At 35.9% G+C, this 115343-nt stretch carries 97 protein-coding genes, 2 rRNA genes, 5 pseudogenes and 6 riboswitches (2 of these 110 only partly in view); of the genes and pseudogenes, 73 read left to right on the plus strand and 31 right to left on the minus strand.

The genetic code is table 11. The features are described from left to right. Together M1D73_RS01695 and rrf are read left to right on the plus strand one after the other, a co-directional pair. A 23S ribosomal RNA gene (locus tag M1D73_RS01695) occupies positions 1 to 975 on the plus strand (it extends 1947 nt beyond the left edge of the window). Positions 976 to 1023: 48 nt separating this feature from the next. Next, positions 1024 to 1139: ribosomal RNA gene (gene rrf / locus M1D73_RS01700) — 5S ribosomal RNA — on the plus strand. 43 nt (positions 1140 to 1182) lie between these two features. On the opposite strand, the pseudogene M1D73_RS01705 reads toward rrf, so the two are convergent. Further along, positions 1183 to 1433: pseudogene (locus M1D73_RS01705) on the minus strand (hypothetical protein). A 275-nt stretch (positions 1434 to 1708) separates the two neighbouring features. After that, positions 1709 to 1810, plus strand: a riboswitch (purine riboswitch). A gap of 110 nt (positions 1811 to 1920) precedes the next feature. On the opposite strand from M1D73_RS01705, the gene purE reads away from it, so the two are divergent. From purE to purD, 12 genes are all read left to right on the plus strand, one after another. Continuing rightward, positions 1921 to 2406 (plus strand): 5-(carboxyamino)imidazole ribonucleotide mutase, encoded by a 486-nt coding sequence (purE, locus tag M1D73_RS01710; protein WP_000839365.1) that lies wholly within the window; start codon positions 1921 to 1923, stop codon positions 2404 to 2406. Continuing rightward, positions 2403 to 3554 (plus strand): 5-(carboxyamino)imidazole ribonucleotide synthase, encoded by a 1152-nt coding sequence (gene purK / locus M1D73_RS01715; RefSeq protein ID WP_121868410.1) that lies wholly within the window; start codon positions 2403 to 2405, stop codon positions 3552 to 3554. Before purE ends, purK begins: the two co-directional genes overlap by 4 nt. Then, positions 3551 to 4858 carry an adenylosuccinate lyase gene (purB, locus tag M1D73_RS01720; RefSeq protein WP_000625682.1) on the plus strand — a complete coding sequence of 436 codons (1308 nt, stop codon included), beginning with the start codon at positions 3551 to 3553 and terminating at the stop codon, positions 4856 to 4858. Before purK ends, purB begins: the two co-directional genes overlap by 4 nt. 88 nt (positions 4859 to 4946) lie before the next feature. Beyond that, positions 4947 to 5666: a phosphoribosylaminoimidazolesuccinocarboxamide synthase gene (gene purC, locus M1D73_RS01725; RefSeq protein ID WP_001170544.1), complete on the plus strand. Its 720-nt coding sequence runs from the start codon at positions 4947 to 4949 to the stop codon at positions 5664 to 5666. Continuing rightward, positions 5659 to 5913, plus strand: a complete 255-nt coding sequence (gene purS / locus M1D73_RS01730; protein WP_000278823.1) for a phosphoribosylformylglycinamidine synthase subunit PurS — start codon at positions 5659 to 5661, stop codon at positions 5911 to 5913. Before purC ends, purS begins: the two co-directional genes overlap by 8 nt. Continuing rightward, the gene (gene purQ, locus M1D73_RS01735; protein WP_000666774.1) at positions 5910 to 6593 is read left to right on the plus strand and encodes a phosphoribosylformylglycinamidine synthase subunit PurQ; all 684 of its coding nucleotides are present in this window, start codon (positions 5910 to 5912) and stop codon (positions 6591 to 6593) included. Before purS ends, purQ begins: the two co-directional genes overlap by 4 nt. Further along, complete coding sequence (gene purL / locus M1D73_RS01740) at positions 6577 to 8796, plus strand: phosphoribosylformylglycinamidine synthase II (RefSeq protein WP_000055564.1); 2220 nt, start codon at positions 6577 to 6579, stop codon at positions 8794 to 8796. The genes purQ and purL overlap by 17 nt, the downstream gene beginning before the upstream one ends. After that, on the plus strand, positions 8781 to 10196 hold the full coding sequence (gene purF / locus M1D73_RS01745) for an amidophosphoribosyltransferase (RefSeq protein WP_000879025.1): 1416 nt from the start codon (positions 8781 to 8783) through the stop codon (positions 10194 to 10196). Before purL ends, purF begins: the two co-directional genes overlap by 16 nt. Before the next feature lie 105 nt (positions 10197 to 10301). Next, complete coding sequence (gene purM / locus M1D73_RS01750; protein ID WP_001262439.1) at positions 10302 to 11342, plus strand: phosphoribosylformylglycinamidine cyclo-ligase; 1041 nt, start codon at positions 10302 to 10304, stop codon at positions 11340 to 11342. Beyond that, positions 11339 to 11926: a phosphoribosylglycinamide formyltransferase gene (purN, locus tag M1D73_RS01755; RefSeq protein ID WP_000088589.1), complete on the plus strand. Its 588-nt coding sequence runs from the start codon at positions 11339 to 11341 to the stop codon at positions 11924 to 11926. The genes purM and purN overlap by 4 nt, the downstream gene beginning before the upstream one ends. 24 nt (positions 11927 to 11950) lie before the next feature. Next, positions 11951 to 13486, plus strand: a complete 1536-nt coding sequence (gene purH, locus M1D73_RS01760) for a bifunctional phosphoribosylaminoimidazolecarboxamide formyltransferase/IMP cyclohydrolase (RefSeq protein ID WP_088362278.1) — start codon at positions 11951 to 11953, stop codon at positions 13484 to 13486. A 265-nt stretch (positions 13487 to 13751) separates the two neighbouring features. Next, positions 13752 to 15023, plus strand: coding sequence for a phosphoribosylamine--glycine ligase (gene purD / locus M1D73_RS01765; protein WP_098212901.1), 1272 nt, complete (start codon positions 13752 to 13754; stop codon positions 15021 to 15023). Between the two features lie 36 nt (positions 15024 to 15059). Here purD and M1D73_RS01770 read toward each other — a convergent pair whose 3' ends face one another. The 3 genes from M1D73_RS01770 to M1D73_RS01780 all read right to left on the minus strand — a co-directional run bounded on the left by M1D73_RS01770 (position 15060) and on the right by M1D73_RS01780 (position 16682). Then, positions 15060 to 15224, minus strand: coding sequence for a type II toxin-antitoxin system antitoxin (locus M1D73_RS01770; protein WP_001085171.1), 165 nt, complete (start codon positions 15222 to 15224; stop codon positions 15060 to 15062). Between the two features lie 15 nt (positions 15225 to 15239). Further along, positions 15240 to 16085 (minus strand): SPFH domain-containing protein, encoded by an 846-nt coding sequence (locus M1D73_RS01775; RefSeq protein WP_000660669.1) that lies wholly within the window; start codon positions 16083 to 16085, stop codon positions 15240 to 15242. A 219-nt stretch (positions 16086 to 16304) separates the two neighbouring features. Then, positions 16305 to 16682: a YgaP family membrane protein gene (locus tag M1D73_RS01780; RefSeq protein WP_000812346.1), complete on the minus strand. Its 378-nt coding sequence runs from the start codon at positions 16680 to 16682 to the stop codon at positions 16305 to 16307. Between the two features lie 337 nt (positions 16683 to 17019). Here M1D73_RS01780 and pcrB point away from each other — a divergent pair, with 337 nt between their 5' ends. The 6 genes from pcrB to pruA all read left to right on the plus strand — a co-directional run bounded on the left by pcrB (position 17020) and on the right by pruA (position 25777). Beyond that, positions 17020 to 17709, plus strand: a complete 690-nt coding sequence (gene pcrB, locus M1D73_RS01785) for a heptaprenylglyceryl phosphate synthase (protein ID WP_000272099.1) — start codon at positions 17020 to 17022, stop codon at positions 17707 to 17709. A gap of 12 nt (positions 17710 to 17721) precedes the next feature. Next, positions 17722 to 19971: a DNA helicase PcrA gene (gene pcrA, locus M1D73_RS01790; protein ID WP_002164784.1), complete on the plus strand. Its 2250-nt coding sequence runs from the start codon at positions 17722 to 17724 to the stop codon at positions 19969 to 19971. A 14-nt stretch (positions 19972 to 19985) separates the two neighbouring features. Then, the gene (ligA, locus tag M1D73_RS01795) at positions 19986 to 21995 is read left to right on the plus strand and encodes an NAD-dependent DNA ligase LigA (protein ID WP_000031450.1); all 2010 of its coding nucleotides are present in this window, start codon (positions 19986 to 19988) and stop codon (positions 21993 to 21995) included. A gap of 16 nt (positions 21996 to 22011) precedes the next feature. Beyond that, positions 22012 to 23208, plus strand: coding sequence for a CamS family sex pheromone protein (locus M1D73_RS01800; protein WP_000717030.1), 1197 nt, complete (start codon positions 22012 to 22014; stop codon positions 23206 to 23208). Positions 23209 to 23304: 96 nt separating this feature from the next. Beyond that, positions 23305 to 24075 (plus strand): TSUP family transporter, encoded by a 771-nt coding sequence (locus M1D73_RS01805; RefSeq protein ID WP_121868411.1) that lies wholly within the window; start codon positions 23305 to 23307, stop codon positions 24073 to 24075. Positions 24076 to 24229: 154 nt separating this feature from the next. Then, positions 24230 to 25777 carry an L-glutamate gamma-semialdehyde dehydrogenase gene (gene pruA, locus M1D73_RS01810; RefSeq protein ID WP_000259555.1) on the plus strand — a complete coding sequence of 516 codons (1548 nt, stop codon included), beginning with the start codon at positions 24230 to 24232 and terminating at the stop codon, positions 25775 to 25777. 250 nt (positions 25778 to 26027) lie between these two features. Here the strand turns inward: pruA and M1D73_RS01815 are convergent. Next, positions 26028 to 26593 (minus strand): annotated as a pseudogene (locus tag M1D73_RS01815) (cysteine hydrolase family protein). A gap of 242 nt (positions 26594 to 26835) precedes the next feature. Next, positions 26836 to 26942, plus strand: a riboswitch (SAM riboswitch). A gap of 123 nt (positions 26943 to 27065) precedes the next feature. Here M1D73_RS01815 and M1D73_RS01820 point away from each other — a divergent pair. The 3 genes from M1D73_RS01820 to M1D73_RS01830 are packed head-to-tail and all read left to right on the plus strand — an operon-like array spanning position 27066 to position 29616. After that, positions 27066 to 28085 (plus strand): methionine ABC transporter ATP-binding protein, encoded by a 1020-nt coding sequence (locus M1D73_RS01820; protein WP_000622969.1) that lies wholly within the window; start codon positions 27066 to 27068, stop codon positions 28083 to 28085. Then, on the plus strand, positions 28075 to 28740 hold the full coding sequence (locus tag M1D73_RS01825) for a methionine ABC transporter permease (RefSeq protein ID WP_001261870.1): 666 nt from the start codon (positions 28075 to 28077) through the stop codon (positions 28738 to 28740). The genes M1D73_RS01820 and M1D73_RS01825 overlap by 11 nt, the downstream gene beginning before the upstream one ends. A 21-nt stretch (positions 28741 to 28761) precedes the next feature. Beyond that, the gene (locus M1D73_RS01830) at positions 28762 to 29616 is read left to right on the plus strand and encodes a MetQ/NlpA family ABC transporter substrate-binding protein (protein WP_000721599.1); all 855 of its coding nucleotides are present in this window, start codon (positions 28762 to 28764) and stop codon (positions 29614 to 29616) included. A 160-nt stretch (positions 29617 to 29776) separates the two neighbouring features. On the opposite strand, the gene M1D73_RS01835 is transcribed toward M1D73_RS01830, so the two are convergent. The 4 genes from M1D73_RS01835 to M1D73_RS01850 form a co-directional block, all read right to left on the minus strand. Next, complete coding sequence (locus M1D73_RS01835) at positions 29777 to 30244, minus strand: HXXEE domain-containing protein (protein ID WP_002204877.1); 468 nt, start codon at positions 30242 to 30244, stop codon at positions 29777 to 29779. 61 nt (positions 30245 to 30305) lie between these two features. After that, a complete protein-coding gene (locus M1D73_RS01840; RefSeq protein ID WP_000544103.1) occupies positions 30306 to 30497 on the minus strand; it encodes a DUF3926 domain-containing protein in 192 nt (63 codons plus the stop codon). Then, on the minus strand, positions 30490 to 31671 hold the full coding sequence (locus M1D73_RS01845) for an ArsA family ATPase (RefSeq protein ID WP_002182396.1): 1182 nt from the start codon (positions 31669 to 31671) through the stop codon (positions 30490 to 30492). The genes M1D73_RS01840 and M1D73_RS01845 overlap by 8 nt, the downstream gene beginning before the upstream one ends. Positions 31672 to 31747: 76 nt before the next feature. Further along, positions 31748 to 32230 (minus strand): MarR family winged helix-turn-helix transcriptional regulator, encoded by a 483-nt coding sequence (locus tag M1D73_RS01850; RefSeq protein ID WP_000942482.1) that lies wholly within the window; start codon positions 32228 to 32230, stop codon positions 31748 to 31750. 231 nt (positions 32231 to 32461) lie between these two features. Here M1D73_RS01850 and M1D73_RS01855 point away from each other — a divergent pair, with 231 nt between their 5' ends. The 11 genes from M1D73_RS01855 (at position 32462) to M1D73_RS01905 (ending at position 43833) form a co-directional block, all read left to right on the plus strand. Further along, positions 32462 to 32698 (plus strand): YiaA/YiaB family inner membrane protein, encoded by a 237-nt coding sequence (locus M1D73_RS01855; RefSeq protein WP_001254393.1) that lies wholly within the window; start codon positions 32462 to 32464, stop codon positions 32696 to 32698. A gap of 141 nt (positions 32699 to 32839) precedes the next feature. Beyond that, positions 32840 to 33130, plus strand: a complete 291-nt coding sequence (gene gatC, locus M1D73_RS01860) for an Asp-tRNA(Asn)/Glu-tRNA(Gln) amidotransferase subunit GatC (RefSeq protein WP_000086999.1) — start codon at positions 32840 to 32842, stop codon at positions 33128 to 33130. 15 nt (positions 33131 to 33145) lie between these two features. Next, on the plus strand, positions 33146 to 34603 hold the full coding sequence (gene gatA / locus M1D73_RS01865) for an Asp-tRNA(Asn)/Glu-tRNA(Gln) amidotransferase subunit GatA (RefSeq protein WP_000051433.1): 1458 nt from the start codon (positions 33146 to 33148) through the stop codon (positions 34601 to 34603). 14 nt (positions 34604 to 34617) lie between these two features. After that, positions 34618 to 36045, plus strand: coding sequence for an Asp-tRNA(Asn)/Glu-tRNA(Gln) amidotransferase subunit GatB (gatB, locus tag M1D73_RS01870; protein WP_001047685.1), 1428 nt, complete (start codon positions 34618 to 34620; stop codon positions 36043 to 36045). Between the two features lie 557 nt (positions 36046 to 36602). After that, a complete protein-coding gene (locus M1D73_RS01875) occupies positions 36603 to 37508 on the plus strand; it encodes a diacylglycerol kinase (RefSeq protein WP_000977679.1) in 906 nt (301 codons plus the stop codon). Between the two features lie 140 nt (positions 37509 to 37648). Beyond that, a complete protein-coding gene (locus tag M1D73_RS01880; RefSeq protein ID WP_047792104.1) occupies positions 37649 to 38392 on the plus strand; it encodes an HAD family hydrolase in 744 nt (247 codons plus the stop codon). Positions 38393 to 38546: 154 nt separating this feature from the next. Then, positions 38547 to 39911: a 4-aminobutyrate--2-oxoglutarate transaminase gene (gene gabT, locus M1D73_RS01885; protein ID WP_001093019.1), complete on the plus strand. Its 1365-nt coding sequence runs from the start codon at positions 38547 to 38549 to the stop codon at positions 39909 to 39911. Between the two features lie 115 nt (positions 39912 to 40026). Next, positions 40027 to 41394, plus strand: coding sequence for a sigma-54 interaction domain-containing protein (locus M1D73_RS01890; protein ID WP_000225136.1), 1368 nt, complete (start codon positions 40027 to 40029; stop codon positions 41392 to 41394). Further along, positions 41387 to 42838, plus strand: coding sequence for an NADP-dependent succinate-semialdehyde dehydrogenase (gene gabD / locus M1D73_RS01895; protein ID WP_000358124.1), 1452 nt, complete (start codon positions 41387 to 41389; stop codon positions 42836 to 42838). Before M1D73_RS01890 ends, gabD begins: the two co-directional genes overlap by 8 nt. A gap of 47 nt (positions 42839 to 42885) precedes the next feature. After that, positions 42886 to 43209 carry a DMT family transporter gene (locus tag M1D73_RS01900; protein ID WP_000263262.1) on the plus strand — a complete coding sequence of 108 codons (324 nt, stop codon included), beginning with the start codon at positions 42886 to 42888 and terminating at the stop codon, positions 43207 to 43209. A 132-nt stretch (positions 43210 to 43341) separates the two neighbouring features. Continuing rightward, positions 43342 to 43833 (plus strand): DUF4352 domain-containing protein, encoded by a 492-nt coding sequence (locus M1D73_RS01905; protein WP_000915109.1) that lies wholly within the window; start codon positions 43342 to 43344, stop codon positions 43831 to 43833. 45 nt (positions 43834 to 43878) lie between these two features. Here M1D73_RS01905 and M1D73_RS01910 read toward each other — a convergent pair whose 3' ends face one another. From M1D73_RS01910 to M1D73_RS01920, 3 genes are all read right to left on the minus strand, one after another. Next, positions 43879 to 45108: an aminopeptidase gene (locus tag M1D73_RS01910; RefSeq protein ID WP_000007349.1), complete on the minus strand. Its 1230-nt coding sequence runs from the start codon at positions 45106 to 45108 to the stop codon at positions 43879 to 43881. A gap of 116 nt (positions 45109 to 45224) precedes the next feature. Continuing rightward, entirely contained in the window at positions 45225 to 46307 is a 1083-nt protein-coding gene (locus M1D73_RS01915; protein ID WP_001233731.1) for a polysaccharide deacetylase family protein, read from the minus strand. A gap of 147 nt (positions 46308 to 46454) precedes the next feature. Further along, positions 46455 to 46628 carry a hypothetical protein gene (locus M1D73_RS01920; protein WP_000643592.1) on the minus strand — a complete coding sequence of 58 codons (174 nt, stop codon included), beginning with the start codon at positions 46626 to 46628 and terminating at the stop codon, positions 46455 to 46457. Between the two features lie 218 nt (positions 46629 to 46846). Between M1D73_RS01920 and M1D73_RS01925 the strand changes: the two genes are divergently transcribed. Then, positions 46847 to 47554, plus strand: a complete 708-nt coding sequence (locus M1D73_RS01925) for a hypothetical protein (protein WP_000875591.1) — start codon at positions 46847 to 46849, stop codon at positions 47552 to 47554. A 46-nt stretch (positions 47555 to 47600) separates the two neighbouring features. Here M1D73_RS01925 and M1D73_RS01930 read toward each other — a convergent pair whose 3' ends face one another. After that, positions 47601 to 48797, minus strand: coding sequence for a NupC/NupG family nucleoside CNT transporter (locus M1D73_RS01930; RefSeq protein WP_001200484.1), 1197 nt, complete (start codon positions 48795 to 48797; stop codon positions 47601 to 47603). A gap of 201 nt (positions 48798 to 48998) precedes the next feature. Continuing rightward, a riboswitch (purine riboswitch) is annotated at positions 48999 to 49100 on the minus strand. A gap of 121 nt (positions 49101 to 49221) precedes the next feature. On the opposite strand from M1D73_RS01930, the gene rlmD reads away from it, so the two are divergent. The 4 genes from rlmD (at position 49222) to M1D73_RS01950 (ending at position 53422) form a co-directional block, all read left to right on the plus strand. Continuing rightward, positions 49222 to 50598 (plus strand): 23S rRNA (uracil(1939)-C(5))-methyltransferase RlmD, encoded by a 1377-nt coding sequence (gene rlmD, locus M1D73_RS01935; protein WP_000105019.1) that lies wholly within the window; start codon positions 49222 to 49224, stop codon positions 50596 to 50598. A 161-nt stretch (positions 50599 to 50759) separates the two neighbouring features. Next, a complete protein-coding gene (locus tag M1D73_RS01940; RefSeq protein WP_000566708.1) occupies positions 50760 to 51749 on the plus strand; it encodes a tRNA dihydrouridine synthase in 990 nt (329 codons plus the stop codon). A 351-nt stretch (positions 51750 to 52100) separates the two neighbouring features. Next, positions 52101 to 52619: a YehS family protein gene (locus tag M1D73_RS01945; RefSeq protein ID WP_001251702.1), complete on the plus strand. Its 519-nt coding sequence runs from the start codon at positions 52101 to 52103 to the stop codon at positions 52617 to 52619. Between the two features lie 95 nt (positions 52620 to 52714). After that, positions 52715 to 53422, plus strand: a complete 708-nt coding sequence (locus tag M1D73_RS01950; RefSeq protein ID WP_000233754.1) for a M48 family metallopeptidase — start codon at positions 52715 to 52717, stop codon at positions 53420 to 53422. 178 nt (positions 53423 to 53600) lie between these two features. On the opposite strand, the gene M1D73_RS01955 is transcribed toward M1D73_RS01950, so the two are convergent. Together M1D73_RS01955 and M1D73_RS01960 are read right to left on the minus strand one after the other, a co-directional pair. Continuing rightward, the gene (locus M1D73_RS01955) at positions 53601 to 54296 is read right to left on the minus strand and encodes a hypothetical protein (RefSeq protein ID WP_000217555.1); all 696 of its coding nucleotides are present in this window, start codon (positions 54294 to 54296) and stop codon (positions 53601 to 53603) included. Positions 54297 to 54310: 14 nt separating this feature from the next. Further along, complete coding sequence (locus M1D73_RS01960; RefSeq protein WP_000704497.1) at positions 54311 to 55420, minus strand: mandelate racemase/muconate lactonizing enzyme family protein; 1110 nt, start codon at positions 55418 to 55420, stop codon at positions 54311 to 54313. 93 nt (positions 55421 to 55513) lie between these two features. Between M1D73_RS01960 and M1D73_RS01965 the strand changes: the two genes are divergently transcribed. Further along, on the plus strand, positions 55514 to 56785 hold the full coding sequence (locus tag M1D73_RS01965; protein WP_000972810.1) for a hypothetical protein: 1272 nt from the start codon (positions 55514 to 55516) through the stop codon (positions 56783 to 56785). On the opposite strand, the gene nhaC is transcribed toward M1D73_RS01965, so the two are convergent. Then, positions 56774 to 58195, minus strand: a complete 1422-nt coding sequence (nhaC, locus tag M1D73_RS01970; RefSeq protein WP_000711525.1) for a Na+/H+ antiporter NhaC — start codon at positions 58193 to 58195, stop codon at positions 56774 to 56776. The genes M1D73_RS01965 and nhaC overlap by 12 nt on opposite strands. Before the next feature lie 293 nt (positions 58196 to 58488). Between nhaC and M1D73_RS01975 the strand changes: the two genes are divergently transcribed. Together M1D73_RS01975 and M1D73_RS01980 are read left to right on the plus strand one after the other, a co-directional pair. Further along, on the plus strand, positions 58489 to 59604 hold the full coding sequence (locus M1D73_RS01975) for a M20 peptidase aminoacylase family protein (RefSeq protein ID WP_000853516.1): 1116 nt from the start codon (positions 58489 to 58491) through the stop codon (positions 59602 to 59604). 193 nt (positions 59605 to 59797) lie between these two features. Then, positions 59798 to 60403, plus strand: coding sequence for an SAM-dependent methyltransferase (locus tag M1D73_RS01980; RefSeq protein WP_001005628.1), 606 nt, complete (start codon positions 59798 to 59800; stop codon positions 60401 to 60403). A gap of 35 nt (positions 60404 to 60438) precedes the next feature. Here the strand turns inward: M1D73_RS01980 and ahpF are convergent, their stop codons facing one another. Together ahpF and ahpC are read right to left on the minus strand one after the other, a co-directional pair. Continuing rightward, positions 60439 to 61965, minus strand: coding sequence for an alkyl hydroperoxide reductase subunit F (gene ahpF, locus M1D73_RS01985; RefSeq protein WP_000599508.1), 1527 nt, complete (start codon positions 61963 to 61965; stop codon positions 60439 to 60441). A gap of 14 nt (positions 61966 to 61979) precedes the next feature. After that, complete coding sequence (gene ahpC / locus M1D73_RS01990; protein ID WP_000924420.1) at positions 61980 to 62543, minus strand: alkyl hydroperoxide reductase subunit C; 564 nt, start codon at positions 62541 to 62543, stop codon at positions 61980 to 61982. 590 nt (positions 62544 to 63133) lie between these two features. Here ahpC and mtnK point away from each other — a divergent pair. Genes mtnK through M1D73_RS02005 form a run of 3 tightly spaced genes read left to right on the plus strand, consistent with a single transcriptional unit; the run spans position 63134 to position 66114 of the window. Continuing rightward, positions 63134 to 64363 carry an S-methyl-5-thioribose kinase gene (mtnK, locus tag M1D73_RS01995; protein ID WP_000033075.1) on the plus strand — a complete coding sequence of 410 codons (1230 nt, stop codon included), beginning with the start codon at positions 63134 to 63136 and terminating at the stop codon, positions 64361 to 64363. 9 nt (positions 64364 to 64372) lie between these two features. Continuing rightward, complete coding sequence (mtnA, locus tag M1D73_RS02000; RefSeq protein WP_002025237.1) at positions 64373 to 65419, plus strand: S-methyl-5-thioribose-1-phosphate isomerase; 1047 nt, start codon at positions 64373 to 64375, stop codon at positions 65417 to 65419. Positions 65420 to 65472: 53 nt separating this feature from the next. Further along, on the plus strand, positions 65473 to 66114 hold the full coding sequence (locus M1D73_RS02005) for an L-fuculose-phosphate aldolase (RefSeq protein WP_000926557.1): 642 nt from the start codon (positions 65473 to 65475) through the stop codon (positions 66112 to 66114). Positions 66115 to 66155: 41 nt separating this feature from the next. Here the strand turns inward: M1D73_RS02005 and M1D73_RS02010 are convergent, their stop codons facing one another. Genes M1D73_RS02010 through M1D73_RS02020 form a run of 3 tightly spaced genes read right to left on the minus strand, consistent with a single transcriptional unit; the run spans position 66156 to position 69169 of the window. Beyond that, positions 66156 to 67163 carry a FecCD family ABC transporter permease gene (locus tag M1D73_RS02010; RefSeq protein WP_000983751.1) on the minus strand — a complete coding sequence of 336 codons (1008 nt, stop codon included), beginning with the start codon at positions 67161 to 67163 and terminating at the stop codon, positions 66156 to 66158. Next, the gene (locus M1D73_RS02015) at positions 67160 to 68200 is read right to left on the minus strand and encodes a FecCD family ABC transporter permease (protein WP_002025239.1); all 1041 of its coding nucleotides are present in this window, start codon (positions 68198 to 68200) and stop codon (positions 67160 to 67162) included. Before M1D73_RS02015 ends, M1D73_RS02010 begins: the two co-directional genes overlap by 4 nt. 48 nt (positions 68201 to 68248) lie before the next feature. Beyond that, positions 68249 to 69169 (minus strand): iron-hydroxamate ABC transporter substrate-binding protein, encoded by a 921-nt coding sequence (locus M1D73_RS02020; RefSeq protein WP_000732597.1) that lies wholly within the window; start codon positions 69167 to 69169, stop codon positions 68249 to 68251. A gap of 333 nt (positions 69170 to 69502) precedes the next feature. Between M1D73_RS02020 and M1D73_RS02025 the strand changes: the two genes are divergently transcribed. Continuing rightward, on the plus strand, positions 69503 to 70552 hold the full coding sequence (locus tag M1D73_RS02025) for an NAD(P)/FAD-dependent oxidoreductase (RefSeq protein WP_001078299.1): 1050 nt from the start codon (positions 69503 to 69505) through the stop codon (positions 70550 to 70552). Positions 70553 to 70747: 195 nt separating this feature from the next. On the opposite strand, the gene M1D73_RS02030 is transcribed toward M1D73_RS02025, so the two are convergent. Continuing rightward, positions 70748 to 71116 (minus strand): hypothetical protein, encoded by a 369-nt coding sequence (locus tag M1D73_RS02030; RefSeq protein WP_000235476.1) that lies wholly within the window; start codon positions 71114 to 71116, stop codon positions 70748 to 70750. Positions 71117 to 71302: 186 nt separating this feature from the next. Between M1D73_RS02030 and M1D73_RS02035 the strand changes: the two genes are divergently transcribed. The 7 genes from M1D73_RS02035 (at position 71303) to M1D73_RS02065 (ending at position 77072) form a co-directional block, all read left to right on the plus strand. After that, positions 71303 to 71542 carry a helix-turn-helix domain-containing protein gene (locus tag M1D73_RS02035; protein WP_002025240.1) on the plus strand — a complete coding sequence of 80 codons (240 nt, stop codon included), beginning with the start codon at positions 71303 to 71305 and terminating at the stop codon, positions 71540 to 71542. A 235-nt stretch (positions 71543 to 71777) separates the two neighbouring features. After that, positions 71778 to 72293, plus strand: a complete 516-nt coding sequence (locus M1D73_RS02040; RefSeq protein ID WP_000051525.1) for a spore coat protein B — start codon at positions 71778 to 71780, stop codon at positions 72291 to 72293. Between the two features lie 20 nt (positions 72294 to 72313). Continuing rightward, entirely contained in the window at positions 72314 to 72763 is a 450-nt protein-coding gene (locus M1D73_RS02045) for a spore coat protein B (RefSeq protein WP_000432509.1), read from the plus strand. Positions 72764 to 72925: 162 nt separating this feature from the next. Next, positions 72926 to 73594 carry an LSm family protein gene (locus tag M1D73_RS02050; RefSeq protein ID WP_001004284.1) on the plus strand — a complete coding sequence of 223 codons (669 nt, stop codon included), beginning with the start codon at positions 72926 to 72928 and terminating at the stop codon, positions 73592 to 73594. Between the two features lie 238 nt (positions 73595 to 73832). Beyond that, positions 73833 to 75098 (plus strand): hypothetical protein, encoded by a 1266-nt coding sequence (locus M1D73_RS02055; protein ID WP_000434719.1) that lies wholly within the window; start codon positions 73833 to 73835, stop codon positions 75096 to 75098. A 137-nt stretch (positions 75099 to 75235) separates the two neighbouring features. After that, complete coding sequence (locus tag M1D73_RS02060; RefSeq protein WP_001046110.1) at positions 75236 to 76462, plus strand: ATP-binding protein; 1227 nt, start codon at positions 75236 to 75238, stop codon at positions 76460 to 76462. A gap of 229 nt (positions 76463 to 76691) precedes the next feature. After that, positions 76692 to 77072, plus strand: coding sequence for a hypothetical protein (locus tag M1D73_RS02065; RefSeq protein WP_000424115.1), 381 nt, complete (start codon positions 76692 to 76694; stop codon positions 77070 to 77072). Between the two features lie 28 nt (positions 77073 to 77100). Here M1D73_RS02065 and M1D73_RS02070 read toward each other — a convergent pair whose 3' ends face one another. Beyond that, complete coding sequence (locus tag M1D73_RS02070) at positions 77101 to 77733, minus strand: cyclase family protein (RefSeq protein WP_000862981.1); 633 nt, start codon at positions 77731 to 77733, stop codon at positions 77101 to 77103. 85 nt (positions 77734 to 77818) lie between these two features. Then, positions 77819 to 77931: riboswitch (SAM riboswitch) on the minus strand. A 149-nt stretch (positions 77932 to 78080) separates the two neighbouring features. Between M1D73_RS02070 and M1D73_RS02075 the strand changes: the two genes are divergently transcribed. After that, a complete protein-coding gene (locus M1D73_RS02075; RefSeq protein ID WP_000147463.1) occupies positions 78081 to 79190 on the plus strand; it encodes a PRK06851 family protein in 1110 nt (369 codons plus the stop codon). A 111-nt stretch (positions 79191 to 79301) separates the two neighbouring features. Beyond that, positions 79302 to 80084 carry a nucleotidyltransferase domain-containing protein gene (locus M1D73_RS02080; RefSeq protein ID WP_001208237.1) on the plus strand — a complete coding sequence of 261 codons (783 nt, stop codon included), beginning with the start codon at positions 79302 to 79304 and terminating at the stop codon, positions 80082 to 80084. 13 nt (positions 80085 to 80097) lie between these two features. On the opposite strand, the pseudogene M1D73_RS02085 reads toward M1D73_RS02080, so the two are convergent. Both M1D73_RS02085 and M1D73_RS02090 read right to left on the minus strand, forming a co-directional pair. Beyond that, a pseudogene (locus M1D73_RS02085) lies at positions 80098 to 81398 on the minus strand (MFS transporter). 143 nt (positions 81399 to 81541) lie between these two features. After that, positions 81542 to 83068 carry an FAD-dependent oxidoreductase gene (locus tag M1D73_RS02090; protein WP_000199986.1) on the minus strand — a complete coding sequence of 509 codons (1527 nt, stop codon included), beginning with the start codon at positions 83066 to 83068 and terminating at the stop codon, positions 81542 to 81544. Positions 83069 to 83649: 581 nt separating this feature from the next. Here M1D73_RS02090 and desB point away from each other — a divergent pair. Then, positions 83650 to 84735, plus strand: a complete 1086-nt coding sequence (gene desB, locus M1D73_RS02095; protein ID WP_000661226.1) for a Delta(10) desaturase DesB — start codon at positions 83650 to 83652, stop codon at positions 84733 to 84735. Positions 84736 to 84788: 53 nt separating this feature from the next. On the opposite strand, the gene M1D73_RS02100 is transcribed toward desB, so the two are convergent. From M1D73_RS02100 to M1D73_RS02110, 3 genes are all read right to left on the minus strand, one after another. After that, complete coding sequence (locus M1D73_RS02100) at positions 84789 to 85544, minus strand: amino acid ABC transporter permease (RefSeq protein WP_121868414.1); 756 nt, start codon at positions 85542 to 85544, stop codon at positions 84789 to 84791. A gap of 43 nt (positions 85545 to 85587) precedes the next feature. Beyond that, positions 85588 to 86382 (minus strand): ABC transporter substrate-binding protein, encoded by a 795-nt coding sequence (locus tag M1D73_RS02105; protein WP_000823765.1) that lies wholly within the window; start codon positions 86380 to 86382, stop codon positions 85588 to 85590. A gap of 122 nt (positions 86383 to 86504) precedes the next feature. After that, positions 86505 to 87227 (minus strand): amino acid ABC transporter ATP-binding protein, encoded by a 723-nt coding sequence (locus M1D73_RS02110; RefSeq protein WP_000616927.1) that lies wholly within the window; start codon positions 87225 to 87227, stop codon positions 86505 to 86507. Between the two features lie 375 nt (positions 87228 to 87602). Here M1D73_RS02110 and M1D73_RS02115 point away from each other — a divergent pair. From M1D73_RS02115 to M1D73_RS02155, 9 genes and pseudogenes are all read left to right on the plus strand, one after another. Next, positions 87603 to 87740: pseudogene (locus tag M1D73_RS02115) on the plus strand (HAMP domain-containing protein); the annotation flags it as partial. A 417-nt stretch (positions 87741 to 88157) separates the two neighbouring features. Beyond that, positions 88158 to 88730: pseudogene (locus M1D73_RS02120) on the plus strand (methyl-accepting chemotaxis protein); the annotation flags it as partial. A gap of 146 nt (positions 88731 to 88876) precedes the next feature. Continuing rightward, positions 88877 to 89326, plus strand: a complete 450-nt coding sequence (gene argR, locus M1D73_RS02125) for an arginine repressor (protein WP_000711826.1) — start codon at positions 88877 to 88879, stop codon at positions 89324 to 89326. Positions 89327 to 89594: 268 nt separating this feature from the next. Next, positions 89595 to 90827, plus strand: coding sequence for an arginine deiminase (gene arcA, locus M1D73_RS02130; protein ID WP_000682331.1), 1233 nt, complete (start codon positions 89595 to 89597; stop codon positions 90825 to 90827). A 30-nt stretch (positions 90828 to 90857) separates the two neighbouring features. Further along, positions 90858 to 91856, plus strand: a complete 999-nt coding sequence (gene argF / locus M1D73_RS02135) for an ornithine carbamoyltransferase (protein ID WP_000930294.1) — start codon at positions 90858 to 90860, stop codon at positions 91854 to 91856. 99 nt (positions 91857 to 91955) lie between these two features. Next, entirely contained in the window at positions 91956 to 93371 is a 1416-nt protein-coding gene (arcD, locus tag M1D73_RS02140; protein WP_000503412.1) for an arginine-ornithine antiporter, read from the plus strand. Between the two features lie 37 nt (positions 93372 to 93408). Then, entirely contained in the window at positions 93409 to 94371 is a 963-nt protein-coding gene (gene arcC / locus M1D73_RS02145) for a carbamate kinase (protein ID WP_000113951.1), read from the plus strand. Positions 94372 to 94572: 201 nt separating this feature from the next. Beyond that, entirely contained in the window at positions 94573 to 95262 is a 690-nt protein-coding gene (locus M1D73_RS02150; RefSeq protein ID WP_001081905.1) for a Crp/Fnr family transcriptional regulator, read from the plus strand. A gap of 156 nt (positions 95263 to 95418) precedes the next feature. Then, positions 95419 to 96102 carry a hypothetical protein gene (locus tag M1D73_RS02155; RefSeq protein WP_000619186.1) on the plus strand — a complete coding sequence of 228 codons (684 nt, stop codon included), beginning with the start codon at positions 95419 to 95421 and terminating at the stop codon, positions 96100 to 96102. Positions 96103 to 96226: 124 nt separating this feature from the next. Here the strand turns inward: M1D73_RS02155 and M1D73_RS02160 are convergent, their stop codons facing one another. Further along, positions 96227 to 97561 (minus strand): FAD-binding oxidoreductase, encoded by a 1335-nt coding sequence (locus M1D73_RS02160; protein WP_121868415.1) that lies wholly within the window; start codon positions 97559 to 97561, stop codon positions 96227 to 96229. Between the two features lie 244 nt (positions 97562 to 97805). Here M1D73_RS02160 and M1D73_RS02165 point away from each other — a divergent pair, with 244 nt between their 5' ends. From M1D73_RS02165 to M1D73_RS02180, 4 genes are all read left to right on the plus strand, one after another. Next, on the plus strand, positions 97806 to 99470 hold the full coding sequence (locus M1D73_RS02165) for a glycoside hydrolase family 13 protein (RefSeq protein WP_001044710.1): 1665 nt from the start codon (positions 97806 to 97808) through the stop codon (positions 99468 to 99470). A 205-nt stretch (positions 99471 to 99675) separates the two neighbouring features. Further along, positions 99676 to 101313: a PTS transporter subunit IIBC gene (locus tag M1D73_RS02170; protein ID WP_000705560.1), complete on the plus strand. Its 1638-nt coding sequence runs from the start codon at positions 99676 to 99678 to the stop codon at positions 101311 to 101313. A gap of 4 nt (positions 101314 to 101317) precedes the next feature. Beyond that, positions 101318 to 102109 carry an endonuclease/exonuclease/phosphatase family protein gene (locus M1D73_RS02175; protein WP_000771986.1) on the plus strand — a complete coding sequence of 264 codons (792 nt, stop codon included), beginning with the start codon at positions 101318 to 101320 and terminating at the stop codon, positions 102107 to 102109. Positions 102110 to 102414: 305 nt separating this feature from the next. Next, the gene (locus M1D73_RS02180; protein WP_000810080.1) at positions 102415 to 105276 is read left to right on the plus strand and encodes a YhgE/Pip domain-containing protein; all 2862 of its coding nucleotides are present in this window, start codon (positions 102415 to 102417) and stop codon (positions 105274 to 105276) included. A 40-nt stretch (positions 105277 to 105316) separates the two neighbouring features. On the opposite strand, the gene topB is transcribed toward M1D73_RS02180, so the two are convergent. Next, positions 105317 to 107506, minus strand: coding sequence for a DNA topoisomerase III (topB, locus tag M1D73_RS02185; protein ID WP_098212574.1), 2190 nt, complete (start codon positions 107504 to 107506; stop codon positions 105317 to 105319). 209 nt (positions 107507 to 107715) lie between these two features. Continuing rightward, a riboswitch (TPP riboswitch) is annotated at positions 107716 to 107828 on the plus strand. 72 nt (positions 107829 to 107900) lie between these two features. Between topB and thiM the strand changes: the two genes are divergently transcribed. Then, positions 107901 to 108710 carry a hydroxyethylthiazole kinase gene (gene thiM, locus M1D73_RS02190; protein ID WP_001056115.1) on the plus strand — a complete coding sequence of 270 codons (810 nt, stop codon included), beginning with the start codon at positions 107901 to 107903 and terminating at the stop codon, positions 108708 to 108710. A gap of 15 nt (positions 108711 to 108725) precedes the next feature. Further along, positions 108726 to 109385: a thiamine phosphate synthase gene (gene thiE / locus M1D73_RS02195; RefSeq protein ID WP_000090957.1), complete on the plus strand. Its 660-nt coding sequence runs from the start codon at positions 108726 to 108728 to the stop codon at positions 109383 to 109385. A gap of 115 nt (positions 109386 to 109500) precedes the next feature. Here the strand turns inward: thiE and M1D73_RS02200 are convergent, their stop codons facing one another. Then, complete coding sequence (locus M1D73_RS02200; RefSeq protein WP_000498700.1) at positions 109501 to 110814, minus strand: anaerobic C4-dicarboxylate transporter family protein; 1314 nt, start codon at positions 110812 to 110814, stop codon at positions 109501 to 109503. 282 nt (positions 110815 to 111096) lie between these two features. Further along, positions 111097 to 111181, plus strand: a riboswitch (cyclic di-GMP riboswitch). A gap of 134 nt (positions 111182 to 111315) precedes the next feature. On the opposite strand from M1D73_RS02200, the gene M1D73_RS02205 reads away from it, so the two are divergent. Both M1D73_RS02205 and M1D73_RS02210 read left to right on the plus strand, forming a co-directional pair. Continuing rightward, a complete protein-coding gene (locus M1D73_RS02205) occupies positions 111316 to 113058 on the plus strand; it encodes a methyl-accepting chemotaxis protein (RefSeq protein WP_000761079.1) in 1743 nt (580 codons plus the stop codon). A gap of 136 nt (positions 113059 to 113194) precedes the next feature. After that, a protein-coding gene (locus M1D73_RS02210) for a non-ribosomal peptide synthetase family protein (RefSeq protein ID WP_481157987.1) crosses the window boundary here: on the plus strand, positions 113195 to 115343 show its 5' portion. The gene runs 1433 nt beyond the window's last position; the window shows 2149 of its 3582 coding nt (coding positions 1–2149); the start codon lies at positions 113195 to 113197; its stop codon lies beyond the right edge, outside the window.

Genomic DNA, 115343 nt, shown 5'->3' on the forward strand with positions numbered 1-115343 from the left:
CTAAGGTAGCGAAATTCCTTGTCGGGTAAGTTCCGACCCGCACGAAAGGTGTAACGATTTGGGCACTGTCTCAACCAGAGACTCGGTGAAATTATAGTACCTGTGAAGATGCAGGTTACCCGCGACAGGACGGAAAGACCCCGTGGAGCTTTACTGTAGCCTGATATTGAATTTTGGTACAGTTTGTACAGGATAGGCGGGAGCCATTGAAACCGGAGCGCTAGCTTCGGTGGAGGCGCTGGTGGGATACCGCCCTGACTGTATTGAAATTCTAACCTACGGGTCTTATCGACCCGGGAGACAGTGTCAGGTGGGCAGTTTGACTGGGGCGGTCGCCTCCTAAAGTGTAACGGAGGCGCCCAAAGGTTCCCTCAGAATGGTTGGAAATCATTCGTAGAGTGCAAAGGCATAAGGGAGCTTGACTGCGAGACCTACAAGTCGAGCAGGGACGAAAGTCGGGCTTAGTGATCCGGTGGTTCCGCATGGAAGGGCCATCGCTCAACGGATAAAAGCTACCCCGGGGATAACAGGCTTATCTCCCCCAAGAGTCCACATCGACGGGGAGGTTTGGCACCTCGATGTCGGCTCATCGCATCCTGGGGCTGTAGTCGGTCCCAAGGGTTGGGCTGTTCGCCCATTAAAGCGGTACGCGAGCTGGGTTCAGAACGTCGTGAGACAGTTCGGTCCCTATCCGTCGTGGGCGTAGGAAATTTGAGAGGAGCTGTCCTTAGTACGAGAGGACCGGGATGGACGCACCGCTGGTGTACCAGTTGTTCTGCCAAGGGCATAGCTGGGTAGCTATGTGCGGAAGGGATAAGTGCTGAAAGCATCTAAGCATGAAGCCCCCCTCAAGATGAGATTTCCCATAGCGTAAGCTAGTAAGATCCCTGAAAGATGATCAGGTTGATAGGTTCGAGGTGGAAGCATGGTGACATGTGGAGCTGACGAATACTAATAGATCGAGGACTTAACCATATAATATGTAGCAATGTTATCTAGTTTTGAAGGAATATGCCTTCATAGTTTGGTGATGATGGCAGAGAGGTCACACCCGTTCCCATACCGAACACGGAAGTTAAGCTCTCTAGCGCCGATGGTAGTTGGGACCTTGTCCCTGTGAGAGTAGGACGTCGCCAAGCAAGAACCTAAGTTATTTTGACTTAGGTTTTTTTGTGTTTATTTTTATTTACCGAATGCTATAATCCGTAAATTTAATAAAGCTACAGACGAAAAAAGAATGAAGTAGAGACTCTTTAAAATAATAGTAATGATTTTTTGTGTTCCTGATTTTCCTAATGTCGCTAAAGTAATACTTAAAATAGGACACATTATTTCTATCATAAGTATATATTTTAAATAATGAGATGCTATAAATAAGTATTTAATAATTACAGAAATTACTGCAATAGAGAAAAAAAATAGGATAATAGCATAGTTCTTTCTTTAACAGTTATCCTCCTTAGAAATTAAATCGTTATAATAATACAAGAGTGTATATATTTTGATTAAAAACATACTGAAGTGCTATTTAAACGATAAATACATAAAATAGATCTCTAGAAATATATATTCTAATTCCCTTTTCTTCTTGTATATAGTTGCAATTCTTCTTTTGAATATAACTAAAACACGAACGTTATTGACTGCTAATAAAAAAACATTCGATTATTTATTGACATTGTTTATGAAATATTGTTAATATAGCCATAGAAACAATAATATAAGACCTCATATAATCGCGGGGATATGGCCTGCAAGTCTCTACCTAACGACCGTTATTCGTTAGACTATGAGGGAAAGTCACTCGGTATTTTTCTATTCACAAGGGATACGTATGCCTGAGTAGAGCGCTTTCTCTCATAGTAAAAGAGAAACTGTTCTATTTCAGGCTTTTTTTATTTGAATCGGGGGGATTCTAATATGAAATCACTAGTTGGAGTCATAATGGGAAGTACGTCAGACTGGGAAACAATGAAATATGCTTGTGACATTTTAGATGAATTAAATATACCGTATGAGAAAAAAGTTGTATCCGCTCATCGGACTCCGGATTATATGTTTGAATATGCAGAGACGGCTCGTGAACGTGGATTGAAAGTTATTATTGCTGGAGCTGGTGGAGCAGCACATTTACCAGGAATGGTTGCAGCGAAGACAAATCTTCCTGTAATTGGAGTTCCAGTTCAATCAAAAGCATTAAACGGCTTAGATTCATTATTATCCATCGCCCAAATGCCAGGAGGTGTTCCAGTTGCAACTGTTGCAATTGGTAAAGCCGGTTCAACGAATGCTGGATTACTTGCCGCACAAATACTTGGATCATTTCATGATGATATACATGATGCATTAGAATTGAGACGAGAAGCGATTGAAAAAGATGTGCGTGAAGGTAGTGAGCTAGTATGACGAGAATCATTTTACCTGGAAAAACAATCGGTATTATTGGAGGCGGCCAGCTAGGAAGAATGATGGCATTGGCAGCTAAGGAGATGGGATATAAAATTGCTGTTTTAGATCCTACAAAGCATTCGCCATGTGCACAAGTTGCTGATATTGAAATTGTTGCACCATATGATGATTTAAAAGCAATTCAGCATTTAGCAGAGATAAGTGATGTTGTCACATATGAATTTGAGAATATTGATTATAGATGTTTACAATGGCTTGAAAAACATGCGTACTTACCACAAGGTAGTCAGTTGTTAAATACAACACAAAATCGTTTTACAGAAAAGAATGGGATTGAGAAGGCTGGGTTACCAGTAGCAACGTATAGATTAGTTCAAAATCAAGATCAGCTTACAGAAGCAATTGCTGGGTTATCATTCCCTTCCGTCTTAAAAACGACGACAGGTGGATATGATGGGAAAGGGCAAGTTGTTTTAAGAAGTGAAGCTGATGTTGAGGCAGCAAGAAATCTTGTGGATAAAGCAGAATGTATTTTAGAGAAATGGGTGCCTTTTGAAAAAGAAGTATCAGTTATTGTGATTCGTAGTGTAAGTGGTGAAACAAAAGTGTTTCCAGTAGCAGAAAATATTCATGTAAATAACATTTTACATGAATCTATCGTTCCAGCTCGCATTACAGAAGAGCTTTCTCAAAAAGCAATTGCGTATGCAAAGGTACTTGCGGATGAATTAGAACTTGTGGGAACACTAGCTGTAGAGATGTTTGCTACAGATAATGGTGAGATTTATATTAATGAATTAGCGCCAAGACCTCACAATTCAGGACACTATACACAGGATGCATGTGAAACGAGTCAATTTGGTCAACATATTCGAGCAATCTGTAATTTACCTCTAGGAGAAACAAATTTGTTAAAACCAGTTGTCATGGTAAACATTTTAGGCGAACATATAGAAGGGGTCCTAAGACAAGTGAATAGATTAACCGGGTGCTATTTACACTTGTATGGAAAAGAAGAAGCAAAAGCACAGCGAAAAATGGGGCATGTTAATATTTTAAATGATAATATTGAAGTCGCTCTAGAAAAAGCGAAGAGTTTGCATATTTGGGACCATCAAGAACAACTGTTGGAGGGAAAAAGATGATTAGTCGTTATACACGCCCTGAAATGGGTGCGATTTGGACGGAAGAGAACAAATTTAAAGCGTGGTTAGAAGTTGAGATTTTAGCTTGTGAAGCATGGGCTGAGCTTGGCGATATTCCAAAAGAAGATGTTAAAAAAATTCGTGAACATGCATCATTTGATATTGATCGTATTTATGAAATTGAAAAAGAAACACGTCATGACGTAGTTGCATTCACTCGTGCTGTATCAGAAACGCCAGCATTAGGCGAAGAACGTAAATGGGTTCATTACGGTTTAACATCTACAGATGTAGTAGATACAGCATTATCTTACATCTTAAAACAAGCGAATGAAATTATATTAAAAGACTTAGAGAACTTTGTAAGCATTTTAGCTAACAAAGCGAAAGAGCATAAATACACAATCATGATGGGAAGAACACACGGTGTTCATGCAGAACCAACGACATTTGGTTTAAAACTTGGTCTTTGGTATGAAGAGATGAAACGTAACGTAGAGCGTTTCAAACAAGCTGCTGATACAGTTCGTGTTGGTAAACTATCTGGTGCGGTTGGTACATATGCAAATATCGATCCATTCGTAGAAAAATATGTTTGTGAAAATTTAGGATTAGAAGCAGCACCAATTTCAACACAAACATTGCAACGTGATCGTCACGCACACTACATGTCAACACTTGCACTAATTGCAACATCTATCGAAAAGATGGCAGTTGAGATTCGTGGTTTACAAAAGAGTGAAACACGTGAAGTTGAAGAAGCTTTCGCAAAAGGTCAAAAGGGTTCTTCTGCAATGCCACATAAACGTAATCCAATTGGTTCTGAAAATATGACTGGTTTAGCTCGTGTTATCCGCGGTTATATGATGACAGCTTACGAAAATGTTCCATTATGGCATGAGCGTGACATTTCTCACTCTTCGGCAGAACGTGTAATTTTACCAGATGCTACAATCGCATTAAATTACATGTTAAATCGCTTTGGTAATATCGTTAAAAACTTAACTGTATACCCAGAGAATATGAAACGTAATATGACAAGAACATACGGCTTAATTTATTCTCAGCGCGTAATGCTTACACTAATCGACAAAGGTATGGTACGTGAAGAAGCTTATGATATCGTACAGCCTAAAGCGATGGAAGCTTGGGAAACACAAGTACAATTTAAAGAGCTTGTAGAAGCTGATGAGCGTATTACAAGCAAGTTAACACAAGAAGAGATTAATGAATGCTTCAACTATGAGCATCATATGCAACACGTTGATACAATCTTTGAACGCCTTGGATTAAACGAAGCGTAAAATTTCATATGGCACAGAATAGAGTCATTCTGTGCCATTCTTTATAAAAATATTATTCACATTTTTCAAACTACAGGGGGCTTGCGAAATGCAAAAGCTAGAATTGCTGTATGAAGGTAAGGCAAAAAGAATTTATCGTACAGAATCAGCAGATATGGTTTGGGTAGAGTACAAAGATAGTGCGACTGCTTTCAATGGGGAGAAAAAAGAGACGATTACAGGAAAAGGTCGTTTGAACAATGAAATTACAACTTTATTGTTCAGAAAGTTACAAGAAGTGGGAATTAAAACACATTTTGTTGAGAAGTTATCTGAAACAGAACAACTTGTTAAAAAAGTGAGTATTATTCCTTTAGAAGTTGTCACAAGAAATGTAATTGCAGGAAGTCTTTCAAAACGATTAGGAATGGAAGAGGGAACTGTACTTGCAGAACCAATCGTAGAATTTTACTTCAAAGATGATGATTTAGGAGATCCGCTTGTAACGGAAGATCATATTCGTGTATTAAACGTTGCATCGCCAGAGCAAGTAAGTGTATTACGAGATATGGCTCTACAAATCAATCAAGTGTTGATTGATCATTTCGCAAGCTGTCGTGTAAGATTAGTAGATTTCAAATTAGAGTTTGGTGTAACGGAAGAAGGAGAAATCATTTTAGCGGATGAAATTTCACCAGATACTTGCCGTTTATGGGATGAAACGAGCAATGAAAAGTTTGATAAAGATGTATTCCGTCGTGATCTTGGAAATTTAACAGATGCTTATGAAGAGATTTTAAAACGTTTAGGGGGAATTTCACATGTATAAAGTTAAGGTATATGTAACATTAAGAGAAAGCGTATTAGATCCACAAGGAACAGCAGTAAAAGGAGCACTTCATAGTCTTTCATTCACAGAAGTACAAGACGTTCGAATCGGAAAGTACATGGAACTAACAATTGATAAATCTGTATCTGATTTAGATAGCAAGGTAAAAGAAATGTGTGAAAAACTATTAGCGAACGTTGTAATGGAAGACTTCCGTTATGAAGTTGAGGAGGTTGTCGCACAGTGAAATTTGCCGTAATAGTATTTCCGGGTTCGAACTGTGATGTCGATATGTTCCATGCAATTAAAGATGAGCTTGGCGAAGAAGTAGATTACGTTTGGCACGATACAGAGAATTTAGATGAATATGATGCAATTCTACTACCAGGTGGATTTTCTTATGGTGACTACTTACGCTGCGGTGCTATCTCTCGCTTTGCTAATGCAATGAAAGCAGTGCAAAAAGCTGCTGAGCAAGGAAAGCCGATTTTAGGTGTATGTAATGGATTCCAGATTCTTGTTGAATCAGGATTACTACCAGGAGCGTTAATAAGAAACGAAAACTTAAAATTTATGTGTCGCACTGTTCAGTTACGTGTTGAAAATAATGAAACGATGTTTACATCACAATATGAAAAAGATGAAATAATTAATATTCCAATCGCGCATGGTGAGGGGAATTACTATTGTGATGAAGCGACTCTTAAACAATTAGAAGAGAACAATCAAATCGCATTCCGTTACGTAGAAAACCCTAACGGTAGCGTTTCAGATATTGCTGGTATTGTAAATGAAAAAGGAAATGTACTTGGTATGATGCCGCACCCAGAGCGTGCTGTAGATGAATTACTTGGCGGTGCTGAAGGGTTAAAAGTCTTTCAATCTATCTTAAAACAGTGGAGGGAAACATATGTCGTTAATGCTTGAACCAAATCCAACACAAATTAAAGAAGAGCGTATATATGCGGAAATGGGGCTAACAGACGAAGAGTTTGCCATGGTTGAAAAGATTTTAGGTCGTCTGCCAAATTATACAGAAACAGGGTTATTCTCTGTAATGTGGTCTGAACATTGTAGTTATAAAAATTCAAAACCAGTTCTTCGTAAGTTTCCAACTACAGGTGAGCGCGTTCTGCAAGGACCTGGAGAAGGTGCTGGAATTGTAGATATCGGTGATAATCAAGCAGTTGTATTTAAAATGGAAAGTCATAACCATCCTTCAGCTATTGAACCATATCAAGGAGCTGCAACAGGTGTTGGTGGTATTATTCGTGACGTATTCTCTATGGGAGCACGCCCGGTAGCTCTATTAAACTCACTTCGTTTCGGTGAATTACAGTCACCACGTGTGAAATATTTATTCGAAGAAGTAGTAGCAGGAATTGCAGGATACGGTAACTGCATCGGTATTCCGACTGTTGGCGGCGAAGTACAATTTGATCCATGTTATGAAGGAAATCCACTTGTAAATGCAATGTGCGTAGGTTTGATTAACCACGAAGACATTAAAAAAGGGCAAGCGCACGGTGCTGGTAACACAGTAATGTACGTAGGAGCATCAACTGGTCGTGACGGTATTCACGGTGCAACATTCGCGTCGGAAGAACTATCTGAAAGCTCAGAAGCGAAACGTCCAGCGGTTCAAGTAGGGGATCCATTTATGGAAAAGCTTCTTATTGAAGCGTGTTTAGAATTAATTCAATCCGATGCACTTGTTGGAATTCAAGATATGGGTGCGGCTGGTTTAACATCATCATCTGCAGAAATGGCAAGTAAAGCAGGAATGGGTATTGAAATGTACTTAGATGATGTACCACAGCGTGAAACAGGAATGACACCATATGAAATGATGCTATCTGAATCACAAGAGCGTATGTTAATTGTCGTGAAAAAAGGTAGAGAACAAGAAATAGTAGATTTATTTGAGAAGTATGGTCTTGCAGCGGTTACGATGGGGAAAGTAACAGAAGATAAAATGCTTCGTTTATTCCATAAAGGTGAAAAGGTAGCTGAAGTTCCAGCAGATGCTTTAGCAGAAGAAGCACCAATTTATCATAAGCCATCAAAAGAAGCAGCATACTTTGCTGAATTCCAAGCAATGAAAATGGAAACGCCAAAAGTAGAAAATTATAAAGAAACGTTATTCGCTTTATTACAGCAACCAACAATTGCAAGTAAAGAGTGGGTATACGATCAATACGATTACCAAGTTCGCACAAGCACAGTTGTTACGCCAGGTTCAGATGCTGCAGTTGTACGTGTACGCGGTACAGAAAAAGGATTAGCAATGACGACAGATTGTAACTCTCGCTACATTTATCTAGACCCAGAGATGGGCGGTAAAATTGCAGTAGCAGAGGCAGCGCGTAATATCGTATGTTCTGGCGGAGAGCCACTTGCAATTACAGATTGCTTAAACTTCGGTAACCCAGAAAAACCAGAAATCTTCTGGCAAATTGAGAAATCAGTAGACGGTATGAGTGAAGCTTGTCGCACATTACAAACACCAGTTATCGGCGGAAACGTATCGATGTATAACGAGCGTAGTGGTGAAGCTGTATATCCAACACCAACTGTTGGGATGGTCGGACTTGTGCATGACTTAAAACATGTAACAACACAAGAGTTTAAGCAAGCTGGTGATTTAGTGTATGTAATTGGTGAGACGAAAGCTGAGTTTGGCGGAAGTGAATTACAGAAAATGATTCACGGCAAAATTTTCGGTCAATCACCAAGTATCGATTTAGATGTAGAATTAAAACGCCAAAAACAAGTATTAGAAGCAATTCAAGCTGGTCTTGTTCAATCTGCACATGATGTTGCTGAAGGTGGTTTAGCAGTTGCGATTTCAGAAAGTGCAATTGGTGCTAAAGGCTTAGGTGCTACTGTGAAATTAGATGGAGAAGCAACAGCAGCATTATTCGCTGAATCACAGTCTCGCTTCGTGATAACTGTAAAACGTGAAAATAAAGAGGCGTTTGAGAAAGTGGTAGAAGCAATCCAAGTTGGAGAAGTAACAAGTACAAATGAAGTAACAATTCATAATGAAGAAAATGAAGTATTACTTACAGCAAATGTAGATGAAATGAGAAAGGCTTGGAAAGGGGCAATCCCATGCTTGCTGAAATAAAGGGGTTAAACGAAGAATGTGGCGTTTTCGGAATTTGGGGGCATGAAAATGCAGCACAAGTTTCATACTACGGATTGCACAGTTTACAGCACCGTGGGCAAGAAGGCGCAGGCATTGTCGTAAATAATGGGGAAAAAATCGTCGGTCACAAGGGGTTAGGTTTAATATCAGAAGTGTTTTCAAGAGGTGAGCTAGAAGGATTAAATGGAAAATCAGCGATCGGACATGTACGATATGCAACAGCTGGTGGAAGTGAAGTTGCTAACGTTCAACCATTGTTGTTCCGTTTTTCCGATCATAGTATGGCGTTAGCTCATAACGGAAATTTAATTAACGCAAAAATGCTTCGTCGTGAATTAGAAGCAGAGGGCAGTATTTTTCAAACTAGTTCAGATACAGAAGTACTTTTACATCTTATTAAACGTAGTACAAAAGATTCTTTAATTGAAAGTGTAAAAGAAGCTTTAAACAAAGTGAAAGGTGCGTTTGCGTATCTTTTACTAACTGGAAATGAAATGATCGTTGCATTAGATCCGAATGGGTTCCGTCCGCTTTCAATTGGAAAGATGGGGGATGCTTACGTTGTAGCATCTGAAACATGTGCTTTTGATGTAGTAGGTGCAACATACATTCGCGATGTAGAACCGGGTGAATTACTTATCATTAATGATGAAGGAATTCACGTAGATCGTTTCACAAACGATGTAGAACATGCAATTTGTAGTATGGAATACATTTACTTTGCACGACCAGATTCTAATATTGCTGGTGTTAACGTCCATGCAGCACGTAAGAATATGGGGAAACGTTTAGCGGCAGAAGCTCCTATTGAAGCAGATGTTGTTACTGGTGTACCAGACTCTAGTATTTCAGCTGCGATTGGCTATGCGGAGGCGACAGGTATTCCATATGAGTTAGGATTAATTAAAAATCGTTACGTTGGACGTACGTTTATTCAACCTTCTCAAGAACTGCGCGAGCAAGGGGTTAAGATGAAGCTTTCCGCAGTAAGAGGTGTAGTTGAAGGGAAACGAGTTGTTATGATTGATGACTCTATCGTAAGAGGAACGACAAGTAAACGAATTGTTCGTATGCTTCGTGAAGCTGGAGCGACAGAAGTTCACGTAAGAATTGCTTCACCACCTCTGAAATATCCATGTTTCTATGGCATTGATATTCAAACGAGAAAAGAATTAATTGCAGCAAATCATACAGTAGAAGAAATCCGTGAAATGATCGGAGCAGATTCTTTAACATTTTTAAGTGAAGATGGATTAGTAGATGCAATTGGACGTCCATATGAAGGGAAATATGGCGGCCTATGCATGGCTTACTTTAATGGGGACTATCCAACAGCTCTTTATGATTATGAGCAAGAGCTTTTAGAAAGCATGAAATAAGAAAAGTGAGAAAAGCTTCTACTTCTTTTGATGTAGGAGCTAGATCCTTTCTTAAAATAGCCCGCCCTGGATGGGGAGAAATTAAAAGACGAGGTGTAAATAACGATGGCGAATGCATATAAGCAAGCAGGAGTAGATATTGAAGCTGGATATGAAGCGGTATCTCGCATGAAAAAACACGTACAAACAACTATGAGAAAAGAAGTACTAGGCGGTTTAGGCGGTTTTGGAGGTATGTTTGATCTATCAAAATTTGCATTAGAAGAACCTGTATTAGTATCTGGAACAGATGGCGTGGGAACGAAATTGATGCTCGCTTTTATGGCAGATAAACATGACACAATTGGTATTGATGCAGTAGCAATGTGTGTAAATGATATTGTTGTCCAAGGAGCAGAGCCGCTTTTCTTCCTTGATTATATTGCTTGTGGTAAAGCTGAACCTAGTAAAATTGAAAACATCGTCAAAGGTATATCAGAGGGCTGTCGCCAAGCTGGTTGTGCATTAATCGGTGGAGAAACAGCTGAAATGCCAGGAATGTATTCTACGGAAGAATATGATTTAGCTGGTTTTACAGTTGGGATTGTTGATAAAAAGAAAATTGTAACAGGTGAAAAGATTGAAGCTGGTCACGTGCTAATTGGCTTAGCATCTAGCGGTATTCATAGCAATGGTTACTCTTTAGTACGAAAAGTGTTATTAGAAGATGGGGAACTATCTTTAGAGCGTATTTATGGCCGCTTAGAACTACCTCTTGGTGAAGAATTATTAAAACCAACGAAAATTTATGTCAAACCTATTTTAGAACTATTGAAGAAACATGAAGTATACGGTATGGCGCATATTACAGGTGGTGGATTTATTGAAAATATTCCACGCATGTTGCCAGAAGGAATCGGTGCTGAGATTGAACTAGGATCTTGGGAAATTCAGCCGATCTTTAGTTTGCTTCAAGAAGTTGGAAAACTGGAAGAGAAAGAAATGTTCAATATTTTTAACATGGGTATTGGTATGGTAGTAGCAGTGAAGGAAGAAGATGCAAAAGATGTTGTTCGTCTTCTTGAAGAGCAAGGAGAAATGGCTCGTATTATTGGACGTACTATACAAGGAGCTGGCGTTACTTTTAATGGGGGCACAGCACTATGAGTAGATTAGCAGTTTTTGCTTCTGGAAGTGGATCTAACTTTCAATCTCTCGTTAATGCGGTAGAAGAAAAAAGATTGGATGCAGAAATTAGTTTATTAGTATGTGATAAACCAGAAGCACGAGCTGTTGGACGGGCAAATTATCATCATATTCCGTGTTTTGCTTTTTCAGCGAAAGCATATGAGTCAAAAGAAGCGTTTGAAAAAGAGATATTAAAGAAGCTAGAAGAATATGAAATTGATTATGTTATTTTAGCTGGATATATGCGTTTAATCGGGCCGACGTTACTAGAAGCATACGGCGGGAAGATTATTAATATTCATCCATCATTACTACCGAGCTTTCCGGGTAAAGATGCTGTCGGTCAAGCGTTAGAAGCAGGTGTGAAAGTAACTGGAGTAACAATTCATTATGTAGATGCAGGTATGGATACAGGGCCAATTATTGCACAAGAAGCAGTGGTTGTTTCTGAAGGGGATACGAGAGAAAGCTTACAAAAGAAAATTCAACAAGTTGAACATAAATTATACGTAAATACAGTGAATCAAATTGTTCAGTCTGTGAAAGAATCAACTGTTAACTAACATACAACCAGGGGTGAAGGATAAATGAAAAAGCGTGCATTAGTAAGTGTTTCAGATAAAACAGGAGTAGTAGAATTTGTTAAAGGGTTACTAGAACAAGGGATTGAAGTTATTTCAACAGGTGGTACGAAAAAGTTACTAGAAGAAAATGGCTTACAAGTAATCGGCATTTCTGAAGTAACTGGTTTCCCTGAAATTATGGATGGCCGTGTGAAAACATTACATCCAAATATTCATGGTGGTCTATTAGCAGTTCGTGATAATGAAACACATGTAACACAAATGAATGAGTTAGGTATAGAGCCAATTGACTTTGTTGTTGTTAACTTATACCCATTTAAAGAAACAATCGCTAAGCCTGATGTAACATTTGCTGATGCAATTGAAAATATTGATATCGGTGGCCCAACAATGATTCGCTCTGCTGCGAAAAATCATAAATTCGTATCGGTAATTGTAGATCCAGTAGATTATGATATTGTGTTAGCAGAACTGAAAGAGAACGGTGAAGTAGCAGAGGAAACAAAACGTAAACTAGCAGCGAAAGTATTCCGTCATACAGCAGCGTATGATGCGTTAATTTCTAACTACTTAACAGAGCAAATGGGTGAAGAAAGTCCAGAAACATTAACTGTGACATTTGAGAAAAAGCAAGACTTACGCTATGGCGAGAACCCACATCAAAAGGCAACTTTCTATAAAGCGCCATTCGCAGCAACTTCTTCTGTTGCATACGCAGAACAATTACACGGTAAAGAATTATCGTATAACAATATTAATGATGCAGACGCAGCACTTAGCATCGTAAAAGAATTTACAGAACCAGCAGTAGTAGCAGTAAAACATATGAATCCATGTGGTGTTGGAGTAGGAACTGATATTCACGAAGCATATACTCGCGCTTATGAAGCAGATCCAGTATCAATTTTCGGCGGTATTATTGCAGCAAATCGTGAAATTGATAAAGCTACAGCAGAAAAGTTACATGAAATTTTCTTAGAAATTGTTATCGCACCTTCGTTCTCGCAAGAAGCTTTAGAAGTGTTACAAAGTAAGAAGAACTTACGTTTATTAACTATAAATATTGAAAAAGCGACAAGTGCAAGCAAAAAACTAACTTCTGTACAAGGTGGACTTCTCGTTCAAGAAGAAGATACGTTATCATTAGATGAAAGTACAATTTCAATTCCAACGAAACGTGAACCTTCAGAGCAAGAATGGAAAGATTTAAAACTAGCTTGGAAAGTTGTAAAACATGTGAAATCAAACGCAATTGTTTTAGCGAAAGATGACATGACAATTGGCGTCGGTGCGGGACAGATGAACCGTGTAGGTTCTGCAAAAATCGCAATTACACAAGCTGGTGAAAAAGCACAAGGTAGCGCACTTGCATCTGATGCTTTCTTCCCAATGCCAGATACATTAGAAGAAGCAGCAAAAGCAGGAATTACAGCAATCATTCAACCAGGCGGATCAATCCGTGATGAAGATTCTATTAAAGTGGCAGATACTTATGGGATTGCTATGGTGTTCACTGGCGTACGTCATTTCAAACACTAATAGAGGATGTTTAAAAAGTCTGGTCAAGATAACCTTCGCATGTCGTCGTTGCATCGCCAGTGCGGTACTCATGTAGGAAAGCTACACTCCGTGTCCTCCTGGCAAATGCGCCTAGACCTGCTCGGTTCTCTTAATCCTCCTTTTTAAACCTTTATTGATATGGATGTTTAAAAAGTCCGGTCGAGATAACCTTTTATTGATATGAAAAAGCAAACTAGGAGCATAGCTTCTAGTTTGTACTTATTTAATTATTGGGGGATGAAATATGAATGTTTTAGTAATTGGCCGCGGTGGTCGTGAGCATGCTTTAGCTTGGAAGTTTGCACAATCTAAAAAAGTAGAAAAGGTATATGTAGCACCAGGTAATGAAGGTATGAGAGATGTTGCAACACCAGTTGATATTGATGAAAATGATTTTGATGCATTAGTTTTATTTGCAAAAGAGAATAATGTTGAGTTAACTTTCGTTGGACCAGAAATTCCGCTTATGAATGGAATTGTTGATTGTTTTAAAGAAGAGGGACTTCGCGTATTTGGTCCGAATAAAGCGGCTGCTGTTATTGAAGGTAGTAAAGCTTTTACAAAAGAGCTTATGAAAAAGTATGATATTCCAACTGCGGCGTACGAAACTTTTACAGATTATGAAGAAGCAGTACAGTACATTCAAAAAGTTGGTGCACCAATCGTTATTAAAGCTGACGGCCTAGCTGCGGGTAAAGGGGTAACGGTAGCAATGACGCTTGAAGAGGCATTACAAGCTGTGAAAGAAATGCTACAAGATGTGAAATTCGGCGCGGCAAGTAAGAAGATCGTTATTGAAGAGTTTTTAGATGGACAAGAATTTTCATTAATGGCATTCGTGAATGGAACAACTGTACATCCAATGGTAATCGCCCAAGATCATAAAAGAGCTTTTGATGGTGATAAAGGTCCAAATACGGGCGGAATGGGTGCATATTCTCCAGTACCACAAATTCCAGAATCAGCAGTTCAAGAAGCGATTCAAACCGTATTACATCCAACTGCTAAGGCGATGATTGCAGAAAACCGTTCGTTTACAGGTATTTTATACGCAGGTCTTATTTTAACAAATGATGGTCCGAAGGTAATTGAATTTAATGCACGCTTCGGTGATCCTGAAACAGAAGTTGTATTACCTCGCTTAGAAAATGATTTAGTTGACGTATGTAACGCTGTATTAGATGAAAGTGAACTAACGTTCCAATGGTCAGAAGAAGCTGTAATCGGTGTTGTACTTGCTTCTAAAGGATATCCAGAAGCATATAAAAAAGGTGATATTATTAGTGGACTAGATGCACTGCAAGATGTGATTGTTTTCCATGCAGGTACAGCAATGAAACATGGGGACTTTGTAACGAACGGTGGCCGTGTATTATTTGTTGCTTGTAAGGCAAATAGTTTACAAGAAGCAAAAGATAAAGTATATAAAGAAATCGGTAAAATTGAGAGTGATGGTCTATTTTATCGAAGTGATATAGGATATCGTGCAATTGGGCATGAGATGACGAAAAGTTAATATGTAAAAATCCCGCTGAGGAATCAGCGGGATTTTTTATGCATCTTTATCTTTTTTTAATTTCCCTTTTTGCTTTGCCATTTCTCGAAGTAAATACTCGATGTGTGCATTGACGCTACGAAATTCATCATTTGCCCATTTTTCGATGACTGCGTGTAATTCAGGATCAATACGTAATGGAAAGCTTTTCTTTTTAGCCATAATTACTTATAGCCCTTAGTATAGGCTTCCTGTATTAATAACTGGTTGCGCACCTTTATCTGAAACGATGGCAACTAATAAGTTGTTTACCATATTTGCTTTACGCTCGTCATCGAGTTCTAGTACGCCTTCTTCATCTAACATATGGATGGAATCTTTCGCCATCTTCACAGCACCTTCAACAATTTCTTTTCTAGCAGCTAATACTGCTTTTGCTTGCTGGCGTTGTAGCATTGCATGGGCAATTTCTGTTGCGTAAGCTAAGTGCGTTAAACGAGTTTCTAATACTTCTACACCAGCAATTTCAAGACGCGCCTCTAATTCACGTTTTAATTCTTCAGAGATTTCTTCAGTATTTCCGCGTAACGTAACGCAGGTTTCATCTTGGAAATTGTCATAAGGATATTTTGTTGCAACATGGCGGATTGCCGTTTCGCTTTGAATTTCTACAAATCGATCATAATGTTCAACACCAAACATTGCTTTTGCAGAATCAACAACTTTATATACGATAACAGCTGCAATTTCAATTGGATTTCCATCAACGTCATTTACTTTTAATTTTTTACTGTTAAAGTTTTCAACACGTAAAGATACAGTTTGACGGAATGCGAACGGAATCGTTAAAAATAAACCGTTTTGACGAATTGTTCCTAAATAATTACCGAAGAACGTAATAACCTTCGCTTGATTCGGTTGAACAATACCGATACCTGTAGCGAGAACTGCGGCTAATATAATAGTTAGTGCCGCTCCTATGAAAATTTCTTGTGCAAGGAAAAATACACCGATAGCAGCTAAAATCAAAATTCCAATAATACCGAGAAAACCATTTACATAAAATACTTGTTTTTCTTTCATATGATCGCCTCCTGATATAAAAATGATATCACTTTTATATCATTTTAAGCAAGAGGTATGCACCTAATTTTCTGAATTTTATTGATTGATATCTTTTATATACATTTTAAGGTCGAAAAAGAGAATGTACGTTCTGTTTTATGGTAAAATAAAGAAGACTTAACCGCCCACTGCAGCAGCTAAGTCCCTTTGAGAGCATCTTGCATCGTGACAAATGATTCAAAGCGGTTTTGCCAGGATTATATTTTCAATCGCTGACTCAATCTCTTTGTCAGAAGCGTCATAACTTCCTTTTGACTTTGGCTTGTCATGAGTGGAAGTTTGATTCACTTCTTCTTTAGCATGTCCTTTTTCAGCAAAATTCATGCTAGGCATTTTAAATGCCCCCATATTCATGTATTTTCCGAATTTCCACATTTCAACAACAGGGCAGAAACGAACAATTCCTTCTGCAACTTTCATTGCACCAATCCATAGAAAAATGTTAGACCAAGTGCACCACGGCTTGCGTACAAGTTTAGTTGCACTACATCCGAAGAGGACAAGCCCAAGTGTAATTCGAATTAGAGCGTTTATTGTCCCGATATTTTGCTTCATTAGAAAAACACTCCTTTTTATGAAAGTTGAAATAGATAATACTATTTCTTTTATTAGTATCCCGTTTGATTTTTGGGATATGTAATCCAACATTTGACGTGGAAAAAGATGTTGGAATGTGCGTGTGTGTAAGTAACTTTTTTTGTTATAATGAAAGAATGCATAAAAGGAACTTCAAAATTAAATCCTCTAGTTTAAAAAATATGGAAGAGGTAATTCCAAACTTAATTCTCCGTTTTAAACAAATATTTAAGATGAAGTTAAAACAATAATGATGAAAATAAACTGTTATTTTGAACAGAAATATATATAACTAGAGAAAAGGAAGGGTGTTTTCATGTACGATATTTCCGGATGGAAACATGTATTTAAGCTTGATCCAAATAAGGAGTTAAGCGATGAACATTTAGAAATGATTTGTGAGTCTGGAACTGATGCGGTTATTGTAGGCGGAAGTGATGGAGTTACAATTGATAACGTATTACACATGCTAGTTAGCATTCGTAGATATGCAGTTCCTTGTGTATTAGAGGTTTCTGATGTAGAAGCAATTACACCAGGATTTGATTTTTATTACATCCCAAGTGTTTTAAATAGCCGAAAAGTAGAATGGGTAACAGGTGTTCATCATGAGGCATTGAAAGAATTTGGGGATATTATGGACTGGGACGAAATTTTTATGGAAGGGTATTGTGTTTTAAATCCAGAAGCGAAAGTAGCCCAGCTTACAGAAGCGAAATGTGATTTAACAGAAGATGACGTTATTGCATATGCTCGTTTAGCAGACAAGTTATTACATTTACCGATATTTTATTTAGAATATAGCGGTACGTATGGAGATGTTGAACTTGTTAAAAATGTAAAAGCAGAATTGAAACAAGCTAAGTTATACTATGGCGGTGGTATTTCTAATGCAGAACAGGCGAAAGAAATGGCACAATATGCTGATACAGTAGTTGTTGGAAATATTATTTATGATGATATAAAATCGGCGTTAAAAACAGTTAAAGCAGTAAAAGGAGAGTAGGTGCAGGCGTATATGAGTATGACAGATAGATTATTAAACGGTTTAAATCCACAGCAACAAAAAGCAGTCCAAACAACGAATGGACCACTTCTATTAATGGCAGGTGCAGGTAGTGGTAAGACACGTGTGTTAACACATCGTATTGCGTATTTACTTGGTGAAAAAGGTGTAGCACCATGGAATGTACTAGCTATTACCTTCACAAATAAAGCAGCTCGTGAAATGCGTGAGCGTATTGATACACTTGTGGGACCAGAAGCAGAAGATATTTGGATTTCGACGTTCCACTCTATGTGTGTACGTATTTTACGACGGGATATCGATCGTATTGGTATTAATCGTAACTTTACAATCTTAGATTCAGGCGATCAGCTAACTGTAGTCAAAAAAATTATGAAAGAGCGCAATATTGATCCGAAGAAATTTGAGCCGCGCTCTATTTTAGCGGGTATTAGTAATGCGAAAAATGAACTGTTATCTGCGGATAAATATGCAAAAAAAATTACAATGGCTGATCCATATGAAAAATTAACGAGCGATGTATACACAGAGTATCAAAAACGTCTTTTGAAAAATAATTCATTAGACTTTGATGATTTAATTATGACCACGATTCAGTTATTTGAACGTGTTCCAGAAGTATTAGAGTTTTATCAGCGTAAGTTCCAATATATTCACGTTGATGAGTATCAAGATACGAACAAAGCGCAATATCTTCTTGTTAAACATTTGGCAGCGCGTTTTAAAAATCTTTGCGTTGTAGGTGACTCTGACCAGTCTATTTATCGCTGGCGTGGTGCAGATATTTCTAACATTTTGTCGTTCGAAAAAGACTATGAGAATGCACAAGTAATTTTGTTAGAACAAAACTATCGTTCGTCACAAAATATTTTAAATGCAGCGAATGCTGTTATTGAAAAAAATACGAATCGTAAGCCGAAGAAATTATGGACAGACAATCAAGTTGGAAGTAAAATCTCGTATTATCGTGCTGCAACTGAAAAGGACGAAGCGTATTTTGTTGCGAAAAAAATTCGTGACGATATTCAAATGGGGAAACGAAAATATACTGATTTTGCAGTGTTATATCGTACGAATGCTCAGTCTCGTATGGTCGAGGAGATTTTCCTTAAATCTAACATTCCGTACAAAATTGTCGGGGGTACGAAGTTCTACGACCGTAAAGAGATTAAAGATATTTTGGCGTACTTACGTTTAATCGGTAATCCAGATGATGAAATTAGTTTTGCACGTATTATTAACATGCCAAAGCGTGGTATTGGTGCGACTTCTATCGATAAAATTATTAATTACGGTGTGCAAAACGGAATTTCATTAACTGCTGTATTTGATGAAATTGAGCATGTTGGAGTAAGTGCAAAAATTACAAAGGCAGTAAAAGAATTTGCGAATTTATTAAATAACTGGGTAAATATGCAAGAGTATTTATCTGTTACAGAATTAGTAGAAGAAGTTATTGAAAAAACAGGCTATCGCGATATGTTGAAAAATGAACGTTCTTTAGAAGCGGAAGGTCGTTTAGAAAACTTAGACGAGTTCTTATCTGTTACGCAAACATTTGAATCTCAAAGCGAAGATAAGAGCCTTGTTGCATTCTTAACAGATTTAGCACTTGTTGCTGATATTGATCGTGTAGATGAAGACCCAACTGCTGGTGAAGAAGTTATTTTAATGACGATGCACTCAGCGAAAGGATTAGAGTTCCCGGTTGTGTTTATTGTTGGCTTAGAGGAAGGGATATTCCCTCATACTCGTTCTCTTATGGAAGAGGATGAAATGCAAGAAGAACGTCGTCTTGCTTATGTAGGTATTACCCGTGCAGAAGAAGAGCTATATTTATCTAACGCGCAAATGCGTACTTTATTTGGTAGAACAAGTATGAACGCTGCGTCTCGATTCATTACAGAAATCCCGACAGAACTAGTGGAATCATTAAATGAAACAGCGCCAAAGCGTGAAACATCGTTTGGTGCAAAAGGCAGAACGGCAAGTAGCGGCAAAACGACAATCACAACGACAACACGCTCTCGTTCAGCTTTCGCGCGCCCTGCAGCTAAGACGACAGGCGGCGAACAAATTGGCTGGGCAGTAGGAGATAAAGCTTCCCACCAAAAATGGGGAGTCGGTACAGTTGTAAGTGTAAAAGGTGAAGGTGATGCAAAAGAATTAGATATTGCATTCCCAAGCCCAATTGGTGTTAAACGTTTGTTAGCAAAATTTGCACCTGTGACGAAACAATAGAAAGGAATGAGGATATGTCAAAAGAGATAGCAAAAAAACGTATAGAAGAACTGCGTGATTTATTAAATACATTTAACTATCAATATCACGTATTAGACAATCCTTCTGTTTCTGATGCGGAATATGACCGTAATATGCAGGAGCTTATAAAATTAGAAGCAGAGAACCCAGAGTTTATGAGTGAAGATTCTCCCTCCGTTCGCGTTGGGGGGACTGTTCTTGATATATTTGAAAAAGTAACACATAAGTCACCAATGTTAAGTTTAGGAAATGCATTTAACGAAGGAGATTTACGTGATTTCGACAGAAGAGTACGTCAAGGAATTGATGGTGCGAATGTAAGATATATATGTGAATTAAAAATTGACGGGCTTGCCGTTTCGCTTCATTATGAAAAAGGACGCTTCATTCAAGGGGCGACACGTGGTGATGGTGTAACGGGTGAAGATATTACTCAAAATTTAAAAACGATTAAAGCTATCCCACTTCGTTTAAATGAAGAAGTAACGTTAGAAGCACGAGGCGAAGCTTATATGCCGAAGCGTTCATTCGTTAAACTAAATGAAGAAAAAGAGCAAAATGGAGAAGATGTATTTGCGAATCCGCGTAATGCAGCAGCAGGTTCAATACGTCAACTTGATCCGAAAATTGCAGCGAAGCGTAACTTATCTATGTTTGTGTATGGTCTTGCGAATGTAGAAGAAAAAACAATTCCATCACATAGTGAATCGCTTGATTTCTTAGGTGAACTTGGATTTAAGACAAATCCAAATCGCCGTACATGTGAAACAATTGAAGAAGTTATAGCTTATGTAGAAGAATGGCAAGAAAAACGTCCGCATCTTGATTATGAGATTGATGGAATCGTTATAAAAGTAGATGATGTTGCCCTTCAAGAAAGTCTAGGAACTACAGCGAAGAGTCCAAGATGGGCGATTGCTTATAAATTCCCGGCTGAAGAAGTTGTAACGAGATTAACAGGCATTGAATTAAGTGTTGGCCGAACAGGAGTTGTAACACCGACTGCAGAACTAGAGCCAGTGAGAGTTGCTGGTACGATTGTTCGTCGTGCTTCTTTACATAACGAAGATTTAATTCGTGAAAAAGACATTCGAATTGGTGACTACGTTGTTGTGAAGAAGGCTGGAGATATTATTCCTGAAGTTGTGAACGTTATTTTTGATAAGCGTACTGGTGAGGAAGAAGAATACCGCATGCCAACTCATTGTCCAGCATGTGAGAGTGAACTTGTTCGTTTAGAAGAAGAAGTAGCACTTCGTTGTATAAATCCAACTTGTCCTGCTCAAATTCGAGAAGGGTTAATCCATTTCGTTTCAAGAAATGCAATGAATATTGATGGACTTGGAGAACGTGTCATTACACAACTCTTTGATGCTGATTACATTCGTACATTTGCTGATTTATATGCATTGACGAAAGAGCAATTATTACAGTTAGAACGTTTTGGTGAAAAATCAGCAACAAACTTAATACAAGCAATTGAAAATTCTAAAGAAAACTCGTTAGAGCGATTATTATTTGGTCTTGGAATTCGCCACGTTGGAGCGAAAGCAGCACGTACATTTGCAGAGCACTTTGAAACGATGGATGAGCTTGTAAAAGCAACGGAAGAAGAACTAAAAGCAATTAATGAAATTGGCGAAAAAATGGCTCAATCTGTTGTGACATATTTTGATAATGAAGATGTATTAGAGTTATTACAGCAGTTTAAAGAGTATGGCGTGAATATGACATACAAAGGTATAAAAATTGCAGATTTACAAAATGTTGAATCTTACTTCGCAGGAAAAACGGTTGTTTTAACAGGTAAGCTAGAAGTTATGGGGCGAAGTGAAGCGAAGAAGAAGATTGAGGCATTAGGTGGAAAAGTAACGGGAAGTGTTAGTAAGAGTACGGATTTAGTTGTTGCAGGTGAAGCGGCTGGTTCGAAATTAGCACAAGCGGAGAAACATAATGTTGAGGTTTGGAATGAAGAGAGGTTCTTACAAGAGCTAAATAAGTAAGAGGTGCAAACTTACCATGAAAAAAATAGCATTAGCGGTATTAAGCCTTGGCCTACTTGTAAGTGGGTGTAGTGCAGGTGCCGACAAAGATGAAAAAGTGGCTGAGAAATCGGGGAAAGCAAAAGAACAATCAGTTGTTCCAAAATACGCTATTTCGGATGAATATTATAAGACGACTATTCCATTTGATGGTGGAAATGCACGTGGTTTAGTGGTGCAAGGGTTAAATAGTCGTCTTGATATAGATGAATTTGAAACAGGGTTAATGCGAATTGCAAAAGAATCATTTAGTACGAAAGATAATTTTTTAAAAGGCGGAAAAGCTCTAGATACTCAAACTATACAGATGCTTGTTAAAAGAAAACGTACAGATGCTGAACAAAAGGAACTAGAGGACAAATTAAAAAAAGATGCAGTTAAATTTCCTAATATAGGATTAAACCCTGCATTAGGAACAGGATCCGAATCACTAGAAGTGAAAAATAAAAAAAATCCAATATATATTTCAAATATTTTAGAGCATGATTATTATGTGAAAAAAGGCGATAACGGCGAGGAACGCGTTGGTATGGTAGTTGGATTAGCAATGAATTCTGTTCAATATTTTAACGAAGAGCATGGTTATCCACGTGAAGCTGCAATCCCGGATGAAAAGATGTTAGCTGAAGGGAAAAAAATGGCGCAAGAAATTTTGAAAGTCATACATCAAAAAGAACCTGAAACCAAAAATATTCCAATAACATTTGCGATTTATCGCCAAGCTCCAAAGTCTTCGCTCGTGCCAGGTAACTTTGTTTCTTATGCAAATGCCGAAAAAGGTAGTGAAACGGTTGAAGATTGGCAACAAATTAATGAAAAATATTATTTGTTCCCATCAGAGCAAGCGAAAACAGATAATAAACGTGAAGACCTTGCAAGAGTATCCAACTTTAAGGCAAAACTAAGCGATTATTTCCAAGGCGACTATACAGCTGTTATTGGTACTGGTATGTATAGAGATGATGAATTAAGAGAAATGAAGCTTGATATTCCTGTCCAGTTTAATGGAAAAGCTGAAATAGTTGGTTTTACACAATATGTGGCAGGGCTTGTTATGGAATACTTCCCGAATTATATGAAAGTACAAGTAACGATTAAATCTGTAGAACGCCCAGAAGCTATTATTATACGTGAAGCAAAACAAGATGAACCACTTGTGAAGATTTTAGATTAAATATGAAGGCTGTTCCTCTATGGAACAGCTTTTTTTCTTATGTAATTTTGTTATAATTTAAAATGTTGTAAAAAATAGGGGTAAGGGGTAAATCTCATGGAAGAATTAAGTTTTCAAGTCATTATTTTATTAATTGCATTCGGTTTTTTAGCAGCTTTTATTGATTCCGTTGTTGGAGGAGGAGGGTTAATTTCGCTTCCTGCGCTTATGTTTGTTGGCTTATCGCCAGCTTCGGCAATTGCAACGAATAAATTAGCGGCAACAATGGGGACGTTTACGAGTGCGATGTATTTTATTCGATCAGGAAAAGTTGATTTTAAAATTGTAGGAAAGTTAATCCCGTTAACTATTGTTGGAGCTGTTGCAGGTGCTTTAGTAGTAAAATTTATTCCACCGGATATTTTACGCCCATTAGTACTTGTAATGTTGGTATTTATTGCTATTTATATTATTGCAAAAAAGAATTGGGGAAGTGTGTCTACCTATAAGAAGATGACGCAAAGAAAAACATTAATATTTTTCTTTGCTATTTTAATGATAGGATTTTATGATGGATTTTTTGGACCAGGGACAGGGTCGTTTTTAATTTTTGCATTTTTATTAATTGGCTTGGATTTTATTCAAGCGGCAGCATCTGGAAAATTTTTGAACTTTGTTAGTAATATTGTATCTTTAATTACTTTTTTATTTTTAGATATAATTCATTTTGAATACGGTATTATCATGGGATTATCAATGATCTTAGGTGCTTATTTTGGATCGAAGTTTGCGGTTCAAAAAGGTGTTGGATATGTAAGGACTTTATTTTTATTAGTTACTATATTATTGATCGGGAAAAATGTTTTGGAATATACTCATATTTTGTAGATTCATACGCATGTATGAATCTCTTTTTTTTATTATATTTTAAAAATTTATTAATTTTTAAAATATAAGTCTAGGAATATTTGAATAAATCTAAATTATCGTGTAGAATAATGTTGTAAAATGTAAACGTTTTTCTAAGGGGAGGCTAAAAAAAATGGTAGTAGCATACAAACATGAGCCATTTACAGATTTTTCAGTGGAGGCTAACAAATTAGCGTTTGAAGAAGGTTTAAAGAAAGTAGAATCTTATCTTGGACAAGACTATCCATTAATTATTGGGGGAGAAAAAATCACTACAGAAGACAAAATTGTTTCTGTAAACCCTGCAAATAAAGAGGAACTTGTTGGTCGTGTTTCAAAAGCAAGCCGTGAGTTAGCTGAAAAAGCAATGCAAGTAGCGGATGAAACATTCCAAACTTGGAGAAAATCAAAGCCAGAAATGCGTGCAGACATTTTATTCCGTGCTGCAGCAATCGTTCGTCGCAGAAAACATGAATTCTCTGCTATTCTTGTAAAAGAAGCAGGTAAGCCATGGAATGAGGCAGATGCTGATACAGCAGAAGCAATCGACTTTATGGAATATTATGGTCGTCAAATGTTAAAATTAAAAGACGGTATTCCAGTAGAAAGCCGTCCAATTGAATATAATCGTTTCTCTTACATTCCATTAGGAGTAGGTGTTATCATTTCTCCTTGGAACTTCCCATTCGCAATTATGGCAGGTATGACAACAGCTGCTTTAGTTTCTGGTAACACAGTATTACTAAAACCAGCTAGTACAACTCCTGTAGTAGCAGCGAAATTTATGGAAGTATTAGAAGAAGCTGGCTTACCAGCTGGCGTAGTAAACTTCGTTCCAGGTAACGGTTCTGAAGTTGGTGACTACTTAGTAGATCATCCTCGTACACGTTTCGTAAGCTTCACGGGATCTCGTGATGTAGGTATCCGCATCTATGAGCGTGCAGCGAAAGTAAACCCAGGACAAATTTGGTTAAAACGTGTTATCGCTGAAATGGGCGGTAAAGATACAATCGTTGTTGATAAAGAAGCAGATCTTGAATTAGCAGCTAAGTCTATCGTTGCATCAGCATTCGGATTCTCAGGACAAAAATGTTCTGCATGTTCTCGTGCAGTAATCCATGAAGATGTATATGATCATGTATTAAATCGTGCTGTTGAATTAACAAAAGAATTAACAGTTGCTAACCCAGCAGTATTAGGTACAAACATGGGTCCTGTTAATGACCAAGCTGCATTCGATAAAGTAATGAGCTATGTTGCAATTGGTAAAGAAGAAGGTAGAATCTTAGCAGGTGGCGAAGGAGACGATTCAAAAGGCTGGTTCATCCAACCAACAATCGTTGCTGACGTTGCAGAAGATGCTCGCTTAATGAAAGAAGAAATCTTCGGACCAGTAGTAGCATTCTGTAAAGCGAAAGACTTCGATCATGCACTTGCAATTGCAAATAATACGGAATACGGTTTAACAGGTGCTGTTATTACTAACAACCGTGACCATATTGAAAAAGCACGCGAAGACTTCCACGTTGGTAACTTATACTTCAACCGTGGATGTACTGGTGCAATCGTAGGTTACCAACCATTCGGTGGCTTTAACATGTCTGGTACAGACTCTAAAGCTGGTGGACCTGATTACTTAGCACTTCACATGCAAGCAAAAACTACTTCTGAAACTTTATAAGAAATAGTAGAGGAGCTCTTCACAGAATGTGAAGAGCTCCTTTTAAAATTGAAATCCTATATATTACCATCGTTCGAAGGGAATGAGCTAAAACCTATTAATAGCGGGATAAACATGTGAACAGAAATAAAATGATGAGAAAAGTTGACTTATTAGTCATATTTTTTAGTATTCATTTTGAGAATTTCCTGTATAATACAATTTGAAAGAAAATCTATGGTTCGACAAGGAACACTCCTTTCGGTTTTGCTCACTGAAAGGAGTGTTTTTTTATGTAGCTAAAAATTCTTGCGTGCTTATTACATTTGCATATACGCCATTTAAACTAGCTAAAATTGTATTGTGAATGTAAACAGCTGGTATAGTAGCGTTCTTAAAAGACAGGTCTTTTGTAGCACAAGCATCATGTATAACGGTACATTGAAAGCCAAAATCGAATGCAGCCCTTACTGTAGCATCGATACACATATGAGTCATCATCCCACATACAACGACATGTTCAATATTCAAACGTTTTAATTGCTCTAGAAGATTAGTTTCTCGGAAGCTATTTGGATAATGTTTGACTATAACTGTTTCTTCTCTAAGTGGACGTACGCTTTCGTGAATATGTACACCTTCTGTATTAGGTAGGAAAAAAGTAGCGTCATCTTTTATAGCTACGTGTTGGATATGAAAAATAGGTTCGCTGTTTGTTCTAAAGTGTTGTAATAACTGATTAGCATATTCGCTTGCTTCTACTGGATTACGCAATTCCATCTTTCCATTTGGAAAATAATCGTTTTGAATATCGATGAGTAAAAGAGCTGTTTTCATATATTTATCTTCCTCCGAGTTTCATATTCAAATAAATTTATTCAATTCGTAGAGAAGATTCTCCTGTTTAAAAATATGAGGAAGAAGAATTTTAAATAACCTTGAAAGTTACTATTTTCTCATGAATTTTCATCTGAAAATTTTAATAAAGGAATAATTAATATTTTTCTAAAAAATGTATTGACTCTTATTATTCTGAGTTCTATAATGAGAATTAATTAAACGACAATTAAATCGATACATTCTTATCCAGAGAGGTGGAGGGACTGGCCCTACGATACCTCAGCAACGGGTTTTTTTAATACCGTGCTAACTCCAGCAAGCCATATAAAGGCTTGGAAGATGAGAAGATGTGAACGAGTACATATAAGTGCTCTCCTTCTTATCTTTATGGTTGATAAGAAGGAGAGCACTTTTTATTTTACCTCGAAAGCTCTGCTTCAAGTTTTTACAGCATATAGGAGGGGAAAAAATGATTTCTTTTAACAATGTAAGTAAAGTGTATGAATCAGCTGGGCAATCTGTTCATGCGGTGGAGGATGTAACATTATCAGTTGAGAAAGGCGAAATTTTTGGCATTATTGGTTTTAGTGGCGCTGGAAAGAGTACGTTATTACGCTTAGTAAATATGTTAGAGAGACCGACGGCAGGAACGATTTCAATAGATGATAAAGATATTACATCATTATCGACGAAAGAATTACGTAAACTGAGACAAAGAATCGGAATGATTTTCCAAAGTTTTAATTTATTTAATTCAAGAACAGTATTTGGAAATATTGCTTATCCATTAAAGTTAGCGAAAGTACCAAAGAATGAGATAAAAGAAAGAGTAAATGAACTGCTGAAGTTTGTAGGGTTAGAAGATAAAGCAAACTATTACCCAGAGCAGCTATCAGGTGGACAAAAGCAGCGTGTGGGCATTGCTAGAGCACTTGCGACATCGCCAGATATTCTTATATGTGATGAGGCAACATCAGCCTTAGATCCAGAAACAACGACAGAAATTCTAAACTTATTAAAGAAAGTAAATAGAGAATACAATTTAACAATTCTTCTTATTACACATGAAATGCATGTTGTGAAAGAAATTTGTCACCGTGTAGCTGTAATGGAGAAGGGAAAAGTTATTGAAGAAGGAAAACTGTTTGATGTTTTCACGCAACCAAAAACAAAGACGACTCAAAACTTTGTACGTTCTGTCATTAATGATCATTTACCGGAAAGTGTTCTAGCGAAAATTCAAAATGGTGGTCAAATTTATCGTCTAACATTTACTGGTGAGGAGACAGGACAGCCGGTACTATCATATATCGCAAAAAACTATAACGTCGATGTAAATGTACTGTACGGAAATATTATTGAACTTCAAAATGTGCTATTTGGAAATCTTCTTGTAGAGTTGCAAGGGGAGCAGAGGGAAATTCAAAAAGCATTACAACATCTAAGACTGCAAGTGCAGCTGAAGGAGGTAGAAGCTCATGCGAGTTGATTGGAGTATATTTTGGCCGCGCATACTAGATGCGACGGGGGATACCCTCTTAATGGTAATTGTAACCCTTATATTTGCTACAATTCTTGGTATACCGCTAGGTTTACTTTTATATGTAACGAGAAAAGGAAACTTTTTAGAAAATAAATGGGTCTTTTCTATTCTTAACATCATAATTAATACAATTCGTCCGGTACCATTCATTATCTTTTTAGTAGCGTTAAGTCCACTAACGAGAAGTGTTATCGGAACGACGATTGGAACAGCAGCAGCAATTTTCCCGATGACGTTAGTCGCATCAATTGGTATTGCTAGAATGGTTGAAACAAACCTTGTTTCCGTTCCGAAAGGAGTAATTGAAGCAGCGCAAGCAATGGGCGCCTCGCCAATTAGAATTGTTTTTGAAATCCTTGTACCAGAAGCGTTAGTACCATTAATCTTAGGTGTCACATTTATGACAGTTGGTTTAATTGAATTTTCTGCAGTTGCTGGGCTTGTCGGTGGTGGCGGTCTTGGTGATTTAGCAATGACATATGGTTATCAACGTTTTGATACATCAGTTATGTTCGTAACGGTCGTGTTACTTATTATTCTCGTACAGATAGCTCAAAATTTAGGGAATTACTTTGCGAAAGTCTTGTTACGCAGATCATAAAAAGGAAGAGAGGAAAAGAGAATGAAGAAAATTTTAGCATTTGCATTATCAGCGATTGTAGGAGTCTCAGCATTAAGCGGCTGCTCAAGTGGAGACACGGGTGCAGGAGCGAAAGAAAAAGTAGTTCGCGTCGGTGTAACTGGAACGGATGGAGACGCTTGGGAAATTTTGAAGAAAAAAGCTGAAAAAGAAGGGATTAAGATTAAACTGGTGGAGTTCTCTGATTATACAACTCCAAATAAAGCTTTAGCTGATGGAGATATTGAATTAAACTCATTTCAGCATATTGCTTTCTTAGAGCAATTTAAAAAGGAACATAAGTTAGATATTACAGCTGTTGGTACAACACAAATTGCACCAATGGGTTTATACTCTGAAAAATATAAGAAATCAAATGAAATCCCAGATGGTTCAGAAATTGCAATTCCAAACGATCCAACGAACCAAGCACGTGCATTAAAACTTCTTGATGCAGCTGGATTATTAAAGCTGAAAAAGGATTTTGGTCTATTTGGAGATCCAAGTGGTATTGCTGAAAATCCGAAGAAATTAAAAATTACACCGGTTATCGCACAGCAAACACCTCGTGTGTTAAAAGATGTAGCGGCATCAGTTATTAATAACGGTGTTGCTGGTCAAGCTGGATTAGATCCAGCGAAGGATCCTATTTTCTTAGAAGATCCAAAGAATGAAAATGCGAAGCCTTATATTAATATTTTCGCAGCTCGTACGAAAGATAAAGATGATCCAACACTGAAAAAAGTAATTGAATTATACCATTCAAAAGAAGTAACAGATGCAATTAAGAAAGAAACAAATGATGGTTCAATTTCAGTAGATCTTTCACTTGAGGAGCTTGAAAAAATCGTAAAATAATGATTGGGTTTAATGGACTAACAGAAGGAACCCCTCCGCTGTTAGTTCGTTCAACATATAAACTTAACAAACCCTAATTCTGTACCTTCCAATTTTGTATAACGTAGAATCCAATGTTTGTTAAGTAGAGTAATGGACCAGGAGTTTTCCTGGTCTTTTTTTATGAATGAAAATAGCTAGCGAACAGTAAGGTAATCCAAATTATAATGGGATAAGAAAATAAGCTGAAAAGGAGTGTAATTACGAATTGCTTTTGATGAATTAAGTGTTTTTTGGATAAAAAAAAGAAAATAGAAAAGAGAGTAATGAAAAATGCTGATATTACGCCGGGGTTATAGGAGCGATAAATGAAAAACAAAATAATATGTTGAACAGAGTTAAAGAAGATGGCCCCTTGTATAAAAATAATCCAGCATATAGAAGACAAGAAGTTAAGTTGATATAGAAAGACGATAAGTAATACAAAGATTGTTAATACGGAAATGGCAATGAAAAATTGTTGGCTAGTTATAAGACGGATTGAAAATTGATTAGCAAGATATTGTGGCATTTGGAAAGCTTCTTCAAGGTTATGAATGAAAAATGATAAGGGAATGATCCAGAGTATAGTAGTGGAATGCTTTTTCATCAACTTACATCACTCCAATAAAGTATAGAAAGCCTAAAAAAGGCCCTCTATACAGAGATAGTTATTCAATTATGATATTTTTTAAATTAACTTCATGATGATCTCGTTCTTTCGGATAAGCAGTTAGCTCCTCTTGCAAAATATTTAATATTTGCTTAGCTGATTGCTGGATTGGATTAGGTAGCTCATCTAATATATGCATCCCGACTTTTACTTTTGTACGAATTACCCTTCGTAGTAGTTCCTCATGCATGCACTACACCTCCAAACCGAATGTTTAGTATATCTTCTTCAAATTTTGCCCCTTGAATAGAAAGGTGTGTTAACGTTTTTGGCAATGTAATATTTCGTTTCACAGAGCCAGCTCGAATAATTAGCTCATCACCTTTTTGATTTAATGAAAGTTCACTTTTGTTTGAGAAGGGAATAGAAAGAATGAAAATATAATCATCGCCATCTTTTCTTACATATTGTGTGCGGCCGTTAAATTTCACTTCAGTAGGACAATGATCAGTTTTAAATAAAGCATCTCCTACACGCTCTAACATGGGTAAACCAACAACTTCTTGTTCAAACATTGGAGCTTCGTAAATAGGAAGTGGATCAAAACTATTTTGAATTAATGTTTTATATTTCTTTTGCGTATCTTTCCATGCTTGAAAATAAGGATCGGTGACGGTGTTAGGGATGACGCGATTAATCATAATGGCATCTACGTTATAATCGTATAAATTTAAATAAGTAAAGCTACGCTGAGCTTCTTTAATGACCATTTTTTCAGGATTTACAACGATGCGGATACTTGTTACTTCTCGGTTTGATAAAATATCTCTCATTTCTCCGAGCTGTTCAAGTGTATTTGTTAATTCGTCCATAATATCATCGGTTGGAAGAGGGACACCAAGGAGTGGTTGAGCTACAGGACGAACGACTTTTAAAACTTTTCTTTTAATAGGAAACAATTTTTCCATCCACCAGCCGAGCATGTCTGGAAAGCTTAGCATTGCTAATGTTTCTCCTGTTGGAGCACAATCAATAATGATAACATCATATGTGTTTTGTTTATAATAATCGAGTACGCGAAGTAAGCTAATTAAATCTTCCATACCAGGAAACATCGTTAATTCTTCTGTTGTAATATCATCGGCTGCTTTGGAAGTGAAGAGTAGTGTAATATATTTCTGTAATTTTCCCCATCCTTTTTCCATCTCATAAATCGTATTAATTTCTTGTGCCCACAAATTTTCACGAATTTCTAATGGCTCAGAAGATAGCTTTATACCAAATGAATCTCCTAAACTATGAGCGGGATCTGTACTCATGACTAAAGTTTTTAATCCTTGTTTTGCGCTTTGAATTGCTGTTGCTGCTGAAATGCTAGTTTTTCCTACGCCGCCTTTACCTGTATACAAAATAATTCTCATCATTCATATCTCCTTTGTTTCGAATATCGAATATTACGAGTGTCGAAGTAAATGATTGAATAAAAACCCAGATAGGGTTTTATTCAATCGGAATGTTTTTCATTTTAGGTGTAGAAACTTTTTCTTCTGTTTTTTGCTGTGACGTAGCAATGTGATTCATAATCTTTTGGAAGATTTGTAGTAAGAATGCTTTTTCTTCTTCTGACAATGCTTCTGTCACTAAGCTAAAGTAGTGGGCTGCATTTTGTTTTACTTCTTGAACGAGCATTACGCCGTTTTCTGTTAACCGAATTAATACAATACGTCGGTCGTTTTCATCACGGTAGCGCTCAATATATCCCTTTTTTACAAGGCGATTTACAACGCCCGTCGTTGTACTCATCGGTATATCAAGAAGGTCAGCAATTTTCGTCATTGTAATATCTGTATTTCGTTCCATCCAAAGTAAACAAAATACTTCTGTTTTAGAAAGTGTTAAATCTAGGCTTACCCATTCTTCAGGATAGAAAAGTTTCTTGGCGTTATCTAGCAGTAAGTCTAAAAAATGTTCATATTGCAACAATTAATTCCACTCCCGTATATTTCGAGGTTCGTAATATTTATTTTTATTTTATGTAGAATAGAAAAAATTGTCAATGATTTTAATTATTTTTTCAGATTAGACAGAAAACTTTCTTTAAAATAGTATTCTTTTATGATAGATTTATAAATATAAAACTAGAATTTACATAAAAATCCATCATGGTAAATATACTTATCTATAATGGGTATACAGCTAACGAGGGGGAGAACGATGAGAAGACGTAATACGCAAGCGTTCACATTTTTAGCATGGACTTCATTTGTTTGTGCGCTTTCAGGTATGCTAATTGGGATTTATACGTTAGATGAAACGCTTAGTGTAAAAGGATACTATTTAATTGGAACATTATTTTTAACGATGTCTTGTTTTGTATTACAAAAAACAATTCGTGATAATGAAGAAGATAACGAGAGATTTCCAAAAAATAAACCGTTAGATAAAGAGTAAATTGTAAAGAAAGGCATTTGCCTTTCTTTTTTTATGTAAAAATGGCGTAAGTACTCTGTGTTGACTTGCTTGAAGTACTGAAAATTTGGTATCATCAATAGTATTGTAGATTGAACGATATATTATGGAGGTGGCCTAGCCGTGTCAAGAATTTCCGTTGAGAATGTAAAGCACGTAGCACATTTAGCACGTCTTGCAATTACTGATCAAGAAGCAGAAAAATTTCAAAAACAACTAGATGCAATTGTTACATTTGCAGAACAGTTAAATGAATTAGATACAACAGATGTAAAACCAACAACTCATGTATTAACTATGAAAAATGTTATGCGTGAAGATGTACCAGAAAAAGGTTTACCAGTTGAAGAAGTATTAAAAAATGCACCGGATCACAAAGATAATCAAATCCGTGTTCCAGCAGTATTAGAATAGAGGAGGGGAATTTCGATGTCATTATTTGATCATTCAGTATCAGAGTTACATAAGAAGTTAAACAACAAAGAAATTTCCGTTACGGATTTAGTAGAAGAATCTTACAAACGTATTGCGGATGTTGAAGATAACGTAAAAGCCTTTCTTACATTAGATGAAGAAAATGCACGCGCAAAAGCGAAAGAATTAGATGCAAAAATCGGCGCTGAAGATAATGGTTTATTATTCGGTATGCCAATTGGTGTAAAAGATAACATTGTAACTAACGGTCTTCGTACAACTTGTGCAAGCAAAATATTAGCAAACTTCGATCCAATTTATGATGCGACAGTTGTGCAAAAGCTAAAAGCTGCTGACACAATTACAATCGGTAAATTAAACATGGACGAGTTCGCAATGGGTTCTTCAAATGAAAACTCAGGATTCTACGCTACGAAAAACCCATGGAACTTAGATTACGTTCCAGGCGGATCTAGTGGTGGTTCTGCAGCAGCTGTAGCAGCAGGAGAAGTACTATTCTCTCTAGGTTCTGATACGGGTGGTTCTATCCGTCAGCCAGCTGCATATTGCGGTGTTGTAGGTTTAAAACCAACTTACGGACGCGTATCTCGTTACGGATTAGTAGCATTCGCATCTTCACTTGACCAAATCGGACCGATTACACGTACAGTAGAAGACAATGCATACTTATTACAAGCTATTTCAGGTATTGACCGCATGGATGCAACTTCTGCAAACGTTGAAGTTGGAAACTATTTAGCTGGTTTAACAGGCGATGTTAAAGGTTTACGCATTGCTGTACCGAAAGAATACTTAGGCGAAGGTGTTGGCGAAGAAGCTCGTGAGTCAGTACTAGCTGCTTTAAAAGTATTAGAAGGTATGGGCGCAACTTGGGAGGAAGTATCTCTTCCACACTCTAAATACGCTCTAGCAACGTATTACTTACTATCTTCTTCTGAAGCATCTGCTAACCTTTCACGCTTTGATGGCGTGCGTTACGGTGTTCGTTCTGATAATGTAAATAACTTATTAGATCTTTACAAAAACACACGTAGTGAAGGTTTCGGTGATGAAGTTAAACGTCGTATTATGCTTGGTACATTTGCTCTTAGCTCTGGTTACTATGATGCATATTACAAAAAAGCACAACAAGTACGTACATTAATTAAGAACGACTTTGAAAATGTATTTGCTAACTATGATGTTATTATTGGACCAACAACACCAACTCCGGCATTTAAAGTGGGAGAAAAAGTTGACGATCCAATGACAATGTATGCAAATGACATTTTAACAATCCCAGTAAACTTAGCGGGTGTTCCAGCGATTTCAGTTCCATGTGGATTCGGTGCTAACAACATGCCACTTGGTCTACAAATCATTGGTAAACACTTCGATGAAGCGACAATTTACCGCGTTGCACATGCGTTTGAGCAAGCAACAGACTATCATACAAAAAAAGCAAGTCTGTAAGGAGGCGAGCATAGATGAATTTAGAAACAATTATTGGTTTAGAGGTTCACGTTGAGTTAAAAACAAATTCGAAAATTTTCTCTGCGAGTCCAACAGAATTCGGAGCGGAGCCAAATACACAAACAAGTGTAATTGACTTAGGATACCCAGGGGTACTTCCTACTTTAAATAAAGAAGCAGTTAACTTTGCGATGAAAGCTGCAATGGCATTAAACTGTGAAATCGCAACGGAAACGAAGTTTGACCGTAAAAACTATTTCTATCCAGATAACCCGAAAGCTTACCAAATCTCTCAATTTGATAAGCCAATTGGTGAAAATGGTTGGATTGAAATCGAAGTAGACGGTAAAAAGAAACGTATCGGTATTACACGTCTTCATTTAGAAGAAGATGCTGGTAAATCAACGCATACAGCTGATGGTTCATTAGTAGACTACAACCGTCAAGGTATGCCTTTAATCGAGATCGTATCTGAGCCAGATATGCGTACGCCAGAAGAAGCATATGCATACTTAGAGAAGTTAAAATCAATCATTCAATACACTGGTGTATCTGATTGTAAGATGGAAGAAGGTTCCTTACGTTGTGATGCGAACATTTCTCTTCGTCCAGTTGGACAAGAGAAGTTCGGTACAAAAGCGGAACTGAAAAACTTAAACTCATTCACTTACGTACAAAAAGGTCTTGAGCACGAGCAAGTGCGCCAAGAAAAAGAACTGTTATCTGGTGGTATCATCCAACAAGAAACACGTCGTTATGATGAAGCAACGAAGAAAACAATCTTAATGCGTGTGAAAGAAGGATCTGACGATTACCGTTACTTCCCGGAGCCAGACTTAGTTGAACTTTACATTGATGATGAGTGGAAAGAAGCAGTTCGAGCTTCTATTCCAGAACTTCCAGATGCACGTAAAGCTCGCTACGTTGCAGAACTAGGCTTACCAGCTTATGATGCACACGTGTTAACATTAACGAAAGAGATGTCTGATTTCTTTGAAGCAACTGTTGCAGACGGTGCTGATGCGAAATTAACATCGAACTGGTTAATGGGTGAAGTACTTGCATACTTAAACAAACAACAAAAAGAATTAAAAGACGTTGCATTAACGCCTGCTGGTTTATCTAAAATGGTTCAATTAATTGAAAAAGGTACAATTTCTTCTAAAATCGCGAAGAAAGTATTTAATGAATTAATTGAAAAAGGTGGAGACCCAGAAGAAATCGTTAAAGCGAAAGGTCTTGTTCAAATTTCTGACGAGGGTACACTTCGTAAAGTTGTAACAGAAATTCTTGATAATAATGAGCAATCTATCGAAGACTTTAAAAACGGTAAAGACCGTGCAATTGGCTTCTTAGTTGGTCAAATTATGAAAGCTACAAAAGGACAAGCAAATCCACCGCTTGTTAACAAAATCTTACTTGAAGAGATTAATAAGCGATAATAGTAGTAACTTTTAAAGATTAAGCAGAAAAACACCCGTACATGGGTGTTTTTCTAGGTTAATCAAACGTTTGTTTAAATGAGACAAAATCGTTTAAACAAACGTTTGATTAACTGTCAAAAGTGGAAAAATGTTTGTATAGCAACTATGGTATGATAGTTGCAAAAAGGTGGGAATAATGATAAATCTAAACATAGAGGTTTTTTTCATCTCATGAAATAATAGATAGTTATTATTCGTTATATGTAAATTTTTATGGAAGAATGGATAGAAATAAAGTGAAACTTTAATCAGTGGGAGGTTCATCCAACACTGATTATTAGCCCTCACCAATCGGGCATTTACTGCCCGCAAATAGCGGGATAAATTTTGGGGTCAAATAAAAAACCATTGAAATGAATATTTACTTTTGATGGACTACACGAATCGGGTTCTTACTGCCTGTTTGAGCGGGATAAAAGAAGGATAGCAAGATGAGAGGAGGTAGGCATGGGAATACTGAATAGAAGTTCAGTATGTTCTTTTTCGATACATAAAGAAATTTCCTGTGCTAATAAATGATGAAGCGAGCAAGAATTATTTATAATCCTACTTCTGGGCGTGAGCTATTTAAGAAGAGCTTACCAGAAGTATTACAAAAATTAGAACAAGCTGGCTATGAGACATCTTGTCATGCGACAACGGGTCCTGGAGACGCTACTGTGGCGGCGAGGCAAGCTGCGGATCGTAAGTTTGATGTTGTTATTGCGGCTGGTGGCGACGGTACGTTAAATGAAGTAGTAAACGGTTTAGTTGGGCATGAATTCCGTCCGAAATTTGGAATTATTCCAGTTGGAACGACAAATGACTTTGCACGTGCAATTGGTGTACCTCGTTCTATTGAAGAGGCAGCAGATATTATTTGCGAAGGAAAAACAGTGCCATTAGACCTTGGTAGAGCGAACGATACATATTTTATTAACATCGCTGGTGGCGGTCGTATTACAGAATTAACATACGAAGTACCGAGTAAGTTAAAGACAGTATTAGGGCAGCTTGCTTATTACCTAAAAGGTATCGAGATGTTACCATCATTGCATCCGACATATGTTGAAATTGAGTATGATGGAAAGTTACTACAAGAAGAAATTACGATGTTTTTAATTACGAATACTCGTTCAGTAGGTGGATTTGAAAAGGTAGCACCGTATGCATCTATTAACGATGGGTTATTTGACCTATTAGTACTGAAAAAAGGTTCTATCGCTGATTTAATTAAAGCAGCAACACAAGCACAACGTGGTGAACATATTAATAATCCAAAAGTGTTATATACACAAGCGAACCGCATTAAAGTACATTCACCAGATAAACTAATGATTAATTTAGATGGTGAGTATGGTGGAGATGCACCGATGGAATTCGAAAATATATATCATTGTTTAGAACTATTTGTTCCTGAACATCAAGAGGATGCCCTGTAAAGGCATCCTTTTTTACTTTGTTAAAATGAATTGTAAATTGGGAGTTAGTTTGATTTTTATGGTATTTTTACAATTCTTTTATTTTACATCCATATTTTATTGATACACTGGAGGAGATAAGAAACGAGAGGTAGGATGCTATGGAGAAGGTAAAAGCAATACTATTTGATAAAGATGGGACATTAATGGATTTTCATTCAATTTGGATAAAAGTAGCTGAAGAACTTGTAGCTGAATGTATAAGTTTATATCATTTACCAAGTACAATAGGGCAGACCTTATTAGAAGAGATTGGTGTAGAGGGAGCATTTGTTAATCCGAGGAGTGCAATAGCTGCTGGAACAAGCCTTGATGTAGCGAAGGGGCTTTGTAATTATATTGAGTCTGCTAGAGAAGAAGAGATGCATCAGTGGGTAAGTGAGAAGTTATTTTCCCTTATGTATGAGCATCGTTCGCATATGAAAATGACAGCGGATTTACCGAAAGTGTTACAGGCATTAAAAGATAAAGGATTTATATTAGGGGTTGTCACGGCGGATGATTTCGCACCAACAGAATTATTTTTAAAACAATATAAGTTGGAGAACTTTTTTGATTATATTATAGCCTCGGATACATTCCTTGCGCAAAAACCAGATAAAAAGATTATAGAAGTGTTTTGTGAGAAATTTAATTTAGAATCATGTGAGGTTGCGGTTGTTGGAGATACGCCAACTGATTTACATTTAGCTAAAAATGGCGATTGCTATGCAATTGGGGTGCTATCTGGTACGGGAGACCGTCCAACATTAGAACCACTTGCTGATTTAGTGTTAGATTCTGTTGGAGAGTTTATTTCTCAATCGGGTGAGTTTTTCTGGGAGAAAGAAAAGTCTAATGTGTAAGGAAAATAAGTCTATAAAGACTCTTAATGAGTCTTTATAGACTTATTTTTTATGCCTGGATACAAAGAATATAGGATAAATGCTAGAAAAGAAAGTTGGCATATATTTTGCAATAAGAAGAGAAAACAATGTAAAGAAAAGGATGGGGTACGCAATGAATACAAAAAAATTTGCTAAAGTAAATGAACAAATTCCAGGACCGAAAGCGGCATCTTTATTGGAACGCCGTCAAAATATAGTACCAAAAGGAGTAAGTAACGGCATCCCAACGTTTGTACAATCTGCAAATGGTGCTCTTGTAACAGATGTTGATGGCAATCAGTACATTGATTTTGCAGGAGCAATCGGGACAATTAACGTAGGGCATTGTCATCCAACGGTTAAAGAAGCGCTCCATAAACAAGTCGATCAATACATTCATACTGGATTTAACGTTATGATGTATGAGCCATATATTGAATTAGCAGAAAAGCTTGCGGCATTGGCACCAGGAAGTTTCGATAAGCAAGTCCTGTTTTTAAATAGTGGTGCAGAAGCAGTTGAGAACGCGGTGAAAATCGCTCGTAAATATACGAAGAGACCTGGTATTATCGCATTTTCTAAAGGTTTCCACGGGCGTACATTAATGACAATGACGATGACAAGTAAAGTGAAGCCATATAAATTTGGGTTTGGTCCCTTTGCTCCAGAAGTATATAAAGCGCCATTTCCATACGAATACCGTCGCCCAGAGGGATTAACGGAAGAGCAGTATGATGATTTTATTATTGAAGAGTTTAAGAACTTCTTCATATCGGAAGTAGCACCAGAAACAATTGCAGCTGTTGTAATGGAACCTGTTCAAGGGGAAGGTGGATTTATCGTCCCAAGTAAGAAATTTGTTCAAGAAGTACGCCGCATTTGTTCAGAGAACGGCATCTTATTTGTAGCGGATGAAATACAAACAGGCTTTAGTCGTACAGGAAAATATTTTGCAATTGATCACTATGATGTCGTTCCAGATTTAATTACAGTGTCTAAATCATTAGGTGCTGGTGTACCGATAAGTGGTGTCATTGGACGTAAAGAAATTATGAATGAGTCTGCACCAGGTGAACTTGGTGGAACGTATGCAGGAAGTCCATTAGGATGTGCGGCTGCATTAGCTGTTCTCGATGTAATAGAAAATGAGAAATTAAATGATAGAGCGATAGAATTAGGAAAAGTCGTAATGAACCGATTCGAAGAGATGAAAAATAAATATCATTGCATCGGTGATGTGCGTGGGTTAGGCGCAATGTGTGCATTTGAGGTCGTTCAAGATCGTAAGACGAAAGCACCTGACAAAACGTTAACGGCTAATCTATGTGCAGAAGCAAATAAGCGTGGGTTACTGTTATTATCAGCAGGGACATATGGAAATGTTATCCGTGTGTTAATGCCTTTAGTTATTACAGATGAGCAACTTGAAGAAGGTTTAACAATAATTGAAGAATCATTGCAAGCTTGTTATGAGCAAACAAACATCGCTCGCGTTTAAAAACTGAAGTATAAATAGCAAACATTCTGGTTGACTCTATATTAAATGCAGAAAATTCACTTTATAATAAAGGTAGTGAAGTGGATCGATGGATTTGAAGTTAGGGGTGGCTAGGATGGTTGCAGAAAAGGAACGAGTGTTAATGGATTTAAAAGATGTATTTGAATATGCGTTTGACGAAATTTTTGTTACAGATGAGCAAGGGATCGTTGTACGTGTAAATAGTACATGTGAAAGGCACTACCAACTAGCTGCAGAAGAGTTAGTTGGTAAGCATGTAAAAGAACTACAAAAGGATGGAATCTTTTATCCATCAGCGACATTAGAAGTGATTGAAAAAAAGAGGCCAATTGAACTCGTTCAAACTACAAAATCAGGAGAGTATTTACACGTTCGTACAAGGCCTGTTTTTGATGATGAGGGAAATTTAAGAAGAGTGATTAGTTATTCTCGCGACCTTACTGAACTCTATCAATTACGTCAAAAGGTAGAGGAAATGGATAATCAGCTAAAAACATATAAAAAAGAATTAAGAGAAACATATGAGCATGAAGGACTTATTTTTAAAAGTCTAGCTATGCAAAAAATAGTCGATACAATCAAAAAAGTATCTGTAGTGGATAGTACTGTTCTCGTTTTAGGCGAGACTGGAGTAGGAAAAAGTCGATTAGTACGCCATTTACATGAAGTGAGTCACCGTAAGCATGAAAGTTTCTATGAAATTAATTGTGCGGCATTACCAACTAATTTAATTGAATCGGAGCTTTTTGGATATTCAGGTGGATCTTTTACAGGTGCGAATCGTGAAGGGAAAAAGGGACTATTAGAATCCGCGCATAAAGGAACTCTTTTTTTAGATGAAATCGGTGAAATGCCGCTTGAAATTCAAGCGAAGCTTTTGCAAGTATTGCAAGAAAAAACATTTCGTCCTATAGGCGGAAGAGAATTAAAAAAAGTAGATGTTCGAATTGTGGCGGCAACAAATAGAGATTTAAGCGAGATGGTGAAACAAGGAACATTTCGGAAAGATTTATACTATCGTTTGAATGTCATTCCAATTGCAATTCCCCCGCTTAGGGAAAGAACAGAAGATATTTTGCCGCTTATTTATCATTACTTGCAGCACTTTAATAAAAAGTACGGACGTGATGTGAAACTAGCGCCGAGTACGTTACAAATGTTTGTTGGATATCCGTGGGAAGGGAACAATAGAGAAATAGAGAATGTAATTGAGAGAATTGTTATTACTGTTGATGATGTTGTAACGGTAGAGGATTTGCCACTCTCTATGCAAGAGGCTGCAGTTGAACAATCGGGGCAAAGCCTTTATAAAATGCTGGAAGAGGTAGAGAGAAATATAATTCTTAAAGCGTATAAAACGTATGGATCAAGTTATAAAGTGGCTGAGTTTTTGCAAATTAGTCAATCTGCTGCTACTAGAAAAATTAAGAAGTTCATAGAGGAGGAAGAAAACATTGGATAAAAAGGCGACTTTCGTAAGTATAGATAAAAAGGCGATGTATATAAATGGTGAGTGGATTACACTACAAGAACAAATTGAAGTAAATAATCCTGCGACGAAGGAAATATTTGCAACTGTACCAAAAGGCGGAGTAACAGAGGCAAAGCAAGCTGTTGATGCTGCACATGAAGCTTTTAAAACGTGGTCTAAGTTAACGGCAGCAGATCGTGCAACGAAGTTAAAAAAGTGGTTCATGCTTATTGATGAAAATAAAGAAGAGATCGCAGCGATTATGACGAAGGAACAAGGGAAGCCGTTTGCAGAAGCGCTTGGTGAAGTAAATTATGCAAACAGTTTTGTTGAATGGTATGCAGAAGAGGGGAAACGCGTATATGGTGAAATGATTCCTGCTGCTCATCCGAATAAGCGCATTTTAGTTATGAAGCAACCAGTTGGCGTTATGGCCGCTATTACACCTTGGAACTTCCCAGCTGCTATGATTACGAGAAAGGTAGCCCCAGCGCTTGCAGCAGGCTGTACAGCCGTTGTGAAACCGGCAAGTCAAACGCCATTAACTGCATTGAAATTAGCTGAATTAGCCCATGAAGCAGATATTCCAAAGGGCGTAATCAATATCGTAACAGGTAGTGCAAAAGCAATTGCTGATACATGGATGGAAGATGGTCGCGTTCGAAAAGTGTCCTTTACAGGGTCAACGGAAATCGGGAAAGAGTTAATGGCTAGTGCGGCGCAAACGATGAAAAAAGTTTCGCTTGAGTTAGGGGGACACGCTCCGTTTATCGTAATGAATGATGCAGATTTAGATAAAGCAGTAGAAGCGGTGATTGGTTCGAAATTCCGTAATGCAGGACAAACGTGTATATGTACAAACCGAGTATTCGTTCAAGAAGAAGTATACGAAGTATTTGTAGAGAAGTTCCAAAAGGCAGTAGGGCAATTGAAAGTAGGAGACGGTTTCGGTGACGGAACGACTGTCGGGCCACTTATTGATGAGAATGCAGTTTCAAAAGTACAAGAACATATTGAAGATGCTATTCAAAAAGGTGGAACAGTTTTATATGGTGGTCAAAAGGTCGCAGAGTTAGAGGGACATTTCATTCAACCGACTGTAATTGGGTTGGCAAATGATACGATGCTTTGTATGAATGAAGAAACATTTGGGCCAGTGGCACCAGTTGCGAAATTTAAAACAGTTGATGAAGTAATCGAACGTGCAAACAATACACCATACGGTTTAGCTGCGTATATTTTCACGAAAGACATTAGCCAAGCATTCCAAATTAGTGAAGCGTTAGAGTACGGTATTATCGGTCTAAACGATGGTCTTCCATCAGTTGCACAAGCACCATTTGGTGGATTTAAAGAAAGTGGTATCGGTCGTGAAGGAGGCCATTTCGGCATCGAGGAATATTTAGAAATTAAATATATTTCATTGGGACTATAAGTAGTATACTAGAATCTCTATAAGGTAACAGAGAAGGAGATTCTAGTATGGTATATTGGCTATTATTACTTGTTACAATTATTTTTGAAGTAGCTGGAACAATTGCGATGAAACTATCAAATGGTTTAACAAAGCTCGTTCCAAGTGTACTGATTTTCGTGTTTTATGGGATTTGTTTCAGCGTGTTTGCCATCGTTGTGAAAAAGATTCATTTAAGTATTGCTTATGCTATTTGGTCTGGCGTTGGAACATTACTTATTACAATCATTAGTGTGTACTTTTTTAAAGAGCATATTAGTTTATTTCAAGCATTTTGTATTCTTTTTATTGTTTTGGGTGTCATTGGGCTTAAGGTTTCATCGGCATCATGAAAGCTATCTTTTGTAGAAGATAGCTTTTTTCTATTTGTGCAGTTAGCAATTAATACGACAAAATATGACAAGAAAGAGTAAAGCGTTTTGTTATGATACATATGAAATATTGTCTTATGTGGAGGAAAGAGTATGTTAAAAAAGGTAAGTCAAATTGTTTTAATTTTTGGCATAGCTTTTAGTTTAAGTGCTTGCACTGAGACTAAAGATAGTAATGAAAGTAAACAAGAAGATGTTCAAGATAAAGTGTATAAAATAGGGGAGACAGTAGACGTAGATGGTTTGCAAGTAACTATCGATTCAGTTAAATTAGGATATCCGGATTATGATGAGAATAAAAAGAAAGAGGAGATTTTGGGGATTATTTTCAAAGTAGAAAATAATAGTAAAAAGGAAATACCTTTTGCATTTTATGAATTTGAGATTACCGATAAGAAAGGTACAAGATTTAAAGAATATAATAACCCTGATAGCTTTATTAGTAAAAAGTTAGCACCAGATGAAAAAATTCAAGATATCATGCTATTTGACGTAGCGAAAGAAAATACGTATATCGCTACGTATAGACCGGAGTTTACGCATGAAAATAGAACGATAAAATTTGAATTGAAACCAAATAAATAAAGAAACACATTGGATTATCCAATGTGTTTCTTTATGGTAATAAATTTAAAACGCCCAGTTACCTTTACGGAAGATAGGCTCATGTCTGCCATCAGCAGTAATACCGTCAATATCAAGCTCAGCTGATCCAATCATGAAGTCGTTGTGTGTGATACTAGCGTTTGCGCCGTTTTCAGCAAGTTCTTCTTTAGACATTGTTTTTCCGCCAACTAAGTTAAATGCATAAGCATTTCCGATTGCAAGGTGGCAAGATGCATTTTCGTCAAATAGTGTATTGTAGAATAAAACATTTGTATTTGAAATTGGTGAGTCATGAGGTACTAAAGCTACTTCTCCTAAGAAGTGAGAACCTTCATCTGTTTCTACTAAATGTTTTAAAGCTTCTTCACCAGCTTCAGCTTTATAGTCTACGATACGCCCGTTTTCAAATGTTAACGTGAAATTATCGATAATATTACCTGCAAATACTAACGGTTTTGTACTAGAAACTTGGCCGTTTACACCTGTTTTAAGTGGCATTGTAAATACTTCTTCAGTTGGAATATTAGCCATAAATGGTACGTTCTTTTCATTTAAGCTACCAGCACCAGCCCATACATGTTTTTCTGGAAGTTCGATTGTTAAATCTGTTCCAGGACCTGTATAGTGAAGAGCTTTATAATGCTTTTCGTTTAAGTAATCCACTTTTGTATGTAATGTTTCATCATGTTCTTTCCATGCTTCTACAGGATTTTCTAAATCAGCACGAGTAGCTTTGAAAATAGCATCCCATAACTTTGCTTCTTGTTCTTCTGGCGCTACGTCAGGGAATACTTTCGCAGCCCATTCTTTCGTAGGAACAGAAATGACACACCAACTTACTTTATCTGCTTGTACGTAATCACGGTATACTTTCATTGCTTCTCCAGCTACTTTATGAGCTGTTGCAATACGCGATGCTTCTACACCTTTTAATAAATCAGGGTTTTCTGCATAGATAGACATAAATGCAGCGCCTTCTTTTGCTAATTCTTCACGAGCATGTGCTTTCCAAGATGGAAATTCAGCGAAAGCTTCTTCAGGAGCTAGATCGAACTTTAAGCGTGTTAACGTCTCATCATTCCAATCTACATATACGTGTTTTGCACCAGATTTATATGCTTTTTCTGTAACGAGGCGTACAAATTGTACAGCTTCAAGAGGTGCACTAATTGATAAAGTTTGTCCAGGTTGAATATTAACACCAACATTAACTGCAAGAGCAGCATATTTCTCTAACGTTTGTTCAAATGACATATGTATAATCTCCTTTAATTTGAAAGATTTCTTACTATATATAATACAAGAAAATTCTAAAAATATATATAAATATAAAGTAAAAAGAGAGCTCAAAATGTATTGAGCCCTTATATTTACTTAATTGAAGAAGCAAACTGCTCTACAGTCGTTGTATGGTGTATACGAACGCGCTTCATCTTTAACAATTCATCAGGTTCACCCTTCGTAATGAATTGCCCAGGCTTTGTCGTCGTCGCAAATTGATAATACTTCTTCGTTTCTGTAACAACCTTATCATCTACATGACCGAATGGATAAGCAATCGCGATAACAGGCTTACCTGTTATTTTTTCTAGTTTTTCTTTTGAACCTTTTAACTCTTCCTCATAGTTTGTAATTTTCGGTAAGTCTGCATGTGTTGCAGTATGAGATTGCACCGAGAAAATGCCGGAATCAACCATTTCTTTTATTTCAGAAGTAGACAATGCTCCTTCTACATCAACGTTATCAACAATCATATATTCTGTTGCTGCCGGTTTAAAAGTATCATCTTTTAGCTTTTGTAAAACGCGAAATGCATTCATATTATTTTTCATACCATCATCAAATGTAACGAAAATCGGCTTATTTACTTTATTTATATCACCCCAGCGTTCAAACGTTAAAAGCGTATAACCATTGTCTTTTAAATGTTTCATTTGTGCTTCAAAGTTAGCTGGTGATACGAATAAGTCTTTAATACCTTGACCATGATAATCATCGATTGCGTGATACATAAGAACAGGAACCTTTTGTTCGAAAGTAATAGTAGATTTCGTAAGCGGGATTGTTTTCCCATCTTCTTTCATTCCTGTTGCTTCAATTTGGAACTCACCGCGTTTTCCTTCAAATTCTTTTATGTCAAAAGGAATTGTAAATTGTTTCTCCTTTTCTTTAGAAGAAAAAGATTTAGCACGTTCCTTTCCATCAGCTGTGCGCCAAATTTTATATTGTACTTCATTTAAAGAATCTTTTAAGTCTGTAATATGAATACTTGTGTTTGTAGATTCGTGTGTGATGGGAGTATAAGAAATTTTACCTTGTTCTTGTAGAGCCTCTTTTTGTATAGCTACTTCTTGAACCTTTTTCTCTTTTTTAGGTTCTTGGCTTACATTGCTAGTATTGCAGCCTGCTAGAATGGCAGACGTACATAAAGCAATTGCTGCGTATTTTCTCATAAAAATCACCTTCTATTGTGTAGTATGTTGCATATTGACATTAAAATCCCCACCGCTATAAGAGTGGTGGGGATTTACCCTTGTTCATCATATCATTTGAAGAAAATGAGGGGAATATGATTTTTAGGAGGCTATTAAGGTAATAGATTAGTGACTTTGAATAGATGTATTTTTTTGTTTCTTATTAGAATTAATAATAATATAACCGACTACAAAGATAAGAGGAATAATGAAGACATAGATAGGCATTCCCCATACATAATAGCTTTTCAGCGTTAAGACTAGTAAATGTAAGAAATCGAAAATTGCGTGGGCTTTCATAATATCCTCCAATGGTTTTTTTTGAAAATTATAACATTTTTAACTTGTTATTTGTATAATTTGGAAAGTGATTTAAGCTAATTTTAAAGTAAGAAGAATACATATTAATATGCAATTTTGCATAAGGATATGTATTTTATTAAAATATAAAGATTTTATACTATAATGAAAACCGCTATAAAACTAAGTAAGAATAATGTATGGAGTGGAGAATAGAAATGAAATATAAAAAAATAATATATATCTTTTTCATATCGCTATTTATAGTTGGTTGTCAAAGTGAAGTGAGTAAAGCGAATAGCGTGGAAGAGTATATTCCATCGCATCTTATGAATGCGGAAGTGACGGCGGATATTATGACAATAGAATTTCCTTATGAGATAAAAGAGAAATTAGAGAAAATCGGAAATAAAATGAGCAATAGTATTACAAATAATTTAGATTGGTATTTGAAGTATGCCGAAGAAGAAATTATACCGAAAAAAACGTTTCCTTATCATCAAAACTTAGGTATTACAAAAGAAGAATATGATTTTATGATAGATAAAATGGATAATGCAGAATATATAAATACCAAAGACGGAAAACTCTTTTTTAAAAAGAAAGATCATGAAATTCAAATTCTCTCTGATGAAAATTTGAAGCTAATTAAAAATATTCGAATTGATACAGAGAAGAATACAATTAAAACTCCTTTGGGAGAATGCGAATATGAAGGTGAAATAAAGGCGTCGGATGAACAAAAAGCTACTGGTCCATGGAGTGGGAAGATGTGGACTTTAAAAAGCGATGGATTACTTTATCATTTTTCATTAGGAAAGTTAAAAAATATAAACAAATCTATCATTTACATTTCAATAAAAGGTATATATAAAGATAGGATTATCAATACAGAAGAAGCAGTTGAATTTCACTCGGTTTCATAAAGAATCAAAAAAAACACCTTACTTGTTAAAGTAAGGTGTTTTTTTATTAAATAAACAATCCAGCGATTGTCGCAGATAAAATAGAAGCAAGTGTTGATGCAAATAGCATTTTCCAACCAAATTTAGAAACAACGCTTCCTTGCTTTTCAGAAAGGGCACGGATTGTACCAACGATTGCACCAATTTGGCTAATACTTGCGAAGCTAATTAAGAATACTGTAACGATTCCAACTGTACGTGGAGCTAATGTTGTAGCTGTGTCTTTTAAATCAAGGATTGCTACAAACTCATTTAAAACAATCTTCGTACCCATAATACCACCAGCTGGGATAATATCTTGAGTTGGAATACCCATTAAGAATGCGAATGGAGAAAGTACGTAACCGAAGATTTGTTGTAAAGTAACAGCATGTCCCATTGCGCCTGAAGCTGCACTAATTACGTAGTTTACAACTTCCATCACACCGATAAAGGCGATCATTAATGCGGCAACGATACCAGCTACTTTTAAACCATCAAGCGCACCGTTAATCATTGCGCCGATAAAGCTGTCCCCGAATAGAGTTCTATCAAATTTCTGAATCACTTCATCTTCTTTCTTCGTATCAACTGGTGTTAATAACGAACAAACGATTAAGCTTGAGAATAAGTTTAGCGGAAGAGCTGCCAGTACGTATTTTGCATCTAACATCATTACGTATGATGCTGTAACAGAAGCAGAAACGGAGCTCATCGCAGAACAACAAATGATAAACATACGGTTTTTATTGAAATGCTGTAAATCGTTTTTAATAACGATTAACGCTTCACTTGAACCGAAGAATACAGAGTTTACTGCGTGGAATGACTCAACACGTGGTAAACCAGTAATTTTTGAAATAGCACCGCCGACAACGCGAACGATGAATGGTAAAACACCTAAATAACTAAAGATTGAAAGTAGTGCTGAGAAAAATACGATAATTAATAATACGTTTAAGAAAAAGACAAAATCTCTGTGAATTCCATTAAAGAGAAAATCGACACCTGTCGTACCAAGTTTAATTAGTTTGTTGAAAACTTTACTAATGAAAATAATGATTTGTTGACCAATCTTTGTAGCAAACATAAACCAACCGATTAAAATTTGGAAACCAATCATAATTGCAATTGCACGGAAGTTGATTTTACTTTTGTTGTTTGACAAAGCAAAACATAAACCTAACACGGCAATAATACCGATAATGCTCATTACATATTGCATGTAGTTGCCCCTTTCAGAAGTTCGTATAAAGTTTGTACATAAAACGCTCGTTATATTACTAAAAATAAAGGAATGAGGTTTTATGTCATACGTAAGATGTCTGACCTTTTAGAAAAATAAAAATAAAAAAGACCCATATGGATTCACTTTCATCTATGAGAGAAAGCTAATCAATATGAGTCCTTTTTTGCGCATAGGCTAATATTCATTAGTTTTCCCCATAGTCCAGCAATTTAAGGTTGCCGGGTAGAAACTCTCGATCCATATTATCAAGTATATATGAGGTAACATCGTCCGTATTAAATTAGTAGTAGCGTAACATTAACAGAGAAGTATCGTCAATAGCTTTTTTTCTTCCAATAGAAAAAGACCATATAAGTATGATAAAATGTAACGCAGTGTTATGAAAAAGAGAGGTCGGAAAATGAGTACTAAAATGACGCCACCAGTTGAGAAAAACGAGTTTATAGATGTAGTATTTGAAGATTTAACACATGATGGTGCCGGTGTTGCGAAAGTAAAGGGCTATCCTATTTTCGTTAAAAACGGATTACCAGGTGAAGAAGCGCAAATTAAAATTATTAAAGTGAAGAAAAACTTCGCATTTGGTCGTTTAATGAAGCTTCATACAGAAAGTCCATATCGTAAAGATGCTGAATGCCCAGTATATAATCAGTGCGGCGGTTGTCAGCTTCAGCACTTAACTTATGAAGGACAATTACAAGCGAAAGAAAAACAAGTACGTGACGTTATGCAGCGTATCGGAGGACTAGCTGATGTTCCTGTTCATCCTGTACTTGGCATGAAGAATCCGTGGGTATACCGTAATAAAGCACAAGTACCAATCGGAGAACGTGAAGGCGGACTTGTAGCTGGTTTTTATCGCCAAGGAACGCATGACATCATTAATATGGAATCATGCTTAATTCAGGCAGAAGAAAACGATACATTAATCCAAGAAGTAAAACGTATTTGTGAAAAGCACGGTATCACTGCGTACAACGAAGAGCGTAACAAAGGAACACTTCGTCACGTAATGGCTCGTTACGGACAAGTAACAGGAGAAATTATGCTTGTCTTCATTACGCGTACAGCAGAATTGCCGAACAAAAAAGCAATTATTGAAGAAATTGCAGCGAAATTCCCAGAAGTAAAATCAATTGTTCAAAACGTAAATACGAAGCGTACGAATGTAATTTTCGGAGACAAAACGACAGTACTGTACGGATCAGAATACATTTATGACTTTATCGGTGACATTAAATTTGCGATTTCAGCACGTTCATTCTATCAAGTAAACCCAGAGCAAACGAAAGTGCTTTACGATAAAACGTTAGAATACGCAAAATTAAATGGTAACGAAACAGTAATCGATGCCTATTGCGGAATCGGATCAATCTCGTTATTCCTAGCGCAAAAAGCGAAAAAAGTGTACGGCGTTGAAATCGTCCCAGAAGCAATCGAAGACGCAAACCGAAACGCAGCACTAAACAACATGACAAACGCTGAATTTGGCGTAGGAGAAGCAGAAGTAGTCATTCCAAAATGGTACAAAGAAGGCGTAATCGCCGACACAATGGTCGTAGACCCACCGCGTAAAGGCTGTGACGAAGCATTACTAAATACAATCATCGACATGAAGCCAAACCGCGTCGTATACGTATCGTGTAACCCAGCAACATTAGCACGTGATTTAAAAGTACTAGAAGAAGGCGGATATAAAACACAGGAAGTACAGCCTGTTGATATGTTCCCGCATACGACGCATGTGGAGTGTGTGGCTTGGCTTAAGTTGGTATAATAGGAAAGCAGTTGATATAGGGGAAATCTATACCACCTGCTTTTTGGTTTACAAAAATACCATTCATAAGCGATTTTAGTTAAAATAAATATTGCTGATTTTCACAAATTATAAATTGAGATTTTGAAATTGTATTCATAGTGAGAGGATTTGAATTTGAAATGATAGATAATTTTTGGCGTGAATTACCACGACCATTTTTCGTACTTGCACCAATGGAAGATGTGACAGACGTTGTTTTCCGTCACGTAGTAAGTGAAGCAGGTCGTCCGGACGTATTCTTCACAGAGTTTACAAACTCGGATAGCTATTGTCATCCAGAAGGTATGAAAAGTGTACGTGGCCGTTTAATTTTTACAGAAGACGAACAGCCGATGGTGGCACATATTTGGGGAGACAATCCCGAATACTTCCGTCAAATGAGTATTGGTATGGCAGAACTAGGATTTAAAGGCATCGATATTAACATGGGTTGCCCAGTACCGAACGTTGCATCAAGAGGAAAAGGTAGTGGCCTTATTCTACGTCCAGACGTTGCGGCAGAACTTATCCAAGCAGCAAAAGCGGGCGGACTACCTGTCAGCGTAAAAACACGACTTGGCTTTAAAGAGTTAAGCGAGTGGGAAGATTGGTTAACGCACATTTTCAAACAAGATATTGCAAACCTTTCTATTCACTTACGTACAAGAGAAGAAATGAGCCAAGTAGATGCGCATTGGGAACTAATTCCGGAAATTAAAAAATTACGTGACCGTATCGCACCAAATACGTTAATAACAATCAATGGAGACATCCTTGATCGTAAAATGGGGCTGGAACTTGCTGAAAAATACGGCATTGATGGCGTAATGATCGGACGAGGCATCTTCAAAAATCCATTTGCTTTTGAAAAAGAGCCAAGAGAGCATAGCAGTAAAGAGCACCTAGATCTTTTAAGACTACAACTTGATCTTCAAGATCAATATGCAGAAGTACTGCCACGCTCAATCACAGGGCTTCACCGCTTCTTCAAAATTTATGTAAAAGGCTTCCCTGGAGCTGCTGAATTGAGAAATCAATTGATGAGTACGAAATCGACTGATGAGGTGCGTGCTTTGTTGGATAAGTTTGAGGATAGTGTTGGTGTGGCTCAGGATAGTGAGACGGTTTAACTTTTAAGCAGTTAAATCATTTCATATGTAGTGCATGACATGAGTGAGTTGAAAATAAGCGTAGAGCTGGAAAAGAACAGTGTATTTGAGAAATCAAAACACTGTTTTTTTTCTTTTAGTTAATGTTAAGAGAGAAATCTTTTTATAGGCATATAAAAAACATGTAAGAGCGCTGTAGATACAATGATAGAGAAAAGTTCGGGTAAGACTATAAAACATATCTTTAAAATGTTAAAGTATTAATTTAGCGGACAATAACTAAAAGGTTAGATTAAACATGATAATTTAAAGTAGGTTATAGCATAAACTTTAACCGCTGAATAAATAATCAACATTTCAGGAGGAAACCCAATGGCAATGAGCAACAACGATATATTAAAAAGAGTACGATACGCTTTAGATATAAAAGATATAGATATGGTAGAAATCTTTAAACTAGGCGGGATGGAAGTAACGAAAGAAGACGTAGTTGATATGCTTACAAAAATAAAGAGAGCTCCTCAGCATGAAGCTGAAAATGATGAGGTAGCTGAAGATGAGTACGTAAAAACATGCGATATGATGATGTTAGAGGCATTTTTAAATGGATTTATTACTTTAAAAAGAGGAAAGCAAGATCCGAAACCAGGGCAGCCTGCACCTGTACAGAGCAAGGAGAGTGCCAATAACCTTCTTCTAAAGAAAATGAAAATCGCACTATCTTTAACGAGTGAGGATGTACTTGATATATTAGATAGCGTAGGCGTTACGGTAACAAAAGGAGAGTTAGGCGCTCTATTAAGAAAGAAAGGCCATAAAAATTACAAAGAGTGTGGCGATAGATACGCAAGGAATTTCATTAAGGGATTAGGTGTAAAGTATAGAGGATAATGAGTTCGTTAAAGCAGTAAATGATATAATAGGTAGAGTAGGACGTTCGTATCCTACTCTTTTTTATTTGTAAAAATACTATGCTAGGTGATGAAATGGTACATACATATTTAGGTGAGACAATTAATTTTCATATAACTTATAAGAAGAAAAAGTCCGTGCGTCTTTTTGTGGATTCGTATGGAAATGTGGAAGTACAGGCTCCGAAAGGAACACCTGTTGAATACTTAGTCCAGTTGCTAGAGGAGAAGTGGGATTGGATTCAGACAACACGTAAGGAAATGGCGGAGCGAGCGCATGGACCACAGGAAAAGGATTATGATCAAGGAGAGGGCTTTTTGTATTTAGGGAATACGTATCCGATACAGATTTCCCAAGATGCAAGCATTGAGCAAGACAATGCGATTTTTGAAGGGGATAAGTTACATATTTATGTGAAAGAGCTTAAGGATGAGAAAATACAACAAGCTTTAAAACGATTTTACTATAAGCAGTGTAAATCTTTAGTAGAGAAGAGTATTAAAGCGCATCAAAGTAATTTCAAAACAAAACCACGTTCTATTCGTATTACAGATAGTAGTCGTACTTGGGGTACTTGCGATTCTAATTTACAACTAACATTCAATTGGAAGCTAGCAATGGCACCACAGCGAGTAATTGACTATGTAGTTGTTCATGAAATGTGTCATATGGTTCATTTAAATCATGATCGATCTTTTTGGCGTCTTGTCGGGAAGATAATGCCTGATTATAAAGAAATGGAGAATTGGTTAGCGTTATCTAGTTGGAAGATGACGGTTTAGGAAGGGATATCGATTTTTGTCTGTAAATCGATATTTCTTGTCGAATCGTTGATATATTGTGAGTTTTGATAGATATATTTTAAAAATCGTTGATATAATTTCATTTACCACAGGATTGTTCAACAAATCGAAAAGAGAAGAGGTCACAGCAGACATCTCCTCTTTTCGAGTATATAGATTATCGCCCAAACTTCACAATGAAAGTATCTGCTGTTTTCTCCATCTCATACCCACGATACCCCTCCGAAAGCAAAGCCTGCTGTCGACTAGCATCACTCATTAGAATACTTTGAATATCCGTCCAATCGCTTTCTTTATCTCCGCGCAATTTCTTCACAAAAACATACCGCAGACTACCACCATACTTCTCCTTTAGCGCAGCAATCGCCATCCCTTGCGCAAACTTATCCTTCAAACTCGGGATGTTAAAAGGAGCAACGGTGCAGCATACATAATCATATTTGCTATCTTCTTTTTGCAATTCGTCCATGATGACGTTTGCTAATATTTTTTGCATACCATTTCCTCGGCAGTTCGGATGAACGTTTGAGATTTCTTGATAGATGACGCGGTGCAGTTCACTTTCTGATAGACCAATATCAAGCCCTAAATGTTCATCGTCGATAGGAGGGACGAGTAGAGCGCGAAATGCGATGAGTTCGTTTTCGATAAAAGCACCGATCATCATGCCGTTTCCTTCTAGAATGTATTGAAATTCTTCTTGTGAGAGTGGTTGTAAACGACTTTTATCTTCTAGTGCTTCAACTACAATGTTTTGTAGTGATAAAATTTGTTCGATGTGCTCTAGTGATAGTAATGTAACGTGAAATGATTCGTTATTTTGTTTTAATGTTCCTTCGTATAGAACCGTCATATGATAGTCCTCCTTTAGCGTACAACGTCTTGAAAGACGGTTAGTTCTTGTAATGTATCTTCGTTTATTTCAATGCCGAGTCCGGGCTTTTCGTTTAAGCGAATGAATGGTACGTCGTAATGTAAGTTTCCGATGTCTTTTGTGAATTTTAATGGCCCTGTTAGCTCTACGCTCGTAATGATTTTTTTTGAGAAAGCGACATGGAATCCTGCGGAAGAGGCAACAGATGATTCGACCATTGATCCCACTTGGCATTCAATGCCTGCCATTTCTGCTTGATGAGCGAGCTTTACAGCTGGATATATGCCGCCGCATTTCATTAGTTTTATATTTACTTTATCAGCAGCTTCTAATTTAATAATTTGGCGCATTTCACGAGAACTTTTTAATCCTTCATCAATCATAAGCGGGAGGTCTGTTTTAGAACGAATATGAGCCATGGCATCAATATCGTCCGCGATAACAGGTTGTTCAATCCAGTCAATGTTTAAATGTCCTAATGAACGTAGTGCTGTTAATGTGTTTGCGCTATTTTTCCAGCCTTGGTTTACATCAACGCGAATAGCGATGTCATTTCCTACACGTTCTCGTACAGCTTCAATACGTTTCACATCTTCTTTTACATTTGTACCAACTTTCATTTTGAAAGATTGGTAACCTTTTTGAATCATAGAAGCAGCTTCTTCAGCCATGTTTTCTGGATCGGCAATACTTAAAACATGAGTGACAGGGAATTCTTCATGGTAGCGCCCGCCAATTAATTGATATACAGGTTGATTTAGTTTTTTGCCCATTATATCAAAACAAGCAATATCAATTGCGGCTTTCGCTGTTGGAACACCGTAAATTGTATTGTCCATCATGTCGTGTATTTTTTCGATATTCATTGGATTTTGCCCGATTAGAGCAGGGGTTAGCGTATGTTTTAAAGTATAGAAAGTACTTTCCCATGATTCACCTGTGACGTGATCATCAGCAACGCCTTCACCGTAACCGATAATACCTTCATCTGTTTCCATTTTGACGATAATAGAGGGCATATCAGAATAAGAGCCATAACTAATAACAAACGGATTGCGAAGCGGTAAACGAATTGCGTAAAGATGAATAGCTGTAATTTTCATTGAATAGAAACCCCTTCCTGTTTACAATAGTTTTATACATTTGATATAGTTGACGTTAAATAGTCGTTAATTAATGATAAGGAGTTAGAGAAAATGATGATAAAAATTGCAGTTGTCGGTTCAAAGGAGTTTATGGAGAACCTTTTTCCTATTGCTCAAAAATTAGAAGGAATAGAAATTGATCCATATATTTACCTTCATCCGGCGGAATCTTCTGAACTATTAAAGTGTTTAAAGCCTTGTGATGTCATCTTTTTCTCAGGTGCTTTACCTTATTATATGGCAAAAGAAATAAGAGAACAATTACGAATTCCAAGTACATACTTACAGCAAGACGAGACAACTGTCGCATCTTCAATTCTTTCTATCATGTATCATCAAAGTATTCAACCACATAACATTTCCATCGATTTAGTAGACCGCTCGTTTATTACAAATGTGTTCCATGATATCGGTATAAAAGAAAGCCCGCAAGTGTTGGATTATGAAAATATGCTGTGGAGTAAAGATGAGATAAATAGAGTTATCGATTTTCATGTAGCTAAATATCAATCTGGAGAGGCTCATTTAGCTTTAACTAGTATTCACGCTGTTTACGACGAGCTTCAAAAAATAGGTGTTCCTTCAGAGCGTATGATTGATCCAACACAATCCATTATACATGGGCTAAAAGATGCAAAAATAAAAGCTGAGTTAGCAAAAAGCTATTCAGCTACTGTTGGTGCTTGTATTATTTCTTCCTTAGAATTACGAACGAGTTTGCTTGAAAAACTAGATGTCATTTCAAAAGAACTACGTGGTTCATTTAAACAAGTGGATGAAATGACATGCATTTTGTATACAACTCGTGGTGATATCGAATCAATTATTAAAACAAATGCGATAGATAACTTGTTTGCGAGCGTAGAAGGAACGATAGCTATTGGATTTGGTTATGGGAAAACCGTGAAAGAAGCGGAGCAAAATGCAAAAATCGCTCAAAGTTTTGCAAAGAACAATCCAATAGATCGTTGTTTTTATATACTAACAAGTGATAAAGATTTGTTTGGTCCGTTCCCGAAAGAACAGAGAGTACAAAGTTTGAAAAATGATAATCCGGAACTAATGAAAATAGCGAAGGAAACAAAGCTTAGTCCGGCCAACTTGTCAAAAATCATTCAATTTAGTCAATCGCACCCGTCATTGAAGTTTACAGCAGCTGATCTTTCTGAGTACTTACAAGTGACTCGAAGATCGACAGAAAGGTTGTTAAAGAAATTAGTTGATTACGGGTATGCTCATATTTGCGGCGAGGAAATGCCCTATCTACAAGGGCGACCTCGCGCACTATATGAACTGAATTTACCGCTATTTTTAAGCTTCTAGTTGAGCTTTTTGTTTCTTTAGTAGTTCTGCTTTTTCAATGTCTGATAGTTTTACAATTGTGAAGCCTGTTATACCATAAATGATTGAGATAATAGGTACGATGAAATTCAAAATAGCATAAGGGGCATATTCAAATGCACCTACGCCAAGTGTAGCGAGAATAAATACACCGCACGTATTCCAAGGAACGAAGACAGAAGTTAATGTTCCGCCATCTTCTAATGCTCTGGATAAGTTTTTTGAATGTAGTCCTTTTTCTGTGTATGCATTTGCGTACATTCTTGAAGGGACAACAATTGAAATATATTGTTCAGAGCAAGTAAGGTTTGTTGCAAAACAAGATGCGATAGTAGAAGCGATAAGCCCTTTTGCTGATTTCGCTAACTTTAAAATTTGATTTACAATTGAGCGAAGAATACCTGTATGTTCTAATACTCCTCCGAAAGTCATAGCGACAATTGTCATCGAGACTGTATTCATCATCGAATCTAAGCCACCGCGGTTAAATAGTTCGTCTACTAGCTTGTTTCCAGTGTCTATAACAAATCCAGCTTGGAGTGCACCGACAGATGCTGAGACAGAACCACCTTGAATAAAGACTTGTGATAAAAATCCTAAAATAATACCGACGAGAATCGCTGGTATAGCAGGGACCTTTTTAGCGACCAATACCATAACGACTACGGGTATAATTAGTAGGAAAGGTGAGATAACAAAGTTTTGTTGCAATACTTGTAACGTTTGATCGATACTCTTCGCATCAATATTGTTAGCGCCGAAGCTTCTTCCTAAGACCGCGTAGACGATAAGAGTAATAATTAAACCTGGAACTGTAGTAAATAACATGTGACGAATGTGTGCGAATAAATCTGTATTTGTTAATCCTGCGGCTAAGTTAGTGGTATCTGAAAGCGGTGACATTTTATCGCCAAAATAAGAGCCTGAAATAATGGCACCAGCAACCATTGGAGCTGGGATTCCCATACTTAGGCCAATTCCCATTCCAGCAACACCAATTGTTCCCATTGTAGACCAAGAGCTACCAATTGCTAATGCAACGATAGAACAAATGACGGTAATGGAAACTAAAAATAGTGATGGAGTTAAAAGTTTTAAACCGTAATAAATCATCGTTGCGACGATTCCACCGCCAATCCAAGCACCAATTGTTAAGCCAACAAGAATAATAATGACGATAGCAGGTAATGCAAGACGAATCCCTTTATACATTGCTTCTTCAAGATCATTCCATTTGTAACCATAACGCCAAGCGACAATAGAAGCAACGGTTGTACCAATAATAAGTGGAACGTGAGGAGTTTGTTTTAATACAACAATTGTAACCATCATAACTGCAACGGTAATGATAATAGGGATAATCGCTATTCCAAAAGGTATTTCTTTTTTCATAAGGTTCCTCCTTGTTACGTATGTTTGTTTGTATTTTTAGAATTGTCGTAAAATAGACGTTTATTAGGTTATGATAACTAAAAGTTTATGTAAGCGTCAACATAAAAAACAGAAAATAAGGAATGTTCTAGTTGTTTGTTTAGTTTGTAATATAAGTGCAGAGTAAGCTTTTTAAGTATTTAAAAATAAATAATTGACTTTTTTCTTAAAATTCAATATGTTCATAAAAACATCTGTTTTTCATAAGTATAATTAACCCGAATCGTTTGTAATGTGGGAAGGAGACTGGAACGTTGAAAACATTAGAACTACAAGAGCGCTTAACGGAGATTTTTCAGCATTTACACGAAAACCCTGAAGTAAGTTGGAAAGAATATGAAACGACAGCGTATATTACTGACTTTTTAAAAGAAGAAGGAATTTCATATAGAACATTTGATGATTGTCCAGGTGTAATTGCTGAGATTGGAGGCGGGAATCCAGTTATTGCGATTCGTGCTGATATGGATGCACTTTGGCAAGAAGTAAATGGAGAATTTAAAGCGAACCATTCATGTGGCCATGATGCTCATATGACCATTGTAATGGGACTTATTTTACAATTGAAAAATATGAGATGGAAAAGTGGTACGGTTAGATTTATTTTTCAGCCGGCAGAAGAGAAGGGGAATGGTGCTTTGAAGATGGTGGAGAAAGGTGCTGTAGATGATGCTGATTTCTTATTTGGCGTCCATCTAAGACCAATTGAAGAACTATCTTTGAAACAAGCAGCCCCATCTATTCGCCATGGAGCAGCAGGATTTTTAGAGGGTATGATTCATGGGGAGGATGCACACGGGGCAAGACCACACCAAGGTGTGAATGCAATTGATGTCATTTCCATGATTAATATCGGTTTGAAAAATATTTGGCTGCCACCGCAAAGTTCCTATTCAGTAAAAATGACGAGATGCCAAGCAGGTGGTGATAATTTAAATATCATTCCGGGAAATGGTCATTTCAGTTTAGATGTAAGAGCTGAGAGTAATATACTATTAGAAGAATTAAAGAAAAAGATTGAGCATGTAATAGAATCAGCTGCATCGATGGGGTCGAAAACTTCATACGAATGGATGGATCTTGCACCAGGAGCAGAGGTTTCCGAAGAAGCAGAGCGCTTTATGCGTAAAGGTATTCTCGAAGTGTATGGGGAAGAGAGATGCACAGGGCCTCTCTATACGACAGGAAGCGATGATTTCCATTACTATACAGTGAAAAGACCACATTTAAAAGCTGTCATGCTTGGACTAGGAGCAGACCTACAACCTGGATTACACCATCCGTATATGAGGTTTGATCATAGTTGTATTATGGATGGGGTAGAAATATTGAAACAAACTGTATTGAAAGTGTTAGAAGACAGGGGCTAGAGAGCTCCTGTTTTTTTGTCGTGAATTGTCGGCAAATCGATATATTTGAAAAACCGTTGATATATTTGAAGTTATGATAGATATATTGAGAAAATCGTTGATATAATTTCACGTACCTATTAATTTGATGAAAAATGAGCCTCCAGTACATGGTGTATAATAATAAGTACCATTTTTTAATAGGAGAAAACGAATGAACGAACAATATTACGATGCAGTTTTACATATAAAAACAGTCGGTGAGCAAAAAGGGTTTAACAAGTCTATGCATTATCATCGCTATGAACCGACACCGTATAGCGGGTTAGATGAGTTATTGAATCAATATGAAATACGAAGTAGCGACCGAATTGTAGACTTTGGGTGCGGAAAAGGGCGATTAAACTTTTATATGCATCATAAATGTGGTGCTTCAGCAGTTGGAATTGAAATGAATGAAGAGTTTTATAAAGAAGCGATGGATAATCGAGATCGTTATGCACGAAAGGCACGAAACAGTAAGGGGAAAATTCAATTCCAATGTTGTTTAGCGCAGGAATATGAGATTGATCCACATGATAATAGGTTTTATTTCTTTAATCCGTTTTCTGTGCAAGTGTTTATGAATGTAGTAAATAACATTTTGCTTTCAGTAGAAAACACGGGGAGAGAAGTGGATATTATTTTATATTATCCTTCTGAGGACTATATTTTCTTCTTAGAAAATCAGACTGCGTTTGAGCTGAAGAAAGAAGTTAGATTGCCAGGTGCTTATGAGAAGAATGGGAATGAGAGGTTTTTAGTTTATACATTAGGGTAATAAAAAAACAGGTGCCAAGGCACCTGTTTTTTTTATTAGTTACGGATTAAGTAATCAAATGCACCTAAAGCTGCGTTTGCACCTGAACCCATAGAGATGATGATTTGTTTGTACGGATTATTTGTACAGTCACCTGCAGCAAACACTCCTGGTACGTTTGTAGCGCCGTGCTTGTCTGTTACGATTTCACCGCGAACGCGTTCAACTGTTTCGCCTAACCAGTCTGTGTTTGGCACAAGACCGATTTGTACGAATACACCTTGTAATTCAACGTGATGAACTTCTTCAGTTTCACGATCGATGTAAGAAATACCGTTTACTTTATCAGTACCAGTGATTTCTTTCGTTTGAACGTTTTTCAGAACAGTTACGTTTGGTAAGCTGTTAAGACGCTCTTGTAATACAGCATCAGCTTTTAATTCTGGCATGAATTCAAGAACAGTTACGTGCTTAACGATACCTGCTAAGTCGATAGCTGCTTCAATACCAGAGTTACCTCCGCCGATAACTGCTACGTCTTTTCCAGTGAATAATGGACCGTCACAGTGTGGGCAATATGCTACACCTTTATTTTTGAACTCAGCTTCACCTGGTACGCCAACATTACGCCAGCGAGCACCTGTAGAAACGATTACGCTCTTACTTTTCAGAATAGCGCCGTTTTCAAGTTCCACTTCAATAAGTTCTTTTTTCTCTAAACGTTTCGCACGTTGTAGATTCATTACATCGATGTCGTATTCTTTTACGTGCTCTTCAAGGCTTGCTACTAGCTTAGGACCTTCAGTCTTTTTCACGCTGATGAAGTTCTCAATGCCCATAGTATCCATTACTTGACCACCGAAGCGCTCAGCAACGATACCAGTGCGGATGCCTTTACGTGCTGCGTAAATTGCTGCACTTGCACCAGCAGGGCCGCCACCAACAACAAGAACATCGTATGGATCTTTATCAGAAAGCTCTGATGCATCTGGACCGTTACCCATTTTAGCTAAAATTTCTTCAAGTGTCATACGACCGCTTCCGAAAGATTCGCCGTTTAGGTAAACAGTTGGTACTGCCATAATGTCTTTGCTTTCTACTTCCTCTTTGAATGCAGCGCCATCAATCATAGTATGTGTAATACCAGGGTTAAGAACGCTCATTACGTTAAGAGCTTGTACAACATCAGGACAGTTATGACAACTTAGGCTGATATAAGATTCAAAATGATATTCGCCTTGAATGTTTTTAATTTGATCGATTAATTTTTGTTCAACTTTTGGAGCGCGTCCACTTACTTGTAGTAAAGCTAACACTAATGATGTAAATTCGTGTCCTAATGGAATACCAGCGAATACGACACCAGTGTTTTCACCAGGGCGGTTTACGCTAAAGCTTGGTGTTCTCTCTAATTCAACTTTTTCTACTGTAATCTTAGATGACATAGTAGCTAATTCGTCTACTAGAGCTAACATATCTTTAGATACGTTATCGTCTCCTGCGCTTACTTTAAGTAAAATATCGTTCTCCATTAATTGAAGGTATTGGGATAGTTGTGTTTTTATATCTGCATCTAGTATCATTTTGATCGAACTCCTTAGATTTTGCCTACAAGGTCAAGGCTTGGTTTAAGTGTTGCAGAACCCTCTTGCCATTTAGCTGGGCAAACTTCACCTGGGTTGTTACGTACGTATTGAGCAGCTTTAATTTTGTTAACAAGAATGCTTGCGTCACGGCCGATACCGTCAGCATTGATTTCCATAGATTGGATAACGCCGTCTGGATCGATGATGAATGTACCACGAGCAGCAAGACCTTCTTCTTCCATTAAAACGTTGAAGTTTGTAGTGATTGTGCGAGTTGGGTCACCAATCATGATGTACTCGATTTTGCCGATAGTTTCTGAGCTATCATGCCATGCTTTGTGAGTGAAGTGAGTGTCTGTAGATACAGAGTATACTTCAACGCCTAAGTCTTTTAGAGTTGCGTATTGGTTTTGTAAGTCTTCAAGTTCAGTTGGGCAAACGAATGTGAAGTCAGCTGGGTAGAAACAAACTACACTCCATTTTCCTTTTAAACTTTCGTCAGTAACTTGGATAAATTCTCCATTATGGTAAGCATTAGCTTTAAACGGTTTTACTTCTGTGCCGATTAATAACATGTTAAAATTCCTCCTAAATGTTGGTTTTGAGCATCAAAAAATAGTGTGCTCATAAAATATATTTTTTAATTAACTATAATAATTCTAATTCGATATTAATTATCATATAGAAGTGGTTATTTTGTCAAGAGAATAAACCAACTTTATACCAATTTAATTAATATTTATTCTCAATTAAGACTAACAGGGAATGGAAAGGTAATTTTAAGTCTATAAATTTTAGATGAGTAGTTGAAAGTTTAGTGTGTATGTTAGAGATAGTGTGTAAGTTTAATTTCTTAGGAAGGAGATATTTCTTAGAAGTTGTGGTTTTGAAAAGGAACTGCTTACTTCTATTTTACAAAGAATTTTGTGATAAATAAAATAAAATGAATCGGAAATTTTTTGAACAATTTTTGTCATCTCAAATATATAATTAGGAAGTATATTACGATAATAGTTAGAAACATTGACTCAAAGTGCTAACAAGATATAATAAAACCTAGATATACATTTCAAAAAGAAGATCATATATTTTAGGATGAAAGATTTAATCCTATTATTTTTTATAGCTTTTAGAAAACGCTTACAATTAGTGTGGAGGGGAAACCATGTCTAAGTTCATGAAGTATTTTTTAATGGAAGCTAAAGATGTGATTGCATATGTGAAAGAGAAATTATCTAAGTTTGAACATGCAAAGGGGTTACAGTGTAAAGAAATAGGTGATGGCAATTTAAATTATGTGTTCCGCGTTTGGGATGAAAAAGAGAACATGTCTGTCATCGTAAAGCAAGCTGGGGATACAGCTCGCATTTCAGAGGAGTTTAAGTTGTCGACGAATCGTATTCGTATAGAATCAGATGTTTTGCAGTTAGAGGATGAGTTAGCACCTGGACTTGTTCCTAAGGTGTATTTATTTGATAGTGTGATGAATTGTTGCGTAATGGAAGATTTATCGGATCACACAATATTACGTACAGCACTTATAAATCATCAAATATTTCCGAGGCTTGCTGACGACTTAACTACTTTTATGGTAAATACACTTTTGTTAACATCGGATGTTGTAATGAATCATAAAGAGAAGAAGGAACTTGTGAAGAATTATATAAATCCTGAATTATGTGAGATTACAGAGGACCTCGTATATTCAGAACCATTTACAAATCATAATAAGCGTAATGAGTTATTTCAGTTAAATGAGGGATGGATTAGGGAACATATTTATAGTGATAAAGAGCTTCGTATGGAAGTAGCGAAACGTAAATTTTCTTTTATGACGAATGCACAGGCATTACTTCATGGTGATTTACATACTGGTTCTGTTTTTGTAAGAGATGATTCTACAAAGGTTATTGATCCTGAGTTTGCTTTTTATGGACCTATGGGATATGACGTTGGGAATGTAATGGCGAATTTAATGTTTGCTTGGGTGAATGCAGATGCAACGATGTCACCTGGAGCTGAGAAAGATACGTATATGGATTGGTTACAAACTACGATGGTAGAGGTAATTGATTTATTTAAGCAGAAGTTTTTAGGTGCTTGGGATATTCATGTGACCGAGATTATGGCGAAGGAAGAAGGCTTTAGCGAAGTCTATTTGCAATCTGTATTAGAGGATACAGCTGCAGTGACAGGTCTGGAATTAATTCGCCGTATTGTTGGATTAGCGAAAGTAAAAGATATTACTTGTATTGGGAATGAGGAAGCACGTGCTAGAGCGGAGCGAATTTGTCTTCAAGTAGCGAAGGGTTTTATTTTACGAGCGAATCAATATAGAACGGGCACAAGTTTTGTAGAAACGTTAAAAGAACAGTCAATGCACTACGCGAAGTAAGGGGAGAATATGATGGAAGAGCAATTAATACCAATTCAGTGGAAAGATGATGCTTTAGTTTTGTTAGATCAAACGTTATTACCAAATGAAATTGTCTATGAATCTTTTAAAACAGCTGAAAGTGTGTGGGATGCGATTCAAGTAATGAAAGTACGAGGTGCACCCGCGATTGGTGTTTCAGCTGCTTATGGAGTGTATTTAGGGATAAAGGAATTTGCTGAAAGTACGGAAGAAGGATTTATGGATGAAGTAAGAAAGGTATGTACATACTTGGCGACATCAAGACCGACTGCCGTAAATTTATTTTGGGCACTTGAAAGAATGGAAAGTGTAGCGACAGATAATATTCATTTATCAATCTCACAGCTGAAAAATAGATTACTAGAAGAGGCAAAAGAGATTCATAGAGAAGATGAAGAAATTAACCGTCAAATTGGAGAACATGCATTAACATTATTCCATGATGGAATGGGAGTATTAACACATTGTAATGCTGGTGCGTTAGCGACAACTAAGTATGGTACCGCGACAGCTCCCATGTACTTAGCGAAAGAAAAAGGATGGGACTTAAAAATCTATTCTGATGAAACACGCCCTAGATTACAAGGTTCAACGTTAACAGCATTAGAACTGCAGCGAGCAGGCATTGACGTTACTGTTATTACAGATAATATGGCAGCTATGGTCATGTCACAAGGGAAGATTGATGCGGTAATTGTTGGATGTGATCGTGTGGCAGCAAATGGTGATGTAGCAAATAAAATTGGCACATTAGGCGTATCTATTTTAGCTAAGTACTACAACATTCCGTTTTATGTAGCAGCGCCAACACCGACAATTGATTTAAAGACATCGACAGGAAAAGAAATTCCGATTGAAGAAAGAGATGCTTCTGAAGTGATTAATCGCTTCGGAAAATATTCAGCTCCGAAAGAAAGTAAAGTATATAATCCAGCATTTGATGTTACTCCACATGAAAATGTAACAGCGATTATTACAGAAAAAGGGATTGTAAAGGCACCGTTTACGGAGAATTTAAAAAAGCTATTTCAATAAGTAGATAAATGTAAAAGTCAGTCATCATAAGCTTCATACTTAGGGGGATGTATATGTTATTACAAAAAGAAAGAGAAGAAATTGTAGCGTATGGAAAGAAAATGATTTCTAGTGGTTTAACAAAGGGAACGGGCGGTAATATTAGTATCTTTAATCGTGAACAAGGTCTTGTTGCGATTAGCCCAAGTGGTTTAGAGTATTATGAAACAAAGCCTGAAGATGTAGTTATATTAAACCTAGATGGTGAAGTAGTAGAAGGAGAGAGAAAACCATCAAGTGAATTAGATATGCACCTTATTTACTATAGGAAGCGTGAAGATATAAATGCGCTTGTGCATACACACTCTCCTTACGCGAAGACGATTGCATCATTAGGATGGGAGCTTCCTGCTGTATCGTATTTAATTGCTTTCGCAGGACCGAATGTGCGCTGTGCACCGTATGAAACATTTGGTACGAAGCAATTAGCGGAGGCTGCTTTTGAAGGCATGATTGATCGCCGTGCTGTTTTACTTGCAAATCACGGTTTAATTGCTGGTGCAAATAATATAAAAATGGCGTTTACTGTTGCAGAAGAGATTGAGTTTTGTGCTCAAATTTATTATCAAACGAAAAGCATTGGGGAACCAAAGCTATTGCCAGAAGATGAGATGGAGAATTTGGCGAAGAAGTTTGAAGGGTATGGGCAGCAGTAGAATGAAACAAAAACACCCTCAAGAAATCTTGAGGGTGTTTTTTAAGCTTTTTTAAGCAACAAATACATAAAGTAAGGAGCCCCAATTAAAGCAACGACAATACCTGCTGGAATGCCATTAGGATCAACGATATTTCGTCCGATTGTATCTGCTAATAATAATAGCCATCCGCCGATTAAAAGGGCGATAGGCATGAAGATTTGATGTCTTGGACCTACTAAAGATTTCGCGATATGAGGAGCCATTAATCCGATAAAGCTAATTCCTCCTGTTACGGAAACAGCTGCGGCTGCAAGTGCAACGGCTGCAACTAATAAGTACCTGCGTTCTTTTTCAATTTCAATTCCAACGCCAATTGCGACTGGTTCGTTTAATGCTAAAATGTTTAATCGATTTGCTTTATAGAAAACAAACGGAATGAATACGATTAACCATGGGAGCATTGCTAAAACGAAAATCCAGTCATCTCCCCAAATATTTCCGGCAATCCATTTTGAGATAAAGTCCACTTTCATACGATCAGCGGATGAAATAAGGACAATCATCGCTCCAGATAGTGCAAATGCAAAACCGATACCAGTTAATGTTAATCGTATTGGTTGAAGTCCAGTTGATTTACTATATGAAAACACGTAAATTAGAACAGCTGTCAGAAATGCCCCAATAAATCCAACGACAGGTAGTAAGTAAAGAAATGAACCTACGTCTATTGGAAAGTATAAAAAGAAAATAGCAACAGCAACACCAGCCCCAGAGTTAATACCAAGAATACCAGGTTCAGCTAAATCATTTCGGGTAATTCCTTGCAGAATAGCCCCTGATAAAGCGAGAGCCATACCAGCTAATAATGTAATGACAATTCTAGGTAGTCTTAAAGAGTATAAAACAAACTCCTCTTTAAAAGTCCCTTGCCCCATTAATGTTGGGAGTAGTCGATCATAAGATAAAGATGCTGAACCAAGTCCCATTCCAACTACAATGGTTGTGATGATTACTATAAGTAAAGCGAGTATAATGAGACGCTGTTTTCTTAAAATAGATTGCATCATGAGAATGTTTTTCCTCCTTTACGTACAATGAATAGGAAGAATGGTAACCCTACAATCGCAACAATTGCCGCAACTGGTGTTTCGTATGGAGCGTTAATAGTACGTCCGATTGTATCTGCAAGTAGCATAAAGGAAGCTCCAGCAATTGCTGACATCGGTATAACAAATCGGTAATCTGGACCGACAATTGGGCGTACCATGTGAGGTACCATTAAGCCGATAAATGCCATATTTCCAACAAGCGCTACAGATGCACCTGCAAGTAAGATAATAATGATAAATAAAATAGTTTTAATAACAATAATTTTTTGACCTAGTCCAATAGCCACTTCTTCACTGAAACTAAGAACTGTCAATTTTTTTGCTAGTAAGATAGCGATAAAGATACTAATTGAAATGACTGGAATAATAATTTTTAATTGGCTCCAAGTTGTTCCAATTACGCCCCCAGCAGTCCAAAGTGATACATCTTGTGAAATTTTAAAGTAAATGCCGATTCCTTCTGAAATTGCGAGTAGAAATGCTGAAACTGCAGCGCCCGCTAATACAATTCGAAGAGGAGAAAGGCCGCCTTTTTTCACCATACCAATTCCAAATACCATAATTGCGCCAATTGCAGCACCGATAAAGCAAGCTAATGTTAAGTAAAGATAGCTGATGGAAGGGTTGAAAGCAAGTGTCAGTGCAAGCGCAGCATTTGCTCCACCAGATAGCCCTAATAATCCAGGGTCCGCAAGTGGATTTCGTGTTAATCCTTGCATAATTGCCCCAGAAACGGCTAATCCAGCTCCTACAAAAATAGCAGCAACTTCACGTGGTAAACGTATTTCTCGAATAATAGATATTTTGTCTCCTTTAGCGGAGGAAGTGAGTGCTAACCATACATCTTTTATCGAAGTATCTGCAGCACCTAATACCATTGCAACCATAAAAATAAGAAAGAATGCAATTAAGCTTAAAATTAGTTTGTATGTAAAAGCTATAGAACGTGGATTGTCATGATCTTTTGTCATTCGTTTCACATCTTTTCTGTTCATAGAATAAAGGAAGAGGAATTCTTAAATTAAGAATTCCTCATGTTTGTATTATTTACCAAGAAAGCTCTTCTTGAAGAAGTCTAGTTGGAAATCTAATGTAAGTGGATCATTGAAATAGAATTCCATCATGTTTGCTTCATATACGCGATTATTTTTTACTGCTGGGATGTTTTTATATGATTCTGTCTCTTGGAATGAGTTATCAGTATCTTTGTTTTTACTTACGATTAAGTAATCACCAGCAAATTCAGGTAATACCTCAGTAGATAATGCGTAGTAACCTTCTTTTAATGCTTTCTCTTTTACTTTTTCAGGCATTTTTAATTTCATTTCTTGGTACAGGATTTCTGTTCCACGGCCCCAGTTCTCGCCGTATACATAAAGCTGTTTGTTGAAGTTTTCTACAACAGAAACTGTTGCATCTTCACCGATTTTTGCTTTAATTTCTTTACCAGCTTCTTGTGCACGTTTCTTGAAGTCATCAACCCAAGTTTTTGCTTCTTTTTCTTTATTTAATAACTTACCGATTTCTAAATGCTGTGTTAAGTAATCAACTTTTCCGTAAGTGTATGTTACAGTAGGCGCGATTTTCTTTAACTTATCGACATTTTTAACATTTGATAAACCGATGATTAAATCTGGATTTAGTTCAGCGATTTTTTCAACATTTTCATCAGATACTTCAGCAACATCTTTAAGTTTGCTATCAAAACGTGGGTTTTGTTTAGACCATGAATCTACCCCAACAAGATTTACACCTAATGACATTACGTTACCAGCGAATGATGATAATACAACAACGCGTTTTGGATTTGCAGGAACTTCTACTTTTTTACCATCTTCAGATTGGTATGTAATTGTTTCTGATTTGCTACCTTTTGCATCGTTCTTTTTGTCTGTAGAGCTATTGCTACAAGCGCTCATAACAAGAACGAAAAGGACTGTTAGTGAAATAAATAACTTTTTCATCGTCTTTCTCCTTTAACATAGATGATATGTGTATACAATAATTTGTTTAACTGCAATCTTTTTGAAATAGTAGTGGTAATGCAAAATAATTTATTAAAAATCTTGAATATGAGATTTTATAATATAGTAATAACCATATTAATGAAAGAAGATGTAATCTCAAATTTGCTAATTATTAACAAAATGATAATGATTATCACTATTGATTCTTTAAATAATATAATTTTATATAGGTGTATTGTCAATAGTAATTTTGATTGTAAATTTTGCGGAAACAGGTTATATTTTATTGAGAATGATAATCAACGATTAATAGCTGAGGAGTGAGCACGAATGAATCGAGAAGAATTGTTTGATGTAACCGTGATAGGCGGAGGACCTGCAGGGCTTTATTCAGCTTTTTATAGTGGACTCAGAGAAATGAGAACGAAAATAATAGAATTTCAACCACATTTAGGTGGAAAAATACATGTGTATCCGGAAAAAATGATTTGGGATGTAGGAGGACTATTGCCAGTTACAGGTGATAAGTTAATTGAACAACTTGTACAGCAAGGGTTAACATTTAAGCCGGAAGTTGTATTAGATACAAAAGTAGAATCGATTATTCGTAATCAAGATGGTACTTTTACATTAAAAACAAGTACTGGCGAAGAACACTTTTCAAAAACAGTTATCGTCGCAACAGGAAGTGGTATATTGAAACCGCAAAAGTTATCTATTGAAGGTGCTGAGCGATTTGAAGTATCGAATTTAAATTATACAGTTAAATCTTTAAAGCGTTTCAAAGGTAAAACAGTTATTATTTCCGGTGGAGGCAATTCTGCTGTTGATTGGGCAAATGAATTGGAACCAATTGCGAAAAAAGTGTATGTAACTTATAGAAAAGAAGAATTATCTGGTCATGAAGCACAAGTAAAACAACTTATGAACAGCTCAGCGGAGTGTTTCTTTAATACATCGATTACAAAATTAATTGCCGGTGATAATCATGAAGCGATCGAATATGTAGAATTAACAAATCATGAAACAGGTGAGGTTTCTCATTTACCTATTGATGAAGTTATTATTAATCATGGATATGAACGCGACATTACATTATTAGAAAATAGTGAGTTAGACGTTGCAATTATAGATAATTATTATATTGCAGGTAATGCAAATAGTGAGTCTTCAGTAGATGGATTATATGCTGCTGGAGATATTTTAAAGCACGAAGGGAAACTACACTTAATTGCAGGTGCATTCCAAGATGCTGGAAATGCTGTGAATAAAGCAAAACAATTTATCCAACCAGATGCAAGTGAGTACGGAATGGTTTCTTCTCATAATGAAGTATTTAAGAAGAGAAATCGCGAACTGATTAAGCAGATGATGAAATAATAAGGAACAAGTATACCCCCACGTATTTCTCTATTCAAGTGAATGAGAGGTGTACGTGGGGGTTTTCCTGTTTACTATATTTTCTATCATTATAATGACACCGGTTTCATCAGTTCATATGATATGAACATTTTATTGGTAAAGCATCCTAGAAAACAATTTAGCTATGTTTTGCTTACACAGAACATGGCTAAATTACGCTGTCCCTTTAGCGCGTTTATTAGGAAATGGCATATTTAGTATAGAAGCAATATACTGTTTTCCGTGTTTTCGAGCCAATGATTCTAATATTTGACGGACGCGTTTTGTAAGATGACCTTGTTTTTGGATGGCTTCACAATATGCGTCATAGAAGGCATATTTAGCCCAAAGGAAATCATCTTGTTGGAATAAGAAATGATTTTTGTACCATTCACCAATTGTATGATAACAATTGTTTTCATGTATTGCTGTGCTTTGAGAAAGAAAACGATCAGATAAAGATACATTCAAATGAGAAATTGTGTTTTCTGTTTCAACTTGCAGTGTTTTTTCTAACATTGTAATGATGTGACGAGTAGCCATATGTTAACTCTCCTTTGTGTAAATGGGTAATACCATTCTATATTTAAAAAATTCTTACTATATAATACTATACAATATATGGAATGCATCTACCTGCTTTTTGAACTGCATTTACAAAATCTTTTTTATTTGTTTACAAAAATAAAGTAAAGTAAGATACAGTATAGATGAAAAAATAATAAAGGAATGAACGCATTGTATATAACAATAGAAGAGACTGCGGAGTATTTGAATTTACCAAAATCGTATATTGAAGAGTTAATTCAGCAAAAGAAAATTCGTGCGCTATTCGATGGAGAGCAATATTTAGTAAATAAAGAACAATTCAATACGCATTTAGAACAAATGGAGAAATATAAGCAATTAGTGGAAGAAATATTGAACGAACCAATTCCAGAAGATATGGATGTTAAAGACGAAGATTAAACTATGGGAAATCCCTTATGAAGATATGCAGAAATGTATCTTCATAAGGGATTTTTTGTTTGAAGATATCAAAAACATAAGGAGTTCTTAGCCTTTCTTCAAATTTTGATAGGTAGTAGTCTACCATGTTAAAAGCATATTTTTTTCTAGCTAGGACAAACATAGAGAACGTAACCTGTACAGATACATATACTATCAGTGCAAAAGCTTATAAATTAATGGAAGGGGTTTTCTCGTGAGTTTATTTCATTGTGATTTTTTGAAAGACTTAATTGGATCTTTTGTGAGAGTAAACAGGGGTGGTCCAGAATCTCAAAAAGGAACAATAATATCAGTATGTCAGGACTACTTCGTATTGAAGAATGAAAAAGGTGAGCTTTATTACTATCAACTTAAACATCTAAAAAGTATTACAAAAAATGCGAAAGAATGTGGATCAAGTGATTGTGAGTGGGAAGATTGCGCCTGTGCAGAAGATTTTGAAGCACTACTTGAAAGTTTCAAATATTGCTGGGTGAAAATTAATCGCGGCGGTCCAGAGAAAGTGGAAGGCATTTTGCAAGATGTTTCTTGTGACTTCGTAACATTAATCGTAAAAGAAGAAATTATATTAATTGCAATAAAGCATATTAAAAGTGTTAACTATAATGCTTTAGCATGCGGAGAGAGTGATGAGAGCGACGATAGTAAGGAAAGTAGCGATAATTCAGGTCGTGCTCGTGCACAAAGACAATCAAGTAGAGGAAGATAATAAGAAAGGGGGATACGAAATTGGAGAACGTATTATGCTGTGACCAAATTAAATGTTTAGTTGGTGAGACTGTAAAAGTAAACCTTCGTGGACCAGAAAGTCGAGTTGGTGAGCTCGTATCGTTAGGAAAAGATTATCTAACGTTACAGTTACCTCATGGTGAATTAGTATATTATCAGTTGAAACATGTGAAGAGTCTAGTGAAGAAAGTGAAAGAAAGTAAATGTGGCGATTGCTATAGTTCATGTTTCTGCTCTGATGAGGATACTTTTTTAGATATATTAAAAGACTTGAAGTATAAGTGGGTAAAAATTAATCGTGGCGGTCCAGAGTGTGTGGAAGGTTTATTAAGTGAGGTACACCATGGCTGTATTACACTAGTAAACGGTGATGAAGTTATTTATGTAATTAAGTCTCATATTAAGAGTGTGAGTCAAGTAGTTAAATGTAAAAAGAATGAAGATGAATAATGTTTAATAAATAAGAGGGGCATTATGAGGGAAAGAGAAGAACAATTTCTTATTTCGATAGTATGAAAAGGAATTACTTACTATTAAAACAGAACTTTGCCCTGATTATTTTTTTAGAAATGGAAGACAGATAAGAAGAAATTCGTAGGAAGGAGGATATAGATGAATGAGTTAAACAAAAGTATTGGAGAAAATATATATGTTAAATTAATCGGTGAAAAAAGATTTAAAGGTGTATTAATTGATGTAGGAAATGATATCGTTGTTCTTTACAATGGACAAGACTACGTATATATATCTTTATATCATGTACAATATTATAAGTTTTTAAGATCAAATGATGAAGAAATCTCAAAACCAGATGTGGATTCTGTAATTAAGAGAGAGTCTCCTTCAATTTCTTTGAGGAAAGTATTAAGTACATCTAAAGGGATTTTTACGGAAATTTATGTAGCCGGAAATGCTCCAATACATGGTTATGTTACAAGTGTGATGAACGATTATATTGTTTTTTATAGTCCAGTTTATAAAACTGTATATATATCTTTAAAACACTTGAAATGGTTAATTCCGTATAAAGAAAATCAAGTGCCTTATGCCCTCAATAAAAATGAACTCCCCGTGAATCCGTTAAATATTACGTTAGCTCGAACGTTTGAAGAACAGCTTATTAAAATGGCTGGGAAAATTATGGTGTTCGATTTAGGTGAGGAGTCCAATAAAATTGGAAAAATGGCGAAAATTGATGAAGGTCATATTGAAATATCAAAAGCACGTGATGCGAAAATGTATGTAAATATTCAACATGTAAAATCCGTCCATTGTCCGTAGATTAGTTGGAAGGGCTGGCTTTTTCTTTTATATGCAGAAGAAAAGGTCGAGCCTATTTGTTTTAGTTTAATTTGGAGATGAGGGGAAAATGAATTGAATATAAGCATAGTATAGTGTGATTTTTTAAAAGGTAACTTTGCACTAACTTATAAACATTGTGTACGAGTTATCTTATTATATATTCAATTTATTTTTTGAGGAGGAGCTGCTCAACTAATTTATTAAAGGGGTTTTGTTTGTGGAGCAGTTTCCTAATTCGTTATCAATTACATTGCTTGGTAGTGCTGGTGGAGCAGCAAAAGCGGTTTTAGCAATTTTAAATCAAGCGATAGCAAATGAAAAAGATCCAATTTATGAAGTATTAAAGAATGCCAAATTTCATTTGGTGGATATAAAACAAAAAGATAGGACTTATTATGATGAGTTGTTTTCGAATCTGAAAGGTCAATTATATTTATATGAAATAAACCTTCAAAATGTAGTGGAATTTAAACAACATTTAAAAGAAAAAAGAACGAGTGTTGTGATTGATGTTTCAGGGGCAGATACAATTAGAGTATTAAGCTGCTGTAATGAACTAGGAATTTGTTATATTAACTCAGCCTTGGAAAATGAGGCAGTAGATCAGGACGATAGCTTAATTGGCTTTCAGCTTACGGAAAGATATACAAGGTTTGAGAAGGAGAAAGAGAAATTTACAAATACAAAAGCGATTATAGGTTCAGGTATGAATCCAGGTGTTGTTCAATGGATGGTTGTTGAGCTTATGAAGGAACGACCAAATGAAAGGCCAAGAGCATGTTATATTGTAGAACATGACACGTCATTTTTGAATGATACAGCACTTATAAAGCCACATACACTTTATGCTTCATGGGCAGTAGAGCGATTTTTAGATGAAGCAATCTGGAGTTATCCGATGTATATGAGCCATCATCGTCCTCTTTACTTTTATGAAGATGTATATGCTTCAGAGTATAAAGTGAAGTTAGGAGAAAAAGAATTCTATGGTTGTTTAATGCCACATGAGGAAGTATTAATTTTAGGGAAAAACTTTAATATGGAAGTTGGTTTTCTTTACCGAATTAATGAGTATACAACAAATATAATTAGACAGAACTTAGATCAAGTAGAAGATTTATGGAACTGGAATCGTAAAGTGTTTAATCCAGCGGAAGAAGAGGTTGCTGGAGAGGACTTGGTCGGTGTGTTACTCGTTTATGAAAATAGTGAGACATATATGTATAATGTGATGAATAGTAGCCAAGTTTTTCGTAAATATAAAACGAATGCAACGTATTTTCAGGTAGGGTGCGGGATTTATGCGGGCTTGTCCAGTTTACTTTTAGATCAATTTGAACAAGGTGCTTATTACGTTGAGGAGTTGTTATTAAATACAGAAAGTAAGTACGGTGAGTATTTAAATTTATATATGAAGGATTTTGTAATAGGGCATAATAATTTTACGGATGGATTGTTACATGACAGGGTAAGATGGATGTAAGTTGTTACCAAAAGGAAGGGGAGATCTCCTTCCTTTCATTATTATAAGGTTAAATATTGCCCTGAAAGCAATTTCATACTTATACTTTAAGGAGATAACAATGAAAGTTTTTTGTATCGATCAAGGGGAGTTTTTATATGAATAAATACAAGAGCTTGATTTATGAAGAAAGAAGAGCCTTAAAGGTATTTATATTATTATTTTATATTATATTCTTTTTATATGACGCTATATATTATTTTGTATATCCTGCTATGAATATTAGTGGAACAGCGGTAGGTTGGCCAGAAGGTAGTCTTGGGATAGGTGTGCCTATATTTGTAATAGCATTATTTCCTATTTCTATATATCTTCAAAAAAGAGGGTATGTATATTCTGTAAAATATTTATTTTTATTTGGGTACATGTTTATCAATCTTGTGAATAATTTAATGATTTATTTGCGAACGGATAGACCTTTTGAACATGGCAGTATGGTAGAAATGTTATTAATTTTATTTGCCCCAGTTTTCGTGAATAGAAAATACTTTTATTTAGTGTCCTTTAGTGTAATTGGAAAGTACGTATTTTTCACATTGCTATTACAAGATTTAAAAGTGGTAATTCCACTTGTTTTATGTATATTCTATTTCATTATTTCACATTCTTTATTAAAACGATTTCAATCTTATGTAAGAACAGTGGTTGAAATGATGAACAATATGAAAGAGACGGAAAATTTAGCTGTGATTGGGACTATGTCTACAACAATTGCTCATGAAATTCGAAATCCGTTAACAGCGTTAAAAGGGTTTACGCAAATGCAAAAAGAAAGAAATCCAACTGATACGATGAGCTACGACATTATGCTACAAGAAATTGAAAGAGTCAATGGATTTGTTAGTGAATTGATGTTGTTAGGAAAACCAAAGCCAACAAATTATGAAAGGTGTAATATACGAGACATCCTTCTATATGTTGTGCATCTAATGGAAAGTTATGCAACGCAATATAGAGTTAAATGTCATTTACAAGTAGATGGGAATTTACCGGCTATAAACGGTGATGATAAGCAATTAAAACAAGTGTTATTAAATATCATTAAAAATGGAATAGAATCAATGCCAGAGGGTGGAGAAATTCATATCCGTGCATATCAAAAAACGCAAGGACATTTGTGTATTTCTGTTGAAGACCAAGGATTTGGTATAGAGAATGAGAAGTTAGAAAAAATTGGCAAGGCGTTTTACACAACAAAGGAGACTGGTACAGGACTTGGATTAATGATTACATATAAAATTATTAAGGAACATCAAGGGAGTATCACGATCCAAAGTAGTGTAGGAGTAGGAACGAAAGTAGAAATTTTTTTGCCGACCTTTTAATGTATTGGGAGAAAAGATTTTTCAGAAAAGTGTTCTTGTTGTGTAAATATAAACATTTTATAAAATGTTTCAAGAAGGGTTTTTTTTATAAAATACTTCGTTTATAATGGAGGAAAATATCGACATGAGATTGATTGCTCATGTAGCGGTTCAGTAGTGTTATGAAAAGATAAGAAGGGGTGCACACGCATCCTTTTTTCTATGCAGATATTATGAAAGAGGTGGTATGATGGAATTAACATTAAATTCGACTGTATGTTTACACACGATTCAATTTCGAAAAGAGCAAAAGAATTATATTGTAAAAGATACAATTACAGGAGAAAAATATGAAATGCCGCCACTTTGGATTGATGCATTGGCAATGATGCGTGACGGTTTTTTATTGGGGGAAATTGAGGAGAAATTAAAAGAAGAGTATCCATCCGAAGAAGTGAATATGTTAGCATTCACGAGGCAACTGTTAGAACTAGAACTTGTTGAAATGGTAGATGGAGAAGAGATAGCTTGCACAAAGAAGAAAGAGATAGATTGTTTAGCTTGGTTGCGTCCTCGTGTGGAACAATTCTTTCTTAATTTAAATAGAAAATATAGAAGCAAAGACCAGTAGTGGCCTTTGCTTTTTTTATAGGCTATGTTTAAAAAATAACAGCAAATGCTCTTGCGAAAGCACCGTCACTATTTTTAATTTTTAAAGGTGCTGCTGAGAAAAAGAAACGTTTTTCTTCGATAGCATCTAGATTTGTTAAGTTTTCAATTAAGTAAATATCATTCCCTAGTAATATGTGATGAATCGGTGATGTTTCTGTTGTGACTTCATCAGGGGAAATGAAATCTAAACCGATAGATTTTACTTTTAATCGCACTAGTTCTTTAGCTAATTCTTCAGAAAGATAAAATGCTTCCTTCTCATAAGCTTCTGTATTCCATTTTGTGGATAGATTAGAATGAAAAATAACAATATCACCTTCTTTTATGTCAGTATTATGCAATACTGTCTTAGGTAATTTTCGCTCTTGAATATGTGTTACATCTATAAGAACAGCTTCACCTACAAATTGATCCAGCGGTAATTGATCGATGGTCGTTGCGCCTGAAATAAAATGCGCAGGAGCATCACAATGCGTGCCAACATGAACGACAGAATGAAAATCTGTAACTTGATATCCTGATTCTTCAACACTTGTAACAGCTTCTAGTTGTATTTTAGGTGTTCCAGGAAATTGAGACATATTATTTTCAAATGTTTGTGATAAATCAATTACTTTCATTTTACATACCTCCAATATATGTTTTTCAAATAATAAAAAGCTCATCCTTCAGTATCAAGAAAGATGAGCTTTACATGCTAGTTGGGTTTTATCTTCCAAAATGCATTGCATTTTGCAGGAATTAGCACCTATTCAGTTTGTATAAACTGAGGTTGCTGGGCTTCAAAGGGCCGGTCCCTCTGCCTCTCTTGATAAAGAAGTATTCAGTTTTTAAAATCGGAATTTTCCGATAGTTAAATTGTAATTCATTTCCTTTTTGCGTGCAATACAAAATAGGTATTCACCCAAATAAAGCTGCTCGCATATTGTAGCTTATGTAAATAGAATGCTGCGAAGGAGTGAGTGCAGTGACAGGAAATGTATTAAATTATTATGCTGGTGGTAATACAGCTAGGGGATTTCACAATTTATACGAAGAGAATTTAAAAGGATTAGACAGATTATTTATCTTAAAGGGTGGCCCAGGAACGGGAAAATCTTCTTTAATAAAGGCAATAGGTCGTGAATGGATTGAAAAAGGATATGATATTGAATTTTTACATTGTTCTTCTGATAATAAATCGGTTGATGGTGTAATTATCCCAAAATTAAAAGTAGGAATTGTTGATGGGACATCGCCGCATGTTATTGAGCCAAAAATGCCAGGGGTTGTTGAAGAGTATATAAATTTAGGAATTGCTTGGGACTCAGATAAACTAAGAAAGCAGAAGTTAGAAATTGAAAGATTTGTTTCAGAAGCAAGCAAAGCTTTTCAGTCTGCTTACGCACGTTTTAAAGAGGCATTGGTTATACATGATGAGTGGGAGAAGATATATATTGATAATATAGATTTTAATAAAGCAAATGAACTAACCAATCAGCTAATCCAGAAATTATTTGCAGATAAAAGCGGGAGACAATCGCTTGTAAAACATCGTTTTTTAGGAGCTGCTACACCGAAAGGAGCAGTTGATTTTGTTCCTAATTTAACAGAAGGGTTACCACATCGTTATTTTATAAAAGGGCGCCCAGGCTCTGGAAAATCAACGATGCTCAAAAAGTTAGCTAAGGCAGCTGAAGAAAAAGGGTTTGAAGTTGAAGTATATCATTGCGGATTTGACCCGAATAGTCTTGATATGGTTATCGTAAGAGAATTAGGATTTGCAATTTTTGATAGCACCGCACCACATGAATATTTTCCAAGTCGCGAGGGTGATGAAATTATTGATATGTATGTCCTTATTGTTACGCCAGGGACGGATGAGAAATATGCGAAGGAAATTCGTGATGTCTCCATTCAATATAAAGCAAAAATGAATGAGGCGATGTCTTTCTTAGCGAAAGCAAAATCGGTTCGTGATAAATTAGAACGAATTTATATTGCTGCTATGGATTTTTCAATAGTAGATGCATATAAAGAGGAGATTCAAAAAGAGTTTGAACGAATTGCTGCTACTGTAATTGAAAAGCAACAATAGACGTTTCATTAGGCTGTCAGTAATTTCTGACAGTTTTTTTAGTATGTAGTAAAATTAATAGTGTATTGTCGAATTTCCAAGGAAATAATCAAAAAATGGAGATGTTATGAAATGAGAGAGAAAATCGAGTTGGAGTTAGAAAGAATTGAAAAAGAGAATGATGTAAAAATTTTATTTGCGGTGGAATCAGGGAGTCGTGCTTGGGGGTTTCCATCGAAAGATAGCGATTATGATGTTAGGTTTGTTTATATACATCCGGTAGAATGGTATTTATCAATTCATGACAAACGAGATGTAATTGAATATCCAATTAGTGATGATTTAGATATAAGTGGTTGGGATATTAAAAAGGCGTTGCAACTATTCGCGAAGTCGAATCCTGCTTTACTTGAGTGGATTCGATCACCAATTTTTTATTCGAAAAACTCTAATTTTCCAGAACTACTTCAACAGATGAGTGAGAAGAATTTTGATCCAAAAGCAACGATATATCATTATTTACATATGGCGTCGAAAAATTATCGTGAATTTTTGCAAGGTGAGAATGTAAAGCTGAAAAAGTACTTTTATGTATTACGTCCCATTTTAGCTTGTAAGTGGCTAGAAGAGAAAACGACTTTACCTCCTGTAGAATTTGATCGATTAATTACAGAATTATCATTAGAACGTAGCGTATTAGATGAAATTGAAAAGTTGTTAATAAAGAAAAAAGCAGGTACTGAATTAGATGTTGGATTGAAAATTAAGGTGCTAAATCAATTTTTAGAAGAACAAATTCATTACTATCAGCAATATGTAAAAGGAATTGAAAAGGGATCAGGAATCGATATTGAGAGTTTAAATACATTGTTTCGAGATATGTTGTTTGAAGCATATGAAAAAGAGCACAAGTAAGTTTGTGCTCTTTTTATTTTGTAGGAATGAAGAAAACAGATATAGCCGCGATAAGACCTGCAAAGGAGAATAAGTAAAAATTCCATGCTAGGTCATATTGCATTGTCATAATAATACCGACGAGAATTGGGCCAGCAATTGCACCAACTCGGCCAAGCCCCAGTCCCCAGCCTAAGGAGGTAGCTCGGATATGTGATGGGAAGTATTGTGTTACATATGCATTTAATATTTGAGTAATACCGACTGATCCAATACCAGCAAGGCCAATTAAAAGATAAATGATTGTAACAGATGGTTTGATTGTTAATAGTCCGATACATATGGCTGCCATAAGATAAGAGATGCTAATAACGATTTTTGCTCCTATACGATCAGCAATTGCTCCAGCGAATAGTGCGCCGATAGCTGCGGTAATATTTAGCATAAGTAGAAATGACAGACTAGACCCAAGAGGATATCCTGCCTGGCGCATCATCTGTGGTAACCAAGTGTTTAAACCATATATTAAAAACATTCCCATTATATAAGTGATCCAAAAAAGTAGCGTTGCTTTTATGTATTCTTTTGAGAATAAAGTAAAAAATCCATTTTCTTTCGTATAGTAGATGGGTCTTGATGAGTTTTATCTTTTACATGAAATTCAATTTGAAAACGATTAAGAATTTGGTTCACTTCTTCTTGGCGATTACGTGATAATAAAAATTGAATGGACTCGGGTAAATAGCGAATAATGAAAGGAATGAGGAGTAGTGGAATCATTCCGATACCAAACATAATTCTCCATCCGAAATCTTCTAACATAAGCATGGACAAAATAGCACCTAACACGATACCTAAAGGATAGCCAGTAAACATAAGAGCATAAATAAAAGATTGCCTTTTTTTTGGTGAATATTCAACAGTAAGTGCTGAAGCTGTTGGGATAACACCGCCTAATCCGATTCCTCCTATAAATCGAGATAATCCAAATAACTCAGGAGAAGGAGTGATAGCCGCTAAACCCATTGTGATAGAAAAAAGTGCTAAACAGCATATAAGCGTCCATTTACGCCCAATTAGATCTGTAATCGTTCCAACTAGAATAGCCCCAATAAACATCCCAAATAAAGCATAGCTTGCAATTGTACCAGCATGCGCTGGTGATAGCGCCCAGCTTTTGTCTTCTAGGAGCTTTGGTAGAACGGCACCGTAAATACCTAAATCATATCCATCAGCTAAAATGGCTAGCCAACAAATAAAAACAACAAGTTTTGTAATAGAGCTTGGAAAGATAGTTTCTGTAGATTCTAGATGAGGTGGAGCTGAAGGTTGCATAATATTTACCCCTTTTAATTTGTAGATGAATATATTATTTTATTTAATGTTAATATTTTCCTCCTTGTGTCGAATTTTATCTGAAAAGGGTTTATAACAAATAAAGAAGTTCAACAGTAATTTTGTTGAACTTCTTTATTTGTTTACTCATTATCAACTCGTTTTAACGGTTGATCTGCTGGGCCTTCAAGAACGTCTCCCTCAATTGAAAAACGAGAACCATGGCAAGGGCAATCCCAAGTACAATCACCATTATTCCATTCAACTTCACAGCCGAGATGTGTACAAGTTGTATCGACGATATGTAATTTTCCTTCTTTGTCCTTATAAGCACCTGCTCGTTTACCGTTAACATGTACGACAGATCCTTCACCAACTTCGAGATCTTCTGGCTTACGTAATGCGGTTTCAATCTTTCCTGCAATTAAATGTTTCGCAACATCAATGTTTTGGGAGAGGAACGTTTTTATATCTGGATTTGCATGGAAGCGTGATGGTGCATACAGTTCTTTATAGGGACTGTGAACTTTTAGGATGGAGTCCTTCAGTAGGTGAGCGGCAGCAGTTCCAGTTGTCATTCCCCATTTGCGATATCCAGTTGCAACAAATATATTTGGATTTCTTTCGTTAATATGTCCGATATAAGGAAGCTTATCTAGAGTAATTAAATCTTGTGCTGACCATCTATAAGGAACTTCATCTATTCCAAAAGTGGCTTCAGCAAAAGAATAGAGTGCTTCATAATGAAGCATCGTATTTATTCCCTGACCTGTTTTATGACTCTCTCCGCCAATCAAAATTAATTTTTCTCCATTGTTTGTTATATAGCGTAAGGAGCGCTTTGGATCATCAATACTTAAATACATGCCACCTGGATACTCCGTTTTTGCTTTTATTGCAAGAGCGTAGGAGCGTTCTGCGTACATTCGCGTAAAGAAAAAGCTATTCGCATCATAAAAAGGAAAATGTGAACAAGAGACGACATATTCACAAGTGATATGATGGCCCTCTTTTGTAATTATTTGTGAATAATCGCCCTTTTCCACATCCATAGCTGTTGTTTGTTCGTAGACCTTTCCGCCCATCTCCACAAACTTTTCTAAAAGTGTTTTTAAATAAAGAAGGGGATGGAATTGTGCTTGATTTTTCATTACAAGCGCAGATTGTACTGGAATAGGAATCGATAGAGATTGAACATAGTCACAAGGTATATTTAATTTTTGATAAGCTTCATATTCTTTCGATAAATTTCTTAATCCGTTATCAGTAGTTGTATATAAATATGAATCTTCATTTGAGAAATTACAGTCGATTTTATATGTTTGAACAGTTTTATTTATGAATTGTAGAGCCTGATTATTTGATTCATAGTAAAGCCGGGCCTTTTCTACACCGAAATGATTTATTAATTCATCATAAATAAGATCATGTTGTGCTGTTACTTTCGCTGTTGTATGCCCAGTCGTTCCATTTAAAATACGACCAGAATCAATTAAAACAACATCGATGCCTTCTTTTGCAAGTAAATAGGCAGTAGTAATACCTGTAATACCAGCACCGATAATAGCAACTTTCGTCTTTATATTTTCGGATAAACGAGGGAAAGTAGGAAACTGAGTAGATTCAATCCAATAAGATAGCGGCAGTTGTGGAAATGTATCACTTGTCATTGCGGAAACCTCCTGATTTTAGAACAATTTTCCTTTTAATATTTCCATATTATATGAAATTCATGTGTGTTGTTTTAGAAGTAGTCTATTTTTATTAAAAGAGGTTATAAATTATTTTAATATAATTAATTAGGTGGGGCATTATGATGTAGTAGGATTTATATAAAACTAAATTCAAGTGATTCTGTTTGTTGATTACATAGGGAGTTATTGAATGAGATAGAGTCTATGGCGTTTAAGAAAATGTCTATATATAGTGGGTAAATCCTTATGGAATCTATACATTTTCTTTAGTGAAATAAAGTATGATTATAAAAATATAACCACCTTTTATTACTAGGTCATAAAATGTGTTGACAATATAGAAATTCTATTGTTATGATTCATCATGTGGAAAGGTTGATAGAGAGTAAAAAGAGAAATGTTTTTCATTGATAATAAAAGCGAAAAATAAGTGACGATAGAGTGAGTATATTTTCCTTATAATAGATGCTTTTTGGATCATCTAGTAAAATCAATCTGGAAGCAAGAATTGATATATGTAAGTTGCGCAAGGCGCGGCATAAGAAAGGAGCAAAAGGATGAAGGAGCTTCATACGTTTGGGTGGTATGCAGCACGTGTATCACCACATTTGCCGAAAAAAGCATTTAAACCAGTGCCTACTCGTTTATTTGGTGGACTGGCTTATTTGCTTGTGGCATTGGCGGGGTTAATATCGATTGGTGTATTTGAATTGAATGTGTGGGCGAATCTAGGAATTGCGATTGTTCTTGGATTATGTTTTGCTTCACTAGGATTTTTAGGGCATGAAATTTTACATGGAACTGTTGTAAGAAAGGCATGGCTTCGTGACTTCTTAGGCGCGATCGCATTTATGCCATTATCAACAGGGCCAAAGCTTTGGAGAAAGTGGCATAATGCAACGCATCATGTTCATACACAGCATGAAGAGAATGATCCAGATGCATGGCCGACACTTGAGAAACTTAAGAAGAGTAAGTTTTTGAGTTGGGTATATCGTATGCCTTTACATGTACGTTCATTCTTTAGTTTTTTGTCACTAACAATTCAATTTACATTGCATTCGACTCGAATGTTCTTTCATTTTATAAAAGAGTTCAAGTCATCCAATCAAAAATCTGTATGGCTTCAACTTCTTTTGCCTTGGACAGTTTGGATTAGTTTATTGTTTATTATGGGACCTGGAAAATGGTTATTTGCATATGTCATTCCGTTGTTAATTGCTAACTTTATTGTAATGGCATATATCGCAACAAATCACCGCTTAAATCCAATTGTTCCAGTAAATGATCCGTTAGCAAACTGTTTGTCAGTAACAGTGCCGCGCTGGGTAGACGTTTTACATTTCAATTTCTCATATCATACAGAACATCATCTGTTTCCCGCTATGAGTTCTAAATACTATCCGTTAGTAAAAGAGAAGATTAAAGAAATGTGGCCGGAACGCTATCATGAGATGCCGATGACAAAAGCTTTGGCAGCGCTATGGAATACACCACGTGTGTATTATCAAGGAAGTGAATTAGTGGATCCGCATAGAGAGCACTTCTATGGTTCTTTAGGAAATGGACTAGATCCTCATAATATTTCATATCGTGAGGAACATATAGAAGAAGAAAAGAGTATTAAAAAAGTAAATCAGTAAAAATTAATATATTTTTGCAATGAAAAAGCAAGCCATCTCAGGCTTGCTTTTTCTTATAAAGAAACTTCCTTTTTCTTCCTTTTATGGACTTGGACGGAGTTAGTTTCTTTTCGTTGTAGTCGTTTTTCTAAAAGATTAACAAAATAAGTAAATAGAAGAACAAGTATGAGATAGTATGCACCAACGATTATGTAAGTATCTAATTGTTGGAAATTACCTGCTGCAATTGATAAACCTGAACCCCATAATTCGGACATTCCTACATAAGCAACAAGTGAAGAATCTTTTAATCCGATAATAAATTGGTTTCCTAGAGGAGGAAGAGACAGACGAAATGCTTGTGGTAATATAATTCGTCGCATAGCTAAAGGATAAGGCATGCCTAAAGAGCGAGCTGCTTCTAATTGTCCCCGGTCAACGGATTGAATAGATCCACGGAAAATTTCCGTAATATATGCTCCGTTATGAATTGCTAAAGCGATTGCACCTGCCCAAAAAGGGGTGAAAACAACAACGGATGTAATTCCAAAATAGAGAATGGCAATTTGAACAATTAAAGGTGTACCACGAATAATAGCAATGTAGACATGAGCGATACTATTTAAAACTTTATTGTTAGAGATTCGAAAGAAAGCGAATAATAATCCAATTAATGAACCGAGTACTAGGGAAGTTAATGTTAATTGTAATGTGACAATAGTAGCCTTTAAGAGTGTGGGATAGGAAGAGATAAAAATTTCAAACATGCGTTTCACCTCATATTGTATAGATTTTAGTAGAGAATGAAATGCCCCACATAAAATGAACATTTAATCAGTGGGGCATTGTTTATGAATCTTTTGAATGGCTAACTTACTTCGTTTTTTCCTCTTCACCGAGAATATTACGCCCGAACCATTTTTTACTGATCTTTTCATACGTACCATCTTTAATGATTTCATCTAACGCTTTATTTACTTTCTCAACCATTTCTTTATCATCTTTGCGAATAGCAATTCCCATTTCATCAAGATTTAATGGTTTTCCGGCTTCTTTTATCTTCGATTTTCCTTCTTTTATCATACGTAGACCAACCATTTGATCCGTAATTACTGCGTCAACACGCCCAGGCTCTAAGTCCATAAGAGCAGTAATATCGCTGTCATATTCTGTGATTTGATCTGTATATTTTGCAACAAGATTTTTAAAGGTACTAGCTTTTACAACACCAATTTTCTTACCTTTTAAATCTTCTGGAGAAGAGATAGCGGTATTCTTTTTAGCCACAAAAATTTGGGCGCCAGAGCGATAGTACGGATTTGAGAAACTAACAGCTTTTAAGCGCTCCTCTGTAATTGCCATACTACCCAGTATTACATCATATTTCTTCGCTTGAAGACCTTGAATCAGCGTTTCCCATGGGTTTGTAACGGGCGTAGCCTTCATGTTCATCTTTTTAGCAAGAGCTTCACCGATTTCTACATCAAAGCCGACAAGTTTGCCGTCATTTTCTTTATAGTTAAAAGGTTTGTATAATCCACTCATCGCATAGCGAAATTCTTTTTCACTATTTGATGAAGTAGTAGAGCTTTCTTTGCTACAAGCTCCTAGTATGAAGGATGTACATAGTGTAATGCTCGCAACAATGGTTAATAGTTTTCTTTTCATAAAACCCCTCCTATATATTGATCATACGGATGGTTTTTTAGTATGTTATTGAAATATTTTATTTGGATGATTAGTTGTGCACCGTATGAATGTATTCCTTTTCGTTTGAAACAAAAGTTACATTATAAAACGTTGCGTAAAAATTGTTTTGCCCGTTCATGTGATGGAGCTGAAAAGAATTGTACTGGCGGAGCATCTTCTACAATCTTTCCATCGTCCATAAAGATGACGCGATCAGCTACATCTTTTGCGAAATTCATTTCATGAGTAACAATAACCATTGTCATCCCTTCTTCAGCAAGTTCTTTCATAACTTGCAATACTTCTCCAACAAGTTCAGGGTCTAAAGCTGAGGTAGGCTCATCAAATAGCATAATCTTAGGGCTCATTGCAAGAGCTCGTGCAATGGCAATGCGCTGTTTTTGACCACCTGAAAGAAGATGAGGAGTTACATCCGCTTTATCTTGAAGGCCGACTTTTTGGAGAAGTTGATTTCCAATATCCTGTGCATTTGCTTTCTCTAATTTTTTTACGTGAATAGGTGCTTCTATGATGTTTTCTAGTGAGGTCATATGAGGAAAGAGGTTAAAGTGCTGAAAAACCATACCGACATTTTCACGGACTTTATTTAAATTTGAATGCTTTGGATCAATTCGCTCACCTTGTAAGTGAATTTCGCCTTCATCGTACATTTCTAAAAAGTTAAGACAGCGAAGTAATGTACTTTTACCAGAACCACTGGCACCAATTAAAACAACAACTTCTTTTTCTTTTACTTCTAAATCAATTCCTTTTAACACATCAAGTGAACCGAATGATTTTACTAGATTTCGAACTTGAATCATACAAAACCCCCAGTTAAAAATATATTTTACAAATGTTGCCCTGTATTTCTGTTATTAGTCATAAATTGTCAGAATCCTTTATTTTTTTCGTGCAATTTGATATTCAAAGAAATAATGATTTTTAAAATCTCTATATCCTTCTATAATGAAAATATGGATAATAATATATAGGTAGTATTTATATTGCTTATAAAAAGGGGGAAAGGGAAGATGGAAAAAGAAAGAAAAACATTTTCTTTTGGATTACGTACACAACTTATGCTATTCACTACAGTTTTAGCTTTCATTACATATTCAACAAGTATATTTTTTATTTACGTGATATACGATTATTTTCAAAGTTATGTAAGTCAAACTGTATATAATATTATCGTTATGTTATTAGGGGTAGTATGGTCTGGAATTTTAGCATATGGAGCAGCCGTATTTTTAATTAAACCGCTTCGCAAGTTAGAGGAAGCGGCAAGAAAAGCAGCTGAGGGTGATATTCGTGAAGATGTTCCATTACCGAAGACAGATGATGAAATTAAATCTTTAAGTGTTGCATTTAATATGATGTTAGGAAACTTAAGGGGCATGGTAAAAAATATTGATACAACATTTTCGTATACAAATAATCAAGTACAGCAGATTAGAAAACAAACAGGCGAAGCAACGAGACAAGCGCAAGGTGTATCTGAGACACTTGCAGAGATTTCTTCAGGCGCTGAGCAATCAGCGGCATCAATTCAAGCAATTGTTTCTGCTGTTGATACAACGACTTCTATTGCAAGTGAAGTAGAAGAAAAAGCGAAGCAGTCTGATACATTGTCTTCAGAAATGGTTGAAGCTTTAGGGCATAGTACTCGTGTCTTTACGTCTTTAATTCAAGGTATTCAAACATTGGCAAAAGAAAATGAAGATTCAATGCAAAATGTACAGAAGTTAGAAGAACGAATGAAACAAGTAGAACATATTGTGTCTGTTGTGAGTGCGATTGCTAGCCAAACGAATTTATTAGCACTAAATGCTTCTATTGAGGCAGCTCGCGCAGGAGAGCATGGAAGAGGCTTTGCGGTTGTTGCGGAAGAAGTACGTAAACTTGCTGATGAAAGTGATCATTCTGCAAGAAACATATCGCAGTTATTACGGAATATGCAAGATGAAGTACAACAAGTTGCAATGAAAATGACAGAACAAGTGAAAATAGCTAAAGAAGAGGCGAAACGTGGGGAAGCTACGGAATTAATTTTAAAAGAAATGTCATCAAGTGTTATGGAAGTAGCCGATGCAACTCAGCAAATTAGTAGTTATATGAATGAACAAGTGAGCCACATTCATCAAACAGGAGCACAAACAAAAGCTGTAGCAGCAATTGCTGAAGAAACGTCAGCTGGTTCGCAAGAAGTAGCACGTGTGACGCTACAACAATCTAAAAATATGATAGTAATCGATCAATTATTAAAGGATTTAGAGAAGCAAGCAACTGATTTGAAACAAACAATTGAACGATTTTCAATGTAAAAGGAAGAACAGAATGCTGTTCTTCTCTTTTTTATTTAGTTTGATTTAATATTTACAGTTAAACTATGAACGTTTCCGCAACATTCTTTTCTCTCCCTTTCGGATGAAAATTATAGCGAGCTATAATATTAAAAGGGGTGTCTTTTATGAAAAAAGAAAAAAGACAACGGTTAATTAAACAATTTGTAAAGGAGTATGAAATAGATAAGCAAGAAAGATTAGTAGAATTGTTAGCAAAAAAAGATGTATTAGTAACACAAGCTACGGTTTCTCGCGATATTCGTGAGTTAAACTTAACGAAGGTACCTTCTCAAGAAGGATTAATGATATATAAAGTTTTCTCAGAAGAGCATTTACAAACTGATATAAAGTTAAAGAAAAAATTACGAGAAGTTGTTGTAAAAATTGATTGTGTAGATCAATTAATGGTTATTAAAACATTACCTGGTAATGCACATGTTATTGGTGTTTTATTTGATGAGTTAGATTGGAAAGAAAAAATAGGATGTATATGTGGAAATGATACATGCCTTATAATTTCACAGTCGAAATCAGATAGGGAGATTATAGAAGAAAGATTAAATTTAATTATTTAGATGCAAAAATCCTGTTTTTAATAAAATTAAAAACAGGATTTTTGTTTAAATACGGAAGTTAAATATTCAACATATATGCGTAATATATGTATTTTTTATTGAGAAAGCAAGATAGTTTGTTATAAAAATACATATTCGTATGATTTTAAAAAAATAACTTGTTTAATATTTCACAATGATAATGTGGATGCTTTCACAAAGATGAAAGTACAGAGCATTTATTATGTACTTGTAAGACATCAAACATATTTAAAAGGAGGTACAACAAATGAAACATCCGATACATGTTACTTCAGAAATTGGGGAATTACAAACGGTTTTATTAAAACGACCGGGTAAAGAAGTGGAAAACTTGACGCCAGATTATTTGCAGCAATTATTATTTGACGATATTCCATATTTACCAATTATTCAAAAAGAGCATGATTATTTTGCACAAACGTTACGCAATCGGGGTGTTGAAGTTCTTTATTTAGAAAAACTAGCCGCTGAGGCGTTAGTAGATAAAAAACTTCGAGAAGAATTTGTTGATCGTATTTTAAAAGAAGGACAGGCCGACGTAAATGTTGCACATCAAACTTTAAAAGAATATTTACTTTCCTTTTCAAATGAAGAATTAATTCAAAAAATTATGGGCGGTGTACGGAAAAACGAAATTGAAACAAGTAAGAAGACACATTTATATGAATTAATGGAAGATCACTATCCGTTTTACTTAGATCCAATGCCTAATTTATATTTTACTCGTGACCCAGCAGCTAGCGTGGGCGATGGCTTAACGATAAATAAGATGAGAGAACCAGCGCGTAGACGTGAATCATTATTCATGGAGTACATCATTAAATATCATCCAAGATTTGCAAAACATAATGTACCAATCTGGTTAGATCGTGATTATAAATTTCCAATTGAAGGTGGCGACGAGCTAATTTTAAATGAAGAAACAATTGCGATTGGAGTATCTGCTCGTACTTCAGCTAAAGCAATTGAACGTTTAGCTAAAAATCTTTTTAGCCGACAAAATAAAATTAAGAAAGTGTTAGCAATAGAAATTCCAAAATGTCGAGCATTTATGCATTTAGATACAGTATTTACAATGGTTGATTATGACAAGTTTACAATTCACCCAGCCATTCAAGGGCCAAAAGGGAATATGAATATTTATATTTTAGAAAAAGGGTCAGATGAGGAAACTCTTAAAATTACACATCGTACTTCTTTAATGGAAGCATTAAAAGAGGTATTAGGCTTAAGTGAATTAGTTCTTATTCCATGTGGAGGAGGAGATGTAATTGCTTCTGCTCGTGAACAATGGAATGATGGCTCGAACACATTAGCAATTGCGCCAGGTGTAGTTGTTACATATGATCGTAACTATGTATCTAATACGTTATTACGTGAACACGGTATAGAAGTGATTGAGGTGCTAAGTTCGGAATTATCTCGTGGTCGTGGGGGTCCACGTTGCATGAGTATGCCAATTGTTCGTAAAGATATTTAGTATAAATAACGGAGAAAGTAGGGATGAATTATGTTAATGACTAGACCAAATTTAAAAGGAAGAAGCTTTCTAGCAGAAAAAGATTTTACACAAGAAGAATTGTTATATTTTCTAGATTTGGCAGCAGAATTAAAAGAGAAAAAGAAAAACGGTATCCCGCATCATTATTTAGAAGGTAAAAATGTAGCGCTCTTATTTGAAAAAACTTCTACTCGTACGCGTTGTGCATTTACAGTAGCATGTACAGATTTAGGGGCAAATCCTGAATATTTAGGGAAAGGTGATATTCAACTTGGGAAAAAAGAATCTGTAGAGGATACAGCAAAAGTGTTAGGGCGTATGTTTGACGGAATTGAGTTTCGTGGATTTAATCATGAGACTGTAGAATCTTTAGCACAAAATTCTGGTGTGCCAGTTTGGAATGGATTAACAGACATGTGGCATCCAACACAAACACTAGCAGATTTATTAACAATTAGAGAACATGTAGGGAAGTTGAAAAATGTGAAGCTCGTTTACGTTGGCGATGGACGAAATAATGTTGCTAATAGCTTACTAGTTGGTGGAGCAATCGTTGGAATGGATGTACGTATTTGCACACCAGAATCTTTATGGCCTGCACAAGAAGTAATTGATTTAGCAAAAAAATATAATGAACAAGTAATGATAACAAGTAATGTGGAAGAAGCTGTTGCGAATGCAGATGTAATTTATACAGATGTATGGGTGTCTATGGGGGAAGAAGAAAAATTTGCTGAACGTGTCGAGTTATTGAGACCTTATCAAGTAAATATGAAAATGATTAAAGAAACAGGGAATAAAAACGTGATTTTCTTACATTGTTTACCTGCATTTCATGATGTTGAAACGATGTATGGCGAAGAAGTTTACGAGAAATATGGGTTGAAAGAAATGGAGGTAACTGACGAAGTATTCCGCAGTAAACATTCAAAAGTATTTGATCAAGCTGAAAATAGAATGCATACAATTAAAGCGGTTATGGCAGCTACTTTAGGAAACATGGAGTAAAGAAGAAAGGGAGTCTTCCTTTCTTCTTTCTCCTCCTTTAGACACGATCATTCACTATTGCTTTTGTATTGTTATTGCAATTAAAGAGAGGTGAGTGGAATGGGTGAAGATAAGAAATTAGGGTTGTTTACACTAACGGCTCTTGTAGTTGGGTCTATGATTGGCGGTGGAGCCTTTAATTTAGCGAGTGATATGGCAAAAGGTGCTGGTGCTGGAGCCATTATTATTGGCTGGGTTATAACAGGAATTGGGATGATTGCACTCGGATTATCTTTTCAAAATCTAACTGTAAAACGGCCAGATTTAGATGGTGGTATTTTTAGCTATGCAAAAGCAGGGTTTGGTAATTTTATGGGGTTTAATAGTGCGTGGGGATACTGGCTATCTGCTTGGCTTGGGAATGTAGCTTACGGTACATTATTGTTTTCTTCATTAGGATATTTCTTCCCGATCTTTGAAGGCGGTCAAAATGTAGAATCCATTATTGGTGCAAGCGTATTATTGTGGTGTGTTCACATGTTAATTTTACGTGGAGTTCAATCAGCAGCCCTTGTGAATTTAGTAACTACAATCGCAAAATTAGTACCTGTATTTGTATTTATTGTCATAGGAATCTTTGCGTTTCATATTGATACGTTCTTAGATGGATTTTGGGGGCAAACTGGTTCTTTTTCATGGGGAGCAGTTGGCAGCCAAGTTAAAAGTACAATGCTTGTAACTTTATGGGTATTTATTGGGGTAGAAGGGGCTGTTGTTTTATCCAGTCGAGCAAAAAATAGAAGTGATGTAGGGAAAGCAACCGTTATTGGCTTAATTGGTACACTCATCATTTACATTTTAATCACATTATTGTCTCTTGGACTTATGCAGCAAGCAGACATTGCAGGTTTGAAAAATCCGGCTATGGCTTATTTGTTTGAAAGTGTTGTTGGAAAATGGGGTGCTATCTTTATTAATTTAGGTTTAGTCATCTCTGTATTAGGTGCTTGGTTAGGTTGGACTTTGCTCGCTTCTGAAATTCCATATTTAGCGGCTAAAGATGGAGTATTTCCAAAATGGTTCGCAAAAGAAAATAAAAATAAGGCTCCAGTAAATTCATTATGGATAACAAATGGTTTAATACAAATATTCTTGTTAACATTCGTCGTTTCTGATCAGGCGTATAACTTTGCATTCTCTTTAGCATCTTCAGCTATTTTAATCCCATATGCTTTTTCAGCATTTTATCAACTGAAGCATAGCTTAAAGTCTGAAGAAGCAGATCGAAATAAAAATATAATAATTGGCTTGATCGCAAGTATTTATGGCGTGTGGTTAGTTTATGCAGCCGGTTTAGAGTATTTATTATTAACAATGACTTTATATGCGCCAGGTATTTTTATTTTTTACAATGTTCAAAAGCAAAAGAGTTCGAAGCAAATATTTACTCGAGTGGAATTAGCATCATCCGTAGCAATTGGTGCTTTAGCATTCTTTGCGATTTATGGATTAATTACAGGCAGTATTACTTTATAAAGCGCTGTGAAAGCGAAATCAACTGGAGGGCTGGAATATGGCACGAAGAAAAATTGTAGTTGCACTAGGGGGAAATGCGATACAGTCTGGAGAAGCTACTGCGGGAGCGCAGCAAGAAGCGTTGGAAAAAACGGCAGAACAACTTGTGAAAATAATGGAAAATGATGTGGATATAGTAATTGCGCATGGAAATGGCCCACAAGTGGGGAATATTTTATTACAGCAAAAAGCTGCAGAAACGGAAAAGACACCTGCAATGCCATTAGATACTTGTGGGGCAATGAGCCAAGGGATGATTGGATATTGGATGGAAAATGCAATTGAAAAGGCATTGAAAAAACGGAATATAAACAAAGATGTAGCAACGGTTATAACACGTGTTGTTGTGGATAAAAAAGATGAGGCATTTAAAAATCCAACTAAACCAATTGGTCCTTTTTATACAGAAGAAGAGGCCAGAAAATTAATGGATGAAACAAAAGCAGTGTTTAAAGAAGATGCTGGTAGAGGATGGAGACGTGTTGTTCCATCACCGAAGCCTGTAAGTATTCATGAACATAAAGTGATTAATTCTTTGGTCGAAGATGGAAACATAGTGATAGCTGTGGGCGGAGGTGGAATTCCAGTAATTGATTCTGAAGAAGGGTTAAAAGGAACTGAAGCGGTTATCGATAAAGATTTCGCTGCGCAGAAATTAGCAGAATTAGTAGATGCCGATACGCTCGTTATTTTAACTGCAGTTGATTATGTATATGTAAATTATAATCAACCGAATCAAAAAAAATTAGAGCATGTCACAGTGAATCAATTAGAAGAATATATTGAAGAACAACAATTTGCTGCGGGAAGCATGCTTCCAAAAATCGAAGCTGCTATTAATTTTGTTAATACAAATCCAAAAAGAAAAACGATTATTACGTCTTTAGAAAAAGTATATGAAGCACTAGAAGAAAAAGCCGGTACTATTATTTCAAAACAGAATGTATGCATGTATGTTTAAATTATTATGTACGCTACTTAGTAGTAAAAAAAGAATGAGGTTAATAACTTCATTCTTTTTATTTATTAATATTTTTTGTACTCATTGTTCATAAAGTTTTCATGATGAAATCTGAATATACAAGTTAATTATGATAAAATTCAAATTGAATACGCTTTCTTGATTTTTCGCTCCAACATACAGCAAGAGAGAGGGAATTTTATGAATAGACGGAACGTAGTGAAAGACTTAAAGCAGTTCGAATTATTTGCTCATTTAACAGAAAAAAAATTGAAAGGCTTAACAGAGTTTGTTTATTGGCGAACTTATAAAAAAGGTCAATTTTTATTTTTAGAAGGGGATTCAAGGGAAAGAATTTACTTCATGTTAGATGGTTTTGTAAAGTTAGAGCGGGTTAATCAAAATGGGAACTTATTATACGATGACTATGTAAAGCGGTATTCTATTTTTCCTTATGGTGGTATGTTTACAGACAGAGGATATAACTATACAGCAGAAGCAATGACGGATGTGGAGGTATATTATATTCCAACGGTAATCTTTGAAGATATGGTAAAGTCCAGCAGAACACAATTGATGTACGTTGTTCAGCAATTATCATCTATATTAAAATTGAACGAAAATCGAGTGCAAAATATTACAATTCCTAATGCACAAGATCGTGTTATCCAAACGTTAAATTATTTAATGCAGGATTTAGGAGAACAGAGTGGAGAAAAGATTGTAATTTCATGTCCACTTACAACAATTGAAATATCCAAAATATCTGGAACATCTCGAGAGACAGTTAGCAGCGTATTAAAACAATTAAAAAATGATAGCATTGTTACAATTTTAGATAAAAAAATTACAATACATGATCCAACATATTTTGAAGAAATCTCTATGTGAAAATTGTATATTGATTTTTTAATTCATATTGTATATTAATAAGGTTCTTTATATATTTATAAGGAACTTTTTTACGTTATCCTCTATAAAAAGATTGTATAGTATGGTAATAATAGCTAAAATCGATAATAAAATACAAAGTGAAGGGGAGAAAGAATGATTCGTATTGAGTATGATCGATTAGTAGCTATTTGTTACAGTATAGGGGTTTTGTTATTATTAAAAATTCCAAATGATAATGAATTAATTGGGGAAAAACTATTCAATGTCTATAAGATTCCGATACATACGTATGTTTATATGGATTATAAAGTCTCAAATATATTGATTGTTTCTTTCATACTACATGTAATTGCATTTATATTATTTTTAAAATGGCTAGGAAAAAAGGAGTCTAGTACATTTAGAAAAATGAATAAAATAAAAGTAGTAGGTACTAGTATTTTGATTGTAATGATGCCGTTTATTTTAAATACAATCCTCCAGACATTGAATAAAACATGGTATTATGCAGGAAAAACAGGGGTAGAAGCAATAGAATATAAAAAAGAAGATAGCCAGTGTAGAATGGAGAAAAATGGAGAGAATATCCAACCGAAGTGCATTGTTACTTTAAAAAATTATCGTAATCATTCACAAGCATTAAAAGTTGTTTTATATGATAATGCAAACGAGAATTCAAAAAGCTATCCAGTACCGAAACCAGTCTATTTACAAAAACATGAGACAAAGCAATTTGAATTTCAAGTTCCTGTTTCTTATAATAGAGGTATTGAAAAAGATAAAGTACCAAATATTAAATTACATTCATTGCATGAAAATGATACGAAATACAATTAATCTGTAAGTAAAAGTTTATGAGTAGGAGCAAGAATTTGAAACGATATAGAAAATCAACTTGAATCATCCAACATACTGCGAGGTAACGGTATATTGGATGATTTTTTTATGTTATCCCCTTTTTTCACGTATGAAAAGGAGGAATACTTTGTTGGAAATGAAAAACATCACAAGGATCATACATGGTTTTTACTTTACGTAATCTGTGAAAGTTAGAGCCATAATAACTAGTTTGCCAATTTTTAATGTCGATATCGGGCCAGTTCACATAGTCACCTAGTGTATAAGGATCTAAGCTTTCTCGTAAACCTTTAACCCAGCGTATATTTCGATTTTCTTCATCATCGCATTTCCAAGAGGTAATGTATTCTTGAGCAATAATTGCTTTACGATGAAAATAAGACGTTTCATTCGGCGAAATATTTTCAACAGCACCTATGAGCGATTGATGCCAAATACTAGCATCTTTATTTGGTGCATGAGAAAGAAAGGATTGCATGATTTGAATGCCTTTAAGGGGAATAGGTTTATAGACATAGGAACCAGAGCGCTTAAAATTTTCAGGGATGTTACCTCCATTAAAAAATTCAACAGCCTTTATATAAGGAACTTCTTCTATAAAGAGAGAGGGGCTACCAGTTTCAAGAAGAGGGGATAATAGGGAATGGAGTTCAGAGGGAGAACCGACAAACTCGCCTTGTGCTTCAATTTTATTTCGTTGCTTGGCGAATAATTCGATCGATGAAGTGAGACGTTCATCTATATAAGGTGCCCAGTTTTGCCACGCTTGAAATGCAGCAATAAAGTCTTCCCATTCCCATGTAATTGAGAAAATTGATACATTTTTTATCGGGTGGACTCGAAAAGTTAAGGAAGTGACAATTCCGAAGTTTCCACCACCGCCACCACGGCATGCCCAAAAAAGGTTAGAGTTTTCTTGTTCATTTGCACGAATGAGTTTTGCACCAAATTTTCCACACGCTTGTACCATTTCCACTTCCATTAATTGATCACATGTTAATCCAAATAAGCGCGAAAGCATACCAATACCACCGCCAAGTGCTAATCCAACAACTCCAACGCTTGCACTTGTACCAGCAGGAATTGTAACACCGTAATTCCAAAGTTCTTTATAAACAGTGCCAAGATTTGCACCAGCCTCAATTGTTACTGTTAATTTCTCTGTATTAACAGTAATGCGATGCATTTCACTCACATCAATAATAAGTCCTCTATTTAAAAGAGAAAAATTTTCATAGCTATGACGTCCACTTCTTAACCGAAATGGTATATGACGTTCACGTGCCCATTTTAAGGCGTTACAGACATCCTTGTTATTTTGACAAAAAACAATAATACAAGGGAGTTTTGGAATACTTAAATTTAAATTCATTCGGGCTACGTCGTAGTCAGGATCTGTGGGAACAACGATACGCCCTGTTAATTTTGTTTGCTTCAATTTATTACTCCTTTCTAAAATAATCAGAGTTTTTTATTAATATATGAAAAATGTCTGTAATACGCGTGGACAAGGAGAGGTGAAGAATGAGATTTACCTTTGTGAGAAATAAATAAAGCATAAGAATAAAGAATCTACATAGAGTTCAATGAAAACAGTTGCAAACTGTTCATATTTTGTTATGATAGTGTTACGAAAACGTTTGCATAAAATTTCCGATGGGATGCAAAAGGAGAGAATGACTATGAATAAGACATGGTGGAAAGAAGCGGTTGCTTATCAAATTTATCCACGAAGCTTTATGGATTCAAATGGTGATGGTATTGGAGATTTACAAGGTATTATTGCAAAACTGGATTATTTAAAAGATTTAGGTATAGATGTAATTTGGATTTGTCCAATGTATAAGTCGCCTAATGATGATAATGGTTATGATATTAGTGATTATCAAGATATTATGGATGAGTTTGGTACAATGGCAGACTTTGATGCTTTACTAGATGAAGTTCATAAGCGTGATATGAAGCTTATTATTGATTTAGTTATTAATCATACGAGTGATGAACATCCATGGTTTATTGAATCACGTTCATCTAAAGATAATCCGAAGCGTGATTGGTATATTTGGCATGATGGTAAAGATGGTGCGGAGCCAAACAACTGGGAAAGTATTTTTAATGGTTCGGCATGGGAATATGATGAAGAAACAGAACAATATTATTTACATTTATTCTCACGTAAACAACCAGATTTAAACTGGGAGAATAAAGAAGTTCGCGAAGTACTATACGATACGGTTAATTGGTGGCTTGATAAAGGTATTGATGGTTTCCGCGTTGATGCGATCAGTCATATTAAAAAAGAAGAAGGCCTCAAGGATATGCCAAATCCAAAAGGGTTAAAATATGTGCCATCTTTTGATAAACATATGAATGTGAAAGGTATTCAACCTTTATTAGAAGAGCTAAAAGAAAATACATTCTCTAAGTACGATATTATGACTGTTGGTGAAGCAAATGGTGTTAAGATTGAAGATGCTGAGCTTTGGGTTGGAGAAGAGCAAGGTAAGTTCAATATGGTATTCCAATTTGAACATTTAAGTTTATGGGATGCAGAGAAGAAGAAAGACCTTGATGTTGTAGGATTGAAAAAAGTATTAACGAAATGGCAAAAAGGATTAGAAAATAAAGGATGGAACGCTTTATATATTGAGAATCACGATAAACCACGTATCGTTTCAACATGGGGAGATGATAAACAATATTGGCGTGAAAGTGCAACAGCTCTAGGGGCGATGTATTTCTTTATGCACGGTACACCTTTTATTTATCAAGGCCAAGAAATTGGTATGACAAATGTTCAGTTACCAAATATTGAAGATTACGATGATGTAGCAATTAAAAATTTATATCGCGAGAAAATTGCAGAGGGCGTACCACATCAAGATATGATGGAGATTATATGGGCTTCTTGCCGCGATAATTCACGTACACCTATGCAGTGGAATGATGAGATGAATGCTGGTTTCACAACAAGTACACCTTGGTTTAGCATGAATCCAAATTACAAAGAAATTAATGTTGAAAAGCAAAAAAATGAAGAAAAGTCTATTTTCAATTTCTATAAGAAAATGATTGCCCTGAAAAAAGAGCACGATGTACTGAACTATGGTACGTATGATTTACTTTTAGAAGACGATCCACAAATTTATGCATATACACGTACGTTACAGGATGAAAAAGTCATTGTAATTAGTAATATCTCAAAAGAGGAAGCTGTGTATAATGAGGGTTCATTTGCACTAGAACGCAAACGTTTGCTTTTAAATAACTATGAAGTTGCGGAACATGAAGAAGTAACAACAATTGCTTTAAAGCCTTATGAAACAAGGGTTTATCGCATTTCATAATAAAAAAGGATGCTCTTTGAGCATCTTTTTTTATGAAAAAAAATAAATTTCTATTGCAAAGTGAAAACGCTTTTATTAAAATAGATTTATGAAAACGGTTGCGTAAAGATAAAAATAAAGTAACATAAGGAATCGTTTTCATAAAGGGAACAGAAATTATAATTTAAATCATTATGTTTTTATAAATAAAGGGGAGGAAGAACAGATGAAAATTACGTCTTTTGATTTTTGGCAAAAGTTCGGGAAAGCGTTATTAGTTGTTGTAGCCGTAATGCCAGCAGCTGGTTTAATGATTTCCATCGGTAAGTTAATTGGTATGTCTGCTGGGGATGTTAACGCAGTTCATACAATCGCTCGCGTAATGGAAGACATCGGTTGGGCAATCATTACAAATCTACACATCTTATTCGCAGTAGCAATTGGGGGATCTTGGGCGAAAGATCGCGCAGGTGGTGCATTTGCAGCGCTATTAGCATTCGTCTTAACAAACCGAATTACAGGAGCTATATTTGGGGTAAACGCTGAAATGTTAGCGGATTCAAAAGCGAAAGTTTCTTCAGTAATAGCGGGAGATTTAATTGTAAAAGATTACTTTACTTCTGTACTTGGTGCACCTGCATTAAACATGGGAGTGTTCGTAGGGATTATCACAGGTTTCTTAGGAGCTACTTTATATAACAAATATTATAACTATAATAAACTGCCACAGGCATTAGCATTCTTTAATGGAAAACGATTTGTACCATTCGTTGTAATTCTTTGGTCTACAGTTACTGCGATTGTATTATCACTTCTATGGCCATTCATCCAAAGTGGGTTAAATGAATTTGGTCGCTGGATTGCAGCTTCAAAAGATAGTGCACCAGTTGTTGCACCGTTTGTATATGGAACGTTAGAGCGTTTATTATTACCATTTGGTTTACACCATATGTTAACGATTCCGATGAACTATACAGAGCTAGGCGGAACATATACGATGCTAACTGGTTCAAAAGTTGGACAAGTTGTAGCAGGGCAAGATCCATTATGGCTTGCATGGATTACAGATTTAAATAATTTATTAGCAAATGGAGATACGAAGGCATATAACGATTTATTAAATAACGTTGTACCAGCTCGTTTCAAAGCTGGACAAGTTATCGGCTCAACAGCAGCGTTAATGGGGATTGCATTTGCGATGTTCCGTAACGTTGATAAAGAAAAGCGTGCAAAATATAAACCAATGTTTTTATCAGCAGCATTAGCAGTATTCTTAACAGGTGTAACAGAACCAATTGAATTCATGTTCATGTTTATTGCTCCAGTATTATATGTTGTATATGCTATTACAACAGGACTTGCATTCGCGCTAGCTGATTTAATTAACTTACGTGTTCATGCATTTGGATTTATTGAGTTAATTACTCGTACGCCAATGATGGTTAACGCAGGTTTAACAAGAGACTTAATCAACTTTGTTATTGTTTCATTAGTGTTCTTCGGTCTTAACTTTACACTATTTAATTTCTTAATTAAAAAATTCAATTTACCAACACCAGGGCGTGCAGGTAACTATATTGATAATGAAGATGAGGCATCAGAAGGAACAGGAAATGTACAAGACGGTTCATTAGCAACAAAAGTTATCGATTTATTAGGTGGAAAAGAAAATATTGCTGACGTAGATGCTTGTATGACACGCTTACGTGTAACAGTAAAAGATTTAGATGTTGTTGCACCAGAAGCACAGTGGAAACAAAATGGTGCTTTAGGGCTTATTGTAAAAGATAAAGGTGTACAAGCGGTATATGGTCCGAAAGCTGACGTATTAAAGTCAGACATTCAAGATATGTTAGGTGCGTAATAATATGAAATTGCTAACTTTAAACTGTCATTCTTGGCAAGAAGAGAATCAAATAGAAAAGATACAATACCTTGCTAAAGTAATTCAAGAAGAAGAGTACGATGTCATCGCATTGCAAGAAGTAAGTCAGTCCATACAAGCTGAAAATGTATGCGGTAACAAGAAAGAAGATAATTTTGGACTTTTACTATTAGAAGAGTTAAAAGCGCTACATGTAAAAGATTACAATATTACTTGGGATTTCTCTCATATTGGTTATGACGTGTATGAAGAAGGATTAGCGATTATAACGAAGCATAATATTATAAAAGAAGATACGTTCTTCATTTCAGAAAACGAGGATACAACGTATTGGAAAACGCGTAAAATTGTAAGTGCAACAATTGCTTATAATGGTAAGGATATAACGTTTTACTCTTGTCATCTCGGTTGGTGGAATGATGAAGAAGAGTCATTCAAAGGTCAAGTCGATCGTTTGATGGAGCGTGTAGATAGCAATAAGCTCGCCTTCTTAATGGGGGATTTTAATAACAATGCTCGATTGAAAGGCGAAGGTTATGAGTATATGATGCAAAAAGGGTTGTATGACACATATGAATTAGCAATAGAGAAGGATGAAGGAACGACTGTCCAAGGCGAGATTGCTGGTTGGGATGAAAATAAACATAATTTGCGAATCGATCTAATATTGTGTAACCAAAGTAAAAAAGTTCATTCTTCAAAAGTTATTTTTAATGGTACAAACAGAAATGTAATTTCAGATCATTTCGGTGTAGAGGTTCAATTGGATATATAATAGAAGAAATCCTCACAGAGAATAAAAGCTGTGAGGATTTTTTTTAGGAATACAAGTATTTCCAAGAGAAAATACTTGTATTTTTTATGACATTTCATATATATTTGTTATTATTGAATGTAAAACCGATTTGGTCATTTTGTATTCATACTTTGACTCACTTCGTTATATAATGAAGTAAGTGAAAGTTAATGGGAAAAAATAGTACGTTTTTGGTTAATACACGATGTAGAAAGTGATATAATTGCAAAATGTATGTATCATTTTCTAAAGAAGGAAAAATATATAATTAGGTGATAACTTCTATGAAACAGATTTGGCGTATTTATAAGACAGATTTACGGAATGTAGCCAAACATTGGGCTGCAATTGTTATTGTTTTAGGATTAATGATTTTACCATCGTTATATGCATGGTTTAACATTAAAGCTTCTTGGGATCCATATGGAAATACAAAAGAGGTTCCCATTGCAGTTTCTAACCAAGATGCAGGTTCTAATTTAAGAGGGAAAGATATTAATATCGGGAAAGAGATTGTAGACTCCCTTAAGAAAAACAAAAATCTTGGCTGGAAATTTGTAGATGAAAAACAAGCAATTTACGGAGTTGAGCGTGGAGATTATTATGCAAGTATTACGATTCCAAAAGATTTCTCTGAAAAAATTGCAACTGTTCTGGATGAAAATCCTAAAAAACCAGAACTTGATTACTATGTAAATGAAAAGGTAAATGCGATTGCACCGAAAATTACAGCAAAAGGTGCATCAGGTATTACAGAAGAAATTAGTAAAAACTTTGTAAAAACAGCAAACGGTGAGATTTTTAAAATTTTCAATGATCTTGGAATCGATTTAGAAACAAACTTACCAAGTATCGAAAAAGTAAAAGATCTTGTATTTAAGTTAGAAGCGCAGTTCCCAGAAATGAATACACTTATGGATAAGGCGTTAGATGATGCAACTCGAGCAGAAGATGTTGTGAAAGTAGCGCAGAAAGATTTACCTGTTGTAGAGAGTGTAATAAATGATGGACAGGAAGCGTTAGCGAATTTAGATAAGTTCTTTGCAAGACAAGATCAAACATTAAAAAATGCTCCAGGGACGATAAGAAATGATTTAGTAGCAGCAAAAGGCGTTATGGATAGTGCAGCTGCATTTACTGACTTTTTAATGAATCCAGGTGTAGAACTAAATATTCCTGACTTGTCTGGAATGAATGGATTACCTGAATTCCCAGCGAGACCAGATCTTTCTAAGTTGAATAGTGATGGTTATAAGAGTATAGCGCAAAATATTAATCAAACAGTAAATAATGTTTTAAGTTCATCACGTGCAGGAACAGCTTATGGGAAAAGTGTTTTAAATGGATTGCAAAATGGTCAGTTTGATCCAGAACAAGCAAAGAGAGATTTAAATGCGGTATCAGAACGATTACAAACTGGTACAGATGGTATTTCATATCTTATTAATTTCTTTACTGAACTTCAAAAATCGGCGACTACTGATTTTGGTCAAAGCTTTTTCAAAGGGCGAGTGGATCACTTAACTAATGTTAAAAAAGGTATGGAAAATGCGAATAACGGTATTAAAGATATTGTAAATGTTATTGGCAAAGGACAAGAAGTAAAGAAAGATGTAACAGATGTAGCGAATCAAAAATTAGATGCAGCAAATGGATTAATTGATCAAGCTGAAAAAGATTATAATGAAACGTTTGTAGCAGATTATAAAAAAGCAGTTAGCACAGTCGATCAAGCTAAAGTTGATGCAAATGCAGTATATGATAATGCAAAAGCAGATTACGATAAAGTAAAAAATGGTATTGAGGGTGCAAAAGCAGATTTACAGAAAGCAAAAGAAGATGTACAAAATAGAGGTATTAACGGTTTAGATTCAACGAAAGTAGCTTTAAATAGCTTAAATGGTCAATTCCAATCTGGAATCGGTTTAATTGATGATATGATTCCAGTTCTAGAAAGTACAAATAAGGTTTTAGCGGATGTAAATAGTGATAAAAACCTTAATAATGGAATTGCAAAATTAAACAAAGCGAAAAGTAGTCTGCAAAAAGGTGTAGATGCAACGAATAAGGGGATTACACTTCTTAACAATGGCCAGAAACCTACAAAAGATGTAATTGAAAGTATTAACAACGCTGCGAAGGGCGGATCAGCTCAATTAACAGATGTATTATCGACGTATGATTCAGAAATTGTACCTAATTTCAATACAGCAATTGCTCGTACAAAAGAGATGTCGAAAAATACAACTCAAATTTTAAATGATGCAGACAAAAAGCTTCCAGATGTTAAAAAATTACTAGAAGATTCATCAAAAGGTTTAGTAGATGGTAAAAAGAAATTAGCAGACATTAAAGCTGAAATGCCAGCTACTGAGAAAAAGATTAAAGAATTAGCAGATAAAATTCGTGATTTTGAATCTGAAGAGGATTTAAAAGACATTATACGCTTATTGAAAAATGATGTTGAAAAGCAAAGTGATTACTTTGCGAATCCAGTAAATTTAAAAGAAAATAAATTATTTGCGATGCCGAACTACGGTTCAGCGATGTCACCATTCTATACAGTGCTTGCATTATGGGTAGGCGCATTATTAATGGTTTCATTATTAACGGTAGAAGTACACGAAGAGGGCGCGAATTATAAGAGCCATGAAATTTACTTCGGACGTTTATTAACATTCTTAACGATAGGTCTTTCACAAGCGTTTATCGTATCGATGGGAGATATATTCTTACTCGGTACGTACGTAGTCGATAAGTTCTGGTTTGTGTTATTTAGTTTATTTATTGGAGGAGTCTTCGTTTGTATCGTATACTCACTCGTTTCTATTTTCGGAAACGTTGGGAAATCGATGGCGATCATTTTACTTGTACTACAAGTAGCAGGATCGGGCGGAACATTCCCAATCCAAATGACACCAGCGTTCTTCCAAGCGATTTATCCGTTCTTACCATTCACATACGCAATTAGCGCAATTCGTGAAACAGTTGGCGGAATGCTTTGGGATATCGTAACGCGAGATTTACTTGTGTTAAGTGCTTTCGTAGTAGTTATGATTGTTGCTGCGTTATTACTGAAAACACCAATTAACAAATCAAGTGAAAAATTTGTTGAGAATGCAAAAGGAAGTAAAATCATTCACTAAAATAAAAGGTTCCTACCGATAGAGGTAGGAACCTTTTTGTTTAATCAAATTTTAATTTTTTTAATGCTTCTGCGAATGGGTTATTTAATGGTTCTTCTTCTTTTTTCTGTTGTTTCATATATTTTTGAACGTCGCGTTTATCGGCTTTGTTTCCAGATTCTTTTTTACGTCGTTCTTGGAATGTTGATAATTTCTCACGATAGCCACATTTACATGCGAAAATTTGGCCTGCACCCTCACCACGTAATTCTAGTTTCTTCTTACATTGCGGACAGCGAGCGTTTGTTGTACGAGATACATTTTTACGATGACCACATTCACGATCTTGGCATACGAGCATTTTTCCCTTTTTGCCGTTTACTTCTAGCATTGGTTTACCGCAGTCTGGACAAGACTTCGTTGAAATGTTGTCATGTTTATATTTTTTATCACTCGATTTAATTTCAGAAACGATTTCTTTCGTATAGTTCTTCATTTCAGAAATGAATACTTCTTTTTTCAATTTACCTTTTGCGATAGCCTCAAGTTTTTGTTCCCATTCACCAGTTAGTGTAGGAGATTTTAATTCTTCTGGTACTAAATCAAGTAACTGGCGACCTTTTGAAGTAATGTGAATATCTTTACCACGTTTTTCAATTAAGAATGAATTGAATAGCTTGTCGATAATGTCTGCACGTGTCGCTACAGTACCTAATCCACCAGTCGATTTTAACGTATCAGCAAGTTGTTTATTTTGCGTATCCATATATTTTGTAGGATTCTCCATTGCTGAAAGTAAAGTCGCTTCGTTAAATCGTGCAGGTGCTTTTGTTTGACCTGATGTTTGCATAATTAACTTTACAGCTAATGTATCGCCCTTTTCAATGTGAGGTAGAATCTGCTCTTTTACGTCATCAGTTACATCATCGTCTTCAAATCGATTTTCGTATACTTCCTTCCAACCAGCATGTAAAATCGTTTTTCCGCGTGCAATGAATGTTTCATTGCCGACCTTTGTGCGTAACGTTAGTTGTTCGTATTCGAATGCTGGGAATAAAACAGCTAAGAAACGTTTTACAACTAAATCATAAATTTTGCGTTCTTTATCTGTGAATGCTGAGAAGTTAACGTATCCTTCTGTTGGAATAATCGCATGATGATCGCTTACTTTACTATCATCAACAAATGATTTGTTAGGTTTGATAGGCTTTTGTAATACTTTATGTGCGAAGGGACGGTATTCTCCAACACCACATGCTTTTAGACGTTCTGGAAGTGTTCCAACGATATCAGATGAAATGTAGCGTGAATCTGTACGAGGGTACGTTAGTACTTTATGCTGTTCATACAATTTTTGCATAATATTTAATGTTTCTTTAGCAGAGTAACCGAACTTTTTATTCGCATCACGTTGCAATTCAGTTAAATCGTAAAGACCAGGAGAGAATGACTTCTTCTGTTTCTTATCAATTTCCACAACAGTAGCATTTTGTTTATCTAAACGTTTTACAATACCATCGATTTTTTCTTTATTAAAACTACGGCTATTGCCATTTGCATCTTGCCAAGTAAGTTTGAGCTTCTCCATTGTTTGAGCTTCGACGCCGTAGTAAGTTTGAGCTTTGAAGTTCTTTATTTCATCTTCACGACTAGCAATCATAGCAACAGTAGGGGTTTGTACACGGCCGCAATTTAACTGGGCATTAAAGCGAGTCGTTAAAGCACGAGTTGCATTAAGACCGATATACCAGTCAGCTTCTGAACGCGCAACTGCTGAAGCGTATAAATTATCATAGGCTTTACCTGGTTTTAAATTTGCAAAACCATCTTTAATTGCTTTATCGGTTACAGATGAAATCCATAGACGTTTGATCGGTTTATTAATGCGAACCTTATCAATAATCCAGCGAGCGACCAATTCTCCTTCACGTCCAGCATCTGTCGCTACAATAATTTCATTTACATCCTTTCTAAGTAGCTGACTTTTTACAGCATTAAATTGTTTACCAGTTTGTTTAATAACCGTTAATTTCAAACGCTCAGGTAGCATCGGTAAATCTTCTAAATTCCACTTTTTATATTTCACATCATAACTTTCTGGATCTGCTAATGTAACGAGATGACCTAAAGCCCAAGTTACAATATATTTATTACCCTCAAGATAGCCGTTTCCTTTTTTATCACACTTCAGTACACGAGCAATATCTCGTGCAACGGAAGGTTTTTCAGCGATTACAACGCTTTTTGACATATTAAAAACATCCTTTCAAATTTCCATAAGTTAAATATAGCATACATCTTCTTGAGATTCAGTTTCGCTCCATATTTCAGCTGTTTTTAATGGAGTTAACAAAATCCCAACTGATTAAAGTTTCACTTTATCAGTTGCCTCTATATCAAATAGAAAAGTAAAGAACTTGTTATTTTACTAGAATAAGAGTAGACTTTGAAGTAGATGAATAAGAAACACATGGGAGTTTGTGGATACAAACTGAGAGTATGGCTACTAGTCCGTCATTGACCATTTGAACCTGTTGGATAATGCCAGCGTAGGGAGAGTGTAAAAGCACATATTCAGGCACTTTGCGTACGCGCAAAGTGTCTTTTTGTGTATCTCCCATCATTATAGTTAGGAGATGAAAAGGATGAATATGAAAGAAATTAGTAAAGTAGTGGATTTGGTGAGAGAATCTAATCCGCTTGTTCATAATATTACAAATGTTGTTGTAACAAATTTTACTGCTAACGGTTTGTTGGCACTTGGGGCATCGCCTGTAATGGCGTATGCAAAAGAAGAAGTGGCAGAAATGGCTAGCATTGCTGGAGCGTTAGTATTAAATATGGGAACACTTCGTCCTGAAGAAGTAGAAGCGATGTTACTTGCCGGTAAATCAGCAAATGTGAACAATGTACCAGTACTGTTTGATCCAGTTGGTGCAGGAGCAACATCGTATCGGACAGAAGTTGCGAGACATATTCCGGCTGAAATTGAATTAGCGAGTATTCGCGGAAATGCAGCTGAAATAGCGAACGTTATTAATGAGAGATGGGAAATTAAAGGGGTAGACGCTGGTACTGGAAATGGCAATGTTGTAAGTATTGCAAGGCAGGCAGCAGATGAACTAAATACAGTTGCGGTCATTACTGGAAAAGAAGATGTTGTTACAGATGGAGAGAGAACTATTGTTATTCGAAATGGTCACCCTATTTTAACGAAAGTTACGGGAACAGGTTGTTTACTAACTTCTGTAATAGGAGCATTTGTAGCAGTGGAAAAAGATTATGTAAAAGCAGCAGTAGCAGCATTAACGTTTTATGGTGTAGCTTCGGAACTGGCAGCTGCTAAGACCGTGGAAAAGGGACCTGGTAGTTTCCAAATTGAATTTTTAAATCAGTTAGCGAATACTACTTCTAGTGATATTGAGAAGTATGGAAAGATTGAGGAGTTAGAGTAAGAGGGAGTGAAAGAAATGGCACGCATTGAAATAGATAAAATGTCTAAGCTATTGCAAGTGTATTTTATTATGGGAAGTAATAACTGCACGAGGGATCCTTTAGCTGTATTGAAAGAAGCGTTAGATGGTGGAGTGACAATTTTTCAGTTTCGCGAGAAGGGGGAAGGTTCTTTAATCGGAGAAGATAGAGTGCGCTTTGCAAAAGCATTGCAGACGCTTTGTAATGAATATAGTGTTCCTTTCATTGTAAATGATGATGTAGAATTAGCCATTGAATTAGATGCAGATGGTGTTCATGTCGGACAAGATGATGAAGGAATTACATCTGTTCGTGAAAAAATGGGAGATAAAATTATCGGCGTATCTGCTCATACAATTGAAGAAGCACGCTTTGCAATCGAAAATGGAGCAGATTATTTAGGCGTTGGACCTATTTTCCCAACGAGTACGAAAAAAGATACGAAAGCGGTTCAAGGAACGAAAGGATTAGCCTATTTTAGAGAACAAGGAATTACAGTGCCAATCGTTGGTATTGGTGGGATTACAATTGAAAATACAGCGGCAGTTATAGAAGCGGGTGCGGACGGTGTTTCAGTTATTTCAGCAATTAGTTTAGCTGAATCTGCGTATGAAAGTACGAGAAAATTAGCTGAAGAAGTAAAGAGAAGTTTGTAGGGAAGGACGTGTAGTATTTTAAGTGCTACATGGAGAAATAGACTGCCCCAAAATTTAAACAAACATTTGATTAAAAAAGCACAAACCTTTTTAAATAAAGGTTTGTGCTTTTTCTTTAAAACATAATTGAAATTAAGAGCATTCCAATTCCGATAGAAGTAAATGTTGCGATTAAGCCAGGAATCATAAAACTATGATTTAATACGTATTTACCGATACCTGTTGTACCAGTACGGTCAAAGTTAATAGCAGCAACGATTGTTCCATAGTTTGGAATGAAGAAATATCCATTTACTGCAGGGAACATAGCAATCAGTAGCGCTGGTGGAATGCCAAGAGATAGTCCAAGTGGCATTAAGGCACGTACTGTTGCAGCTTGGCTGTACAGTAAAATAGATAGAATGAATAGTGCGATGGCAAATAGCCAAGGTGCACTTGTTACTAAATGCTGAATGGATCCTTGAATCATATTTAAGTTTCCGTTAAAGAAAGTATCTCCCATCCAAGCGATACCGAAAATAGCAACAACTGCTGTTGCTCCTGCTTTAAAGACGTTACCAGACACAATGCTTTCTACATTTGGTTTACAGAAAATAATAATAAGAGCCGCGATAGTTAACATAACCATCTCAATTGTGTTCGGCATGGAAAGACGAGCTAACTTCCCATCAACTATCCATCCTGGACGAAGTGCTTCAAATGAACCAAGAAGTACAACAAGGAAGGTTCCTACTAGGAAAAGGATAACTGATAATTTTGCGCCCTTTACACCTACAAATGCTTTTTTCTCTTCAAGCTTAGGAATCATTCCTTCTTTTAATCGTTTTAAGTATTCAGGGTCTTCATTTAATTCTTTTCCCATCTTACTAGCAACGAATGCAGCTATCATACAAGCGATGAAAGTAGAAGGGATACTTACTTTTAAAATATCTAATAAGGTGATTTTATAGTCAGCTAACATTGCTAAAAGAGCAACTGTGGCAGCTGAAATTGGACTAGCTGTAATTGCTTGTTGAGAAGCGATTACGGCAATCGACATTGGGCGTTCCGGTCTAATCCCTGATTCACGAGAGACTTCTGCAATAACAGGAAGTACAGAATAGGCAACGTGACCAGTACCTGCACATAGTGTGAATAAATAAGTAACAATTGGAGCAAAAAAAGTAATACGCTTTGGATTTTTTCGTAATGCCTTTTCAGCTAGATGAACAAGATAGTCCATTCCTCCAGCAGCTTGCAAAGCACCAGCAGCTGTAATTACTGCCAAAATCATAAGCATTACATCGATAGGAGGCGCGGTTGGTTGTAGGTGGAAGACAAAAACGAGTATTGCCATACCAACTCCACCCATTACTCCTAAACCAACTCCGCCTAGGCGTGCACCAATAAAAATACAGAGTAACAAGGTAAGAAATTGTAGCCAAAACATGATAAACTACCTCCGAAATTCATTAGTTAAGATATATTCGAATAGTTTAATTTGAATGAAAATTAAATAAATACCCGAAGAAATCCTTGTTATTTATACATTTTTTATTATATAACACAAAAAAAGTAACATTCACGTACTTTTTGAAATTATTTCGAAAAAGCAATGCATTAAAAATTTGTATTTATATCTCTAAATAAGTAGACATTTTGATTTATATGTTGTAATCTTTGAAAGAGAATAAATTAATTCTCATAGAACTCCCATATCGTTCAACTCGTTCAGCGAGAAAGGCAAACTGATGGAAACATGAGGACGCAAAACTACAGGAGCTAAGGTCGAAAGGCTACGCTAGCCAGTTACCGGACGGATAGGGTTGGTCTTGGCCAATGCTTTTACATTGGCTTTTTTTTATTCTCGAACATATTGAGAAACATTTTCAAACAAAATATCCATATATTTTGTTTTTTTGTTTGTGTTGATTAAGGAAGGTGGATATTAATGAAAAAATATTGGCATAAGTTATCGTTCCTTCAAAAGAACGTCTTATTAACCGTATTAGTTATTTTGACACTTGTTGGAAGTATGGGTGCATTAAGTTTCAATATGTTTCAAAATAGTATGATGTCTTTATTTGAAAGGCAGTCTATTGAAACAGGAGAAATAGTATTGAAAAAACTGGATGTAGAATTAGTTAGAGACATGGCGAAAGATCCTACAGCCGAAAAAGTGAAAAAAGAAAAGTTAACAGAGAAATTAGATGAAGTATCAAAAGAATTGAAAAGCGTTGGACAAACGTATGTTACAGGAGCAAAGCCGAATGAAAAGCGAGAATTACAACTCGTTGGTTTGACTACAGAGTTAACAAATGCGTTTCCTATAAAGCCGGGAGATTATTATGAACAACCCGCTCATTGGATGAAGGCATACGATAAAGTGATTGATACGAAAAAGGCTCAAATGACAGAAGTATATGAAGATGAAATAGGTTCGTGGGTGACAATATTAGAACCAATTACAGATGGAGAAAACAATATTATTGCAATTGTTGCCGCTGACTTAGATGCTTCCATTGTTCCTATTACAAAAGAGAAGTTTATGATACAGGGTTTACTCTTTATCATTATTTCATTAGCAATTGCGACTATTACTCAATTCTTTATCGTGCGTCACTCGCTAGCTCCATTAAAAGATTTACGAGAAGGGTTACGTAAAATTGGTGAAGGTGACTTGAGTATTAAATTAAAAGAAAGACCAGATGATATTGGAATTATTAATGTTTATTTCAATAACACGATTGAAAAGTTTAAAGGGATTATAGATAAAGTAAGGCAAACTGCTGAGCAAGTTTCTTCTTCTTCACAAGAATTGTCGGCGAGTACAGAGGAAAACAGCATGGCAGTTCAAGAGATTGCAAGTTCTATTGAAGGTTTAAGAGTAGGGGCACAGTCTCAAAAAACTTCAGTACAACAATGTTTAGGGATTGTACATGGAATGGAAGATAAGGTAGAAGAGATAACTGGGGCTGCGAAACAAGTTGCGGTTGCTTCTGAAGGTATGGAGCAACATTCAATTGAAGGTAATGAAGTGATTGGACAAATTATTAATCAAATGAGTTTAATTCAAAATGCAGTACAAGATTTATCTTCCATCATTTATTCGTTAGAAACAAGGTCAAAAGAAATTAGTGATATCGTAACTGTAATTACGGGTATTTCAAATCAAACAAATTTATTAGCTTTAAATGCTTCTATTGAGGCTTCACGTGCTGGAGCAGCTGGAAGAGGGTTTGCAGTTGTTGCTGATGAAGTACGAAAATTAGCAGAACAAACTGAAGCGTCTGCAAAAGATATAGCGAAATTAATTGGTGAAACACAAGCTGAGACAGAAGATGCTGTAGTTTCCATGCAAAAAGGTTCAAAAGAAGTAGAAACTGGAATTTCACTTGTTCAAAGTAGTGGAGATTTCTTCGAAAAAATCTCCAAATCAGCGCAATCTGTTACAGATCAAGTAAAAGCTGTTTCGGGTAATTCGAGTGATATTTTACAAAATAGCCAGAATATCGTTCAAGTCGTAAATGAATTATCACATATTGCAAATACTTATGCCAACAGCAGTAGTAATGTTGAAGAAAGCATGAAAGAGCAAGAAATATCAGTACAAGATATTGCAGAATTAGCGACTTCTTTAAGTTGGCTCTCTCAGGAATTACAAGAGCTTATTGGTGAGTTTAAAAGCGAATAAGGAGAAAGTTCAATTCTAATCAAGGGGGTATCTCCGCTACTGATTATGAATTGAACGAATCTGCCCTTTAATAAGGGATAAAAAAGGTGTGAATTTTCACACCTTTATTATATTTAAGAGAGGAATTTACATAAATATGAAATTAGCAATTTCTTATAGTGAGATGGTAAAAGAATTTTTAGGAAAAGTAGAAGGAAGTATTAAAATACCTAAAGATGTGCAAGGAACAGAACTTAGGATAAAAAGGAAAACGGAACTGTTTTCAAATTTGACTCACATTGTAGATTTAATAGGAGCGACTGCAACGTGGTTATATCATATTTCTAAAGAAAAACATATTGTCGTGCTTTATCATGTAAGAGGAAGTTTATTTCCGATTACTATTGAAGTTTCTAATTTTCTCTCCTATGAAAGTTTAAATTTACAAATTGAAGAGCAACTGGAGCAAATTAAAGAAATGAATGAGGAAGAAATAGAAGAGTTTCAAAACGGTAATACGTTATATGAAATGTCACCTATTATTATTGGTGAAACATATTATGAGCTAAAAGACACGAATACATTACAATTTGTATTTAGTAAAAATATGCAAAGTGTAGAAATAATATTTAATAGTGTTAATTGGAAAGAGACAACAATTACTCGTTATGCACAACAAATACAAGGTGTTTTAATTAATAAATCACAAAATAATAATAATCATATAAATAATTTTAATGTTATTACAGAGGCCGAGATGGCACTTTATAGTCAAGTGAATGATACGACAGCAGTATATCCTGAGAAAAGTATCGTCGATATGTTCTATAATACTGTTACTCAATTTCCAAATCGTATAGCTTTATCTTCAAGGGAAGGTACTTTAACTTATGAGGAGCTAAATAAAAAAAGTAATCAAATAGCTCATATGTTAATTAAAAACGGCGTCCAATTAGGAGACTATGTTGGAATATTTATGAAACGTAGCATAGACACAGTAGTAAGTATGGTAGCTATATTAAAAGCTGGTGCAGCGTATGTTCCGATTGATCCAGATTATCCGGAAAGTAGAATACAGTACATTATTCAAGATAGCCAAGCGAAAGTTATATTGATGAAAGAGACGCCTATAACATGTGATGGGGTTCAAACAGTTTCAATGTATGATAGTGAAACTTATGAAGATACAGATGTAAAGTTGTCTATTCAGTGTGATGATGTAGCTTATATGATTTATACATCTGGTTCAACAGGGAATCCAAAGGGAACGATGTTAGCTCATAGAGGCGTTGTTAATCTGTATACTTGGATGAAAAAGCAATATGAATTGACAGAAGAGGATGTATTTGCCCAATTTCCTTCCTTTAGTTTCGATGCTTCTGTATGGGAGTCATTTGCTTCTTTATTCTGTGGAGGAAACTTATATGTACTATTAGAGGAAGAGCGATTGTCTGTAGAAGCATTTGCAAATGCAATCTATAAAGTGAAAGCAACTTCAATCTTGGCATTAGCAACAATTTTTGTTCGACAAGTAGCAACTTATTTAGCAGAAGAAGATATATATAAGCTAGCTTCCCTAAAAAGAATTGCGATTGGCGGTGAAATGTTGCCTGTAGAGGTTATTAAATTGTGGAGAGAAAGAATAGGTACAAATGTTGAAATTCATAATGTATACGGACCGACAGAATGTACTGTAGTGACGACAACCTATAAAATACCTAGTCAGTTAAATGAGGATGTTGCGAGTATTCCCATTGGTAAACCATGTGCTAATTATCAAGTTATGATTTTGGATGAGAATATGAATCTTTGTCCAATTGGTGTACCTGGTGAATTATATATAGATTCAGTGGGATTAGCAAAAGGGTATTTTAATAAGCCTAATAAAACAATTGAAGCTTTTATTCCGAACCCTTTTAATCCTATAGTTAATATATATAAAACAGGTGATATCGTTAAGTTGCTAGAGGATGGAAATATAGAGTTTTTACATCGGAAAGATGATCAAGTAAAAATTAGAGGACATCGTATTGAACTAGGCGAAATCCAAAGTAAAATTTCTCAAAATCATAATATAAAAGAAAATGCTGTTTTTGCTAAGAAGAGTAAGGAAGGTAGCCAATATTTAATCGCGTTCTATACAACTTTAAATAAAAAAGAAATACCAGAATTAGTTTATCAGTTACAAGAGCAATTACCAGATTATATGGTGCCATCTAAACTAATTTATATTAATGAATTACCACTTACACCTAATAAAAAGATTGATGTTAAGAAGTTAGCTCAGTTAGAAGAAAAGTGTGAAC

This window comes from Bacillus sp. PK3-067 (assembly GCF_056738645.1).

What these genes read in the sequence shown, in the direction of transcription:
- M1D73_RS02150 (WP_001081905.1), top strand. Translation starts at nt 94,573, where the DNA reads ATGAATAGACGGAACGTAGTGAAAGACTTAAAGCAGTTCGAATTATTT.
- M1D73_RS02165 (WP_001044710.1), top strand. Translation starts at nt 97,806, where the DNA reads ATGAATAAGACATGGTGGAAAGAAGCGGTTGCTTATCAAATTTATCCA.
- M1D73_RS02155 (WP_000619186.1), top strand. Translation starts at nt 95,419, where the DNA reads ATGATTCGTATTGAGTATGATCGATTAGTAGCTATTTGTTACAGTATA.
- M1D73_RS02170 (WP_000705560.1), top strand. Translation starts at nt 99,676, where the DNA reads ATGAAAATTACGTCTTTTGATTTTTGGCAAAAGTTCGGGAAAGCGTTA.
- purN (WP_000088589.1), top strand. Translation starts at nt 11,339, where the DNA reads ATGAGTAGATTAGCAGTTTTTGCTTCTGGAAGTGGATCTAACTTTCAA.
- M1D73_RS02080 (WP_001208237.1), top strand. Translation starts at nt 79,302, where the DNA reads ATGAGAGAGAAAATCGAGTTGGAGTTAGAAAGAATTGAAAAAGAGAAT.
- pcrA (WP_002164784.1), top strand. Translation starts at nt 17,722, where the DNA reads ATGAGTATGACAGATAGATTATTAAACGGTTTAAATCCACAGCAACAA.
- M1D73_RS02050 (WP_001004284.1), top strand. Translation starts at nt 72,926, where the DNA reads ATGAATGAGTTAAACAAAAGTATTGGAGAAAATATATATGTTAAATTA.
- M1D73_RS01980 (WP_001005628.1), top strand. Translation starts at nt 59,798, where the DNA reads ATGAACGAACAATATTACGATGCAGTTTTACATATAAAAACAGTCGGT.
- desB (WP_000661226.1), top strand. Translation starts at nt 83,650, where the DNA reads ATGAAGGAGCTTCATACGTTTGGGTGGTATGCAGCACGTGTATCACCA.
- pruA (WP_000259555.1), top strand. Translation starts at nt 24,230, where the DNA reads ATGGTAGTAGCATACAAACATGAGCCATTTACAGATTTTTCAGTGGAG.
- M1D73_RS02020 (WP_000732597.1), bottom strand. Translation starts at nt 69,169, where the DNA reads ATGAAAAAGTTATTTATTTCACTAACAGTCCTTTTCGTTCTTGTTATG.
- arcC (WP_000113951.1), top strand. Translation starts at nt 93,409, where the DNA reads ATGGCACGAAGAAAAATTGTAGTTGCACTAGGGGGAAATGCGATACAG.
- M1D73_RS01950 (WP_000233754.1), top strand. Translation starts at nt 52,715, where the DNA reads ATGGTACATACATATTTAGGTGAGACAATTAATTTTCATATAACTTAT.
- M1D73_RS02035 (WP_002025240.1), top strand. Translation starts at nt 71,303, where the DNA reads ATGAACGCATTGTATATAACAATAGAAGAGACTGCGGAGTATTTGAAT.
- M1D73_RS01945 (WP_001251702.1), top strand. Translation starts at nt 52,101, where the DNA reads ATGGCAATGAGCAACAACGATATATTAAAAAGAGTACGATACGCTTTA.
- M1D73_RS01855 (WP_001254393.1), top strand. Translation starts at nt 32,462, where the DNA reads ATGAGAAGACGTAATACGCAAGCGTTCACATTTTTAGCATGGACTTCA.
- purK (WP_121868410.1), top strand. Translation starts at nt 2,403, where the DNA reads ATGACGAGAATCATTTTACCTGGAAAAACAATCGGTATTATTGGAGGC.
- nhaC (WP_000711525.1), bottom strand. Translation starts at nt 58,195, where the DNA reads ATGAAAAAAGAAATACCTTTTGGAATAGCGATTATCCCTATTATCATT.
- purD (WP_098212901.1), top strand. Translation starts at nt 13,752, where the DNA reads ATGAATGTTTTAGTAATTGGCCGCGGTGGTCGTGAGCATGCTTTAGCT.
- M1D73_RS01835 (WP_002204877.1), bottom strand. Translation starts at nt 30,244, where the DNA reads ATGAAAAAGCATTCCACTACTATACTCTGGATCATTCCCTTATCATTT.
- arcA (WP_000682331.1), top strand. Translation starts at nt 89,595, where the DNA reads ATGAAACATCCGATACATGTTACTTCAGAAATTGGGGAATTACAAACG.
- purB (WP_000625682.1), top strand. Translation starts at nt 3,551, where the DNA reads ATGATTAGTCGTTATACACGCCCTGAAATGGGTGCGATTTGGACGGAA.
- pcrB (WP_000272099.1), top strand. Translation starts at nt 17,020, where the DNA reads ATGTACGATATTTCCGGATGGAAACATGTATTTAAGCTTGATCCAAAT.
- M1D73_RS02010 (WP_000983751.1), bottom strand. Translation starts at nt 67,163, where the DNA reads ATGATGCAATCTATTTTAAGAAAACAGCGTCTCATTATACTCGCTTTA.
- M1D73_RS02200 (WP_000498700.1), bottom strand. Translation starts at nt 110,814, where the DNA reads ATGTTTTGGCTACAATTTCTTACCTTGTTACTCTGTATTTTTATTGGT.
- M1D73_RS01840 (WP_000544103.1), bottom strand. Translation starts at nt 30,497, where the DNA reads ATGCATGAGGAACTACTACGAAGGGTAATTCGTACAAAAGTAAAAGTC.
- M1D73_RS01910 (WP_000007349.1), bottom strand. Translation starts at nt 45,108, where the DNA reads ATGTCATTTGAACAAACGTTAGAGAAATATGCTGCTCTTGCAGTTAAT.
- mtnA (WP_002025237.1), top strand. Translation starts at nt 64,373, where the DNA reads ATGATGGAAGAGCAATTAATACCAATTCAGTGGAAAGATGATGCTTTA.
- M1D73_RS02110 (WP_000616927.1), bottom strand. Translation starts at nt 87,227, where the DNA reads ATGATTCAAGTTCGAAATCTAGTAAAATCATTCGGTTCACTTGATGTG.
- M1D73_RS01800 (WP_000717030.1), top strand. Translation starts at nt 22,012, where the DNA reads ATGAAAAAAATAGCATTAGCGGTATTAAGCCTTGGCCTACTTGTAAGT.
- purM (WP_001262439.1), top strand. Translation starts at nt 10,302, where the DNA reads ATGGCGAATGCATATAAGCAAGCAGGAGTAGATATTGAAGCTGGATAT.
- gatB (WP_001047685.1), top strand. Translation starts at nt 34,618, where the DNA reads ATGAATTTAGAAACAATTATTGGTTTAGAGGTTCACGTTGAGTTAAAA.
- topB (WP_098212574.1), bottom strand. Translation starts at nt 107,506, where the DNA reads ATGTCAAAAAGCGTTGTAATCGCTGAAAAACCTTCCGTTGCACGAGAT.
- M1D73_RS01890 (WP_000225136.1), top strand. Translation starts at nt 40,027, where the DNA reads ATGGTTGCAGAAAAGGAACGAGTGTTAATGGATTTAAAAGATGTATTT.
- M1D73_RS02090 (WP_000199986.1), bottom strand. Translation starts at nt 83,068, where the DNA reads ATGACAAGTGATACATTTCCACAACTGCCGCTATCTTATTGGATTGAA.
- M1D73_RS01920 (WP_000643592.1), bottom strand. Translation starts at nt 46,628, where the DNA reads ATGAAAGCCCACGCAATTTTCGATTTCTTACATTTACTAGTCTTAACG.
- argR (WP_000711826.1), top strand. Translation starts at nt 88,877, where the DNA reads ATGAAAAAAGAAAAAAGACAACGGTTAATTAAACAATTTGTAAAGGAG.
- M1D73_RS02030 (WP_000235476.1), bottom strand. Translation starts at nt 71,116, where the DNA reads ATGGCTACTCGTCACATCATTACAATGTTAGAAAAAACACTGCAAGTT.
- M1D73_RS02175 (WP_000771986.1), top strand. Translation starts at nt 101,318, where the DNA reads ATGAAATTGCTAACTTTAAACTGTCATTCTTGGCAAGAAGAGAATCAA.
- M1D73_RS02015 (WP_002025239.1), bottom strand. Translation starts at nt 68,200, where the DNA reads ATGAACAGAAAAGATGTGAAACGAATGACAAAAGATCATGACAATCCA.
- M1D73_RS02005 (WP_000926557.1), top strand. Translation starts at nt 65,473, where the DNA reads ATGTTATTACAAAAAGAAAGAGAAGAAATTGTAGCGTATGGAAAGAAA.
- M1D73_RS01770 (WP_001085171.1), bottom strand. Translation starts at nt 15,224, where the DNA reads ATGGCTAAAAAGAAAAGCTTTCCATTACGTATTGATCCTGAATTACAC.
- M1D73_RS01875 (WP_000977679.1), top strand. Translation starts at nt 36,603, where the DNA reads ATGATGAAGCGAGCAAGAATTATTTATAATCCTACTTCTGGGCGTGAG.
- M1D73_RS01805 (WP_121868411.1), top strand. Translation starts at nt 23,305, where the DNA reads ATGGAAGAATTAAGTTTTCAAGTCATTATTTTATTAATTGCATTCGGT.
- M1D73_RS01880 (WP_047792104.1), top strand. Translation starts at nt 37,649, where the DNA reads ATGGAGAAGGTAAAAGCAATACTATTTGATAAAGATGGGACATTAATG.
- M1D73_RS01940 (WP_000566708.1), top strand. Translation starts at nt 50,760, where the DNA reads ATGATAGATAATTTTTGGCGTGAATTACCACGACCATTTTTCGTACTT.
- purH (WP_088362278.1), top strand. Translation starts at nt 11,951, where the DNA reads ATGAAAAAGCGTGCATTAGTAAGTGTTTCAGATAAAACAGGAGTAGTA.
- purC (WP_001170544.1), top strand. Translation starts at nt 4,947, where the DNA reads ATGCAAAAGCTAGAATTGCTGTATGAAGGTAAGGCAAAAAGAATTTAT.
- arcD (WP_000503412.1), top strand. Translation starts at nt 91,956, where the DNA reads ATGGGTGAAGATAAGAAATTAGGGTTGTTTACACTAACGGCTCTTGTA.
- M1D73_RS01775 (WP_000660669.1), bottom strand. Translation starts at nt 16,085, where the DNA reads ATGAAAGAAAAACAAGTATTTTATGTAAATGGTTTTCTCGGTATTATT.
- mtnK (WP_000033075.1), top strand. Translation starts at nt 63,134, where the DNA reads ATGTCTAAGTTCATGAAGTATTTTTTAATGGAAGCTAAAGATGTGATT.
- argF (WP_000930294.1), top strand. Translation starts at nt 90,858, where the DNA reads ATGTTAATGACTAGACCAAATTTAAAAGGAAGAAGCTTTCTAGCAGAA.
- M1D73_RS02070 (WP_000862981.1), bottom strand. Translation starts at nt 77,733, where the DNA reads ATGAAAGTAATTGATTTATCACAAACATTTGAAAATAATATGTCTCAA.
- purL (WP_000055564.1), top strand. Translation starts at nt 6,577, where the DNA reads ATGTCGTTAATGCTTGAACCAAATCCAACACAAATTAAAGAAGAGCGT.
- ahpF (WP_000599508.1), bottom strand. Translation starts at nt 61,965, where the DNA reads ATGATACTAGATGCAGATATAAAAACACAACTATCCCAATACCTTCAA.
- M1D73_RS02100 (WP_121868414.1), bottom strand. Translation starts at nt 85,544, where the DNA reads ATGTTCATTTTATGTGGGGCATTTCATTCTCTACTAAAATCTATACAA.
- M1D73_RS01820 (WP_000622969.1), top strand. Translation starts at nt 27,066, where the DNA reads ATGATTTCTTTTAACAATGTAAGTAAAGTGTATGAATCAGCTGGGCAA.
- M1D73_RS01830 (WP_000721599.1), top strand. Translation starts at nt 28,762, where the DNA reads ATGAAGAAAATTTTAGCATTTGCATTATCAGCGATTGTAGGAGTCTCA.
- M1D73_RS02105 (WP_000823765.1), bottom strand. Translation starts at nt 86,382, where the DNA reads ATGAAAAGAAAACTATTAACCATTGTTGCGAGCATTACACTATGTACA.
- purF (WP_000879025.1), top strand. Translation starts at nt 8,781, where the DNA reads ATGCTTGCTGAAATAAAGGGGTTAAACGAAGAATGTGGCGTTTTCGGA.
- M1D73_RS01780 (WP_000812346.1), bottom strand. Translation starts at nt 16,682, where the DNA reads ATGAAGCAAAATATCGGGACAATAAACGCTCTAATTCGAATTACACTT.
- purS (WP_000278823.1), top strand. Translation starts at nt 5,659, where the DNA reads ATGTATAAAGTTAAGGTATATGTAACATTAAGAGAAAGCGTATTAGAT.
- M1D73_RS01825 (WP_001261870.1), top strand. Translation starts at nt 28,075, where the DNA reads ATGCGAGTTGATTGGAGTATATTTTGGCCGCGCATACTAGATGCGACG.
- M1D73_RS02205 (WP_000761079.1), top strand. Translation starts at nt 111,316, where the DNA reads ATGAAAAAATATTGGCATAAGTTATCGTTCCTTCAAAAGAACGTCTTA.
- M1D73_RS02025 (WP_001078299.1), top strand. Translation starts at nt 69,503, where the DNA reads ATGAATCGAGAAGAATTGTTTGATGTAACCGTGATAGGCGGAGGACCT.
- M1D73_RS01960 (WP_000704497.1), bottom strand. Translation starts at nt 55,420, where the DNA reads ATGAAAATTACAGCTATTCATCTTTACGCAATTCGTTTACCGCTTCGC.
- M1D73_RS01905 (WP_000915109.1), top strand. Translation starts at nt 43,342, where the DNA reads ATGTTAAAAAAGGTAAGTCAAATTGTTTTAATTTTTGGCATAGCTTTT.
- gatA (WP_000051433.1), top strand. Translation starts at nt 33,146, where the DNA reads ATGTCATTATTTGATCATTCAGTATCAGAGTTACATAAGAAGTTAAAC.
- rlmD (WP_000105019.1), top strand. Translation starts at nt 49,222, where the DNA reads ATGAGTACTAAAATGACGCCACCAGTTGAGAAAAACGAGTTTATAGAT.
- M1D73_RS02060 (WP_001046110.1), top strand. Translation starts at nt 75,236, where the DNA reads ATGAATAAATACAAGAGCTTGATTTATGAAGAAAGAAGAGCCTTAAAG.
- thiM (WP_001056115.1), top strand. Translation starts at nt 107,901, where the DNA reads ATGAATATGAAAGAAATTAGTAAAGTAGTGGATTTGGTGAGAGAATCT.
- ligA (WP_000031450.1), top strand. Translation starts at nt 19,986, where the DNA reads ATGTCAAAAGAGATAGCAAAAAAACGTATAGAAGAACTGCGTGATTTA.
- M1D73_RS01955 (WP_000217555.1), bottom strand. Translation starts at nt 54,296, where the DNA reads ATGACGGTTCTATACGAAGGAACATTAAAACAAAATAACGAATCATTT.
- M1D73_RS01965 (WP_000972810.1), top strand. Translation starts at nt 55,514, where the DNA reads ATGATGATAAAAATTGCAGTTGTCGGTTCAAAGGAGTTTATGGAGAAC.
- thiE (WP_000090957.1), top strand. Translation starts at nt 108,726, where the DNA reads ATGGCACGCATTGAAATAGATAAAATGTCTAAGCTATTGCAAGTGTAT.
- M1D73_RS01915 (WP_001233731.1), bottom strand. Translation starts at nt 46,307, where the DNA reads ATGAGAAAATACGCAGCAATTGCTTTATGTACGTCTGCCATTCTAGCA.
- purE (WP_000839365.1), top strand. Translation starts at nt 1,921, where the DNA reads ATGAAATCACTAGTTGGAGTCATAATGGGAAGTACGTCAGACTGGGAA.
- M1D73_RS01930 (WP_001200484.1), bottom strand. Translation starts at nt 48,797, where the DNA reads ATGCAATATGTAATGAGCATTATCGGTATTATTGCCGTGTTAGGTTTA.
- M1D73_RS01845 (WP_002182396.1), bottom strand. Translation starts at nt 31,671, where the DNA reads ATGATGAGAATTATTTTGTATACAGGTAAAGGCGGCGTAGGAAAAACT.
- M1D73_RS01925 (WP_000875591.1), top strand. Translation starts at nt 46,847, where the DNA reads ATGAAATATAAAAAAATAATATATATCTTTTTCATATCGCTATTTATA.
- ahpC (WP_000924420.1), bottom strand. Translation starts at nt 62,543, where the DNA reads ATGTTATTAATCGGCACAGAAGTAAAACCGTTTAAAGCTAATGCTTAC.
- M1D73_RS01900 (WP_000263262.1), top strand. Translation starts at nt 42,886, where the DNA reads ATGGTATATTGGCTATTATTACTTGTTACAATTATTTTTGAAGTAGCT.
- M1D73_RS02065 (WP_000424115.1), top strand. Translation starts at nt 76,692, where the DNA reads ATGGAATTAACATTAAATTCGACTGTATGTTTACACACGATTCAATTT.
- gabT (WP_001093019.1), top strand. Translation starts at nt 38,547, where the DNA reads ATGAATACAAAAAAATTTGCTAAAGTAAATGAACAAATTCCAGGACCG.
- M1D73_RS02180 (WP_000810080.1), top strand. Translation starts at nt 102,415, where the DNA reads ATGAAACAGATTTGGCGTATTTATAAGACAGATTTACGGAATGTAGCC.